This window comes from Leadbetterella sp. DM7 (assembly GCF_040829825.2).
Classification (GTDB): domain Bacteria; phylum Bacteroidota; class Bacteroidia; order Cytophagales; family Spirosomataceae; genus Leadbetterella.
Window position 1 is genome coordinate 1 of record NZ_JBFOLH020000003.1, and the last position, 115,343, is coordinate 115,343.

Sequence of the window (115,343 nt, forward strand, 5' to 3'; positions counted from 1 at the left end):
CGCATATCTTTTCCGTTTCGTTACCCCGATTTTTGGCTCCAACCGTATTATTCGGGGTGATATACAAAGATAATCAAAAGCCCAACAAGTTCTTAATGAACAAGTTGGGCTTTTTCTGAATGGCCCTTCATACACTACCTGCAGCGCTTTCTCACTGCCGGGATTGTGCAGTAAAGGATTGTCATCCAGGGGGATGTCTTCCAGCATGTGCTTCAGGATGGGCTCGCATTTCCCGGTGCATGCAGGGTAAAACTGCCGGTGCTTCCGGATCTCCGACCGGGGAGAGGCTCCCCACCAGAATTCGGCCATGGCCAGAGGCGTGTACCCTTTCCGGAAAGCATATTGCAACAGCTTGGGTGTGGCGCATTCACCGGCTGCGGCGGGTGGTTTCCCGTATACGGTTTCGCGGAATATGGCCCCCAGGCTTTTCGGAACTCCGTGACGGTTCAGGAAAGAATATTGGCTGAAAAGCTCCTCCTGCAGCTGAGCCGATTTTTCGCGGCGCTGCTTCCTGAGCGCTTCTATGCGTTCATCAAAGGCCTGTACCCGGGAGGTGAGCGCTTCAGCCTGCCTGTTGTATTCCTGCACGGTATGTTGAAGCAGCCGTTTGTCGGCCAGGCTTTGCCGTACCAGCTCTTCTTCCAGGACTGTGTAGCCGGCAGGGGAGAGGAGCGGCTTCCGGGCTTCCCGCTGCTGCCGGCGGTCTTCCTTATTTTCTTTCAGGCGTTTTTTCAGGGCCGTTGTTTCTTCTTCGGTCAGACGGAGGAGTGTGGCCAGCTCTTCTTTTAAGCGAAGAAAGTCAGGATGGGCTTCCAGCTCTTCTATTTCGTGGTTCAGGCTATTCAAAACAGCTTCTTCCCGGAGGAAAAAGCTGTTTTCTGTCAACATATCAAAAACGGGCGGAACAAAGCGCGGATGCCGGTTGGTTCCGGCCAGCTTCCCTGAAAAGCCGCACAGGTACCCTATGCGGTTTTCAGGGGTCTGCACCAGGAGCACACCGAACATTTTGCCGATGGCCGGTCCGGGCTGCTGAGGATCGAGCCCGAAATTGTGATCGGGCAGGGCACCGCTTTGGAGGTAGTCCATCAGCTCTTCAGCGGCAAGCCTGGCCAGCGGATGCGGCTCATAGCAGAACGGGAACGTAAAACGTTCCGGCAAATCCACAGAAGCCTTTTCTTCCCAATAAGTTAACCTGCTATCCGGCTCCACCCTGATCCTGCCGCTTATTTTAAGATCATCTTATCGGCATCCCAGCGGATTACCTTTTGCTGGAAATAACTGTCGTTACAAGCCAGCACCGGTGCCGCGGCACGGAAACCGAAAACCGGGTCTTCTATGGTATTCTGGCTGCCTTCCCTGACATTTGTAAAGAAGTTATTGAAATGGTTGGCGTGGCTGTCTTCTTCTTTCGGTGCATCAAATTTTATTTCTTTAACCGGTTCTGCCACGCGGTCAGCTTCGGGGTACATCTGGTCGTATTGTTTTTTGAATTCGGCCTGCTGGGCTTCCGAGAAAGTAAAGTAGCTGTCGTAATTGCCGTAACCAGGCGCTTTGGGGAGCTTCCGGCGGGTCAGCACCAGGCTGGTGTCGCCCACTTCAATCTGGCCTTCGGTGCCGATGATCCGGGTGACGTTCCGGATGGCGCCGGCGTTGGCAAAGTTCACACGAAGCACCATCTGGAACTTCTCGTGCTGGTTATTGGCGGGGTAGTCGAATACGGATACGAGCACATCGGGGATGTCGCGGCCGTCTTTCCAGTAGCTTTGCTCACCGGAAGAGAATATGCGCTCGGGGCCGTGGCTGCCGGTCATGTAGTGCACACCGGTGATGAGGTGCACGAAAAGATCGCCGGCCACGCCTGTACCGTAGTCGCGGTAATTGCGCCAGCGGAAAAACCGGGTGGCATCAAAAGGCCGTTTGGGGGCATCGCCCAGGAACCTGTCCCAGTCCAGGGTAGCAGGGGAGGCATCGGTAGGAATAGAGTAATTCCAGGCACCTATGGCATTGAAACGGTCATACGTACCTTCAATGAAGTTGATGTGACCGATGTCACCTGCATTGATCATACGGCGGGCTTCGGCAAATGCCGAACCGCTGATACGCTGGCTGCCCACCTGCATGGTTTTGCCTGATTTTTTCCAGGCTTCGATCACCCCTTTGCCTTTCTCAATACGGTTAACCATAGGTTTCTCACAGTAAACGGCTTTCCCGGCTTTGAGGGCATCTATGGTGATGTGATCGTGCCAGTGATCAGGGGTTACAACCAGCACGGCGTCAATGTCTTTGCGCGACAGGATCTCGCGGTAATCGCGTGTGGTGAAAATATCTTTCCCGAATAATTCTTTTACCCGGGTGAGGCGGCCGTCGTACAGATCGGCGGCGGCTACCAGCTCTGTTCCGCCGGCTTTGAGGGCTGCGCGGGTATCGTAATTGCCCTGGATACCCATTCCTATGGTGGCAAAACGGATCTTGTCGTTAGGACTTACCCGCATATCTTTGATGATATGGAAGGGCTTGGCAAAAGATTCGGAGGCTGCCAGCAGGGAGGCGGCGCCCAGGGTTTGAATAAATTTTCTGCGGTTTGGTTTCATATAGCTTTAAGGTCTTTTGGGGTGAAGATAGGAGATTTCCCTGAGCAGGGCAAGAGAAACGGGTTTATAATCTTGCGGGGCACAACGGGAAGAGAGCTGCATGACCGGCAGTTTTCACAGGCAGGAACCCTGTCTCTGCCTGTGAAAACGGTAAGCCGGAAGTCTTATTCCGACAGGTTGAACCTTGCCGTAACCCCAAACGTGGCGTTATTGGTATAGTATTGCTGGGTAACGTAAGGCTTGTTGATCTGCTTCTCCCAGTATACGGTCATGCTCACCCGCTTATTGAAGGTGTACTGCATGTTAGGCCTTACCTGCAGTGTCCGGAAACCGCTCTTTATGAGGGCATCACCGTCCAGTTTCCGCTGGATCAGCTTCAGATCGCGCAGGGTAAAGTCTATCCGGAAGATCAGGTCATTCGGAAGGATGATATTGTTGCCGTCACGGGTGCGGAGCGGAAGCACCACGTTGTTTTTCTTCATCCCGAAGCCGAAAACGAAATCATTGCCGTGGGTTTCGCTTACCTGCGCGTTCGATAGGTTCAGCATGGCCATGCGGTCTTTGTTCCAGGCAAAATTCCCCGAGAAATTGGCTTTGGTGGTAAAGTTAACGCCCAGGAAAGGAGCAAATTTTTCTTCCATCACAATCGAGCTCATGATATACACCGGGTCAAAGATACTGGTGAACTCATTTTTGGTGGTTCCCAGGGTGTAGCCTTTGCCGTATTGCCCGCGGTAATCCAGCAGGGCCATATCCGAGTACATCAGGTTAGATGTGAAATTGCCTACGCTGTACGAAGACACAAAAGAATGCGACAGGGTGATGGAAGAGAATACGGCCCGCAGCCCGGCCACTTTTTCCAGTCCCTGGTAGTTGATCTGCCAGTTAGGCATAGGAAATGCCAGGAAGGGGTTAAACGTATTGCTGCCGTTACGGGTGTATTTCTTTTTGGTCAGCAGGTCATTGACGTCTTTCCCGGTATAGGCGGCAAAGAAGGCCGGGATGAGCACATCCTGCGAGTTTTCGGAAAGCATCAGCTCAGCGTTCTCCGGCCGGGATTTCAGGATATCAAGCACTTTGGAACGGTTATCCTGGAGGTCTTTGAAAGGCTCGTAAAAATAACCGGAGGAAGGCTCGGAATTCACCTTCTTGAAAGAGGTTTTAAACGACCAGAACGACATTTTGAAGCTTCCGCCCCGCACCGGTGAGAATTTCTCGAATTCATTGTCGGCATTGGGCTGGTAAACGTAAGAAATGTCATTGTTCCGGGCAATATTTCCCTTGATAACAATCCTGAAGTCTCTGAAGGGCTCCAGGTTGGTCGAGTATTCAAAGGTATAGCCCCGCTGCTGCACAATAGGGTTGAACTGCTGCACATTCCTGGAAAGCCAGCCGTTGCTTACGGCTCTTTCAATGGTTTTGTCGGGGTTCTGGCTTCCCATCACAAAGGGAAGACCCGGTGCCAGCCCGTTAGAGGTGCCGGTCAGGCCAAAGAAGTCAGGAATTTCGAGGAAGCCAGGCAGCACAGTAGATTCGGTGAGGGCAAACCGGCCGTTAATGCCCCGCGCCGCCATAAGCAGGCGGGTGAGCGCTTTGGCAAATTTACCGCTTTCCATAGCCATGTCCTGCTCATCGCCGGGAGCCCGGGTATACCGCTGTCTCGGCTGAGAAGGCATATTGGCCCGCCGCAGGTAGCCGATCTTGTTGTACAACCTGACGAGGTCTACGCGGCCGTCGATCCCGAAGTCGCGCCCGTTTTCCAGCAGGTGGCCAAACTGGTAGTCTTTGTTGTCGGGATCGGGCTGCCCGAAGGCTACACTCTTAAAGCTGTAACGGTTATCGTAGGTAGCATTGGCGTTGATCCAGTCCAGGAGGTATATGTCCTGGAGCGGCAGCCGCCAGGCGACTTTGATGTTCTGGTTATAGTTCCTGGCCCGGCCGCGGTTGAAAAGGCGCGAACCGAATTTTACGTCCTGCTCTGCGGTAACGTTTCCGTCCACGTCGTCAAGAATGGCCTGCATATGGGCCGTGTAGGTAAGCGTAAGGCTGCGGGTGAGGTTCCAGGCCAGGTCATAATGCCGGTTGCCGTAATAGTATTTGATCAGGTTTTCATCCGGCAGATCCTGCAGGAGCTGGTCGCGGTAGCGGGTGCGGTAAAAGACCTGTTCGTTGTATAATTCAAACGAGATCAGCGTGGGCAGGGGCGAAAGCGTGAACGGCTTCAGGAACCGGAACATGGAGCTGTCCAGGCCGGCGGCTTTTTTGAACGGCTCCCAGTTATAGGCTTTCGGGGTGAAACGATACGTCATACCGGCGCTGGTAAAGCTCTGGTCGTTGTTGGCCATCAGGATGTTGCTCCGGTAGATACGGTTCTGGGCGTAAGAGAAGGTGAAATTCTCTATATCGTACAGGTGATCTTTGCTGCTGTTGCCGGTTTTTACCTTATGTACATTCATAAAGTTAAAGCCGGTGGTGGTAGACATGTCTGAAACCAGCTGCCGGGTCAGGTTTTCCTGGTACGGGTTCAGGTTGTCTTCTTGCAGGGCCACGTCGAGCCGGATGTCGCGGTCCAGCGGGTTAAAGCCGGGTATGGACACCTGGCGGTCGTAATTCACGAAGAAAGGAATGTTCAGCCCCCATTTCATAGGCAGGAACTTGTCGAGCGATAAGTTCATCACCCCGCCATACGAGTAGCTGTCTTCTTTCAGGCGGTTGGAGATTTTATCCTGGACGCTTCCGAAGCCGAAGTTCCGGAAATTCCCGCCCAGCATAAGCGTACCTATGTCTGCCAGCTTCAGGTCAACAGAGACCAGCCCGGCCGAGCCTTTGTCCTGGGCATCAAAGCCGAAGGCCCGCAGCTCATCGGCCCAGATGGTGTAATCTTTTTCTTCCCCGCTGTTATTGCGTACCCCGATCATCATGGTGAGCACTTTGCTGAGATCCGGGTTTCCTTTTACAGAAATGCGGTAACTGCGCAGCACGGGGGCTTCTGAGCCCGAAGCCGTACCGTCAATGGTCAGGTATTCCGAATATTCGTTCCGGAACGTGTTCTTATCGGTGTTCTTGTTCCGCCGCAGCTTGAGGTTCCGCAGGGCTTCCAGCGGAACATCGATCTCGTTCTGCCCGGGCCAGATCAGGGTAGGAGAGACCTCACCGCGCGCTGTTCTTTCCAGGCGGGGAATCTCTATTTCGTAGTAGTTGTTTTTCAGGTCGGTTCCTATGCGGAGAAACATGCCCAGGCTGTCTGTATTGCCTTCTTCGGTATGCATGTGTACAAACATTTTAATGCGTTTGTACATGTTCAGGTCGAGATCGGTGTTTTTGAAGACACCGCGGGAGTCTTTTGCGGCGAGCTTCTCCACCGACAGGCTGATGGCCTGCTCGTTGAACTCCATGCGGGCCTGGGTGGCGTAGTTGATGTCGCGCACAAAGCCCGGCGGCACAGCGTAAGGATATTGCTTGGAGTCGCCGCAATCTACCCCGGAAGGACACCCGTTTTCTTCAATGCTCACCGTGCTGCTTTTCAGGACCGTCCTGCTGAGCGAGTCGATGGGTGTTTCATGGTACGGGCTGCTCTCGTCGTTGATCTTATAGGCGTAGGCGCGGTATTGGTTAGACACCAGCTGCATGGTGGCAAACCGGAGTACCACGGGCTGCTCCCAGTCGGTGGTAACGAGGCGCATAAAACGGATCGATTTGAAGGAGTCGCCTGAATCTTCCGAGCTTTTACGGGTATATTTCCGGATGGGTATCCGGAAAAGGTACCAGGTGGTTTCTGGCCGGTCGCTGGTGGCACCCACCTGCACCTGGTCTACAATATACGGGTTGCTGCTGATGTCGCGTGCATTGTTCGGCCGGATGTCGATTTCGTATTCATAAAAGTCTTCCAGCTCGTTAATGGTGTTGTCCTGGTTGATGTCTTCTTTATCAACCGAATTGGAATTGGCATAAACAATATCGGCTTTGGCCTGGTCTTTATTGTAGGGCGAGTTGTTTTCTACGCCCAGGTAGTCTTTGTATCTTTCCAGGAAAGTAGCATTGCCGTCAAATGAAGGGTCAAGAAAATGCCGGAAATCGTCTTTGGAAGGGTCGTTGTAAATCTTTTCAAACGCCTGCGGGTCAGTTACCTTGGCTCTGACCTGGTCAAGGTAGCCTTTGATTCCCTTGCTGGCGGGATCGTTGGGGTTCACGTAGGTTCTTTCGGCTTCATTAGACAGGCCGTCAAAACCTACATCCTGCAGTTTCCTGATGGCCTCGTCGTTTTCAAAAGCATCTACCATAAACTGAATATCGGGCGCCTTTCCCCAGGGCGTATTTACATAAGGGCGGTTGGCAGGAGTTCCGTTCAGCATGTCGGGGCGGATCCCGTTCTCGAAATTGAAACGGCCGTCGGGGATAACATCTTCGGACACGTCGCCCAGCTGTACCAGCAGCTTACCGCCGGTGGTGTTGGTTACCCGGTTCGTGAGCGGGATTTCGCCGGAGAACGGGTTCATCATCCAGAATTCAAGATACTCCACGTTGGAGTTGTCAAAATCAGCATCAAAAGTAAGCCCGCGCATCACCGAACCGAAATTGGTTTTGGGATCGGTATTCAGCATCCCGTTCGGTTTGAGGTTGGGGTTGTAGTTGTACATACCCGGCTCTTCCGGGAAGTAGGCGATGTCAAGCAGGCTGGTAGGTACCTGTTCGGCAAAGGTAGGCATAGAACGCCCTACGAGAATATCCTGGATATTAAAGTTAGCCGTGAAAGGGTTGGTTTTGGCTTCGTTGGTCAGCTCGGGCGGAATAATACCCGTGCCCGACTGGCCCGTGAAGTACGTGGTCATGTCTACCGTATACACCGACATCTTGGCCCGCCGGTAATGGTAGCGGTAGGCCGGGTCCTGCAGCGGATCAGGCTGTATGTCTTTCAGGAATTCAGGCGGGGTAGAGCCCAGCCGCCAGCGGTTGGGCTGGCGCGAAAGGTCATTGATATTCCGGGCATACTCGAAGTCATCGATCATGGAGCTGTTGTTGACCCGCTTGGTGTTTACACCCGGTATGAGCTGGGCAAATTCGGCGTTCATCATGATCGACGACGGCTCTTTGGTCTGGATACCCGGCAGGGCATCCAGGAATTTGGTCAGGCCGGTGCCGTTCTTTTTGTAGTTAAGATCAAGCCCCCAGATGGTATTGTTTACCGGCTCATTTCCTACCGAGGTACGGGTAGTAAAGCCGGGCGTATTTTCACGCAGATCCTGCAGGGTGGCGCCCACGCGCAGGTGGCGGTTAAAGGTGTAGTCCAGCCGCAGGCCCATCATCCGGCGTATCTGTGTCTGGAACATATCGGCTTCTTCGTAGTCTATCCGGATGGTTTTGCCCGAGTTCAGCAGGCTCTGGTTGATAAGCCGCACGGTACCCATCTGGGTATCTACCATGTAATCTACCCCCTGCTTGAGCTCGGTTCCGCCCGAGTACACCCGCACCGAAGTGCCTGAGGCGCCCAGGGGCAGCGGGATGTCAGCCCCACCGCTGACAAATATCCCGGAGAGGAAGAATTTATTTTTTAAAGTATTTTGCTGGGCATCCGAAAGGGTTTTCCGGTACAGGTCGTTGAAGACGTATTTTTCTTTGAATTGGGCACCTTCGGTTTCGAGGGTTTCTTCCAGGTACTTACCAAAGGGCTCCAGCACAGGGAAGATCACCCGGCCGTAGCGGGAGTTGACGGTCACGCCTTCAATAAAGTCAAAGTTACCGTCGCCGCCTCTTTTGTTCCCGATAACCTCGTTGTTGTAGTTCAGGCGGTCAAGGCCCATCAGGCTTAGCAGGGGTGTTTCCCGGAGGTTGGCAATATCGGCCAGGAAGGGCACGTCCATGCCCGTGTCATCGTCTTTGTAGATGATACGCATCTGGAAACCTTCCTGCTTGATTTGTCCCTGGCCCAGGTTATAGATGTTTTTCATCATCAGGTTCCACATGGGGTTGTCCAGGTTGTTCCGGATATTGCTGGATTTCAGCAGCTTCAGAACAATGGCGTCTGACTCGCTCCGGTTCACATAGTCTTCGGTAAGCTCACCCACACGGTGCTTTTCCACCTTATTGGTTCTGGGGTCCCGGTAGGTATATTCGTAGGCCACGGCCAGCACCTCATCGTTGCGGAGAGGCGTACGAAGGGAGATATAACCCAGGTCAGGATTAAACTCAAATTCCGTCTCCTGCAGCTTTTTGGCTCCGCGCAGGATCTCGTAATCACGGCCCATGTTCAGCCCCAGCCCGTTAATCGAAGCTGCCACCCGGTCGATATCGCGCGAAAGCGCCTGGTTTTTGATGACCGTTTCATTGAGGCTGTTGGTGCCGTTATCGGCCGGGTTGGCTGACCCGGTTGAGGTTACCTGCTTGCTGTACGGGTCACTTTCACCGAGGTCGTTGATGGCCAGGATGTTCCGGTTGGTTTCTACGCTGTAGGTCCGGTTGGTTACATACGCTTCGATCCGGGTGATCATTACGCCTGACGTAATGATCGGGAGGTTTCTCAGCGACCTTTCGTAGTTGTTTCGGAAGAACTGCCCAAGGAAGAAATGGCGGTTCTCCTCGTAGTTATCGGCCCGGATCTCGAAAGACCGGTTCTGGCTTCCGCCGTTGAGCACAATAGATTTGGTCCGGGAGTTTTGCTGGGCGATCACCCCGATCAGGTCAAGCTTACCGAACTTCAGGCCCACTTTGGCCCCCAGCAGGTTTTGCACGCCAGGAATAAGCTGGGAACGGTTGGGAAAAGAGATGTTCCCCAGTTCTACCACCTGCAGGATGTCTTCAGGGTCATTCCTGAAGTTGATTTTCATGCGGTTATCGAACGTAAAGGCCGATTTGGTGTCAAAGTTACCCAGGATGTTTACTTTTTCCTTCACTTCGCCGGGCTTCCGGATGATGTTGTTGATGTCCTGCAGGCGGCCGTCGTTCAGAATATCGGTAGGCATTTGTGCCCCGGTAGGATTCTGGCCTGTCTGCCGGTTGAAAAAGTTATTGAAGTTGATGGCGATCTGCTGGTCAAAATCAAAATAGCTCCTGTCGCGGCTGGCTATGTTGGTCGGGTTGTCGTTCCTGAGCCGGTAATGATAGGCCATTACCTGGATGAAGCCGTTGGGCTTGAATTCGGGCAGCTTATCGCCGAAGATCCGGTCAAAAATTTTGTTGGTTTCCAGCAGCGGTCTTATTCTTTTGCCCGTATAATCGGTGTAGCCGTCCTGGGCCTTTTCAATATCCCGGATCACGGCTTTCCGGAGCATGGCATTCTGAATGCTGGAATATTCGTTAAAGCTCAGGGTCTGGGGTGTTTTTACATCGATATTCCGGGCGGCTTTTTCGGTAATGGAAAAATTGGAAAAAGACGGGTTATACACCACAGAGGTTTTCAGCTGACCGGGATTAAGCGTAAAAAGAGGTGAACGGGTATAATTAAAGCGGTTCAGGTAGACGTCTGTCCAATTGTAAAATGAAGGTATTTTACTTCGGGTAGAGTCAGTTGTTTGCGCGGCGGTAGAGAAGGAAACGCCTATCAGACAGTATATGAAATAACAGGGTAATCTTTTTCGCATATCCTAGCGTACTGCGAGATTATAATTTAATGGTTAAAACGCAAAAAAAGCGCCAATATTCTATTTTTATTCTTATTTAATAGCTATCAGCTTTGAGCTGTCAGCAATCAGCTTTCTGTTTTACCTGTTAAAGCCTCTAAGTTATCAGCAACTCAAAGCTGATAGCTGGCGGCTGATAGCTAACGCAGCGAAAGCTTGATCGCTTCTTCCAGGGTAATATCGGCCGGTGCCCTTTTGAGAATATTGTCTACACTTTTCTCGGCAGTAGCTCTCGGGATGCCCAGGGTTACCAGTGCCGCCAGCGCTTCACTCCGGATCCGGTTGGGCTGGCCCGCCCCGGTGGTTCCGGTGAGCTGGTCTTTCCTGAGCTTGTCTTTGAGCTCAATGATAGCCCGCTGAGCGGTTTTAAGGCCTATGCCTTTGATTCCCTGGATGGTCCTGACATCTTCCGATACAATGGCATGGATGATCTCCGGTCCTGACATTGAAGAAAGAAATACCAGCGCTATGGCCGGGCCAATGCCTGAAACGCTGATCAGGTGCTCAAATATACCCCTTTCGTCGCGGGTGGCAAAGCCGTAAAGGGTATGGGCATCTTCGCGGATGATCTGCAGGCAGTAAAGCTTGCAGGGCATGCCGGGATCAGGCAGGGCAGAACAGGTCTGGAGCGAGATCTTCAGGAGATAACCCACTCCATTGACGTCAATTACCGCATGGGTAGGCTCTTTTTCGGTCAGGATTCCGTTCAGATGTGCAATCATTTCAGGTGTTTAAAGTGTTGGCTGTCAACTGTCAGCCTCTTGCTGTCAGCTTCAGTTGCCGGGCTATAGGGTGCGCCGGAGGCCGATAGCTGACTACGGATAGCTGAAAGCTATACGATGCAAAGTTAAGCAAAATACGGGTTAATAGATATTTTCCCTGATTTTCTGCCGGGTGATTTCTTCCGTGCTGCGCCAGTACTGGATGCCGTCTTTGTACAGGATGACCGTAGGATTACGGCGGATGTTCAGCCATTCAGCTATTTCACCGTTGGTCTCGGAATTGATCCGGGCAATGTAGAGATCGGGGTTTTCGGCCTGAAGTTCGGCAAGTCCCAGGTTTTCACAGGGCGCGCAGTAGTCTTCATGAAAGACCACCAGCACCCATTTTTTCTCCCGTACCATGTGGCTGTAATTTTCTTTGGAAACGTATCCCAGCGGTTTAAATTCAGTAGAAACCGAGCGGTAGGGTCTTGACTTGCGGATCCAGTTTTCAAAGCCGCCCTTAAGCACGGTTATGTTTTCATACCCCAGCTCTGCAATATACAGGCCGGTATGTTCGCTGTTGTCGGCCGACTGGCCGTAAAGAAATAACGGTGTTGTTTTCAGGGGGTACCGGCCCAGGAAATATTCCCGGAAATCGTCGCGCAGGAAGTCAATTACCACTGCCTTACGGATGTGCCCTTTCATATAGCTTTCCACATTTCTGAGGTCAATCAGCACAGCCTCGCGGTTTTCGCGAAGGGCCTGTTCAAAATCCAGGGGATCCAGCTGCCGGAAGCTGTTTTGCGCCAGCAGGGGGCCCTGCAAAAGCAACAGGAAAAGAAGAATTCTTATCATGTATTAATCAAAGAAATTATGGTATGTTATTTCTATAAAATTAACTAACACTATTGACAGAAGGAATATTGTAACGAAAAAATGTTTTATTTGTGCTTTAATTAACAAAAGTCATGCCGGTTCCCTGACCGGAGCCCGGCTCAACCCGTAGCAATATTAACTATTAATCATAATTTTAAGTATGAGTCAGATCGTAAAAGTACACGCCCGGCAAATTTTAGATTCAAGAGGTAATCCTACTGTTGAGGTAGATGTGGTTACCGACAGCGGTTTCCTGGGACGTGCAGCCGTACCTTCAGGGGCGTCTACAGGGATTCATGAAGCAGTGGAACTGAGAGATGATGATAATTCAAAATACATGGGAAAAGGCGTTCTGAAAGCCGTTCAGAATGTTAACCAGGAAATAGCCCCCGAGATTCTCGGAGAAGATGTTTTTGAGCAGAATATTATTGATAAGGTGCTGATCGAGCTTGACGGGACACCCAATAAAGGTAACCTGGGCGCCAATGCCATCCTGGGGGTTTCCCTGGCCGTGGCCAAAGCGGCTGCACAGGAAGCCGGCCTGCCCCTGTACCGCTACCTGGGTGGTGTGAACGCCAATACGCTTCCGGTGCCCATGATGAATATCCTGAACGGAGGTTCGCACGCCGACAACTCCATCGATTTCCAGGAGTTCATGGTAATGCCGGCCAATGCGCCTACTTTCTCCGAATCGCTGCGGATGGGTACGGAGATCTTCCATAACCTGAAAAAAGTGCTGAAATCAAAAGGCTACTCGACCAACGTGGGCGATGAGGGCGGTTTTGCACCGAATATCGGGTCCAACGAAGAAGCCATTGAGATTATCCTGAGCTCTATCGAGAAAGCCGGCTATACTCCCGGCCAGGACGTGTTCATTGCCATGGATGCCGCCTCTTCTGAGTTCTACGATGCTGAAACCGGCCTGTATACCTTCAAGAAATCAAGCGGGAAACAGCTGAATTCACACGAAATGGCGGCTTACTGGGCTGAGTGGGTGAACAAATACCCGATCCGTTCTATTGAAGACGGTATGGCAGAAGACGACTGGGACGGATGGGCCGAGCTGACCCGTCTTACCGGAAGCAAGATCCAGCTGGTAGGCGACGATTTGTTTGTAACCAACGTGAAGCGCCTGAAAGAAGGTATCGATAAGCATATCGCCAATGCCATCCTGGTGAAAGTAAACCAGATCGGTTCACTGACCGAAACCATTGATGCTGTGAACCTGGCTCACCGCAATAAGTATAAGAGCGTAATGTCGCACCGTTCGGGTGAAACCGAAGATGCTACCATTGCCGATCTGGCGGTGGCCCTGAACTGCGGACAGATCAAAACCGGATCGGCCTCGCGGTCTGACCGGATGGCTAAGTATAACCAGCTGCTGAGAATTGAGGAAGAGCTGGGAGATGCAGCGTATTTCCCCGGGCTGAACTTTTAATTAGTACCCGGAACTAAAAAAAGCATGGGAAGAAATTTCTTCCCATGCTTTTTTATTTATAGTTTTGGTACAAATTGCTTTCCGATATGAAAAATCGTCTTCTTTCTTTTGTGACGCGTTACCGGTTTTACGTGATCTCTACGCTTATCCTGTTTTGCTGGCTGGCTTTTTTTGATCGTTCCAACCTGATCAAGCAGGCAGAGATGCAATGGCAGCTGAACGAGGTGGAAAACGAGATCGGGTATTATGAGACCGCCCTGAAGAAGGTCAGGGAAGAGGAGAAGGATGTGCTGGGTAGTGAGGCTTCAATGGAGAAATACGCCCGGGAGAAATATTTTCTTAAGCGGGAAGGAGAAACGGTATTTGTTTTGGTAGACGAAGAAGATAAAGTTATAACAGAATAATCATGGTGAAGGTTTTGTACGTTTGTCTGGGGAATATATGCCGGAGCCCGCTGGGCGAAGCTACTTTTAACCAGCTGGTCATGGAAAAGGGCTTAGAACAATCTTTCCGGGCCGATTCTGCCGGAACGGCAGGTTATCATACCGGTAAATTTGCCGATCCGCGCGCCGTAAAGGTAGCCGCTAAGCACGGGATACAGCTGGATCATGTGGTTCGGAAGATTACGCCGGAAGATCTCGATAATTTTGAGCACATCGCCGTGATGGATGAAGCGAACTTCGAGTTCATCCACAAGCTGTATTACGACACCAAAGGGGTACCGCCTTCTGCCGATAAGCTCTTCCTGATCCGTGACTTTGACCCGGAGGTCAGAGGTGTACAGAATGTGGAAGACCCGTATTTTGAGGGCGATAAGGCATTTGAGGAGGTGTTCCAGGTGCTGAAAAGAAGCAATGAAAAGCTGATAGAGCATTTAATGGACAAGTATGGCATTGAGCCGGAAGAGTCTTCTGAAAACGAGGCTTAAAAACCGCTTATCGAAACAGGAGGTCGATGAAGTGGTAGCTGAGATCCGGTCAGGCACGCTGACGGTTTCCGACCTCCGGCCGCTTTTGTTCGAGACAGCGCCTGTGCTGCTGTTTAATTTTTATTGGATTCTGGCCACCGTCAGTAACTGCTCAACCGGTTCTCTCCGGGGGCTTGAAACCGATATCTTCCGGGGTATGCTGCATCACGTAAGCCAGGAGAGCGTGGTCAGGAGTGTTTTGTCGGTGTTTAAGAAAGCCGATATCCCCGAAGAAATAGAAGATGAGCTGTATGCTTTTTGTTTCGGGATCATCGAATCGCCCGGGTCACCCATAGCGCATCGCAGCTTTGCCCTGGTGGTCTGTGCCCGCATCTGCAAAAAATACCCTGCCCTGGCCGGGGAACTCCTGGCTACCGCAAAACAGGTGGAAGAGACCTACGGAGCTGTTTCCCCGGGTGTACGCTCAGCCGCCCGGCAGGTTTCCAGGATGCTTAGCCCATGTTAGAATAAATGGTGTCCATGATTTTTACCAGCGTATTGTAATCGTCTTCATCCAGGCTATTCCAGGCCTGCCTTCTTGCCTGGGTAATGATTTCGTTGGCTTTTTTATGCACTTCCCTGCCTTTTTCCGTAAGGTCAATGGTAAACTTTCTCCGGTCAGCCGATGAGCTTAAACGGGTAACCAGGTTCTTCTTTACCAGCAGGTCAAGAATGCGGGTCATGGTAGGAGGATCTTTAAACGTAATGTTACCCAGCTCGATCTGGGAGATGCCGCAATTCTGTGAAAGGTGGTCGAGAACTACCCATTGATCTACTGTGAGGTCGATGCGGGCATCGGTAAGGCCCCTTTGCATGTAGTTTCTGATCTTTTTTATGGTTGTGTCTATCTTAAAAAAATATGCCTTATTGTAGTTTTGCAACATTCTGTAGTTGTTTTATAATAATTGACAGAACAAATTAAACATCATTTTGCGTTTTAAAAAAATAATTATATTTTTTTTAGTATCTTTATTCATTATTAACTTTTGGATGTGCTGAAAACACCGCTGGGGTATAATATTTCTGTTGAAAAGCTTATTCATCCGGAGGCCTCTCAGATCGTTATCATATCATCTGCCACCGGGGTAGTCAAGGAGTTTTACAAGCATTTTGCGGCTTATCTTTACGATAACGGGATCTCGGTCGTTACCTTCGATTACGGAGGGATCGGGAAGTCCAAGCCCATATCGCTCCGTACGTTTTTCACTACGGCCCATCGCTGGGCCACGAACGACCTGGAGACGGTCATTACCCACGTAAAAGACGAATTTCCCGATCTGCCGGTCACATTGCTCGGGCACAGCATAGGCGGGCAGCTCATCGGGCTGGCTCCTTCCTCTGTCCTGGCCTCGCGGATAGTGCTGGTGGCTTCACAGTCGGGCTATTACAAATTCTGGCCTTTCACCGAGCGCCTGAAGATGCTGCTGGCATGGAAAGTGCTGTTTCCCGTATTTTATTCCAGCCTGGGGTATATTCCTACCCGGCGGTTTACGCCCATGGAGGATCTGCCCGGCGGCATGGCCATGGAATGGCGGAAATGGTGCATGAGCCCGCAATACCTCTTTGATCATGTAGATCCTTCGGCGTTGTATTTTGAGCAGATCACTGCGCCGCTGTATTCATTTTCTACCGACAGGGATAAATTTGCTACCGTGGCCAGCACCGACTGGCTGACGGCCCGGTATACCCGTGCCCGTACAGAACGCATCCACTTAAAGCCGGAGGCGTACGGACTAAAGACTATCGGGCATTTCGGGTATTTCCAGAAGCGATGCAGCCGTGCGGTCTGGCCGGAGCTGTTGTCCCGGCTTATGTAGGACTTGTTTATGGGGTATCCCGGGTAATGATTAAGCCCTTTCCTGGTATACTTTGTGCCGTTTCTTAGTGCACTTTGTGCAATATATTTCACAAAATGTACGAAGTAAATTTCACAAAGCGCACGGAGGAAATTGCACCAAGAACACAGCGTCTCTGCCCGGGACCGTTACTGCGCGATGGGTGTCAGCACCTTGGGTTCGTTCTGAGTGAACTGTACCTCTACCAGCTTAGCGTAGATCCCTTTTTGAGCCATCAGCGACTCGTGATTTCCTTCTTCCTTAATCTCGCCTTTTTCCAGTACAATGATCTTGTCTACATTCTGTACGGTACTGAGCCGGTGCGCAATAATGATAGAAGTACGGTTTTTCATGATCTTGCCAATGGCGTTCTGGATCAGCTCTTCCGATTCGGAATCAATAGAAGAGGTGGCCTCGTCAAGGATCAGGATCCTCGGGTTATGCACCAGCACACGAACAAACGAGATCAGCTGACGCTGGCCCATAGAAAGGGTAGAACCGCGTTCCATCACCTCGTAATCGTATTGATGCGGTAATTTCTGAATGAAATCATGGATGCCCACCTCCCTGGCGGCTGCTATCACGGCCTCGCGCGAAATGGAGGTATCGCCCAGCCGCAGGTTGTCCAGGATACTGCCACGGAACAGGAAGACATCCTGCAGCACTACTCCCACCTGCTTCCTGAGGTTTTCCAGCGATATGTCGGTGATATCTACGCCGTCTACATAGATGTGCCCCTTCTGGTAGTCATAGAAATTGGTAAGCAGGTTGATGGTCGATGTTTTACCGGCACCTGTAGGCCCTACAAAAGCCAGTGACTGTCCCTTTTTAAGCTCAAAGGAAATGTCTTTCAGGATCCAGTCGGGTTCGTTATAGGCAAATCCCACGTGATCAAATTTCAGATCGCCCTGTATGGCGTGCTCCCTGCCACCCGTACGCTCCACGTTTTCTTCATTGTCAAGAATTTCAAGGATACGCTCTATGCTCACCATGCCCATCTGTATGGTATTGATGCGGTCGGCAATCATCCGGATAGGCCTGAAAAACTGGTTGCTGTACATGATGAAGGCCGTGATCATACCAAAGGAGATCTCCTCGGCAATCACGCCGCGTGCCCCGTACCATACAATCAGCCCTATGGATATGGCGGAGATCAGGTCGGCCACCGGGAAATACACTGAATAGTACAGTACGTTTTTGATCTGGGCTTTTTTGTGGTTGCGGTTCAGCTCTTCAAACTTCCTGAACTGTTGCTCTTTCACGTCAAAGATCTGGATCAGGTTCATGCCCGTGATCCTTTCCTGCAGAAAAGCATTCAGGTTGGCCACGTGGGTACGTACCTCACCAAACGATTTTTTAACGAGCTCCTTGAATATATAAGTGCTGATAATCAGCAGCGGAATAGCCGCTACGCTGGCAATGGTGAGCTTCCAGTTCAGGAAAAGCAGCATGCCCAGGATCACGATCAGCTGCAGGAGGTCACCGGCAAGCGCCGCCAGCCCCGAGCTGAATACCTCGGAGAGGGTCTCCACATCAGAGATGGTACGGGTAACCAGCCGGCCTATCGGGGTGTTGTCGTAATATTTCAGCTTCAGGTTCAGGGTTTTCCGGTACACCTTCAGGCGGATATCGTGGATGATCTTCTGGCTCACCCAGCCTGACTCGTACGTGCTGAAAAATACCAGCAGCGAATTCAGCACCAGGATGCCGGCCATGATACCGATATCTCTTAACAGGCCCGCGATATCTCCGTTTACCACGGGGCCGTCTATGGTGCGTTGCACCACCAAAGGCAATATAGGGGCGGTAACCGCGCCCAGGATCATCAGGAGAACCAGTCCGAAGAAACGGAGCTTATACGGTTTTACGAAACCGTACAATTCCCTGAAAAGATGAATATCAAATTTTTTTTCCGTGCTCAAACCGCGTGCTTTTATTCCGATAGACAGGATTTTTATACATCCTTTATTAGTGATAAACCGAATCCGGGGAATATTTGTTCTCGCAGCGCAGAATTTCGATCCCCTTTCAGAAAAAACGTGTATCTTGACGCTCTTATTTTATCAAATTCTTATGTACAGACTTATCCCCTTATTGTTACTTGTATGCTTTCAGGCCACGAGCCAGAAGCTCCAATCACCTGAGGAGTATTTCGGCTACGGTTTCGGTGAAAAATTTCATTTTCATGCCCAGGTTGCTGAATATGCCCGGTATGTGACCCGCACCAGTCCCACCAACACCCGGCTGCTGCCTTATGGTAAGACATCAGAAGGCCGCGACCTGCTGGTAGTGGCTTTCGGCTCGCCAGAGAACATCAGCCGGCTGGAAGATATCCGGAAAGCCAACCTGCAGAAGATCGGGCTCCTGGATGGAAATGCAGGCGGTGATATCCCGGCCATTGCCATGCTTTCCTATAACATCCACGGAAACGAGGCCGTAAATGCAGAAGTAGCCATGCAGATGCTGTATGAGCTGGCCCGCCCGGGCTCAGCGTTTACCGAAAAGATTTTCAAAAATACCCTGGTGCTTATTGACCCCTGCGCCAATCCTGACGGTTTAGACCGTTACAGCCAGTGGTACAACCGTCACACAGGTAAGCAGCCGGACGCCAACCCCGATGCCATAGAGCATAAGGAACCCTGGCCGGGCGGCAGGTACAACCATTATCATTTTGATATGAACCGTGACCTGGCCTGGCAAACCCAGCTGGAAACCCGGCAGCGGGTGCAGTTTTATAATTCCTGGATGCCGCATTACCATGGAGATTTTCACGAGATGGGCACCGGCTCCACGTATTTTTTTGCGCCTTCGGCTAAACCGTTCCACGAAGATTTTACTCCTTTCCAGCGTGAATTTCAGAACCTGATCGGGGAGTATCATAAAAAGGAGTTTGATGAGAAAGGCTGGCTGTATTACACAAAGCAGAATTACGATCTGCTATATCCCAGCTACGGCGATACCTACCCTTCGTATAACGGGGCTGTGGCCATGACCTATGAGCAGGGTGGCAGCGGTACGGCCGGCCTGGCCTACCTCAGGCCCACTGGAGATACCCTTACCCTGAAAGACCGTATGCTGCACAGCCGCAGTACCAGCAAAGCCGCGCTGGAAGCCGTTTCAGAGCATGCTGCCGCCATTAAAGAGGCATTTGCTCGGTATTTTAACGATGCAGCCCGGAACGGCTACGGACCCTACAAGTCTTTTGTTATGAAGGGAAGGGAAGGAAGCATAAAGGCGCTGGCGCAGCTGCTTGACCGCCTGGAAATCCGTTACAGCTTTGCCGGCGCCAAGAAGAGCCTGAACGGGTTCAGCTACCAGAGCCAGAAGAAAGATAATTTTGTGCTGGAACCCAATGACCTGATCGTGAACACTTACCAGCCGAAAGGCGTGATGACCAAGATCTTGTTTGAGCCCCATACCATGCTGGAAGATTCCAATACCTATGATATTACGGCCTGGGCGCTGCCTTATGCCTATGGACTGGAAGCCTACGGGCTGGAGCAGAAAATAGAAGGCGGTGCGTATACGGCTGTCCCTGAAACCGGGGCGCCGGCAGCGGCAGTGTATGCCTATGCCCTGAAGCTGGGCTCGTTTGACGACTACCGTTTCCTGGCTTCGGCATTGAAAAACGGTATACGCACCCGGGTTCAGCCCGAGGCTTTCCAGGTTAATAAAAAGGTGTTCCCGGCCGGAACCGTGATTTTTGTGCGGGAAGGGGACAATGCGTTTGAAGCAAAAATAAAACAGGCTCTGCAGGCCACCCCGGCTGCACTGGAGCCGCTATACAGCGGAATGGTGGAAAGCGGGCTTGACCTGGGGCTGGAAGATGTGCGTACGGTACCGGCACCCCGCATCGGTGTGTTGATGGGTACCGGCCTGTCACCTACCGGCTTCGGAGATGTATGGCACTTTTTTGACCAGCAGATCGATTACCCGGTAACCCTACTCGACAACAAAGCGCTGGGAGCCATCAACCTGGCGGCGTACGATGTGCTGGTATTTCCCGGAGGCCGTTACGATAAGTCGGTCACAGAATCGCATGCCTTAAAAGAATGGGTGAACAAAGGCGGCCGGATGATCCTGCTGGAAGACGCCTGCGGTGCATTTGCAGGAGTAGACGGGTATGAGCTGAAAGAAAAGCAAAGCACGGAGAAAAAGGCCGACCTCAGCCGGAAGTACGGTGAGGCGTCGAGAAAAGCCATTTCGGATATGATCCCCGGTGCCATATACGAGGTGAAGCTGGATAATACCCATCCGCTGGCGTACGGCTACGGAAGCAGCATGTATATGCTGATCAAGGAGGCCAATAACTACGAAAACCTGGTATACGGCTGGAACGTGGGTGTACTCGGAGCGCACAAGAGCGGCTTTGTAGGCAGCAATGCACAGAAAGGACTGAAAGATGCTACCGTTTTCGGTGTGCAGAATAAAGGACGGGGAAAAGTGATTTACCTGACCGAAAGCCCCATATTCAGAGGTTTCTGGTATACGGGCAAGGCGCTTTTTGCCAATGCGGTGTTCTTCGTGAAATGATTTGATGAACCATATAAGGCATATAAGTCATAGAAGAATAATTTTTAAGAGCTTGTGTGTGTTACAAAATAGTTTAAACCATATAAAGCATATAAGTCACAGAAATTTATATAAAACTATTTCTATGTGACTTATATGCCTTATATGGTTTTAAAAAAATGAGGCGAAGCCGAATAAAGGGCTAGCGGATAATATTGAACAGCCGCTTCCACCGTATCTTATTCAGGAAAGAGCCGTCACGGTCAATCGACATCCAGATAAACGCTGCCTTACCCACCACGTGATCTTCAGGCACAAAACCCCAGAAACGGGAGTCGTCTGATTCGTAGCGGTTATCTCCCATCATGAAGTAATAATCCTGGTTAAAGGTATATTCACTGATTTCATTGCCATCCAGGTATACTTTGCCATTTTTCAATTCGGCATTTTTGTTCAGGTCAAAAGTAGTAATAACCGTTCCGTAGAGGGCAATGTTCTTTTCATTCAGCGCAATTTTCATCCCTTTCTTAGGCACGGTGATCGGGCCGAAGTTATCGCGGTTAAACGGAAACAGCCGGGCGTTGTACGGGAAGGCTATCCCGTAAATGCTGGAGGTATCGCCTTTGGCCAGGATATCCGGGTATACATTGGTCACAAAGTCGTATCCTTTGATCTCTTCCAGGCCGGCAGCGGTAGCGTTGATACGGTAATAGTATTTGCCGTTATCGCCTCTGCGGCCATTTACTTCCACATCAGCTTTGTCAAAGATCTTCTCGTTAGGGTTGGTATTGAATTCAATGTCGTAATATTTCTGAACCCCTTTTACTTCCGGTAGCGGCTTGCCGTTAACGTAGACCACGGCGTCACGCACTTCCACCATATCGCCGGGGATACCCATACAGCGCTTGATGTAGTTGGTACGGAGGTCTACCGGGTATTTGTCAAAGCCGCCGAACTGGTCCGGGCGCAAAGGCGTACCGGGGTAGTTGAAAACCACCACGTCGTTATTCTTAATGCTGGTAAAGCCGGGAAGCCGGTAATTGGGCAGCTGAATCCAGTCGAGGTAAGAAGGAATATCGGTAAACCAGATCTTCTGATGGGTGAGGGGTACCTGCAGAATGGTTTTGGGTGTTCTGGCTCCGTAATGAACCTTGGAAACAAAGAGGAAGTCATCTACTAAAAGGCTTTTTTCCATAGAGCCTGTAGGTATGGTATAGGCCTCCAGGAACAGCCCCCTGATCAGGGTAGCGGCAATGACGGCAAACAGTACGGAGTCCCACCATTCCCGCATCGGAGATTTTTTTTTCTTTTTTTCTGACATAAGTCTTTTAAAATTTGTGCAAAAATATCACTTTAAGCCCTTCCTGCAACTGATATTTTTATGAACGGTCAATTATTTCTTTCTTTGAAACTGATTTTATAATGTATTGCGGCTTCCCGGAAGCAATCAGGAAAGTAGTGCCGATGTACTCTCCGATCAGTGCAAAACAGCACAGAATCACCCCGCACATGAAAATAATGATGGGTGATCCCCATTGGCTGATCAGCCGGAAGGCATAAAAGCCCATATATATAAGCGAGAATACGATAGAAAAGAAGCCGGCCAGGAACGTGAGCCGTAAGGGGATCATGGAGTAACCGAAAATGATGGCCAGGGTGAGGCTGATCAGCTTGGTCATGGAGTAATTGGAGTGCCCCTCCAGCCGGTTCCGGTGAATTACCTTTTCTTTTCCTACGTTACCGGTCACCTGGAAAATGAGCCCGTCAATGTACGGATGCGGCATACGGCTCTTAATAATTTCCGTGATCACCTCCTTTTTGATCAGCTTGAAGCTGCTGAGGTAGAGGTCGGCCGGTTTTTTCAGGAGCCAGGTGGTCAGCAGGTTGATGGTCTTGCTGCCGAAGTTCCGGAACCAGTGGTGCTTCTTTTCGTCGTAATAGCTGTATACCACATCAAAGTCTTCGGAAATGGCCTTATGGTAAAGCTTGAGGATTTCAGAAGGCGGGTTCTGGAAGTCGTCGTCAATAATCGCTGCATATTTACCGGTTACAAAGCTGAGCCCGCACATGACGGCGTTGAATTCCCCGAAGTTTTTCCGGAGATTAACGAAAGTGACCGCCGGGAAAGTGTCGGCTATTTCCTGGCATATCTGTGCCGATCGGTCTTTTGAGCCGTCATTGACCAGGATAATTTCAAAACGGTAGCCGGAGAGGTCTTTGTGAATGGTCTGTACTAAGCTTTCAATAGACGGGGCACCATTATAAACCGGGATTACTATTGAAAAATCAAACATATCAGAATTGGTTAAGGGTGGTAATAATATGGTCTGCGTCGCGATCGCTGAGCGTGCCGTTCAGGGGTATGCTCAGTACGGTGTCGTGAATTTCTTCGGTTACAGGGAAACGGAGGGGATGGAGAAATGACAGCGCTTTTTGCCTGTGGGGCGGAGTGGGGTAGTGAACATCAAAGCCAATTCCCGCATTTTGCAGATGCACTTTAAGGTCTTCTCTCCGGCGGGTTCTGATTACAAACAAATGCCAGGCATCTTCACCGGCGGTTTCCCCGGGAGGAAGAACCAGCTTTTCGTTTTTGATTTCCGAAAGATACCGCACTGCCAGGGCTCTTCGTCGTTCTGTCTCGCGGTTCAGATGGTTTAATTTAACAGAAAGAAAAGCAGCCTGGAGCTCGCTCAGGCGACTGTTTTTGCCCAGGTAGTCAAACTGGTAGCGTACCTCTGAGCCGTAGTTCCTGCGGGCACGTACGTTGCGGGCAAGGGCCTCGTGGCGGGTGATCACCGCGCCGGCATCCGACAGGGCGCCCAGGTTCTTTGTAGGGTAGAAGCTGTAAGCTATGGCATCGGTGCCGGGACAGTCGGTGGAGCCCTTATACAGCGCTCCGTGGCTTTGTGCCGCGTCAGTGATGAGCTTCAGGTTATATTTCCGGGCCAGTGCTGAAAGAGCATCGTAATCACACATTTTGCCGTACAGGTTTACGGCAAGCAGGGCAGCGGTTTTTTCGGTAACCGCTTTCTCCGCCGTTTCGGCATCCAGGAGGAAGGTGTGCGGGTCAGGCTCTACCAGCACGGGGGTCATTCCGGCATTCAGCACGGCAAGAATGGTGGCATAGTAGGTATTGGCCGGAACAATAACCTCAGCTCCTTTTTCCAGCTCCAGGCTTTGCAGAATGAGCTCAATGGCATCGAGTCCGTTAGCAACCCCTACACAAAACGGGGCCGAGCAGAAGGCGGCGAACTCGTCTTCAAATTGCTTCACCCGGTCAGAAAGCATATAAAAGCCCTTGTCGAGGAATTGATGAAATACCGCTTCGAGCTCAGCCGTATAGGGTTGGTTGAGCGCTTTGAGAGATAAAAAAGGAATTGCCATCAGGAGTTTACGGAATTGTACATCTTTTGAATGACATGGGTTTCATTGTAAGGTGTATCGATATAATCTTCAGGATCGTAGTTTCGGTTGGCCAGCACCAGCAGGATGCTGCCTTCGGTGAATTCGTACATCTGGTGCCAGTCAGAAGGCTTTAGCAGGAGACATTTCTGCGGGCTGTCCAGCGTAACAATGTAATCGGTATCTTCTGATTCCTGTACATAGATCTGGCAGGAACCGTTCAGGCAAATCAGGCCCTGCCAGGTATGGTGATGGCGATGACCACCCCGGACACTGCTCTCCGGGACATTATAAATAAAGTAAGCCCGCTCAATAGAGCCCGGCATGAGGTGCTCAAAAACAGACAGAAAACCATCGTGGTTCTCTACCGATTTTAATGTAATTACGGAGGCCATAGGTTAGTCTGAATAAAATTCTATTTTATTCCTGACTGCAAATTACTTAAAAAATCGGATTTTCAACTGCTTTTTCATCAATAGATGAGTAAGCAGGGCAAGTCTGCTTCCGGCACGAGGTAGCCAGCAGGCCCACCACGAGCAGCGAAAAGGCAATGTATTTTTTCATAGTCTGGAACCGGTTCTTATCTATATAACGCTCAATGCTTAATTATCTTTTGTTTCTTCGTGAAAATGCATTTTCGAAGAGGTTTCCTGGAGCGGCTCTGCGGTATTGCGCTTGCTGCGGTAGCCCAGGATTTTCAGCATTGACTCTTCGGTTTGCTCATCAGCAAAGAGCTCGGTAGTGATGTTGCCGTTTTCATCCCTGTCGATCAGCACGTGCTTCGGTGCCGGTATGAGGCAGTGCTGTATACCGCCATAGCCGCCCAGCGACTCCTGGTAAGCCCCGGTATGGAAAAAACCGATGTATTGCTCGTCATTCGGGTCGTTGTCGTCAATGATCGGCATATAGAGGTCTTCCGAGTGCGACTCCGTATTGTAATAATCGGCTGAATCGCAGGTAAGCCCGCCCAGGTTGACTTTGGTATACGGCGCGTCCCAGTTGTTGATAGGAAGCATGATATACTTCTGGCCGATGCCCCAGGCGTCAGGAAGCTGGGTAATAAACGAACCGTCGATCATGTACCACAGCTCGCGGTCGTTTTGCTGCTTCTGATCAATGATCTTGTACAGGATAGCGCCGCTTTCGCCTACGGTATAGCTGCCGAACTCGGTAAGAATATTGGGTACCGGTACATTGTTTTTATGGCAGATCCACTGGATGTTTTCAATGATTTCATCGACCATGGCCTGGTAATCAAAGTTATACACCACCGAGGTCTGGATAGGCATGCCCCCGCCAATATCAATGGAATCAAGCTCGGGGCAGATGCGTTTCATCTCGCAGTATTTGAACATAAAGCGGGTGAGCTCCGACCAGTAGTAGGCGGTATCTTTAATGCCTGAATTGATGAAAAAGTGGAGCATTTTCAGCTTAAAACGCTCGTCGGGTTTTATTTTTTTCAGGTAGAGATCGTCTACATCACGGTAGCGGATCCCCAGCCGGGAAGTATAAAACGAGAAAGTGGGCTCTTCGTCGGTAGCGATCCGTATCCCGATATTTACGTTATCTGCCGTTACATTTTCGAGGTAATAGTCGATCTCGTCAAGGTTATCGAGGATGGGCGTACAGTTGACAAAGCCCCGGTTCAGCAGGTTGGTAATGTTTTTGAGATACTGCGGCATTTTGTGGCCGTTGCAGATCACATAAGTATCTTTAGAGACCTTTCCTTCGTCGTAAAGCGTTTCAATCAGAGGTATATCAAAGGCCGATGAGGTTTCGAGATGAATGTTATGCTTCAGCGCCGTATCCAGGATAAACTTGAAATGCGACGATTTGGTGCAGTAGCAATAGGTGTAGCTCCCCTTGTAATTGTACCTCTTCATGGCATTCTTAAACAGGAGCCTGGAATGCTCAATGTGCTCGCCTATTTTAGGTAAGTAACTTATTCTGAGCGGCGTGCCGTATCTTTTGATAACGTCCATCAGCGGAACGTTATTAAACTGGAGATTATTCTGTGCATCCACCCCGAACTCCCGGGTAGGGAACTCGAATGTCTGTTGAATTAAGTCGATATACCTCTTCATTCGCTGTTGAAGGAAACCCGCGTTTAGATTTTAAAAATTCGTGCAAAATTGATATATTTTTCACAACTTTGCAAAGGAAATGCAGGGTTCTTAAATAACGTAAAATGTATCCTGTTTCGTTCTTAACTCTCGTTAATTTAATTCATGAGTAATTCCCATCCCAAAGTGCATTTTATCGCTGTCGGCGGTGCTGTAATGCACAATCTTGCCCTGGCATTGAAAAGTAAAGGTTTTGAGGTATCCGGTTCGGATGATGAAATCTACGAACCGGCGCGCTCGCGGCTTGCTGCCGCGGGCATCTTACCGGCTGAAACCGGCTGGGACGAGAGCCGGATCACCGCTGACCTGGATGCGGTGATCCTGGGTATGCATGCCCGAAAGGATAATCCTGAGCTTCTGATGGCTCAAAAATCGGGGGTACGGGTATATTCGTTCCCGGAGTATGTTTTTGAACAAAGCAGGAATAAAAAGCGTGTGGTAATTGCCGGCAGTCACGGCAAAACCTCTATTACCAGCATGATCCTGCACGTGCTGGCTTATCACAGGCATAATTTTGATTACCTGGTGGGGGCGCAGATCGAAGGGTTTGACCTGATGGTCAGGCTGACGCACGATGCGCCCGTCATTATTATCGAGGGCGATGAATACCTGGCCAGCCCGATCGAAATGCGCTCCAAGTTTTTATTTTATCATCCGCATATTGCATTGATCAGCGGTGTGGCCTGGGATCACTTCAATGTGTTTCCTACTTTTGAGTCGTATACCGATACATTCATGAAGCTGGCCGACGGCATGGAACGGCCCGGTGTGCTGCTCTACGATGCCACTGACGAAGAGGCTGTCAAAATCGGGGGAGTACCCCGGGAAGGAATAGAGGAGATCCCTTACAAGGCTTATCCGTATGAAGTAAGAAACGGGAAAGTTTATGCTGAAACGCCCGAAGGCGGGCTGCCACTCGGGATTTTCGGTGAGCATAACCTGAAAAACCTGAACGGGGCCCGGATCATCTGCGAGAAGCTGGGGATCAGTGAAAGCGCTTTTTTTGAAGCCATACAAACATTTAAAGGGGCTGCCAAGCGACTGGAAACGCTGGGTAAAAACGAAAGTACCCATATTTTCAGAGATTTCGCCCATGCCCCTTCCAAGGTAGGTGCTACTACCCGTGCCGTGAAAGAATTGTACGGCAGCCGGCAGCTGGTGGCGGCTTATGAACTGCACACCTACTCCAGCCTGAACAAAGATTTCCTGCCCCATTATGCCCATAAGCTGGATGATGCCGATACGGCCATTGTTTTCTATTCTCCGCATACGCTGGAAATGAAAAAGATGCCGCCCATCAGCCCGGAAGAGGTGAAAAAGTATTTCGGCCGGCCCGACCTGCTTGTTTTCTCTGATGCTGCTGACCTGCTGGCCTATCTTAGCTCGCTCGACTGGAAAGACCGCAATTTATTGCTGATGTCGTCAGGTACCTTCGGCGGACTCGATCTGAAAGAAACAGTGACAGAATTGCTTGAAACCCTTTAAACACACCCTGAAAATGAATATTTCCCGTAAGACTTTCCTGAAAAATGCGTCTACCAACCTGGCAGGAGCAGTGCTTGCTCCCGGTATTTTATGGGCGCAAGGGGAGGATACCCGGAACCCAACCAAAGAAATGAGGCCAATGGACAAAAGTTATACGCTTAAAAATGTAAGGCTGGAAACCGGCTTTGAATACGAAGGAGATGAAGTTATTGCCACCCAAACAGGTCTTTTCCAGGTAGAGATCGGAAACGGGAAGATCACGAAGGTCAGTGCTGACCGGCCTGATGCCCAAGCCATAGATGCAGGCGGAATGCTGATGCTCCCGGCCTTCCGGGACATGCACATTCACCTGGATAAAACGTTCTACAGTGATCAGTGGCGCGCCGTAAGAAGAAGCGGAGGGGTAAAAGGAATGATAGCCCTGGAGCAGAAAATGCTGCCCGGTATGCTGAAACACTCTACAGAGAAAGCAGAGCGGCTGATCGAGCTTCTGCAATCCAAGGGAACGGCTTTTGCCCGCAGCCATGTCAATATTGAGCCTACCTCGAAATTAGATTCCCTGAAAAACCTGGAAAAGGCCCTGGAAAATAAAAAGAAGGTTTTCGGGACTGAATTGGTGATTTTCCCCCAGCACGGTGTTTTTTACACCGACTCTGTTCCCTATATGAAAGAAGCTGCCGGTATGGATATCGATTTTATCGGCGGGCTGGATCCTTTCAGCATTGACGGGGCCATTGAAAAGACAATAGATTTTACGGTACAGCTTGCCCTTGACCATAAAAAGGGTATTGATATTCACCTGCACGAACAGGGCAGTTCAGGCATCCAGACCATAGAATATCTTATTGCTAAAGTTAATGAAAACCCGGTGCTCCGGGGAAAGACCTATGTAAGTCATGGTTTTGCTTTGGGGCGGCTGGATAAAAGCGGGCAGGAGGCCATGGCAGAAAAGCTCGCCGCCGCCGGGGTAGGCATTGTCTCTACCATTCCTTTTGGCGGGCTGGTTATGCCTATTCCGACCCTGATGAAATACGGGGTGGAAGTGCTGACGGGTAATGACAGCATCGTAGACCACTGGAACACCTTTGGCACCGGAAGTGTCTTGCAGAAAGCCAACCTGGCGGCTCAGCTGTACGGCTATACTTCTGAATCGGGCCTTAGCCGGATGCTGAAGCTGGCCACGGGCGGCCCGGTGCCGTTAGACGACAAAGGTGTTCAGCAATGGCCGCGTACCGGTGATGCTGCAGACCTGGTTTTCCTGGAAGCAAGCTGCTCTGCAGAAGCCGTGTCGCGGATGTCACCGGTAAAATCACTGATTTACCAGGGGAACGTGGTATTTTAAGACAGGCTGAGCTTCCTTTGAAGTTTGTTTCTATTCTGTTTTCAGCATAACCGTTTCAGGCTTAAGCCAGTCAAGGCAGGCATAGTCACCTCTCCTGCAGGGCTCTTTTCCATAGACCGAGCAGGGGCGGCAGGTGAGGACCTCCCGTGAGATTTCCACTTTGTTTTGTTCGGGCTGAAAGAGAGGGCCGAAGCCGGTGAGTGTATGGGTGGCGCCCCAGATGGAGATGACCTTTACTCCCATCATGGCGGCGAAATGCATATTAGATGTGTCTCCACTGATGAAGCAGGTGGCGCGGGAGATCAGCTCCAGCTCTTCTTCCAGGGAAAACCGGTTGACGAGATTCAGCGTACCGGGGTATTTCCGGGCCACTTTTTCCAGGATCTCTCCTTCTTTGGGCCCGCCGCCAAACAGCAGGATTTTATGTCCGGGATACTTTTCCGGAAGCAGTTCAATGAGTTTTTGGTACCGCTCAAGCGGCCATATTTTGCCTTTGTGCTGAGCAAAAGGGGCAATTCCGATAAACGGTATGGCGTTTTCCTGCTGTATCCACTGGTCAACGGTTCGTTTAACGCCCCCGGAAGTTTTAAACAGGGGAGTAAGGTTTTCAATGTGAATTGTGCTCTCAATGATACCGGCGGCTTTGAATACGTCGAGGTATTGCTCACAAACATGCTTTACCGGTATATGGTGCTCGCCCCGAATGATCTGCTTTTTCTCTGCCCGGTGCTTATCGAGGCTGAAGACCTTTTTGCCGGAGAGGGAAAAAAGTGCCTTCAGGAAACGGGTACGCAGGTTCTGGTGGAGATCCAGCACATAATCGGGCCGGAAATGCTGCAGTTGCCTGAAAAGATAAATGATGCCTGCGGGACCCTTGTGTTCTCCTTCAAAATCACAGGGGAAAACTTCAATGCCCGGGCTGTTATTAAAAAAAGGTACAAATTTGCCGCGCGTAACCATAATGATCTTCAGGTCGGGACGGTGCTTCAGCACCGTAGCCAGGGTTCCCATGGTCAGGGCCACGTCGCCCATGGCAGAAAACCGGAAGACAACAGCGGTTTTCATTTCTTTTCGTAAAAAATAGGATTGAGGTTCGGATCGTTATACATTTTCATCTGCTTGTACAGCTTCATGTATTTCTGACCCGAACGGAGGTCATCCATGAGCTCATCATAGGCCAGCGCCAGGTCAGCCTCCTGCACCTGCAATACGTAGAGCTTTTGCTTTACGGAGTCGAGGTGGCTTTGTGTGGCGTCTGTTCGCTGCAGCTGTTCGTTAAAATGGTAAATTTTCAGCTGGAGAATAGACATCCTGTCGAGCAGCCAGGCCGGGGTTTCCGAGTTCAGCCGTGCGTGCTCAGCCGGCTTTACACCCTGCAGGCTGTTGAATATCCACTCGTCTATCTGTTCCACGGTATCCGTGCGGTGCTGGTTGGAGGCATCGATACGCCTTTTGATGGCCACCAGCTCAGCGGGGTTAATAGACGGGTCACGAATGATGTCTTCCAGGTGCCACTGGACCGTATCGATCCAGTTTTTGAGGTAAAGAAGCCCTTCCAGTCCTTCGTATTTTTCCGGCCTGACGGCATCTACATGATCCTGTAAATGGTAGTCGGTGATAGATTCCCTGAAGATACGGTTAATTTCTTCTGCTTTCATTATTCAAGTATTTTTGGGCCGGCCTGGTTAATGGTAGAAACGTAAGTGGTGGCCTGGATATTGACTTGTTCAAACGCGGTTTTCATGGCTGCGGCTACTTTTTCGGCGGTTTCCCTGCCTTCTGAGAAAGCAAATACCGATGGCCCGGCTCCCGATATGCTGCAGCCCAGGGCTCCGGCTTCGGTAGCCGCCATCTTCACTTCAAAAAACGAGGGAATGAGTATGGAGCGTATAGGCTCAATGATAAAATCTACCATTGAGCGGCCGATCAGCGCGTAATCGGAGCTCATGAGCCCGGCAATCATGCCGCTGACATTGCCCATCTGGGAGATGGCCTTGTTCATAGACACCTCATTTTTGAGAATGTGGCGCGCATCTTTGGTGTTTACCTCTACATCGGGGTGGATGAGTGAAACATACAGGTTATCGGGTACCGGTACCTTAAATACATCGAGCGGGGCATACGAACGGATAACCACGAAACCGCCCAGCAGGGCCGGTGCTACGTTATCGGCGTGGGCCGAGCCACAGGCTACGCGCTCGCCTTCCATGGCGAAAGGCAGGAGCTTGTCGGTGCTTAGCGGTTCACCCAGCAATTTATTGGCTGCAAATACGCCCGCCACCGAGCTGGCGGAGCTGCTGCCCAGGCCACTGCCCAGTGCCATTTTTTTATGAAGCACAATGTCGAAGCCCGTTTGAAGGCCCAGGTGGGCCAGGTATTTTATGACCGGAACAGAAACGGCGTTTCTGGTTTCGTCTATGGTCAGCTTGCCGGCATCGCCGGTGATCTCCCGGATAACGATTTTGTTGTCGTTTCTGCGGGTAAGAATCACTTCGTCGCCCGGGTTATCCACGGCCAGTCCGAAAATATCGAATCCGCAGGCAACATTGGCTACGGTGGCCGGGGCAAAAACTCTGATGGAATCCAAAATATATTTTATGTTAAGCTAAAAAACTACTCAGGCTGATAATATCAGCAAAGACCCCCATGGCGGTCACCTCGGCCCCTGCACCGGGGCCTTTTACCACCAGCGGGTTGGTTTCGTAACGGTCTGTAGTGAACGAGACAATGTTTTCAGAGCCGGAAAGCGAATAGAACGGATGGGCCGGGTTTACTGCTGTCAGGCCTATCCGGGCTTTGCCTTCTTCAAAGCTGGCGATGAAACGGAGTCGTTTTCCTTCTGAATGGGCCGCAGAGATCAGCCCGGCGTAATGCTGGTCTTCTTCTTCCAGCACCTTGTAGAACTCGCCGACACTGGCGGCCGCCAGCGCTTTTGCACTGAGCAGGGGTGTGTTTTCCACGTCCTCAAACTCCAGCTTGAGCCCGCATTCCCTGGCCAGGATCAGGATTTTCCGGGCCACATCGGTACCGCTGAGGTCATCGCGCGGATCGGGCTCGGTATAGCCTTTCTCCCGGGCCTCTTTGACCACCTCCACAAACGGCCGGTCTACTGAAAACGTGTTGAAAATATAAGAGAGGGTACCGCTCAGCACGGCTTCTATTTTCCGGATCTGGTCGCCGCTGTTAATCAGGCCCTGCAGGGTATTGATAATGGGCAGGCCGGCACCTACGTTGGTTTCGTACAGGAATTTGACGTTTCTTTTGCGGGAGATCTCCCGCAAAGCCGCATATTCTTCATACGTGCCTGAATTGGCTACTTTGTTAGGCGTAACAATAGAAATGTTACTTTGCAGCACAGGGGCGTAGTACTGGATGATATTTTTATCGGCCGAGCAGTCTACAAAAACACTGTTGCTCAGGTTCAGCGCCTGCATATCTTCGAAAAACTCGCTCTGGTTCACCGGTTCGCCCTCGTTGTCGAGCTTCTCCAGCCAGTTGTCGAGCGAAATCCCTTCGGGGTTCAGCAGCATTTTGCGGGTATTGGTCATGCCCACAATGCGGATGGTCAGGTTTTTTTCTTTCCGGAGAGTGTCTTTCTGAGCCAGGATCTGCTTCAGCAGGGTTCTGCCGATCAGGCCGGTAGGACCCAGGATAAAGAGGTTCAGGGTAAAGCCGTCGATCTCAAAAAACGACTCGTGTATGGCGTTCAGGGCCTTGGCAATGTCTTTCTTCTTGATCACCACCGAGATGTTCAGCTCAGAAGAGCCCTGGGCAGTAGCTACCACGTTGATCCCGTTTTTACCAAGCACCGAGAACAATTTCCCGGAAATACCCGAGCTGGAACGCATGCCTTCGCCTACTACAGCCAGGATAGAAAGGTTATATTGTACGCTGACATTTTCAATCTCACCGTTGGTGATCTCGTTTTTGAAGCCTTTTTCGAGAATCTGGCGCACCTTTTCACCGGCCGCCGGCTCTACGGCAAAGCAGATAGAGTGCTCGGAAGAGGCCTGGGTAATGAGAACAATGGAGATGTGGTTGTCAGCCATCAGCCCGAACAGCTTGGCCGCCACACCGGCCACGCCGATCATGCCGTTTCCGTGCAGGTTGATCAGCGCAATATCATCAATTGAGCTGATGCCCGTGATGGAATAGGCTTTCTGGTTCACGTTTCGTGAAATGATCGTTCCGGGGTGACTGCTTTCAAAGGTATTCAGTATCCGGATAGGAATATCGCGCTGGAAAGCCGGGATCAGGCTGGGTGGATAAATCACCTTTGCGCCGAAGTGGGAGAGCTCCATAGCCTCGGAATACGAGATTTCAGCTATGGAAAAGGCATTTTTTACTTTGCGCGGGTCGGCGGTCATCATGCCGTTGACATCGGTCCAGATCTCGATGACCTCTGCATTCAGCGCGGCGCCGATGATGGAGGCGGTATAGTCTGAACCGCCCCGGCCCAGGGTAGTGGTGCTGTTGTTTTCATCAGAACCGATAAAGCCGGTCACACAGTAGATGACCGACGGGTCGGACAGCTTTTCTATAATGTGCTGATGGGTAAGAACCGCATCTACCTCGGCAAACCCGAAATTGCTGTTGGTCTTGATGATCTGCCGGGCGTCTGTATAGACCGTATTCAGTCCTTTTTCTTTTAGCAGGAAGGAAATCATACGGGTAGAAAGCCGCTCGCCGAAGCTTACCAGGAAATCAGACGTACGCGGACTGAGCTCGCGGATGTAGGTGATGCCCTTTAAAAAATCTTCCAGGTCATTCAGCTCACCCTTAATGGTGGCCAGGATAGAGCTCTGTGATTTTACGGGAACCAGCTTCTTGATCACCTCAAAATGGCGGTCTTCCAGCGTTTTGACAATTTCCATGTAATCTGCCGATCCTGCTGCTGCCATTTTCCCGGCCTCCAGTAACTTGTTGGTTACTCCTGACATGGCCGAAAAAGCCACAGCAATACCTGTAGATTTGGAAAATTTTTTCTGGATGATCTCCGCTACTTCCGTGATGCTTTCAACTGTACCTACCGACGTTCCTCCGAACTTTAGAACCCTCATGCGATTTAATGAATTTGGGATTGGGTTATACACCGCAAATATACCAATTATTATTCCGCTAAAACGTATAATTCAATTTTTGGCAAAGAAATTGGTGTTTTTATTTGACATAATAAAATATAGTTAGTTATTTGTATAATTATTAATTAATGCGACCCGGCCATGGATAAGTATTTTAAGGCTTTGAATGACGGTACCCGGCGTGAAATCCTGGAGATACTCCGGGTCAACCCGGCTGCCGCAGGAGAGATAGCCGACCGGTTCAATATTTCAAAGCCAAGCATCAGCCATCACCTGGATATTCTGAAGCAGGCTGACCTGGTGACTGCCAAAAAGAAAGGGCAGTTTGTGATGTATTCGATTAATTTGCCTGCCCTGGACGAGGTGCTGCAGTGGTTTGCCCTGTTTAAAAACGAGAGCAACGCTGAAAAGCCGAGAATACGGATCCCGCTCCGGGTGTAGCGGTACAAAAATTTTACGATAGAAATTTCATGTATAATTTCTACCCGGGCCCTTCCCGCATTTATCCTGCTGTAAAAAGATTTGCCCAGGAGGCGTTTGAATCCGGAATTCTGGAAAGAAATCACCGCTCCGATGATTTCATGACCCTGCTGAAGGAATGCATTGACCTGCTCAGAGACCGGCTGAACGTTCCGGCGGATTACAAAGTTTTCTTTACTTCTTCTGCTACCGAATGCTGGGAAATCTGTGCCCAGTCGTTTTCAAAAGAAGCACGGTTTTTCTACAACGGCGCTTTCGGTGAAAAATGGAAAATATACACGGAGCGGATCAATCCCGGTACAGAGGGAGAGGCCTTCGGTGCCGAAGAAGAGCCGGCTATACGCAGTACAGAGGGGCGCGATGTATGTCTTGTAGCGAATGAAACGTCTAACGGTACGGCGGTATCACCAGCGACCATCGGTAAAATACGGGCGGCGGCCGGTGACAACCTGGTGATGATCGATGCGGTATCGTCGCTGGGCGGGGTCAATTATGATATTTCCCGGGGCGATATCTGGATAAGCTCTTCCCAGAAATGCCTGGGGCTGCCTTCGGGTATGGGCATCATGCTGGTTTCCCCGGCAGCCCTGCGGCGGGCTTCAGAGATCAATGACCACCGGTATTACAACAGCGCGCTTTTCATGGAAAGCAATTTTGACCGGTTTCAGACACCGTATACCCCGAATATCCTGGCGGTTTACCTGCTGAAGCATTTGTTGGAAGATCTTGATAATGTGTCGGTTATTGCTGAAAGAACAGCCCGGCGTGCAGCGGGTATTTACCGTTTCCTGGAAGGGCTTGGAACCTGCGGGCCGCTGATCCGGAACGAGGCCGTACGCTCGTCAACGGTGGTTGCGGTCAGCTGTGCCGAACCCGGCCGCCTGAGCCGGTATCTTGCGCAGCACGGAGCCATTATCGGTAAGGGATACGGCGCCTGGCAGTCGTCTACTTTCCGGATCGCTAATTTTCCGGCCATACCCGATGCCGATTATGAGGTGTTGTTCGAATTACTTCGTAGCTTTGTGAAGCTGTAAGCCGTAAAACCATGGAATTCTTTTCTGATTTCGACCTGAAGGAGCTTTTCTCCGTTACCATTATTCTTTTCTCGGTGATTGATATCCTGGGGTCTATCCCTATCATTCTGAACCTGCGCAAGAAGATCGGGGATGTTCATCCCGAGCGGATTACCCTGGTTTCCGGCGGATTAATGCTCATCTACCTGTTTGTAGGGGTAAAGATCCTCCAGCTCTTCGGGGTAGATGTGCAGTCGTTTGCCGTAGCCGGTGCGCTGATCCTGCTGATCATCAGCTTTGAGATGATCCTGGGCCGGGAGATCTTCAAGCACAATGCCGCATCTGACGGGAAAGGCTCAAGCATTGTTCCGCTGGCTTTCCCGATCATTGCCGGGGCGGGAACCATGACCACCCTGATCTCGTTAAAAGCCGCTTATCATGACGTCAATATCATGGGCGGTATCTTCCTGAACCTCATTCTTATTTTTGTGGTGCTCAAATCATCGGGCTGGCTCGAAAGAAAGCTCGAGCCGGGTACGGTTGAGGTGCTTCAAAAGGTATTCGGACTGATCATCCTGGCCATTGCCATCAAGCTGATCAAAGAGAATCTTTTCTGAGCCAGCCTTCCAGGATAAAATACTGGGCGTCAGCATAGGTGGTCATGATGTACAGGGCATCTTTAGGGATATCTGCGTAGAATTTATTGACCGCAATCATGGAATCGGAAATAATGAACAGCACGGCTCCGGCCAGCACATACCGGTAGGATGCCCCGGAAGACGTATGACGGGAAGCCGCAAAAATGCCCATCAGGGTGATCACCACGCAGTAGACCACCACCGGCATCCGCAGGCCGGCTGGGACAGAAGGGTAGAGGAAGACCAGGAAGCCCGAGGTAAGCAGGGCAAAAAGGAAGATGGCGCTGAACGAAAAGCGGCATGTTTTCCGGAACAGGAGGATGTATGACACATGCGCCAGCAAAAAAGATGCGAGCCCGGGAATGAACCAGCCCTCAAACATCAGGAAGACATCGCCGAGGAAGCTGAAAAACAAAGCACTGAAATACAGGCGTGAAGTGATCCCTTCCCGCCAGGCAATGTACATCAGCACGGGCATGAGAAGCGGCTTGGTGATCAGCACCAGGGGCCGGTGCCAGGCCAGGCTGCCGTAAATTTCCAGGATGAGAACTACTAAAAAGAAGAGTCTTGCACGCATAACAGGCCGGGAATTATTTCAGTATTTCATAAATTTCTTTCCAGTCATTTACCCGCCGGTAACCTTCGGTAAGGGTATTGTGCATGGAGTGGAAAAGGAGCTTTTCTCCCTCGAAATGTTCAAAATTGCGGGCGTGGTCGTCGATCATGATGTCGCCGTGAACAATAGACTTGTCACCACAGAAAACCATGTTTTGCCACGATATGAAAGGAAAATGGAGGAACAGCCAGTTGACTTTCTCCGTGAGGGAGTTCGGGAATTCGGTGGCGGCCGACACAATGAATACTTCGTATTTTTCGCTGAGCGCTTTTACCACTTCCACAGAATCGGGGAAAACCTCAAGATCGGTAAAAAAGCCGGGTTTAAAGAGCTCGTCGCGGTAGGTGATGAAGTGGCTCTGGCGCACATAGGCATAGAAATCTTTGCCTTCAAAAAACTCTTTGGTCAGGTTAAGGTGGTTTCTTTCGTTAAATATACGGAGGATTTTGGCGCCGGTATCGGCCAGCACATCATCCATGTCAATGATTAGACGTTTTTTCATTGTCATAAGTTTATATAAGTTACTATAAAGTTTTTATAAGTTTTTGTGTGAACCATATGAGGCATATAAGTCACACAGTTTTTTTTAAAAAGATCAAACAGGTTGATAAGTTCAAAAAGGGTTATAAGGTTACACAGGTTTATAAGGTTGCACAAGCATTCGTTAAGATTCGTTACTTTTCACTTTTCACTTTCACGGATGGTACCCCTTCACAATCTTCTTTGACCTGATCCGGTCGTTCTGGTTAACCAGTACAAAATAAATGCCGTCAGGCAGGCCGGTAAGGTCAAAGTCGTGCAGGCCTTTGGCGTGTACGGCCTCGGAGATCAGTTTTCCGGCCAGGTTTTGCAGCTCAAAACGGGTGTCTTCTCCCGGCGGTACTTTTACATACACTTTTTCGTCTTCTTCGTTTAAAAATATAATGACCTGTTCTTTCATTCGCTGAAGCGGATATAGGGTTTTAAATGTTCATAGACTTTGTGGACGGGAAGCCCCATGACCGTATAAAACGACCCTTCGATCCGGTCAATGCCCACCATGCCGATAAAATCCTGTACGCCGTAGCCGCCTGCTTTATCAAAAGGGCTGAAGTGGTCTACATAATAGTTGATTTCTTCAGCCGACAGGGGTTTGAAGTGCACCAGTGTGGTATCGGAGAAGGTGACCAGGCCGCGGTTGACCCGGATGCACACCCCCGTGACCACCTGGTGGGTGTTATGGCTAAGGCGGCCCAGCATTTCTACGGCCTCCTGCCGGTTTTCGGGCTTGTTGAGTATGATTCCGTTTACAATGACCACGGTATCGGCCCCAATAATGATCTGGTCGGGTTCAGGGTTGCCAAAGGCTTCTGCTTTACGCCGGGCCAGCATTTCGGGTACTTTATCGGGCGGGATGTCCGGACCGAAGCTCTCATCTACCGCTGTGGTAATTACTTCAAACCGGAAACCGGCCTCCCGGAGAATCTGCTTTCTGCGGGGCGATGCCGACACCAGAATAATTTTCTCGTTAATTTTCATGTATGGCGTATAAATTATTGTTACTTTTGTAAATTATGTAAATACATGTAACTTTAATAAATTCGGTAAATAAGATAATGAGTTTAGAAACTGAAATTAAGCAAACCCGTCCCTTCCAGTCGGAGAGCGAGAAATGCATCGTAAATATCATATATACGAACAACTTGATAACTATCTTTCACAATAAAATAGTGAAGGATTTTGATATCAGCATTGAGCAGTATAATGTTTTGCGCATTTTGAAGGGACAGAACCGGACGCCCATTACCATTAACGGGATCATTGACCGTATGCTGGATAAGATGTCGAACGCCTCACGGCTGGTAGACAAATTGTATTTTAAGGGCCTTGTAGACCGCAGGCAGAAGGAAACCAACCGGCGCGCCTGCGATGTGACCATTACTCCCAAAGGAGAAGAAGTGTTAAATGCAATCAGCCAGGCGCTGGCCGACCGGGTCGAGAACCACCTGGATATGGACAACGCCGACCTGGAACAACTGAACGCCCTGTTGGACAAATTCAGGGGAAAAATAATGAAATAATGAACAGATTTCTTCTTCTTTTTATACCCCGGCGGGTAGCGGGCGGCAGCCTGCAGATGACCCGCACAATGGGCCTCCTGCTCCTGTTTACACTGGCATTCTACAGTTGCCGGAAGTCGGAAGATACCGAACCAGAGCCGCGCCTGGTAAGCGTTACTTTTGCCGGCGAGTACAAGAAGGCCGACATTGTTGCACAGGCGGCCGGGCTTATGGGCTCTTCGGCAGCAACCATCGGTAACCTTCTGCGGTACGACGTGAAATGCTATAAAGTAGTATACAAAACCACTACCACCGATGGCCGGGAGATCACGGCTTCGGGCGCCCTGGCTCTTCCTTCGGGCGGGCAGAAAGCCCCGCTGGTAAGCATTCAGCACGGCACCCTCTTTACGGTATCTGACGCCCCTTCTAATTTTAAGCCGGGCACAGAGAGCATGCTGAGCCTCTTCATGGCGTCATCGGGCTTTTTAGCAGGTATGCCGGATTATGTGGGGTACGGGGACTCGCACAATGAGCTGCACCCGTATGAGCATGCGGCCGGCCTGGCCGTTCCGATCGCCGATTTTCTGCTGGCGGTAAAAGAATATTTTAAAAAGGAAGGCACGGCGTGGAACAACGACCTGCTGATAGCGGGCTATTCGGCCGGCGGTTATGCTACCATGGCGGCCCAGAAGCTGATCGAAGAAACATACAGCCGTGAGTTTAACCTGAAAGCCAGCTCCTGCGGTGCCGGGGCCTACAACAAGTCGCTTTTGCTGGATAAGTTTGTTAATGAGCCCACTGCCGGTGAGGCGAACCATAACAGCTCGTATATCTGGGTCATGCTTACCTACAACCGGATCTACAAGCTTAACCGGCCCGTAAGCTATTATTTCCGTGAGCCTTATGCTTCGCAGATTGAAGAAGAGGGATATAGAGTTTCGTTATCGGGTAGCTTTAACTCGCTTCTTAACCCTGATTTTATTGCTTCTTATAAGGCGGGAAAGGAAAGCGCGCTGGTAGAAGCCTTCCGTGAAAACGACCTGGTGAACTGGAAAACCGGTGTCACTACTTTGCTGGTACACGGCAATGCCGACACGTACGTGCCGTATGTGAACTCTACCACGGCGCTGGAAGGAATGAAGAAGGCCGGTTCTGCCCGTGTGAGCCTTGAAACGGTGGAAGGCGGGACCCATGAATCGTCTGTGCAGGATTTTATTTTTAAGACCTACCTGCTCTTTGCCGCTAATCTGACGAATTAGTCGTATATTTCGGGGCATTTTATTATCGTATGAATTGGCGAAGGTTTATTGTTCTCTTCCTATTTTCAGGTAAATTATCTGCCCAGGCTCCTGATTTTGACGCTAAGGGGATATTTTATTTCCAGGACAGTGATTTTAATGCCGACAGTTATTCTACCAGAAAGATCACCAAATCGGGTATGGACCTGGTGGGAGTCTTCACTTTCCCGCTGAAATACCCCGAATCACGCCAGCCTTCAGAGCAGAATATTTCCAATTCGGTGATCGATAACCACCGGATGGCCGCCATCCGGGCCGACAGGAAGATTGCCTATATCCTGGAAACCCGGGGCCCGCTGGCCAAAGGGGCAAAAGACGCCGGCCTGGGCGACCTGCCGGCAGGAAGCTACGTGAGCGTCATAAAGATAGCCGATCTTCACGCTCTGAAGCCCGATTACCGCTTTCCTGTAGCAGAGAACCCTACTTCTGTTTCGCTTGATCCTTCCCATAAATACCTGGCCGTAAGCTCGCAGTATACCGGCAATGAGGTCCAGATATTTGAGCTGGATGACTTTGGCAAGCCGATCCGGCTGCTTCCCCAGGTGCTGCATATGGATGGCGGGGCCGTTTATGACCTGATCTGGCATCCTTCAAAAGATTATATCGTATTTATCCGGAAAGAAGATAAGGAGATCGGGCTGATCCGGGTGGTCAGAGACAGGAACAACATCATACGCCTGGAGCAGGCCGGTGAGCTGGTAAGGTTTGAAGGCAACCCGGTAGCAGGCATGTTCTCTAAAGACGGGAAAAGCCTTTTTGTGCTTGACCAGGGCGATGCCGCCAACCGTATCCCGGGAAAGGTATTCCAGGTGAAGCTCAGCCTCGAAGAGGATGGCAGGCATGTTTTACTGACCCGGGCCGATGTGGGCTTTAATCCCCTGCATATTTCCATGAATCCCGCCGGTGATTACCTGTTTGTCAGTAACGGGGGGCGTACTGACCAGGACAATGCTTCTGTATCGGTGCTTTCGTACAAAAACGAAAACCTGGAGGCCCAGTCGGAGGTGGCCCTTGACGGGCTCCTGCCTACGCCGGTACGTTTTGATAAAGGGGGCAAAAATTTTACAGTAGGGTGTTTCCAGTCAAAAACCTTTGGAAAACCCATGGGAAATATCTCGTTTTACCGGTTTTCAGGCGGGAAAGCGGAAAAGCAGGCGGGCAGCATACTGATGCCGGCCGGGGTTCATTACCTGGAAGTGCTGTATTGACCCGTTTTTTGAGGCTGTGTTTTGGTGACGCTCTTATTTTTTTGCTAAATTTGTCAAATTATTCTTCTCAATGCAGCAGTCCATTAGTACAAGACATTTGCTGGGCATTAAAAACATTACCCAGAATGATATTCACCTGATTCTTGAAACGGCCAAAACATTTAAGGAAGTCATCAACCGGCCGATCAAAAAGGTGCCTTCATTGAGAGATATTACCATTGCCAACCTGTTTTTCGAGAATTCTACCCGTACCCGTTTATCGTTTGAGCTGGCAGAAAAGCGTTTGTCGGCAGATACGATCAACTTTACGTCTTCGGGCAGCTCGGTAAAGAAGGGAGAAACCCTGCTGGATACGGTCAATAATATCCTGGCCATGAAAGTAGATATGGTGGTGATGCGCCACAGCAGTCCCGGTGCGCCGCATTTCCTCTCGGATAAGATCAAAGCCAATATTGTCAATGCGGGTGACGGCACCCATGAGCATCCTACCCAGGCCCTGCTCGATGCTTTTTCCATGACAGAGCGGCTGGGTTCGCTGGAAGGGAAAAAGGTGGCCATTATCGGGGATATCCTGCACTCGCGGGTGGCGCTCTCCAATATTTTCTGCCTGCAGAAGCTGGGTGCCGATATTGCCGTGTGCGGCCCGCCCACACTCATTCCGAAATATCTTCACAGCCTGGGGGTAAAGCAATTCGGAACCGTACAGGAAGCCCTGCAATGGTGCGATGTGGCCAATGTGCTCCGGATTCAGCTCGAGCGCCAGCAGCTGAAGTTTTTTCCTTCGCTGCGCGAATACTCCCTGTATTACGGCATTACCCGTAAAATGCTCGATGCGCTGGATAAGGAGATCATTGTGATGCACCCGGGGCCCATTAACCGTGGGGTGGAGCTGAGCTCTGATGCAGCCGATTCTCCGCATTCTATTATCCTGGACCAGGTGGAAAACGGTGTTGCGGTAAGGATGGCGGTGATGTACCTGCTTGCACAGAAAAATTAGGGCATTCCGTATAGAGAGGTCATAGAGCAGAGGTTAGATACGTAAAAGTTTTTGAACCATATAAGGCATAGGAAGCATATAAGGATGGATTTTTCGAAGACGGAATATATCACGGGGGTATTGGAAGAGGAGCTGGGCCTCGGGGTTAGCTGTGTTACAGATGTTCTGCAGCCGTATATTACGATCCGGATGGAGGACCTCCCCGGTATCTGCCTTTACCTGTCGCGTACGCCGGGCTTCTATTTTGACTTTTTGAATTGCATTACCTGCGTGGATAACGGCCCGGACAAGGGCACCATGAATTTGCTGTATCATATTTCTTCCCTGGCCCTCGAACATTCGGTGATCCTGAAAATAACGGTTGCCCGGGATGAGCAGCAGGTGCCCAGCCTGGCCCGGCTCTGGCGTACGGCCGACTGGCACGAGCGGGAAATTTTTGACCTTTTCGGCATCGGGTTCAGAGGCCATCCTGACCTGAGGCGGATCCTGCTGCCGGCCGACTGGGAAGGGCACCCCCTGCGGAAAGACTACACCGAGCAGGAAACATACCACGGCATCAAAGTCAAATACGATGGTTAGGGTAGGGCTGATCTCCGATACGCACTCGTACCTCGATCCTGCCGTATTTACGCATTTTGAGCGTTGCGACGAGATCTGGCATATCGGTGACGTGGGAGATGAGGCTATCCTGCACGACCTCAGGGCTTTCAGACCCACTTACGGCGTATATGGAAATATTGACGGTGGAAACCTGCGGTATGACCTGCCCGAAGACCTGGTGCTGGAACGCGAAGGTTTGAAGATACTGATGACCCATATCGGGGGTTTACCCGGTAAATTTCCTGCCCGTGTTAAAAATCTGGTCAGAATCCACCGGCCGGACTTGTTTATTTGCGGACATTCTCATATTTTACGTGTGTTAAAGGGAGAAGGACTGGTATATATTAACCCGGGCGCTGCAGGACACCACGGTTTTCATGCCGTAAGAACTCTTATGCGCATGGAGCTTTCGGAAGGCAGAATCTCCCATTTGGAAGCAATAGAACTCGGCAGGCGATGAAATGCTTTATTCTTTTCTTCTTTCTTTCTTTTGGTGCTGCTGCCCAGCTCAGGGAAGTAGCCGAAGCCAGTATAATGCTCCCCGACGGCGTCCGTGAAGACCTTGAGGTGATAGCGGTGCATGACGATATTGTGCTGGTCAATTTCCAGGACGATTACGTAAAACGCGAACAGCGCCTGATGGTGATGAAATATAACGGTAGCCTGGAGCTGACCTGGACCGGCACGGTTACCGTCCCCCGGTTTTATGTACCCGTCTCTTATGTGGTTAACGGAACGGTTCTTTATTACCTCCTCAAAGAACCGCAGGGCAGGAAGTTGCACATGGTGCAGTTTGACCTGGAAAACGAAACCACCGGCGGAACCGATTTTGAGTCGATCACTTTACTGGAAAACACCGGTTTTCATATTTTTAACGGGCAACCCCTGATTTCGGGAACCTACAACCAGCGCCCGGTGGTGGAGATGCACGACCTGACCGATAAAACAGCCCGCGTTCTTCCGGATATTTACACAAAAAACAACGAGCTCAAAGGAATTTTCGTCAATCCCTACCGCAATGAGCTGTATGTATTTTCAGCTCCCGGTGGCAGCTGCCAGATACAGGCAGCTACGTACGATGAAAACGGCAAGCTGCTGTTTCGTCATGCTATAGGCGACAAAAAGCACCGGGTTCAGCAGGTAGACGTCAGAACGGGCCCTTCCGGTGAACCTTTTGTAGCCGGAACCTACAATTCGGTTTGCCTGGACATGATGGAAGGTTTTTTTGCCGGTTCGCTTGACCTTCCGCAGGAGATCCGTTACCACAGCATAGCGACTTTACCCGGGTACAATGCCTCCCTGTCAGAAAAGAAAAAGCGCCGGCTTCAGCTGAGAAAAGACCGGGGGAAATCAGGAGAGATCAGGCAAAAGGCTATTTTTCACGTGCCGGTTTCGGGTGCAAGCGGTTTCCTGCTGGCGGCAGATCTGTATAGCGCACAGTCGGTAACGGGTACGCGGTCGGTAGAATTTACAGATGTTTCCGGCAAAAAGAACGATTATTCCGAATTCAAGGTCTGGCGGGTGCTGCTGGCAGAGTCAGATGCGGAAGGAAATATGATCAGCGACGGGCTTTTCAAGCTGGAAGGAAGCAACTTCCGCGGACTGTTTCCGCAGTCGGCCTTCCTGGTAAAGAATGAAAAATTTTATGCGTTCCTCCCCGCCGGGAATAAGCTGGTTTATACCGGTGCCGGGCAGCAGGAATCTCATGTATTGTTTTCTTCCGACGACGGCCTGCGGGTAACAGATGCCGACATACAGCTTTTGAACCTGAACAGCAGCTCGCTTATTGCCCACGGCGTGGCCGAGATTAAACCTGCGGCGGCAGACGGAAATTCCCGGCAGATTTACTTCATTAAAAAGCTCGAGCTTCCATAAAACAGGAAAATTCGCAAAAACCGGGTCCATAGTATAGGTTTGCAGGTAATAATTTATATTTTTGTGTTGAAAAACATAAAACTTAGATTATTCTAACAATAATGACACTTGAAGACCTGCTCTCTGTAAACCCTGTTGTGCTGGCGCTGGCGGCTACCCTGTTTACGTGGGCCGTAACAGCGCTGGGTGCCGCACTGGTTTTCTTCTTTAAGACGATAGACAAACGTATGCTGAACCTTATGCTGGGGTTTGCCGCAGGCGTAATGATTGCGGCCAGCTTCTGGTCGTTGTTAGCACCCGGCATAGCCATAGCCGAAGAGCAGGGCAAGCCCGGCTGGTTACCGGCCGTAGTTGGTTTCCTGGCAGGAGGGCTGTTCCTGTTTCTTATGGATAAGCTGCTGCCCCATGTTCATTTCAGCAAAAAAACGGAAGAAGCGGAGGGCATCCGGACCTCATGGCGCAGGAGTGTGCTGCTGGTGCTGGCCATTACGTTGCATAACATCCCGGAAGGCCTGGCCATAGGAGTGGCCTTTGGGGCTTTGACCCAGAACCCCTCGGTAGAAGTATTGACTACGGCACTGGTGCTGGCTCTGGGCATCGGTATTCAGAATTTCCCCGAAGGGGCCGCCGTGTCTATCCCTTTGCGGCGTGAGGGCCTGTCGAGGTGGCAGGCATTTAAGTACGGGCAGGCCAGCGGTATGGTAGAGCCCCTGGCCGGTGTTTTGGGCGCCCTCATGGTGATCTACATTGACCCTTTGCTGCCTTATGCCCTTTCTTTTGCAGCCGGAGCCATGATCTTTGTGGTGGTGGAAGAGCTGATCCCGGAATCGCAGAACGGCGATAAAACCGACCTTTCCACGGTGGGGGCCATGCTGGGCTTTGCCGTAATGATGTTCCTGGATGTGGCTTTGGGCTGAGGGCCGGCCGGAACGTAAATGACGCAGGCATTATGATGCTTCTAAATCATAAAACCTGCGTCATGGGTATAGCGTATCTTACTTCAGTTCCCTGATCTTGATATTTTTAAACTGTACCAGGTCGCCGTGATCCTGTAAGAGGATCGGCCCTTCGGCTGCAGTGCCGAAGCCTTCAAAATCTTTGTATTTGCTGCGCGCCACCAGCACTTTGAAGATGTTATCGTTCCGTTTGTATTCGAGCACCTTGAAGCCGTTCAGCCAATGCTGCACACGGTTATCGGGGAATACGATGATCCTGCCCGTCTTCCAGTCGGTTTTTTTACCGAAGAAACGTGAAGTAAGCTTGTCTGAAGGGATCAGGTCATACAGGCTGGCCAGCGTACGGTTCCCCGCAGCACCCAGCCTGGCATCGGGGTGCTTTTCGTCGTCAAGGATCTGGTATTCCAGCCCTATGCCTGATTTCCCGCCTGAATCGTATTTTTCATCCACGAAATACTTCACGCCCGAGTTGGCTCCTTCGCTTAGTTTAAAGTCAAATACCAGTTCAAAAGCCTTGTATTTTCCTGTAGTAACGATATCGTTACCCGTCTCGGAGCCGTCAGAAGGACTGACACTCAGCAGGCCGTCTTTTACGCTCCACCGTTTACCGGGCAGGTCATTGCTGTACACGCTGCGCCAGCCGCTGAGATCTTTCCCGTTGAAAAGCAGGCGGTATCCCTGGTACTTTTCCTGGTCTGACAAATGGTTGGTCAGCAGGTTAACTACCGGGGTATTGTCTGGTGGCGTAAGGCGGGGATTCTTCGTGTTGATCCGGATATTCTTCCATTTGATTTTCATTCCCTCTTTCATTTCTGCATAAATGCTGTGCACCTGGAGAGCAATGAAACCTTTTGGGGTCATGTCATCAATCAGGTAAGAAACGGGAACACCGTTAATGAATGTACGGATCTGGCTGCCCACGGCCTCTATACGGTATTTGTTCCATTGTCCCATTTTGAAGGCCGTTTTTACCTGCGGATTGATCTCCGGGAAAGTCAGCCAGTCGCGCCGGCCTTCGTCATAAATACCGCCAGACCAACCCCGGTCTGAAGGGTCAATTTCCATCTGGTAGCCGTGTACACGCCCGTTCTCATAGTCGGGAGCAGACAGGCTGCGGAACTGTATGCCCGAATTCATGGGATCAGAAAGGAAGACATCGACTTCAAATACAAAATCGCCGTATTCTTCCTGTGTCACCAGGAACGAGTTGGGCGTATTGTTTACGGTATAGCCTACAATGGCGCCGTCTTCCACTTTATAAACTGCTTTGCCACCCAGTTGTTTCCAGCCTGTCAGGTCTTTTCCGTTAAAAAGAGATTTCCACTCCTGGGCCATGCCCTGAGTGCTGACCAGCAGAGCCAGCACTACTAATTTTTTAATCATAAGGTCAGAAATTTTAATGATGTTAAAGATAACAGCAAAAAGGGAGACTATAAAAAAAACTCCTCAAAGGTACCGGATTTTCAGTGCAGTTGAATTTTTCGAAGACGTATTATAACTATTCGAAGCAACCGTGTAAAAGTTTGCCGTTAACTCATTTTTTAAGCCTTTTTTAAGGTCTAGCGCTTTTAGTGTACCCGGATACGTCTATAATTTTACAGAAAAACAATTAGATCTATGAAAACTGCGCTGCTTATTTCTACCTATAACTGGCCGGAAGCCCTGAAGCTGTGTCTTGACAGCCTGTCCCGCCAGACCGTTTATCCGGATGAAGTGCTGATTGCCGATGATGGCTCAGGGCAGGAGACCCGTAAGCTGATCTGTGAGTTTCAAGGCAGGTTTGACGTTCCCGTAAAACATATCTGGCAGGAAGATAAGGGTTTCCGGCTGTCTGAAATAAGAAATAAGGCTATTGCCGGATGCACCTCCGACTATATCATCCAGATTGACGGTGATATCCTGATGGAGCGGCATTTTATAGAAGATCACATCCGTTTTGCCGTAAAGAATTCGGTGGTGGTGGGCAGCCGCTCATCGCTGAGTGAGGCGTATACCCGTGTTTTGCTGGCAGGAAGCGTGCTCCCGGGCAAGAAAGCGCTGGACAGGAATTCGAACAATTTCCTGAATTCAAAACGAGTTCCCTATCTGAGCCCGCTGCTGGCCGGTTACAATACATCGGGCAGGAACAGGTTTTATGCAAAAGGATGCAACATGGCTTTCTGGCTCGAAGATATGCTGGCTGTAAACGGCTACGATGAAAGCTTTGTAGGATGGGGACGTGAAGATTCCGACCTGGTGGTCCGGCTGCTGTTTAAAGGCTGCTCTCTCCGGCGCTTAAAGATGGCCGCAGTACAGTATCACCTCTTTCATAAAGAGAACGACCGGTACAACGAAGCATCGAACGACCTTCTGATGAGAAAACGTATGGAAGAGGGTTCTTATTTTACGGATAACGGTATATTGAAGTCATCCGATATCCTGGATGAGCTGCAGATGGTGATGATCCCTACATGAGAAGACCCCGATAGAGCTGCTTCCACTCTTCCGCGAGCACTTCGTCGCTGAATTTCTGCACAAAGCGGGTTCCGGCTTCGGCCAGCCGCTTTCTCAGATCCGGGTCGTTCCAGAGGCGCAGAATTTCCGCCTGCATGCCTGCGGTGTCGCGGATATCCACGTAAACGGCTGAGCTTCCGCCCGCCTCGGGAAAAACACCGTCTTTGTTGGTGATGACAGGAGTGCCTGAAAAGAGGGCTTCAATAATCGGGATACCGAAACCTTCGTATACCGAGGGGTAGATAAAAACCGTGGCTAACCGGTAAATGACGGCCAGCTCTTCATTGCTCACATTTTTAAGAAACCTGACCTGCCGGTGGTCTGCTGTTTTCCGGATGGCATCGGCATACGCCGTTTCACGGCCTATAAAAACCAGCGGAATGCCCGTGCCTCTGACCGCTTCTGCAACAGACAAACCGTTTTTCCGCTCTTCGATGGTTCCTACATTGAGCAGGAATTTTTCAGGAAGCCCGTATTTGTCTTTTACCTGTTTCTTTTCTTCTTCCGTATACTGCTTTTTGAAAAGAGGACTGCAGCCCTGGTAGATCACATGAATTTTATCTTCGGGTATTTCCAGGTAGCGGACGATGTCAGTCCTGGTCTGTTCGGAAATGGCTACTACGGCATCGGCCTGCAAAGCGGCATTCCTGAATTTCCGGAAGTGAATTTCCCGGTCAAAGAAAGAGTAGTATTGGGGATATATCCGGAAAATAAGGTCGTGGATGGTCACCACCTTCCTGATTTTTGGATTTTCCCAGCGCAGCGGAAGCTCTCCTGACAGGCCGTGAAATATATCGCAGCCAGCTGCACAGGCCTCGCGACCCGCTTGCAGCTGACGGGCAAAAAGACCGGAAGGCACGGGAGAAAAATGAACGTTGGGCAGAGCCAGGGTTTCCCGGCCCCGTTCTGAGGGCTCCCTGTCAAAAAGGTAATATTCGTTTTCCGGGAGCTGGCCGGCCAATATTCTCAGGAGGTCGCGGCTGTAGTTGCCCAGGCCGGAAGTGTTGTGAAAAAACCTTTTGCCGTCAAATCCGATTTTCATGCCTGCAATTTACGGTCAAAACCCGGAAAAAAGAAGGGCTGTGCAAAAAGGCTTTTTGCCCCGAAACAGGGGAAGTGCCTGAAGAAGACACAGGATGCAAAGCGCTGAGCGGAGAACCAGCTCCCGGAACAACGCCGCATCCTGTGCCCTTTCAGGTACATTTTTAAGAGATTACTGTAATTTCCGGGATACGAGGCCTCCCTTGGCACTGTCTATTTCAACAGAAGCGTTATCTGTCTTTCCTTTGACGATCCAGCGGACCTTCACAAAACCCATACCTGGGATGTTCTCCACTGCAATCTTTTCAGGATTCATTTTCTGTTCGGTTGTAATGCCGAAATCTTCGTTTTCAACCACCATGCCGGCCAGCACCTGCGCATTTTTCAGGCTGATGTAGTCGGGCCTTTCAATTTTATATTTGATGTCATGGGCCGAGTGCGTAGGCATGATCCTGCGGTTCATCACCAGCGCTGTAATTTCCGTAAGTCCGCCGCCAAGGTCTTTTTTACGGATTTCCGTTACTTCCGGTTTGGGCATCTGGTACGCATGCAGGAACGTGAACGCCATGTTCCGGTGGGCGTCTTCCATCAGCAGGAAGCCGGGGTGGTTACGGATATAGTTTTTCTTGGGCCCGCCGATCTCGATATCGCCGAACTGGGGGTGCTTAAACGGCTTCCATTTTACGTAACCGTCTCCGAACAGGAGCAGCTTGTCGAAATCTTCAAATTCGGTGCTTTGCATACGCCCTTCCTGGCTGGTTTTGTTAAACAGCTTATAAGGGGTCATCAGCTCGTTGCTGAAGGTGAAAATACCCTTGCCCAGGGCCAGCCAGTCGATCTCGCCGCCGAAAACGGTGTAGAGATCCTTGTGGATAACAAAGTAATTATACCCCGGAACCATCTTTTCGCCCAGCTTACCGATGTAGTCGTATACCTGCACATCGGCACGGGTGTAGTATTTTTCGTCATCAGCGGCTCCTGGTCCGCGGAGAAACATGCCACCGTAATTGTGATAGCTCTGGGCACCGGCAATATTGGGGTGATCAAGAACGAATTTTTTCACCGCTTTGGTCTCCGGAAGCATACCCGGATAGTACAGCGCTCCCCGCTGGATATAGTCGGGTTGCCAGTTCCATCCCCAGTCGCGGTTAGGGTCATAGGTTCCTACCGCGTCTTCGTTCACGCGTCCGTCACCGTCGTTGTCTATCCCTTCATACCCCAGCATTTCGTACTCTCCGGGCTCATCGGGCTTGGCCAGAACCATTCGTTGCGGGTTATCGCAGTCTACCTTGTACCGGCCGGCAGGCGATTTCCGGCGCATCATGACAATGTTCCCGTCGCCGTCCAGGTCGTCCAGCTGGTCTTCATCAATGAGCCCGTCGCCGTCGTCGTCCAGGGGCAGCCTCCCGGTCCGTGAAGAGTTGGGATTGTTGGGGTGCTTGATAAAATACTCCCGTGAGTCGGGGTTAATGGTAGGTGCAATGTAAAAGATTTTGTCTTTCAGCAGGTCGCGGATAAAATCTACGGTCTGGAAGCTCTCAGCCAGGTACCAGGCGGTATAGAGGGCTACTTCAGTGCCCTGCAGCTCGTTGGCGTGGATGTTCCCGTCAATGTAGAATCCCGGCTTCCTGTCGGGCTGGCCCGTTTTAAAGTCGGTGATGCTCATGAGCCAGATGTCTCGGCCTTCTACTGATTTCCCGATCGATTCCAGCTTTACGAGGTCAGGATAGGCCTTGGCCAGGTCGCTGGAGATGCGGTAGATCTCGGCATGATCGCTGTACTTGTTCCAGTACACTTTTACTTTGGGATTAGCCGGTGAGCCGATGGCCCGTATACCGTTCAGGTCTTCTGCGGCGATATCGCTTTTCTGTGCCTTCACCTGGAAAGCGGCCAGACAGGTCAGAAATAATATTATTTTTTTCATACGTCTATATTTTTAGCTTTCTGCTCCGGTCTATTTTAATGTCAGTTCAAGGTTTGCAATTCCGGAGGTCGGGCTGCCGCCTTCTATGGTCACCTGGCCCTTTCCGCTGATTAACCAGCTGTATTCTTCCGATTCGCCGGCGTCCATTGCCCGCCGGTAGTTGCTCTGCTTCCCGGAAAGGAGCGTTTGCCCGCTGGAGAGCCTGATTTTACAGCTTACCTTGTACACGTAGCGTACGCGGTCTCCGATTTCAGGGTAGGTGGGGAGCAGCCCCCGGTTGACTACGGTAACCGTTACCCGGTTCACCCCGTTGCCCAGCGATTCCACCCGGCTGTTGACCAGCTCGGTACGGGGCATGGCATTCAGGTAGTCGGTCAGGAAGGCCTGGTGGCGAATAACGGCCGAGTCAAGAAACTGCACAGGCGGGTTATTCAGGGCATAGGGCATAAGGCCACCCACTTCCACGTTTTTACCGGGGAAATCCGGGTGTTCGATCTTCGTCCAGGATACAAAACTGTTCACTCCCCGGGCATCGGCCCATTTCAGGTATTCGGCCTCTGTGTTTTCTGGTTTCCTGGCCGGGCCACCCGGTTTCTGGTCTTTTCCTTTGGGAATCCACCAGCCCGGGGTAGAATAGCTGAATCTGCCCGCATGATAGTAGGCGGTCTGGGTGAGGTTACCCGGTGTTTGCGCCATAGCCGGGGCATCGGTATTGCCCGCTTTTCCATACATTTTGGACACCATGTCGGTAGCGGCAGCATCTTTTTCCAGCAGCCCGCTGATGACGCGTTTTGAGGCATTCATCCGGTCGAATTTCGTAGCTTCAGAAAGGTTATTGCTGAGTCCGAAGTGAAAAACCGTATGAATATTGGTGTTTTTATAGAGGAAATCGAGGAAGGCCCGGGTTTCCGGTTCGGACGCCTGGTATTCGCCGGCTTCTCTTTCAAACATGGGATAGTTGAAGGTGAAATTTTTATCAATATTCACGCCTCCGGGGCCGTCTTCATTGAACTGGCCGTCTTTGTCGTTATCCGTGCCTTCGGTGAGCAGGAGGTATTTCCCGTTTTCCCCCTTGGCAACATCGGCTTTTACCAGTACCCGCTGGTCATCTTTGCTGATTACGTACGTGCCGGTCGGGTCTTCTACGCGCAGGCTGGTGATAAGCCCGTCGCCGTTGAGATCTTCAAATGCATCTTCGTCGGTTTTGCCGTCGCGGTCGTCATCCCGGGTAGTGGCATTCCCGCTTCTTTCGTATTTCAGCCTGGCGGTAACCTGCTCCAGGGCATCGGGGTTCAGGCCGGGAATAATGTAGAGGGTTTTGTTTTGAAGGAGGCGGGCAAGCGAGTCACCGGGCAGGGCCACGAGTTTCTCGGCCAGCTGAACGGCCATTTCTGTTCCGGCCGGGTGCTTACCGTCGGCACCGGCCACAATCAGTACGGCTTTGCTTTTGCTGTGATCTCCGCCGGCCAGGGTCACGGCCCAGATGTCTTTTCCACCGCTGCTTTTACCGATGGAGGCAACCGAGGCCAGCTTGCTTTTGGCAGGAAGGGCTTTCAGGCGGGCAGATAACTGGCTGTGCGAGCTATAGCCGCTCTGGGCCAGTGTTTGCGTTATAACGGCAAACATACCCAATAAGAGGAGTTTTATTCTCATAGACTCTAAGGTTAAATGTTTTTGCCAAAATACTAAATTATCTGCTGTAAAAAAGGATGTGTTGACGTAAGCAGAGATTTTATAGAGCTACGGCTGCCCGCAGGCCGAAAAACCCAGGTAAGCAGGTATTGGAAGTAGAAGCCATTACATGCGAGAAATAGCGGAATGGCTGGTTTGGTAAAGCCTGTTTTTAAGTAATTTTTTGAATTTTATCGTAATTTTTATTAGATTATGGAGAATACGGGTTTTAATTTTGAAAAAACGGAATGAGGCCATGAGAAACGGGAAACTATTTATATTTCTTTTAGCGGTTATGGCTACCGGTTGCGACAGGATATTTATCGGGAACTTTGATAGCTTTGCCTCTACATTCGGGGGAGAATATAAAGGAGAATATTATACGACGAAATCGGGAGAAACGATCTATTTTAATTCATTGAATACTCCGACCCTTATTATAGGAGGAGGCGTAAATGAGATAAAGGTAATGGTGGGTGATAGCCTGGCAGAAAAATTAGTGAATGTACTTTCGGACAGGAATAAAAAGCTGCAACGGAAAGATATTCTTATACAATATGGAACAGATATTTCAGGAAATAAAAAATCTATTCGTTTGACAGCTGTTGATCCTGATCCGGATTCTGATATCCTGATGTTTACATCCAATTTTATTCTGGGAGATTACAATAGCTCGAAAGATACAGTGGATATTTATTATAGCCGGTTATAGCAAAGTCAACTAAGCTACCTGGGTAGTTTTGAAGGCAGACGATTCTAATCAAAAAGGCCCCCGTTGTGGGAGCCTTTTTGATTTTCCGTTAACAGGAATCAGAATTTAATGTGCGTTACCACGTCACCGTTGGGATCTACATATGAAGGCTCGTCGCGTTTGCCCTGGCCTTTGTTGGTAACGTAGATGCTGCCGTCGGTTTTATTGACAGCTATGGTGTTGGGGAAAGTTCCGCCGGTTTTGATATGCTGAAGAACGGTCAGTGATTTGGTATCGATTACGGTAACGGTACCGTCGCCCCGGTTGGCGGTATAGAGCCGGTTTCTCTTTTCATCGAGGGCAATTCCCAATGCGCCTTTTCCTGCTGCAAGTTTCTTTACCACCGATTTTGTTTTGAGGTCTATCACGTTAACGTCCTCACTTTTCTGGCTCACCACAAACAACCGGTTAGCGGCCTTGTCAAGAACCAGGTTAACCGATCCTTCTCCGCCCGTGGCGAATGAATCGATCACGGCGGCTGACTTCAGGTCTACCACCACAATTTTGTTGGTACCCATGTTGGTAGCGTACAGTTTCTGCGCACTTTCGTCAATGGCCAGGCCGGTAGTGGTAGCTCCTGTATTTTCTATCATTTTCTCCAGCTTTTGTGTTTTGCCGTCAATGACCCATATCCGGCTCGGGCGGCCTACATCAGAAACATAGATCTTGTTGTTCTTTTCGTCGGCTATGGCTTCACGGGTGTGCGATTTTTCTCCCTCCGGTGCGATATTGGCCAGTACTTTCCCGTTTTTGATGTCTACGGCACTTACCGAGTTGGAACGGGTATTGGTGCTGTATACGGTCTGGGTCTTTTTGTTCAGCGTCAGTCCGAAAGGTGGGGTATCAGTCAGCGCAATGCTGTCTTTTACGGCCAATGTGCTGCCGTCTAAACGGTAGAGGAAGCCCCCCGGCCGTGTTCTCGAGCCTACACTGGCCACGTAAACCGAGTTATCGGCGTCGTTATACACCAGCTCGTAAATACCGCTACCAACTTTTTGATTGGTGATTTTTTGGGCGTTGGCTGCTCCTGCTATCAGCAGGGCACCCGCCAGGATGAGTTTTGCATTCATGTTAATTAAAGTTTATCCAGTGATAAAATTCCGCAAAAGCGGTTCTCCAGTACCATGCGCCGTGTCGTCCTTCCGGATTAACAGAAACCCGGATCTCCGCTCCGTATTTCTGAAATTCAGCAGAAGACCGCAGCACATCTTCATTCATTGTTACAAAACTGCCGTCGGGTTTTAACCTGTTTTCGTTTCCGCCGCCGTAAAAGAAATACCGCTGATTTTTGATTTCTCCGGGCGACTTTATAGTGGCTATTTCTTTGTAAATATTTTGCTCGTCGAGCCATATAGAGGGCGATAATACCCCCAGCACCCCGAATGTTTCGGGATAGAGCAGCCCGGCATAAAAGGTCAGCAGGCCGCCCATTGAGCTGCCGGCCATGGCGGTGTGAGCCTTGTCGGGTTGAGTTCTGAATTCTTTGTCTACGGCCGGCTTCAGGGTATGAACAATAAAGTCGAGGTAAGCCTGACCATACACTTCCGGGTTGGCCGAATTGGGCCGTACATAGTACTCCATGATCCGGCGTTCTTTGCTGTGATCGTGTTCAACCGCCACCACAATTGCAGCTTTTTTTGATGAGTCTATGGTCTCGTCCACGCCCCACTCCAGCGGCCCGATCCGCCCCTGTGAGGTGGCTTCGTCAAAGAGATCCTGGCCATCGTGCATGTAAATCACGGGGTACCGTTTATCTGACCGGCCGTAATCTTCCGGCAGGTATACCCAAACCCGTTTGTAATTTCCCAGCTGCGGAATATACATGGAGTCTTTCCAGAGCTTTACGCGGGGCGAGGCCGTAGATTCGGGGAAATCATCCCGCCAGTTCTCAATTTTACAATACAACGTGGTGTCTGAGTGAATGATGGCACGGCGTGGGGCTACCAGCCGGCCATCCAGGGTACTTTCCAATGTTTTCCAGTCTCCGCGGGTAAATTTGTATTCCAGCAGGCCTTCTTTCACCTCCGTGAGGGTGTATTCCGGACCCACATCCGTTTTCTGAAGAATGCTCCCCGGGTCTGCGGGACTCCAGCGGTTAAAGGCACCCGTGATATACAGTACATCACCGTTATGCGATGCCGGTACGGCAGTGACCACAATGCGCACGGTATATTGTGCACGGACAGCTGTCACCGCCAGAAATAAGAAAGCGATCAGAAAGTACCTCCTCATAGATTACAGCTCAACTTTATAAAGACCGGAAACTGATCCGCCTTCGGTTACCTGGAACAGGGGTGAAGCGCTTTTCAGGTCACTGCTCAGCTGGTAATACCCGTTAGGACCGGTTGCAGAAGAAGAGTTCACCCGGATCAGCAGCTTATCGTCTATTTTCACCGTACCGTAAGCAGCGCCTGTGTTGGTACAGGCAGGCACACCCGAAATCTTTGTAATGGCTTTTGTAGCTACATCGATCACCTGGAACTCCCAGATATCCGAAAAGTTGATGTTCCCGGTCGGACCACCGGTTAAAGCGGTATTGGGAATGGTAGTGATCAGCTTGCCGTTAGTAGCATATACGGTCACAAATTTCCCTTTAGGATTGATGTCGTCCATTTTGATCTCCCAGGTCTTGTCCACTTCTGTATCTGCGGCTTTGATCCGGGCAATTTTAGACTTGCCGCCAATACCCTGCGGGCTGGTTCCCTGCGTTACAATATACAGGTCGCCGTTGGTGTCAAAGCTGTACATTTCGTTGTCGTTGATGTAAGCAATACTTCCTGTATCTTCAATTTTGGTGGTTTTCTCGTATGTACCGGTAGCAATATCGATTACTGCTATATAAACATCGGGGAAGAAGTCATCAAAAAATCCTTTCTGCGAAGCATTGGTTTTGGCATAGGTAACGTTGGCAAACAGCTTGCCGTTTTTCACAGCCAGGAACTTCTGGCCCACTGAACGGTAGAGAATGCCGGCTTCATTGGTGCCTCTTTCATTTACGGCTGCGGTCAGGTCGATCTCCCCGGTCCTGGATAAGGTAGTAGGGTTAAATGTCTGGATTTTAAGCGGACTGGCTCCGTCCCAGTAGAAACCCTGTGTTTCATTGGCGATCACGAAGTTTCCTGTACCGTTGGTGGTGTTATCACCGGCCAGGAAATTATCGAACACCACGCGTCCGTTTTCTATCTTCAGGCGTTCAATTCCTTTTGCGTTATCTTCTGTTTTAAAGATTTTCAGCAACCAGTTTTTGTACGGCCGCCATCCGCCCATTCCCATTCCCTGAACCGATGTAGTCGTGATGTTAGACACATTGCCTTCCGGTAATTTGTCAAATACCGTCATATATCCCGGTTTGGTGAGTGTATTTTCACTCATGGTCATCAGAACATATTTTCCCTCTTTTTTTGCTTCCGGCTCGTCGCTATTATCACACGATACCAGCGGTACCGCCAGGAGTGAAGCAAGTGCTAAAGATTTAAGATTTACTTTGTACATGCGTATAAACTATTTGATTGAGTAATTGATTTTTAAATGAATGCTTCTGCCGGCCCGCTGAACACGGTAGTTATCGTAAATGTCTTTGTCCAGGATGTTTTTGACATCCAGGCCAAGGGCTATTCTCCGGGAAGGGATATCGGCCAGCACCCCGGCGTTTACCAGGTGCTGGTCCGGAATAACCAGTAAGGTATTGACCTGGGCTTTACCAAACAGCCCCGATCCTTCCATTCGTTTGGGAATGGTCTCCAGGTAATATTCGTGCAGGTAGCTGTAATAGGCAAAAGCCTTCAGGATGACTTTCTGCCTGAAAACCGGTACCGACTGGTAGTTAAGGCCCAGGTTCCCGAAAAGGAAAGGCGTATTTCTCAGGCGGGCATCGTTTTTCCAGGATTCCTGCTGCAGCGTAATGCCGAACAAACGCATGCTCTGCCAGGTGGCGTTTGCCGAAAGACCGAAGCCGGCGCCCAGCTCTACGGAACCGTCGGCTTCCAGCCCGAGGCCTTTTACATGCTGCTGGTTTTCGTACCGGGCAAAAGGCGACTGGATGGGTATAAGGAGGATCAGGTCTTTGGTTCTCCTGTAAAAAGAGTTAAGCTCAAAGGTATATTTGCCCGGAACGGAAGTCCGCCACCCCAAATTAAAGTTCAGGCTCCGCTCGGGCCGGATCTCAAAGTTCTGAACAATCCAGACGGCATCGCCGAAAAGCTCGTTATGGTCGGGAAGCCGGTTGGAATACTCGGCCGAGAAACGCAGTAGATGATGGGGTGTGAAATGATATTTCAGGCCCTCTGCCACACCCCAGGTAGTGCCTTTTGAGGTTTTGGCATCTGTGGTGCTTACCTCGCGCGACTGGAACGTTTCTACCCCCGAAGCTTTATAGCTGAAGAATTTCACCATCAGCAGGTTGTCGAGCCTGCCGTTGAGAAACAGTGAGTTAATGCCGGCAGAGCTTACCGATTTGAGGTATTCTGAGGGGAGGGATAAGACATCGATCTGTGTATCCAGGAATTTAGGACCCAGCGGATCTTCGCCTTTTCTCCGGGCCTGTGTGATCACCTGGTTCAGCTCCAGGAAATGAGCCGGGCTAAGCCGGTATTTCAGGTTGGTTCTTGAGGTGAAATAATGATTCCGGATATCGGATAATGACGGGCGGCTGCTTTCCCCGTTCCTGGTAGGGTTGGGCGTGAAGACACCCAGCCAGTCGTAGGTCCCTTTCAGGGTGTCGGTCCGGCTGATATGGAGCGTATTGTAAACCAGGAACTGGTCAATTTCCCATGCGCCTGCCTGCTTTTTGTACCGCAGGGCAGGTATAACCGACGATTGCCGGGAAACAATTCCGCCGTAGGGTTCGGTCATCAGCGCAGGGTGCTGCTGTTCGCGGTCAAAAGCAAACGCCGACAGTTCGAACCGGAGCTCATCGGCCCAGGCTACGTCTTTCAGGCCGGCAAAGGCTTGCCCGAAATAGCCGGTATACCCGTTGTGAAAGAGAGACACTTTCGCATCTTTCTGGTTCCGGGTCTCGGGATCCGTAATTTTTACATTGACTTTGTAGTTGTTGTCGGAACGATTGAAAAAGCCGTCAAAGCCGTAAAACAGCTTGTTTTTGGTAAAGTAGGTATTCAGGTTGGCACGGTGGGTATTGAATGAACCGATTTCGTACGATGCACCGGCATAGTTCCCGGTGAGCTTCCTGCTGATCAGGTTAACGGCTCCGCCCAGCGCATCGGCCCCCAGGCTCACCGGCAGAACACCTTTGTAGATTTCCACCCGTTCCAGCATATTCACGGGTACCGATGAAAGCGAAAAGCCTTCTCCGAGGTAGTCCATAGGAATACCGTCTTTGAAATAACGGATGGATTTCCCGCTGAAACCGTTCAGGTTGACGTCTGTGGCTGAGCCCAGTCCGCCGGTCTGGCGTATCCGTATCCCGGCCGAGCGGTTCATTAATTCGGAGATATTGACGGGCAGCGCATGCACCCGTTTCATGTCGAGCACCTCTGCTTTCACCGATAGCTCACGGGCGGCGGCGGTTTCGGTTTTGCCGTATACCACGGTTTCATCGAGTTCTTTTACCTGTTCTTCGAGCGAAACCGCCAGCGGGGCAGAAGAGGTGACAGTGAGCTCTGCCGTCTTAAAGCCCACCAGTGAAAAGCGCAGGATGACTTCTCCCTGTGCAGGTACCTGAAGTGAGAAATCGCCGTGCTCGTTGCTGATAGCAGACAGCCGGGTATTTTTTACCTGGATTAAAACGCCGGCAAGAGGCTCTTTCCGGGCATCAGTGATCCTGCCTTTCAGCCCGGTTAGCTGGGAAAATGCCTGAAGGGAAACGAAACAAAGCAAAAAAACAAGAACCCTCCCTAACGATATGCTCATTGATTAGCGCTGATGAGTAAGCTGCAAATTTATCCTTATTTAGATTTAGTTAAAATAATAATAAGACTTAATTTAAGATTATGGAGTAAAAGTTCAATGCAGCATCCGAAAAGTCCTATATTTAATTCAATTGCTTATTTAGTTCGCGGATCGTATTTTTGTAGCTTAAACATTTAAATCTAATCGTATGAAACTCATTAAAGTTCTGGCCTTCTCTTTATTAACCTGGAGTGCTACGGCGCAAACCCTTAAAGTTCCCACTAAAAGCCCGTTGCAAACCATTAAGCAGGAATTTGCCCTGTCGTCGGTAGAAATTGAATATTCACGCCCCTCTGCCAGAGGAAGAAGGATCTTCGGAGACCTGGAAGCTTACGGTAAATTGTGGAGAACAGGTGCCAACACCCAAACCCTCATTAGTTTCGGTGAAGACGTTAAAGTAAACGGCACTCCCCTTAAAGCGGGCAAGTACACGATCCTGACCGTGATTGGCAAGGAAGACTGGAAGATCCGTTTCTGTACCCCCGAAACCAGCGTATTCAACTTTAAGGAAGAAAACGTGATAGCTACCATCAGTGCGAAGTCGGTTACGCTGCCTTTCCCGATAGAGACCTTTACCATCATGTTTGGTACCCAGACCGATAGTTCGCTGGAAGTAAACATTATGTGGGAAAATACCCTGGTGCCTTTCACCATCACCACCGATATTGATGAGAAAGTGATGGCCACCATTGATAAGGTGATGGCAGCCGATAACCGGCCCTATTTTGCCGCTGCCAGCTACTACCTGGATAACGGCAAAGACATGAAAAAGGCGCTGGAATGGGTAAATAAGGCAGTAGAGCAGCAGCCTGATGCATTCTGGATAACGCACACCAAAGCCAGGATACAGGCTAAGCTGGGCGATAAGAAAGGGGCTATAGCCACGGCTACCCAATCCATAAGCCAGGCCAAAGCCGCCAGGAACCAGGATTACGTGGCGCTGAACGAGAAGCTGATCGCCAGCCTGAAGTAAGCGTATTTACAGATGATATAAAAACGGCGGGGATTTCCCCGCCGTTTTGCTTATTCTATCCTTATCCCGGCACACTTTTTTATGCAAACAGGCGCCATTTTGTCTGTAAGGTGTGCAATAATCGCACAAAATTATGCCATTTTGACTTGTTTTCTGCTTCTGCACGACATTTGCTGATTTCTCTGTAAATGAATTACAAAAATGAATTTCAACCAATACACGCATAAGGCCCAGGAGCTGATCCAGCAGGCGGTACAGATTGCCCAGGGATATTCCCAGCAGGCGGTAGAAACCGGGCACCTGCTGAAGGCCATCCTGGAAGAGGAACCCGATACCAGCTCTTTTCTGTTAAAAGAGGTGAACCGGGAAACCCTGCTGAACCGCCTGATCGCTATAGTAGAGGCGTACCCGCGGGTTTCCGGCGGTACCCAGCCCTATATCGGGAACGAGCTGTCGAAGGCATTTACCAGCGCCCAGAACTCGTTAAAAGAATTTGGAGATGAATTTATAAGTGTGGAGCTTTTACTGCTGGGCATACTGAAAGGCAACGATGCCGTGGCCGATCTGCTGAAGTCGTCAGGAGTAAAAGAAGCGCGGTTAAAAGAAAAAATTAAAGAACTCAGAGGAAAAAACAATCCGGTGAAAGATCAAAACGCAGAAAACAAATACCAGGCCCTGGCCCGTTACAGCAAGGACCTGAACGAGCTGGCTGAACAGGGGAAGATAGACCCCGTGATCGGCCGCGATGAAGAAATACGGCGCGTGCTGCAGATTCTGTCGAGGCGCTCCAAAAACAACCCTATCCTGCTCGGAGAGCCGGGGGTGGGTAAAACGGCTATTGTGGAAGGCCTGGCCCAGCGGATCGTGCAGGGTGACGTGCCTGAGAACCTGAAATCCAAGAAGGTCATTTCCCTGGATATGGGCTTGCTGGTAGCCGGTGCCAAGTACAAAGGTGAATTTGAAGAAAGGCTGAAGGCGGTGATCAAAGAGGTAACCGACTCGGAGGGAGAGATTATTCTCTTTATCGACGAGATCCATACGCTGATTGGTGCCGGAGGTGGCGGCGAAGGAGCCATGGATGCGGCTAACCTGCTGAAACCGGCCCTGGCCAGGGGAGAGCTGCACGCTATTGGTGCTACTACCCTGAAAGAATACCAGAAGTATATTGAAAAAGATAAAGCGCTGGAGCGGAGATTCCAGGCCGTGATGGTCGATGAGCCTACCGTGGCCGATGCCATTTCTATTCTCCGGGGTATCAAAGAGAAATACGAAGTGCACCACGGGGTGAGGATCCAGGATGATGCCGTTATTGCCGCTGTAGAGTTGTCTAACCGCTATATCTCCGACCGTTTCCTGCCCGATAAGGCCATTGACCTGATGGACGAGGCCGCCGCCAAGCTGCGGCTGGAAATGGATTCCATGCCCGAAGAAATGGACGAGCTGAGACGGAAGATCATGCAGCTGGAAATTGAACGGGAGGCCATCCGCCGGGAGAAAGACAAAGAGAAAGAAAGTGCGCTCAGTAAGGAGATAGCCGAGCTCAATGAACATTACAATACGCTGAAAGCCCGGTGGGAAACCGAAAAAGGCAAGGTGGATGAGATACGTACCCTGAAAGAAAGCCTGGATAATCTGCGTTTCGAAGCCGAGCAGGCCGAAAGAACCGGTGATTACGGAAAGGTGGCCGAGATCCGGTACGGGAAGATCCCGCAGGCAGAAGAACGGCTGAACAGCCTGGCCGGCAAAAATACCCATGAAGAAGGTACCCTGATCAACGAGGAAGTAAAAGCCGAAGATATTGCCGCGGTAGTGGCTAAATGGACGGGTATTCCGGTGACCAAGATGCTGCAAAGCGACCGGGAAAAGCTGCTGTTCCTGGAGCAGGAGCTGGAAAAACGGGTAGCCGGGCAAAAAGAAGCCATTGAGGTGGTGTCTGATGCCGTACGGCGCTCGCGGGCCGGTATGCAGGATCCGAAGAAGCCCATCGGCAGCTTCCTGTTCCTGGGAAGTACAGGCGTAGGAAAGACCGAGCTGGCCAAAACCTTAGCCAACTACCTGTTTAACGATGAAAATGCCATGGTTCGTATCGATATGAGCGAATACCAGGAAAAACATACCGTTAGCCGGCTGGTAGGAGCGCCTCCGGGGTATGTAGGTTATGACGAAGGCGGACAGCTGACCGAAGCCGTGCGCAGGAAACCCTATTCGGTGATCCTGCTCGATGAGATTGAAAAAGCGCACCCCGATGTATGGAATGTGCTGCTGCAGGTGCTGGATGACGGCCGGCTGACCGATAACAAGGGGAGGGTGGCCAACTTCAAAAATACCCTCATCATCATGACCTCGAATATAGGCAGTCACCTGATCCAGGAGAAATACCTGGAGGCCACCAAAAGTTCGGAAGAGGCCTGGGCCCAATACTATAAAGCCGAGGCCCTGGAACAGGTAATGGAGCTGCTGAAAAACAGCGTGCGGCCGGAATTCCTCAACCGGATCGACGAGACCGTGATGTTCGATCCCCTCGGAAGAACCGAGATCCGGAAGATTGTATCTATCCAGTTCGACGGTATCCGGTCACGGCTGCAGGAGCAGGGAATTTACATTGAAGCTACCGACGCAGCCCTCGACAAGCTGGGAGAGCAGGGATATGATCCCGTATTTGGTGCCCGTCCGCTCAAGCGGGTCATTCAGCGGAGCATTCTGAATGAATTGTCGAAAATGATCTTAAGCGGCACCATTGACAAAGACAAGGTGATCCTCCTGGACATCAATGAAGAGGGTGGATATGTCTTTGAAAACATGCCCGAATTGAATTTAGAGTAAGTAATAGTTTTTCATAGCACAACAGAATAGCCGGGAGAATTTCTTCCGGCTATTTTTTTGACGGAATTCCGGGAGAAGTATCATTCGTCATCTATTCCTTTTCCGTCTAAAATATGCTGGTAGTATTTTTCAATCCTGGCTTCCCGTGTTTTGGCCTGCTTGGCCTGGTTAAAGAAGAACAAATAGCCCTTTTGCCTCCCGGGGGTCAGCGAATAAAATGCCGTGCTTAAGGCCTGGTCTTCGTTTAACGCCTTTTGAAATTCTTCGGGAACCGGGTAGTCGGTCACCTGCTTCATTTCTACTTTTTTACCCGCTTTCTCCATGTCGATCGCCTCCCGGATATAAGCGGCGATCACGGGCCGGAGACTTTCGATCTCCCCGGTATGGGTAAACCGGATCTGCCGGGCCGACTGCACATTTTCGGTTTGCTGAATCAGGATATTTTCCGGGTCTTTCAGCAAAGCCCCTTTGGGAAACAGTATAGCGCAATATTCCTTAAAGCCATGAATGAGCACTATATTTTTCCCTTCAAAAGTATAGCAGGGGTGCATCCATTTGTAGTCTTCTTCCAGTGACGGATTGCCGCAAACGATTTCCCGCAGCAGGAGGTACTCGTTTTTCCATCTTCCTGCTGTTTCGAAAAAGTGTTCTGCCTGTTTGTTCATACCCATTGCTTTATATGTTCCGGTAACGGTACTGTTATTTCTGTTTGTCCATGATTTCCTGCAGGCGGTTGTGGGCCATTTGGATGCCTTGTGCAAAAGGCATTTGCATCAGCTGGTTCCTGAATTCGGCAGACCTGAACACCATGTGCATGGTAAGCCGGCTGGTTTCGTCGGTTAGCTTTTCAAACTCCAGGTATTCGAGCTGAACAGGAAACGGCGTGTTTTCCATTTCAAATGTACGGGTAATTTTCTGGTTCGGAATAAATTCATGGATCGTTCCGTTGGCCCGGAAAACCACGTTCCCGTTATGCGACGTTTCAAATGCATACGAACCGTGCTTTCTATTTTCCATTTTCAGCACTCTGGTGCCCATCCATTGCTCAAAGAGCGCGGGTTCTTCGAAGGCCCTGAACAGCAATTCCAGGGGCAGGTTAAACTCGCGGGTGACCACAATTTCCTGTGTGCCGTCTTCGGCACTGACTTTTGTTTTTTGTTCCATGATTATTTCTTTTTATAGTTTTGCATGACAGCCTCCAGGCGGTTAAAGCGGTCGTCCCACATAGCGCGGAACGGCTCAATAAAATCAGCTACTTCTTTCATTTTTTTTGCATTTATACGGTAGTACACTTCACGCCCGCTTTGCTCCTGGTGAAGCAGCCGGCATTCGGTAAGAATCTGCAGATGCCTGGAAACCGTGGGCCTGGCCGTATCAAAGTTAGAGGCAATTGCCCCGGCTGTCATGGCCTGCGAGGCAACCAGCAGCAATATGGCCCTTCTTGTAGGGTCTGCAATGGCCTGGAAAACGTCCCGTCTTAAATTCATTATGAAGCTATTTGACTACAAATATAAATGAAGTTATTTGACTACGCAAAATTTTATTGATTTTTCTGACGGTTTGCTTTATGGTGAAGAAATGCCGGAGAAATAAATTTATCACTGCAACAATGTTGCAATAACAAAAACCTTGCTTTACCTTTGTTGAAAATTATAACAAAGGCGGTGTTTGCTGACCGGTATATCATGGAAAACGAAACTCATTTTGACGTAATCATTATAGGCGGGAGCTATGCCGGGCTATCTGCAGCAATGGCCCTGGGACGCTCATTAAGAAATGTTTTGATCATCGACAGCGGGGAGCCCTGCAACGAACCCACTCCGCATTCGCATAATTTCATTACACAGGACGGCGAAAAACCGGCTGTCATTGCCGAAAAAGCACGGGAACAGGTATTGCGCTACAGTACCGTGAAGTTGCGTCATGGATTGGCCGTCGGCGGAAAGAAAACAGGCAACGGTTTTGCCGTTACCACGGAGGCCGGCGAGACCTTTACAGCAGAAAAGCTGATCCTGGCAACAGGGATCAAAGATATCATGCCTGAAATCAAGGGCTTCTCCGAATGTTGGGGCATTTCCGTGATCCATTGTCCGTATTGCCACGGTTACGAATTCCGTGACCGGAAAACGGGAATCCTGGCAAACGGAGAAAGGGCTTTTCACGTGGCCTCGCTGGTGAATAACCTGACCGGCGGACTGACCATCCTGACCTCCGGAAAAGCTGAATTCAGTGAAGAGCAAATGGCTCAGCTGCACAGGCACAACATACCGGTTGTTGAAACTGAAGTTTCGGAAATTGAACATGAAAACGGGCAAATAAGAAATGTCATTTTCAAAGACGGCAGCCGTATGGATTTTGATGCGGTGTATGGCTCGGTTCCGTTCAGGCAACATTCGGATATTCCCGTAGCCCTGGGTTGTGAGCTGACAAATATGGGATATATCCAGGTAGACAGTTTTCAGAGAACAACGGTAAGCGGGGTTTTTGCGTGTGGCGACAACGCCCATCCGATGCGTTCGGTAGCCAATGCCGTGGCTGCGGGCAATTTAACCGGAGCAATGGTCAATAAGGAACTGACCGACGACCGGTTCTGAATTTTTTAATCCTTTTTCGAATTATACAATATACCTGTGAACCTGTACCAGGTTCAAATCCGTATTCTATTTCCTTAAATAGGCACGAAGCACAAATGCCTGCTCCGATAACACTACATGGCCGCATTGCAGGGCACCTGTCGCAGGGCCGTACTTCCGGTACTTGGGGAACGGGGTATTTTTTCTTTATTTTGTGAATGATTATGTATTTTTATTATCACAAACACATTTGCGCCCCATCGGAGCGCCCTTTCGGCAGATGATCACTATAAGCCCCCAATTTACATTCCCTGTTGAAAAGGTATTGTTCACCTTTGCGTTGGCCTCAGAGGCCGCTGATGTATTTACAGAATGCCGGCACCTGATTTGCGGTATCGGTAAGGTAAATGCTGCCTATCACCTGGTGAAGGCCATACAGCAGGAAAAACCCGCCTTAATTGTTAACCTGGGTTCTGCCGGAAGCAATTATTACAAAAAAGGAGAGGTGGTTTGCTGCACCCGCTTTGTACAGCGCGACATGGACGTCAGAGGCCTGGGGTACGAGCAATACGAAACGCCGCTATCGGGCCTGCCCTCTGTGCTTGAATACGGTTTGCCCATGGAAGGGATACCCGAAGCCACCTGCGGAACCGGCGATAATTTTGAGATGGCCCATGCTGCATCTGTGTACAACGTGGTAGATATGGAAGCCTATTCCCTGGCTTTTGTGGCCATGCAGGAAAACATCCCTTTTCTTAGTCTCAAATACATATCAGACGGGGCAGATGATAACGCTGCCGAAGACTGGACCGTGCAGGTGCACAAAGCAGCAGTGGCATTTGGAGAGCTGCTGGGTATTGATATTCGTTGTAGTCAGGGAGGCCGGGAAATATAACCTGGAAACGCCGAAGTACCGGGAGATGCAGGATGGCCTGAAACCTTCAGGGGAAATCAGCGATAAAAAGGGGAGTTATCCCTTATAAAACGGGCCGGGCATTGGTTTCTCAATAGAAATCCGGGTCGCTGCTCTCAAAATAGCTGCTTTCCACGTCATCGTAACGGGAGACTTTGGCAGCCGCCAGCTTCTTGATAATGGCAATCTGGCCCGAGTGGTATACATCGTGCTGTATAATGCCGTTTAGCAGCGTATCAAAAGTGTATTCGGCGCCCGGAACCACCTCCTGCAGGAAAGAGTCGTCTTTTTCTTCCAGGGCACGGGTCAGCTCGTCGTGGCTCAGGGTGAGCTCCATCATCAGGGCCTCCAGCTCAAACTCATCCACCTTCCGGATCTCGCCGAAATTCATCCTTTCGTTGTTAATGTTATAGATGGCGTCGCCCTGTATTTTTTTCAGGACAAACAGCCGCCAGCTGGTGATATGGTAGATCAGCTCGGCTATGGTATGAATATTTCCCGCTTTATAGCCCGCTGTTTTCACTTTGAGGCCCTTGGTGAGCTCCAGCAGGGATGGACCGTGCCAGGCGCCCCCGTGGAACCCGGCATTCAGCAACCGTATAATATTCTTAATATTGTTATTCATCTGATGATTTATTGCCACAATACCCAGATCATCCCCAGATGGTAGGTATCGTGCTGTATAAGTCCGTTTAGTAATTTATAAAAATCGTAATATTCGCCCGGCACGTTTTTAGACAAGAGCTCATCATCAAACTCTTCGAGCTTCGTGAGTAAGCGATTGTGCGTTTCCACCAGGTTTTTTTTGAGCTGAACCGGATCTTTCAGCGCTTCTTCCGTTCCCCAGTTCTCTTCATCGGTCTCCAGCCGGAAATGGATGTTATCCTTTAGCTTTTCGATCACAAAGTTCCGGTAGGCAGTAAGATGATAGATATTCTGGGCAATAGATTGCCTAGAAAACGGCTGGTTTTCCCGCAGTTTGCTCTCAGGCAGGCTATTGATCATCTCCATCACCGAGGGGCCATGCCAGGCATCGCCTCTGAAAACCGTGTCTATATTATCAATGATCCTCGAAAGGGTGGTTTCTACCATAAAGTCCATCTGTATAGTGCAAAATTGCTAAAAATCCTGTATATTATATGCTTTAACTGAAAAATATTCAGTATTTTCTTCCTTTCCAGACGGTTTCTCGGCTGAGCAGGTAATAAATAAACTGCAGGAACCAGGCGCCTGAAATGTAGAGGGCAAACAGCGGCAGGTAACGCAGGTATCCGCTGATCTGCAGCTTTTTCCCGAAGTAGAGAATAAAGCCGGCGTAGATCAATACCAGCAAGGCACTTATCAACGCGGGAATTACCGGGTGGATGAGCCCCAGCAGCAACAATACCGGGATACACAGCGCCTGGAGGACCCCGCCCGCCATAGCTGCCGGCGCATTCTCCATGGCTCCCATGATCCACCGTCTTCTCTGCTCAAAATAGCGTTTCGGCGGAACCGTGAAGGCCAGCACTTCGGGCGTAAGCAAATGCCGGAAGCCGAAGCCCGCCTCAATAATTTTTTTATAGAGGAAATAGTCCTCCACAATGCTGAAGCCGATGGTCCGGTAGCCGCCCACGGCATCGTAAGCTTCGCGGCTGACGGCCATGTTGTTGCCCAGCCCGGTAGAAGGCAGACCCTTGTCGGCCGCTATTTTAAAGATGCTGAGGGCCATCAGCCACTCGATTCCCTGGAGCGTTGCCCCCCATGAGTCGCGCCGGAAACCCGTGGCGCCTACCACTACGCCCGTGCCCGGGCTGAAGCCGGCCAGCATACCGGCGATCCACCGGGCCGGCAGGGCAATGTCGGCATCGGTAAAAAACAGGTATTCGCCCGTGGCCTGCCGGGCCAGCTCGTCGAGAACCCGGGTTTTGCCGGTAAGCGGCTGATCATTCTCTTCCCGCAGGTGGATCACCTTTACCCCGGTACGTTGGCGGGCAAAGGCGTCCATAAGCGCACCGGTGCGGTCGTCTGAAGCGTCATTGCCCAGGAGGATCTCCGTTTTCTCTTCCGGCCAGTCCAGCTTTTCCAGCGACTGCAGCAGCACAGGCAGGTTATCTTCCTCATTGCGGGCAGGTACCAGGATGGATATTTTCGGATAATTCATGGAATCGTTATCGGAGTACAAATATAGTATTCGTGCGCATAGCGGCCGCCGGCTTGCGCAAGAAGATATTTTTCCCGACTTTTGATTTCCAATTATAACTCTGATGCGAACCAAAAAACTTTTCCTGCTCGATGCCTATGCGCTGATCTACCGGGCCCACTTTGCATTTGCCAAAAACCCGAGGATAAGCTCGAAAGGGCTCAATACGGGGCCGATATTCGGCTTTACCAATACCCTGCTGGAGGTGATCAGAAAGGAAAAGCCAACGCACCTGGTGGTTTGCTTTGATACCAAGGCCCCCACGTTCCGGCATAAGGAATACGTGGAATACAAAGCCCATCGTGAAGAGCAGCCCGAAGATATCACTACGGCTGTGCCCTACATCAAGCGGCTGGTGCACAGCATGCACCTGCCCTGCATTGAGATGGACGGCTACGAAGCCGATGACGTCATAGGCACGCTGGCTCACAAAGCGCCGAAAGACGAGTTCGAGGTGTACATGTATACGCCCGATAAAGACTACGGGCAGCTGGTGAATGAAAATGTTTTTCTCTATAAGCCGGCGTTCCTGGGGAACGGGGTAGAGGTGATGGGTGTGCCGCAGGTGCTGGAACGCTGGGGCATTCAGCGGGTAGACCAGGTGGTAGATGTGCTGGGCCTGATGGGAGATAAGGTAGACAATATCCCGGGTATCCCGGGTGTAGGGGAGAAGACCGCCGTAAAGCTGCTCGAAAAATACGATACGTTGGAAGGAGTGGTGGAGAATGCCGACAAGGTGCCCGGCAAGCTGGGTGAAAAAATAAAAGCCGGCCGCGAGAGCGCCTTGATGTCCAAATGGCTGGCGAAAATCGACACCGATGTGCCGGTTGCTTTTGAGGAAGAACGATACATTCTGCACGAGGAATACGGGCAGGAGCTGGCCGACCTGCTCGACGAGCTGGAATTCAGAACCCTCAAAGCCCGGATTTTTAAGTCGGCAGGAGAAGTAACCGATACCGAGAAGCCCAGGGCCCGCCAGCCGGAAAGCAGCCAGATGTCGCTTTTTGGTGAGGAAGAAAAGACGGAAGAAGTAAAGCTGAGCTCGAAAAAGAACATCAACGATGTGGTGCACGAGTATTACCTGATCCAGAGTCCTGAAGAGCGGGCCGAGCTGATGGAATACCTCATGGTGCAGGAAGAAGTCTGCTTTGATACGGAAACAACCGACATTGAAGCGCTGGATGCGAGCATCGTGGGCTTATCGTTTGCTTACCGGCCCCGGGAGGCGTATTACATCCCGCTGCCGCCCCGTTTTGAAGAAGCCCAGGCGGTTCTGAACGAATTCAGGCCTTTGTTCGAGAATAAAAATATCCGGAAAGTAGCGCAGAACATTAAATACGACCTGACCATACTGGCCAATTACGGGATAAGCGTGAAAGGAGAGATGTACGATACCATGCTGGCGCATTATATCCTGGAGCCCGATCAGCGGCACGGCATGGATTACCTGTCGGAAACCTACCTGCATTATGAGCCTATTCCTATTGAAGAGCTGATCGGTAAAGGGAAAAAGCAGATCAGCATGCGCGACGTGCCCCTGGAGCTGATCAGGGAATATGCCGCCGAAGATGCCGACGTTACCCTTCAGCTGAAGCATGTGCTCGACAAAGAGATCAAAAAGACCGAGCAGGAAAAGCTGCTGATGGAAGTAGAAATGCCCCTGGTGACCGTACTGAGCGATATGGAGCGCACCGGCGTGAAGCTCGACGTGACCGCGCTGCACGATCTCTCGGGCCAGTTGCAGAAAGACCTGGTGAAAACCCAGGAAGAGATCTTCCTGCTGGCCGGTATGGAGTTTAACGTGGGGTCACCGAAGCAGCTGGGCGAGATTCTTTTTGAGAAAATGAAGATCGATGAAAAGCCCAAGAAGACCCCCACGGGCCAGTATGCTACCGGTGAGGACATCCTGCTGAATTATGAAGCCCAGCACGAAATTGTAAGAAAGATCCTGGACTTCAGGGAGCTGAGCAAATTGAAAAGCACCTATGTGGATGCTTTGCCTGCCCTGATCTCAAAACGTACGGGCCGGGTGCATACCACGTATAACCAGGCCGTAGCTGCTACGGGACGGCTCAGCAGCACCAATCCCAACCTGCAGAATATTCCTATCCGTACCGAGCGCGGACGGGAGATCAGGAAGGCGTTTATTGCCGGTGGAGATGAATTTGTGATCCTGTCGGCCGACTACTCGCAGATCGAGCTCCGGATCATGGCCTCCTTCAGCCGCGATGAAGGAATGATTGACGCCTTTGAGAAAGGAATGGATATTCACGCCGCTACAGCCTCCAGGGTTTTCGGGGTGGCTCCGGATGCGGTAACGCCCGAGATGCGGCGGAAGGCCAAGATGGTCAACTTCGGTATTATTTACGGTATTTCGGCTTTCGGACTGGCCCAGCGCCTGGGTATTGCCCGAACCGAGGCCAAAGCCATCATTGATTCGTATTTTGAGCAGTTTCCGCGTGTAAAATCGTATATGGACGATACCGTGCAGTTGGCCCGTGAGCAGGAGTATGTGGAAACCATACTGGGAAGAAGGCGCTACCTGCGCGATATCAACTCCCGGAACCAGACCAACCGCGGCTTTGCCGAACGAAACGCCATTAATGCGCCGATACAGGGCTCTGCAGCCGATATGATCAAGGTGGCTATGATCGATATCCACCGGTTTATGAAGGCCGAAAACCTGAAATCAAAGATGATCCTGCAGGTGCATGACGAATTGGTGTTTGATGCGCATCTTTCCGAAATAGATCTTCTGAAAGAGAAAATTGACTACTATATGGTCAATGCCATTCCGCTGAATGTAAAGGTAGAAACAGGCATAGGCATCGGGAAAAACTGGCTGGAAGCCCATTAACGGTCATACAGGATAGCCGCCAGCGCACTGATAAGCAGGAGGTTAAACTCGATGCCATTAAAACCGCCGCCCACCACAAACCAGCCGTTAGGCAGGTGGACCATAAAAATGCCGGCCACCAGGATGATTATGGTCAGCAGAACGGGCCACATTACCCATTTCCTGGTAAGAATACTGGCGGCGGCCACCACGTGTGAGAGCTTTATGATCCATGCCAGGGGCAGGCCCAGGAGACCAAAACCCTGGCTTTCGAGGTAGGAACCGAAACCGCTCAGGCCGTCCTCCAGCATTCCTGTCACACCGTGTACGGTCAGGATCAGGGCGGTGCAGATCCTCAGGAGCAGCATGCCGTAATTTCTTGTATCCGGAAGAATAGTCATCTGTAATTGTTGTTTAAAAATTTTAAAAACCCGGTTAAAAGCCTCGTTAAAAGCTCACCGCTGTAAATTCAAACGTATCCCCGTCAAACAGTCCTTTATCGCTCAGCTTCAGGGACGGAATCACCAGTAGCGCCATAAAAGAAAGGCTCATAAAGGGTGAACGCAGCCGGCATTCCAGCACTTCACGGGCAAAGCGGTCTATCCGGGTATATTCTTCCGCCACCTGGTAACCGTCTTTGGCGCTCATCAGCCCGGCGATAGGAAGCGGCAGCACCATTTTTTTATCTTTTGAAACAGCCGATAACCCGCCTTTCTCTTTTACCACCAGGTTAATGGCCTCGGCAATGGCCTTGTCATCTGTACCCGTGGCAACAATATTATGCGAATCATGGGCTACCGATGAGGCCAGCGCACCCTGCTTCAGGCCGAAGCCCCGGATATAAGCCACGGCCGGCGGAGCCGGGTGATACCGGTTATACACCACCATTTTCAGGATGTCTTCTTTTCCTATGTCGCTCAGGGGGGCAATGTGCTTCTCCGTGATCAGCTGGCCGTCAAGCACCCGGATCACGCGCATCTGCGTATCGCCGGGCTTTACCTGCACAGCCAGGTCTTTTTCAGAGACCGGGCTGGCCGAAAAACGGTTGATGAGCTCCGGCTCCTTTGACCCGATCAGGGTTTTCCCGTTTTCCGCTACTTTTTCCCCGTTAATATAGGTAGCCAGGATATGGAGATCGTCCAGGTTGTCTACTTCGATAAAATCGGCCAGCTCACCCTCGCGCAGGAGGCCTACGGGCAGGTTATAATGTCTTACCGGGTTAACAGAGGCCATCCGGAAGGCGGCAAAGCGGTTTACTCCTGCGGCAACGGCCCTTTTGACCAGCAGGTTAATATGGCCCAGGAGCAGCTCGTCGGGGTGCTTGTCATCTGAGCAGAACATCATTTGCTCCGAATGCCGGACCGCCAGGGGAATGAGCGCATCAAAGTTCCGGGCCGCGCTGCCTTCGCGGATCAGGATCTTCACGCCCAGCTTTAATTTTTCTTCGGCCTCTTCCAGGGTAAAGCATTCGTGATCGGTGCTGATTCCCGCAGAAAAATAAGCCGAAGCCTGTTCCCGCCGTAAGCCCGGCGCATGGCCGTCAACGGGCTTCTTATGCCTGCGGGCTATGGCCAGCTTTTCCATTACCCCGGCATCCTGGTGAATGACACCCGGGAAGTTCATCATTTCAGCTAGGTAGAGCACGCGCTCATCGGCCAGCAGCCGGTCAATATCCTGTGCCGTAACTTCGGCGCCGGCAGTTTCAAAACCGGTGGCCGGCACGCAGGAAGGTGCCCCGAAGAAGAATTTGAAGGGAACAGATTCGCCGTTCTCTATCATGTAGCTGACGCCCCTGGTACCTACCACGTTGGCAATTTCATGCGGATCAGATACGGTGGCTACCGTACCGTGCACCACGGCCATACGCCCGAACTGGGACGGCGGCAGCAGCGAGCTTTCAATGTGCACATGCGCATCAACAAAGCCCGGCAGGAAGTAGGAGTGACCCGGATCTTCCTCTCCTGTTTTTTTTATGTCGAAGATCCGGCCTTCATGAACGGTAAGGGTGCCGAAAAAGACCGAGTCGTCAAAGATGTTTACAATGTTTCCGGTATAGGTATTCATAGCATACAGGTGACCTGCTTCTTATTCATTAGACTGTAAATATATCTAAAAGCTTAGATAAGGTTCTATTTTTCGGATGGTTTCTTCGTCCAGCAGCCGGATCTGGCGGAGATCTTCCACAGACCGGAACGGGCCGTGCTGCCGGCGATACAGCAGAATGGCTTTGGCCTGGTGGGCTTTCAGGTAGGGATGCCGGAGGTTTTCAGCTTCATTAACCGGGATACGGCTGACCGGTGAACCGATCACCACGGCTTTTTTGAGGGTGGCCAGAACATCCGGCGGAATTCCGTAGGTTTCGTCCAGCTGTTCCGGAGAATGAAAGCCGCCCAGCGCATCGCGGAAGCGGATAATGCGCGAAGCCAGCACGCTGCCAATGCCCCGCAGGTTTTTCAGAGCGGTGGTGTCTGCCGTGTTGATGTCAAACGGCGGGGCTTTTTCTGCCCCAGCTTTACCTGTGTCGTATTTCTCCTGTTTTTTTCGTGCCCCGGTATCGGCTTTTACCGGCAGGCTTATCCAGCTTTCCAGCTCAGCGTATACTTCCGGCTTCAGGGAATAGATTTTCTGGAGGTCTTCTTTGTGCCTGAATTTTCCGCCTTTGCTGCGGTAGTTGAGAATGATGGCGGCCGTGCGGGCGGGAATGCCGAGGCGGGTCAGCTGCTCAAGGCTGGCCGTGTTAGGGTCAAACCTGAATTTTTCTTTTTTCTGTGCCGGAGGAGGGGCTTCTTCCCTGTCGGGCGGAGCTTCAGCCGCATATTGCTCTATGGTGTAGCGGATATGCTGCGAGCGGGTCAGGAAACTAACGGTGATATAAATGCCGGTACAGAACAGGGCGGCTGCCAGGAAAGCCAGGGTGCTCCGGGCTTCGCGGGTGGTGATCTCCAGGTTTTCCCGGAGATAAGCGAGGATCTTTTTCAAAATGTGCAGATGTTTTGTTGAGGGAATTTCTGGCCGGGCCGGGGTGTGTGCCGGGTTCCGGGCTGCAGCTTGTTTTAGCTATACCCGAACCGGCGCTTATGGCATGCCGGTTCGGGTGTAGCCGGTAACGGGGTCTGACCCCGGTGCTATATCTTCAGTCCTTTCATATACGCCGCGTTTTCTTTCATGGCATCCATAGAGTCGCCGGCATATTGCTCCTGCTCTACCATAAAGTATTTCACACCGCTTTTTTTGGCGGCTTTCAGGATGGCCGAGTAGTCCAGTAAGCCGGTGGTAAGAACGCCCTGGGCCGGTTTAGGATCACGCGTAACCAGCTGCTTAACGTGGCAAAGCTCATAACGGCCGGCATGCTTTTCAAAGTGCTGTATGCTGTTTTCGCCGGCTACTTCCGCCCAGTAGATGTCGAGCTCAAAAACCACCAGCTTCGGATCGGTGTTGGCCAGGAGAATGTCTTGTCCTTTTACCCCGTCTTTGGTTTCAAAAGAATAGCCGTGGTTGTGGTAGCCGAATTTCAGGCCGTATTTTTTACAAAGCTCGCCGGCTTTATTGAAATCGTCAGCCCTTTTTTTCCACTCGTCTTCCGACTTCTGAGGCCCGATATACGGTGTTATCAGGTATTTCAGGCCTACTTCTTTCGCCTTTTCGGCAGAGGCTTCGGTGATGTCGGGCAGGCCCATGTGCGTGCTCACCAGGTCTACACCGATCTCTTTGAAGAATTTTTTTGCTTCCGCCGCGCTCATGCCCCAGTAGGGGTCTTTGGAGAACGACTCAAACTGGGTATACCCCATGGAAGCCAGGGCGCGCATGGTACCGATAGGGTCTTTGGGCATCTTGTCGCGTACGCTGTAAAGCTGGCATCCGAAATCGTTTTTCTTAGCGGCAAAGCCTTGTAAACCGGCGGTTGCCATTGCTGAAAATGCGGCTCCGGTTTGTATAAATTGACGTCTGTTCATAGAATATTTGTTATTTAAGGTTAATCTTCAGAAATATTTTGCCGCTCCTTTATTCGCGCGGCTTCTCGTCTTTCAGGTGCTTCAGCTTTTTGTCGTCGATCTTCTCGTTCAGGAAATCGTTGAGCTTTTCAATATCGTAAGACATCTGGATTTCCCCGAAAGAATTGATCCGTACATCAAAGCCTTTTAATTCCTTGTGTACTTTGGGCAGCTCTGCCGGTTCTTTCTTTTTTTTTGCCATGTCTGTGCTGTACATTTTCCCAAAAATACGTGATCACCCGGAAATCTATTCTCCACCGGGGTTTAAATTTTAACTTTTTTCTTCCCGCAATACGATCCCTGTCTATTCTACCACCATTTTGAGAAGGTCTGTGTGCTGTCTTTCAGCCTGACCGGTTCTCCTATCCTGGGCGTGATCAGCGGAAACTGATGCTGAGCCGAGGCTTCGTATATTTTATCCAGCGGTTCGTACCAGGGATGCCTCGCCAGGGCATATTTGGAATTATGTACCGTCATCAGCTTCGCCGGCTTCAGCTCTTCAACGGCTTTTACCAGGTCTTCCGGGATAAGGTGAATGTATTTCCAGTCTTCATTGTACTGGCCGTTTTCCATAATGGCCAGGTCAATGGTGCCAAACTGCTCTTTGATTTTCCGGAAGTGGCTGTCGTAGCCGGTGTCGCCTGATAAATAGATGTTGCCCAGGGCGCTTTGCAGCATATACCCCGCCCAGAGCGAATGGTTGGAGCTTATTCCTCTTCCTGAAAAATGCCGGGCCGGCAAGGCGGTAAGGTGAATACCGCCTTCCAGCTGAACGTCTTCGTTCCAGTCGAGCTCGGTAATAATGGCCGGGTCAAATCCCCAGTATTCCAGGTGGGCGCCTACTCCCAGCGGACAGATCACCTTTCCCGTGCGGCCTTTCAGGTTGAGCATGGTTTTGTAGTCAAGGTGATCCCAGTGGTCGTGCGTGATCAGGAGGTAGTCTATATCAGGCATGTCATCCGGCCGGTAAATGCCGGTTCCCGGATAGGCTTTGTTCACAAACGCCACCGGCGATGCGGAAACCAGCACAGGGTCTGTCAGGATGCGTTTCCCGTTAATTTGCAGGTAAAGAGAAGAATGGCCCATCCAGACCACCAGGTCTTCGTTGCGGTCCAGGTTTTTCAGATCGGTTTTAACGGCGGGCAGCTTTTGTGAGGGGCGCAGGTCTTTTACCCGGATAAACATGAAATCCCACAAGGCGCGTACTTTTGATTTATCGCTTACCAGCATTTGGGTGGGAGACTGGTTTTGAAATTGCCCGTTTTTGTAATGGGGCGATTGCCTGATTCTTTCCAGGCGGCTGCCTTCGGGCAGCTTACCGAACATGGGCTGCTGCATAAAAATCCATACGGCTGCTGCCAGCAGTACGATCAGGCCTGTGATAGTAAAGATCATTTTTTTCAATATTTTCCGGATTAGTTTACGATAGATGTTGCCCGATTCTCAGGCGTTCTTCCTCCAGGTCCAGCTTCAGCAGGTGCAGCCTTACCAGCTCTTCGTCTATTTTCGGGTTATTTTTATTTTCCTCCCGCAGCCATCTCCGTTGCTCTTCCAGCACTTCGAAGCAGATGGCCCGGGCCGGGTCAGAAACCCCGTGCATTGAAGCGGCCGGGCCTTCCTGTTCCCAGCGGTCCATCAGCTGCCGGAAATATTCGTTTTCCGCTTTTTTGTCACGGTGGTTTTCGTGCAGGTAGCTGAAAGCCGCTTCGCGCATCCCCTTTTTCAGCAGGTTTTGTGCTTCTTCTTCCGAAAGGTAGGCATCCTGCAGGTCTGAATATTTTAACTTCCTGATCAAAGCGGGCAGGGTTAAGCCCTGCACGATCAGGGTAACCAGGATCACCACAAAGGTGATAAACAGGATGAGGTGACGGTGGGGAAAGGACTGCCCGTTATCCATCTGCAGAGGAATAGACAGGGCGGCAGCCAGGGAAACCACCCCGCGCATGCCCGTCCAGCCCAGGATCAGCGGCGCTTTCATACCGGGATCACGGGAAGCCACCCGGATGAAGTTTCGCATGATGAGGGTTACTATAACGGCACCGAAGGCTGCTAAAAACCGTACCGCGACCAGTACGGCGGTGATCAGCAGGCCGTAGCTCACCGCTTCATACAAGCTGACACCTTCATCGGCCAGCCCCTGCATGATCTCGGTGAGATCAAGGCCGATCAGCAGGAAGACGATACCGTTAATCAGGAAAGCAAAGCTTTCCCAGACATTGGCCCCTTTTAAACGCGCTTCAGAGGTACGGAGAAACTGGTGTCTCCTGACCGAAAGAAACAGGCCGCCGCTTACCACGGCGAGCACGCCCGAGGCATGCACTTCTTCGGCCACAATATACATCAGGTAAGGAGCTACCAGGCTGAGAATGGTGTCCATATTCACGTCAGTAGGAAAAAACCGGTGAACTTCCAGGAAGATAAAAGCCAGTAAAATGCCTATACCTACGCCCCCCGTTACCATCCAGCCGAAGCTCAGGGCGGCATCCTGCCATACAAACTGGCCGGTAGCCACGGCCACCATGGCGAAGCGGAAGATGATCAGCGAAGAGGCATCATTGAAGAGGCTTTCGCCTTCTAAAACCGTAGACAGGTTTTTCGGAATTTTTACAAACTTCAGAATGGCCCCGGCACTAACGGCGTCAGGAGGAGAAATGATGCCGCCCAGCACAAAGCCCAGGGCCAGTGAAAAGCCCGGGATAATGGCATTGGCGGCGAAGGCCACCGACAGGGCCGTCAGGAAAACCACTACGAAAGCAAAACTGGTGATGATGCGTCGCAGCTTCCACATCTCTTTCCAGGAAACGGCGAAAGCGGCTTCGTATAAGAGAGGCGGCAGGAAGATGATGAAGATCAGCTCAGGATCAATTGTGATCACCGGGATGCCCGGTATAAAGCTGACCAGCAGGCCGGCAATAACTAGCAGAATAGGATACGCTATTCTCAGCTTGTTGGCCAGCATGATGGCAATAATGATGACGAGCACCAGGGCCAGGTAAAATACAAAGTGCTCAACCATCTTCGTGTTTTTAACAGGGGGACCGCTCTTGCGGGCCGATTTGCAAATCTATGAAATTCCGGAAAGTTTTGAGATATCTTTTACCTCTAAAACATTTTGGGGGTAGCCGTTCAGGGTTACGTTGATCATGGCCCGGGCCACTTCTTCCAGCCTCAGGAAAAAAGTTTTGCTGAACAGCCGGAAGAAAGGAAACAGGAAGTCAATGGCCTTGTAATATCCTTTGATATGCCGGGCTCCCTGAACGGGTTTCATAAATGCCGGACGGAAGTTATAAACCGCTTTGAAAGGCAGCCGGGCCAGGTCACTTTCGGTTTTACCTTTTACCCGTGCCCACATCTGCCGGCCGTTGCTGCTGGTGCCGGCCCCCGATACGTAGCAAAAGGTCATGCCGGGGTTATTGCGGGCAAGCGAAGCGGCAAAGTTCAGCGTCAGGTCGTAGGTAACCCGGGTGTATTGCTCTTCGTTCATTCCCACAGACGAAACCCCGGCACAGAAGTAACAGGCATCGTAACCGGCCAGCTGGCCGGAGATAGCGGAGATATCATTGAAATTGTCGTGGAGCAGCTCCCTTATTTTCGGTCCCGAATATCCGCTTGGCCTCCGGTTGATAAGCAATATGTTTTCTATCAGCGGGTTAGCGATACATTCCTGCAAAACCCCTTCGCCTACCATGCCGGTAGCGCCTGTGATAATGACTTTGAGTTTCATTTTGTTGGTTTACCGTTACAAAGGTAAATTACGCAAATTTACCGGAAAGATACTATTTAAGTTTAAACCGATACTTTTACGGATCCGGGGCAGATAAACGGTCTGCGGTTTTTTGTGCGGCTGGAAATTTTCATGCGGGCTAAATATTATTGCCTGCAGAACGCGGCTTATTCTGAAAAAAATAATAATTTTAAAGCCGATTGAAAACCGGACAGAAGTACTTTCCGGTAACTGATATTAACCTTATATAAAAAATCATGGAGCAAAATTCTGATAATTCCAGAAGAAGTTTTATTAAAACCGGCCTGGTGGCTGCCGGGTCATTTCTCATTGTTCCCCGCCATGTATTGGGAAAAGGGTATATTCCGCCGAGCGACAAGCTTAACCTGGCTGCGATAGGAGCCGGAGGAAAAGGTACCGGCGATATTTTCAACGCCTACAATAACGGCGCCAACAATGTGGTGGCCCTGTGTGATGTGGATTTCGGCCAGGCTGCGAAGTCGGTGGAACGATTCCCCAATGCCAAAAGGTACAGCGACTTCCGGAAGATGTTTGAAGAGATGGGTAAGGAAATTGACGGGGTAACCATTTCCGCACCCGACCATATACATGGAATTGCCGCTATGACCGCCATGCAGAACGGGTGCCACGTATATGTTCAGAAGCCGCTTACGCATAATATTTACGAGACCCGGAGGCTGACCGAGGCTGCCCGTCAATACAAGATGGTTTCGCAGATGGGTAACCAGGGGGCCTCTAACCCCGGCCAGCAGCAGATGATCGAATGGTTCAACAAAGGCCTGATCGGAACGGTAGATACCGTATATGTATGGACCAACCGCCCGGTATGGCCGCAGGGAATCCCGGTGCCGTCAGGTAACCCGCCTCTGCCCGATACCATGAGCAAAGAAAACTGGGATCTGTTCATCGGACCGGCCGATTATGTGGATTACCACCCGCTTTACCATCCGTTCAAATGGCGCGGCTGGTGGAATTTCGGTACCGGTGCCCTGGGCGATATGGGTTGCCATCTGATCGATCCGCCGTTTCGTGTACTCGGACTGGGCTATCCTACCGAAGTGGAGTGCAGCGTAGGCCAGGTATTCATCAAAGACTGGAACCCGGAATATATTCCTGAGGGTTGTCCGCCATCATCGCATGTTCAGGTGGCTTTCCCGGCCACGAAGAAAAACAACAAGGCGTTGAAGATGATCTGGACCGACGGCGGTATCCGGCCTTTCCATCCTGACCTGATCCCGGCTAACGATTCGATCGGGGAGAAGGGCAGCGCCAACGGGGTAATGATGATCGGTAGCAAGGGTATCATGACCTGTGGTACGTACGGACTGGAGCCTAAAGTGTACAAAAATAACGGCGAGGTGCTGACCATGCCGAAAGATTATAAAACTTCAAACAAGAACGAAACGCTGTCGGAGTACGGACACCAGGTATCCTGGACAGAGGCCATTAAGGCGGGCTTTGGCAGCAAGGAGCATCTTGCCCTTACGTCGTCGTTCGACTATTCCGGCCCGCTGACCGAAACCGTGCTGATGGGTAACCTGGCTATCCGCAGCTACCAGGCCGCCAAGAAAAACGATAAAGGCTGGCTGGAGTTTGACGGACGCAAGAAGCTGCTCTGGAACGGTAAAGATATGAAGATCACCAATTACGATGACGCTAACCAGTATGTGACACGGAATTACCGTGACGGCTGGAAGCTTATTTAAGTGAAAAGTGAAAAGTGAAAAGTTGCGGTACAATTCTTTTATATAAGGAATTATGTACCGCAACTTTTCACTTTTCACTTTTAGTTTTTCACTTACCCCCTTATTCTTTTGTTTGCATAAACTCTTCCGCTTTTTTCATCATGTCTTTGCTGCCGCAGAAAAAGGGTACCCGCTGATGCAGGCTGGTAGGGGTGATGTCGAGAATGCGGGTAAAGCCGTCAGAGGCCTTTCCGCCGGCCTGTTCTGCCAGGAACGCCATAGGGTTGCATTCGTACAAAAGCCGGAGCTTACCGTTGGGCTTGTTGGTGCCTGAAGGATAGATGTAAATGCCTCCCTTTAGCAGGTTACGATGGAAATCAGAACAGAGCGAACCGATATAACGGGAGATATAGGGCCGGTCGCCTTCTTCTTCCTGGCAATATTTGAGAAACTTCTTCACACCGGCCGGGAACTTCACGTAATTTCCTTCATTGATTGAATAGATCTTTCCTTTTTCCGGGAATTTCATGTCGGGGTGAGAGAGGAAGAAAACGCCTACTCCCGGGTTAAGTGTAAAGCCGTTTACCCCGTGCCCTGTGGTGTAAACCAGGATGGTCGATGTACCGTATACCACATAACCCGCCGCTACCTGCATGTGGCCGGGCTGCAGAAAGTCGTCAATGGTTACCGGCGTGCCTATGGGTGTTACCCGGCGGTAAATGGAGAAAATGGTACCTACCGAAACGTTTACGTCAATGTTGGAGGAGCCGTCAAGCGGATCAATGAGCACTACATACTTGCAGTAGTCCTGGTTTTTGGTGCTCTGGATGGCAATGAAGTCTTCGTTTTCTTCTGAGGCAATACCGCATACCACCTCCCGCTGGGAGAGGGTATTGATGAAGGTGGTGTTGGCAAAAACATCCAGCTTCTGCTGTATTTCTCCCTGTACGTTTTCTTCCCCGTGGTCACCCAGGATATCAATCAGGCCGGCCCGGTTGACGTGATTGTTGACAATCTTGGTAGCCAGCCGTATGGCGCTCAGAATACGGGAAAGTTCACCGGTGGCGTATTTAAAATGATCCTGGCGGTCAATAATAAATTCACCCAGTGTCTGGATGGGTTTGGTAATCATGGTGTTGATGAAGTTATTTTCCGCGAAAATAGCCTATTCCTTCAAGCCATGAAAGAAGAAAGATTAATAAAAAATATTAATAATGATTTCTGGGAAAAATCATACGTTTTTAAGCGATAAAAAGGTTTTTTCCGGCTTAAATCCTATTTGATCTCGTATTCGAGGCGGGTAGTGATGGTAGCCGTTTTGTTTTTGGCATAGGTATTATACGACCCGCCCCAGGAGAAATCTTCCGATGAATTCTGGGCAATGATCTGGAAAACCCCCATGCTGGCTTTTTTGAGGCTGCCCAGGCGGGCATCAGCATTTTGGGCTATTTTTTCGGCCCGGTTATTGGCGTCTTTGGTGGCGTCAGCGATCATTTCCACTTTCAGCTCGGCCAGTTTGGTATAGTAATATTCGGGAGTGTTGGAGTAAAATTCTACGCCCTGGTTGATGATCTCGCTGACTTTCCGTGAAATATCTTCTATTTTGTCTACTTCTTTTGACTCGATCTGCACGCTCTGGGTGAGGTTAAAGCCGTTGAAGGTATTGCGTGAGCGGCCGCTTTGAGGGTCGTACTCGTTAGAGATGTCGCGGTTGATATTAACGGCAGAGAAAACAATAGAAGCAGCCGGTATGCCTTTTGAAACCAGGTAATTTTTCAGGATCTCCCGGTCTTTGTCAAGCTCGGCATAGGCTTCTTTGAGGTTGAAGTTCTTTTTACTGAAGCTGCCTGACCATACGATCAGGTCAGACGTGAAATCTTTTTTGCCCAGGCCGGTAACGGTGATGGTTTTTTCTGTCTTGTTCCGGTGGATGACGGCATCTCTCAGGATCAACGCTATAAGAATAGCGGCAACGGCGGCGATGAGGTAATTTTTCATATGTATAAGTTAGTTCCGGATAAAGGGTGCCCGGGGTACTTTAGTAAACCAGGCCCGTTTGTTGTATGTGCTCACGGAAGATGCTGCAGCTTTCCACGTGCGCACCGGGCAGGTAACCTGTACTCATCAGGAACTCGTTTACGATTTCTCCTCCTGTAAATTTAAACGTTTTCTTAAATATTTTTACCCACTCTTCCTTTTTTTTCGGATGATGGTGCTCAATCCAGCTTTTAAAGGTGCCGTGTTCTTTCTTTAACTCCAGGATCACGCCGGCATTGTGTATGGCTGCATTTATTTTCAGCCGGTTACGGATGATCCCCGGGTTGGCCAGCAGGCGCTCGCGGTCGGTTTCGGTATACAGGGCCACTTCTTCTATGGAAAACCCCGAATAGGCTTCCCTGAATGCCTGCTGCTTTTTCAGGATGATATCCCACGATAATCCCGCCTGGTTGATTTCCAGGATCAGCCGGCCGAACAGCTCGTTATCGTCTTCAATAGGAAACCCGTAATGAAAATCATGGTAAATGCGGTGATGATTATCAACGGGCAGGGCTTTACAATAGTCGCAATAGCTCATAACGGTAGTTTTTTCAGCAGTTCCCAGTCTTCTACTGCCTGGAGATAAGCCAGGTTAAGCAGGATACAGTTGGTATTGTTCATACGCCGGTGGGCTTCTTCAAAGGGCAGTACCAGGGTGGTAATGTGCTCATCGTCGACCCCGGTTTCCCGGTTGCTGATGGCCATGATCTCCTCCCGGTCAAGCTCCAGTTCGGTGAAGAAGAGGTACATGCATTCGTCAGAAGTACCTGTACTGGGAAAAAGCCGGCGGTCATGGAATACCGGGGTGAGCCGGTCCCCGGCAACAGAAAGCCCGGTTTCTTCGAAAATCTCTCTTACGGCTACTTCCTGCGGCGTTTGGGTGTTGTCTATCATGCCCGCGGGGTGCTCGTAGGTCAGTCCGCCTTCTGCTATACGCCTTTGCCTGACCAACAGGAGGTGCTTTTCACGGGTGTGGCGGTCAATAAGACAGACCAGGACGGTGACCACTTCGCCTTTCAGGAAACAGATGGGAGGTATTTTGTTGCCTTCGGGCGTTCGGGCATCCAGCAGGACCAGTGAAAACAGCACTTCTCCCTGGTGATTACGCCGGGTATAAACTTCTTCGATGTGATTTACGGCCAGCCCGCTTGCCTGCAGGTGGCTTTTCCACAATTGAAATTTAGGGGCGTTTTCCAGTTTTTCCATATTCCTTCAGTTGATGTAAAATATCGTGCAGGCCGTTTTGTTTGATTTCGTAAACGGTGGCCAGCTGCATCCCCAGCTTGCCCGCCGGGAACCCGCCTTTGCGCATAAACCATTCCAGGTAGCTTATGGGCAGATCGGCCAGCAGGGTACCTTTGTATTTCCCGAAGGGCATTTCTGTCTGCACAAGGGTGAGGAGGATTTCTTTGTCGGGAAACATATGATGTTACGTTAAAAACGAAAAGTGAATAGCGGTCCGCCGCTGCGGTTAAAAGTTATGGAATATATGTACTGATATTCCATAACTTTTCGTTTCTAACTATTAACTTATTCCTGGTTCAGTGTTTCGAGCACTGAAATGGCCGTAAGGTTGACAATTTCACGCACGGTAGCACCCAGCTGAAGCACCTGGATGGGTTTTTTGAGTCCCAGGAGCAACGGGCCTACTTTCTCAATTCCTGCTACTTCTTTCAACAGGTTATACGCAATGTTGGCCGAAGAAAGGTTAGGGAAGATCAGCACGTTGGCCGGACCGTCTGCCAGGCTGGAGAACGGATGATGCTCTTTGAGCAGCTCGGTATCAAAAGCCAGGTGCGCCTGCATTTCACCGTCTACCACCATGTCAGGGTGTTTCTTTCTGAGTATATCTACCGCCTTACGTAAGCGAACCGGCGCCGGGCCGTTTGCTACCGATCCGAAGTTGGAGTAGGTCACAAAGGCAATTCTCGGCTTGATGTTCAGCTGTTGTACCATTTCGGAAGTGATCTCGGCGATCTGCACCAGGTCTTCTACTTCCGGATCAAAGTTAACGGTGGTATCGGCCAGGAACAGCGGGCCGAAACGGCTCATAAGGATATACATCCCGAAGATCTTGTTGACGCCGTCGGCCGGCCCGATCACCTGCAGTGCCGGGCGTATGGTGTCAGGATAATTACGGGTCATACCGCCGATCATGGTATCTGCCAGGCCCAGCTTGACCATCAGGCAGCCATAGTAGGTTCTTCGGGTTACCATATCTTTGGCGTCCTGCACGGTAATGCCCTTGCGCTGGCGTTTTTCAAACAGAAAATCGGCAAACTTCACCAGTTGGTCCTCTTCTGTGGCATTGGCCGGGTTACGGGGATCAATGATCTCTATTTCTTCTGAAAGACGAATGTTGTTTTCGTCGATCAGGGCACGGATCTTCTCTTTGTTTCCGAGCAGGATCGGGATGGCAATCCGGTCTTCCACGATCTGCTGGATGGCTTTGAGCACGGTGATGTTCTCGGCATCGGCATACACCACCCGGCGGGGATTTTTCTGCGCTTTGGTCATGATCACCCGGCTGAGGGTATTGTCTTGTCCGAGACGTTTGGTTAGCTGGTGCTCGTAGGTTTCCCAGTCGGTAATGGGGTGCTTGGCCACACCGGTTTCTATGGCCGCTTTGGCCACGGCCGGAGAAACGGTGGTGATCAGGCGGGGATCAACCGGTTTCGGGATGATGTAGTTTTTACCGAAAGAAAGATTAACTTCGCTGTAGGCCAGGTTCACCAGGTCGGGTACCGGCTTTTTAGCCAGTTCGGCCAGTGACCGTACGGCAGCCAGCTTCATTTCTTCGTTGATCTCGCTGGCCCGCACGTCTAAAGCGCCCCGGAAGATGAAGGGGAAGCCCAGCACGTTATTCACCTGGTTGGGGTAGTCAGAGCGGCCTGTTGCCATGATGATGTCAGGGCGGGCGGCCATGGCCTCTTCATACGATATTTCGGGGGTAGGGTTGGCCAGGGCAAAGATGATACAGTCTTTGGCCATGCTTCTGACCATATCCTGGGTAACTACGTTTCCTTTCGAGAGCCCCACAAATACATCGGCTCCCTGCATGGCCTGCTCCAGGGTGGTATCGGCCGGGAGGTTATCGTTGGCAAATTCAATCTTCTTGCCGTCAAGATTGGTGCGTGAAGGGTGAATCAGCCCTTTGGAGTCAAACATGAAGAGGTTCTTTTTGTCAGCTCCCAGCGCAATATATAGGCGTGAACAGGAAATGGCCGAAGCCCCGGCCCCGTTCACAATGATCTTCATTCCGGAAAGGTCTTTGCCCACCAGCTCTGTGGCATTCAGGAGGGCGGCCGAAGAAATGATGGCTGTTCCGTGCTGGTCATCGTGCATGATCGGAATATTCAGCTCTTTTTTGAGCCTTTCTTCAATTTCGAAGCAGGCCGGTGCTGAGATGTCTTCCAGGTTTACGCCACCAAAGGTGGGTTCCATAATTTTTACGGTCCTGACAAACTCATCGACGTTTGTGGTGTCTAATTCAATATCAAAAACATCAATATCGGCAAATATTTTAAAAAGCAGCCCTTTTCCTTCCATTACCGGCTTACCGGCCACGGCGCCTATGTCGCCCAGGCCCAGCACCGCGGTGCCGTTGCTGATCACGGCTACCAGGTTGCCTTTTGCGGTGTATTTGTAGGCGTCATCCGGGTTAGCCTGGATAGCCAGGCAGGGCTCGGCCACTCCCGGCGAATACGCCAGTGAAAGGTCTCTCTGGTTGGCATATTCCTTGGTCGGAATTACTTCGATTTTGCCGGGTCTGCCTTTGGCATGATACTCTAAAGCTTCTTCTTTGAGGTTTTTTTTCGAACTCATTTGGTCAATCTGAAAATTACAAAATCAATGAGGTTGCAAGTAAGTACAATTCAGGGAAATTAGGAACCAATTTCTTACTTTATTCCAGCTTCAGGATGCGTGACTCAAAGACGCTTCCTATATAGAGCCGGATATTCCCCGAAGAATCCGCCACAGGCAGGGCCGTGCTGGAGCCCGAGAGCTGCCGGCCGGTATCCATAAACACCAGGTGGGGCTGATCATTTTCGAGGTAGTATACAGAAGACGGGGAAATTTTACCGGCATCGCGTGCATGCGCCGCAAAGGCCAGCAGCTTGGGGTGGGCCGCAAAGTAAATCCGGTTGCCGTATACCATCAGGTTGTCAGGGGCATCCGGAACTTTCAGGGTCTTTTCTTTTTCAAGGCGGTAATAAGAGGTTACCGGCTTGTATACACCGATCCGGCTGCCCAGGGTAGAGGCAATGTATAAGCGGTCGTTAAAGAGGGCAATGCCGTTCGGATATGTAATTTTATCGAGGGCAATGTCTGAGCGGGTACCGTCATAATACACCACGTTGCCTACGGGCAATTGCAGGTAATCGGCCGCTGTTTTCTTCCACCCGTCTACCGCACCGTGGTCATTGGTTACAAAAAAAGCATTTTCTCCTACGGCCAGCAGGTCATTGGGAGAGCTGAAGTCGGTGCTGGAGAAAGAATTTTCGAGCCGGAGAGAGTCGTTCAGGAACCGGAATTTCAACACCACATTTTTGGTATTTCGGTGGCTGATCACAAAGAGGTATTTGTTCCCGTTCAGGTTCAGGAAGGAAATGCCGTGCGGCCTGAATTCGGAAAGCGCCAGGTGCTCCGTAAGGTTCCTGAGGTGATTGCCGTCTGCATCAAGCGCATAAATAGCACCGGTAGAGTTCCTGTCGCGCCGGTCGTGAGAGCTCAGGAAGAGCGTTCCCGTTTCCGGGTCGTAATCGAGGTCTTCAATGCCCGGCGGGGTAGGAACCGGTATAACCTTTACCTTATCGCGGTAGTTTTTAACCGTTTTAAATGCACCTGACCGGATGAGGGTGCGCAGCACAACGGCCAGGAGGCCGGCCAGCAACACCAGGCCCAGCAGCCTGAACGGGTACCTTTTCATGACGTGGCCAGCAGCTTTTTCATGTAATCTGCATCCTTTTTGCTGTCGTCAAGGGCCGTAGAGCCGTCAAAACGCTCCTGTTCCACGATAAAATATTTCAGCCCGTTTTCTTTGCCGGTCTTCAGGATAGAGGCGAAGTCAATGCGCCCGTTACCCAGGAAAGTGCTGGCGCCCACGGGCCATTCTTCGGTGCGCGGCTCATCAGAGGCGTCAAGCTCCCGTACTTTTTCTTCTTTGTAAAGGTCTTTGAAGTGGGCAAAAGAGAAGCGGCCCGAATGCTCACGGAACCATTTTTCAGGGTCCTGGCCGGCTTTCACCGCCCAGTAGAGGTCGAGCTCGAAGTCTACCAGCGCAGGATCGGTATTGCCGGTCAGGATAGCGTAGGGCAGATCACCCTGCGGTGTCACGGTAAATTCCTGGTGGTGATTGTGGTACCCGCTTTTCAGGCCGGCAGCCTTAGCGATTTTCCCCTGCCGGTTAAGTCCTTCGGCCAGCCTTTTCCAGTCGTCTGAAGAGCTTTGCGGACCCGGGTAGGGGTTAAACACATGCTTAACGCCGATAGAGGCACATTCGTCGCAGAGCTTTTTGAAGTCGTCTTCCGAAGCCGGGTCAATGGTGAAACGCGGGTCTATGTGCGAGCTGACCATCTCCATGCCCAGATCTGAGAGCACTTTCTGAAATTCGGCAGGAGTCATGCCCCAGAAGATGCCTTTTTCACCGGTGAAGCTTTCAATTTGCCTGTATCCGTCATCCGACAGGAAATTAAGCGTGGCTAAAGGATCTTTGGCCATGTCTTCTTTGACGGTCCAGAGCTGGATGCCGAACGGTTTTGACTGATCCTGCTTGCAGGAAGTGAGGTTACTGAGGAGCATTGGCCCAGCCAGTGCCGAAACACCGGAGGCTTTCAGGAATTTTCTTCGCGACAGGTACATAAGGTTAAAGTTTTATTCCCTGCAATAATAAGAAAAAAAGCAATTGATGTGCAGATAAAACAGATAATATGAGGGAGTAACGGAAGGGCTGAAATGCAGATGACGCGGATCATCTATACAAAACTGTATAGAAATCCGCGTCATCCGGCAATGTTCTGCTTACTTCGCTACTTCGATATTGGCTTCGCGCTGGTTGATGGTTTTTCCTCTCATACCGTCAATGACTTTCCTGACATCGCGGTGAGGCACTTCCACAAAGCTGAATTTATCGTACATATCGATCTGGCCGATCACCCGTCCGGGGATCCGTGCCTCAGAGGCAATGGCACCTACAATATGGTTTGGCGAAACGTTATCTTTCCGGCCCAGGTTAATGAACAGGCGGGTCATTCCTTCTTCGCTTACGCGGCCGCTGTCGGCCGGTCTTCTTTTATCGCGGCTGCCGGCGCTGAAACGATCGCTTTTTTCACGGCCACCGAATTTGCTCTTTTCACCCCTGCTGCTTCTTGCGTCGTCAGAAATGTCCTCATCCCGGAAATCGGAACGGCGTGCGGCTCCCATCTGCATTCTCATCAGGGCAGAAACGATCTGGTGGGTATAGTAACCTTCTTCTTTGAGCTGGTCTACTATGGCCTCGTAGCGCTGGTTGTCTTCGTCCAGGATATTTTCCCTGATCTTATCAATAAATTTATCGGCACGGGCTTTGTCGAGGTCGGCGCCGGTCGGGATCTTTCCTTGTGGAATAGCTGCTTTGGTGTATTGTTCCAGGTCACGCATCCGGCTTCTGTCGCGTTTGGTGATAAACAGGAACGCCTTACCCAGCTTACCGGCACGGCCGGTACGGCCTATACGGTGCACGTAGTATTCCAGGTCCATGGGCAGGTCATAGTTGATCACGGCATCTACACCGCTTACGTCAATACCCCTCGCCGCCACATCGGTAGCCACCAGGATCTTGGTATTTCCGTTCCTGAACTTGTTCATCACCTGGTTACGGGCTGCCTGGCGCATATCACCGTGAAGCCCTTCAGCTGCATAGCCGTTGGCCTGAAGCTCTTCCACCACTTCGTCTACTTTTGATTTGGTGTTACAGAAAACCAGCATCAGCTGCAGGTCATGCACATCAATCAGGCGAACCATCAGCTCAAATTTGGCTTCTCTTTTCACCGCGTAGAACGACTGCTCAATGTTGGTATTGGTTACCTCTTTTTTGGTAACTTTGATGATCTCCGGGTTGTTCTGGAATTTTTTGGTGATGTTCATGATCTCTTTTGACATCGTGGCCGAGAACAGCACGGTCTGGCGTTCTTCTTTCACGTGCGAAAGGATCTGCTCAATATCGTCCCGGAAGCCCATGTTCAGCATTTCGTCGGCCTCGTCCAGGATAACCATTGAAATGTTATCCAGCTTTAGGGTTTTTCTTTCAATGTGGTCCATGATACGGCCGGGCGTACCTACCACGATCTGCGTTCCTCTTTTAAGGTTGGCAAATTGTCTTTCATACGATTCCCCACCGTAAATGGCGGTTACCAGCAGGCCTTTTTTGTACTTGGCCAGCAGGGTGATCTGCTCTTTAACCTGGAGGGCAAGCTCACGGGTAGGGCAGAGAATAAGCACCTGGGTGCTTCTGTCGTCGGCATCCACGTGCTCTATGGCCGGGATACCGAAAGCGGCGGTTTTTCCGGTTCCGGTTTGCGCCTGGCCGATCACGTCACGGCCTGATAAAACTACAGGGATAGCGGCTGTCTGGATTGGAGTAGATTCGGTAAAACCCATTTCTTCCACGGCTTTCAGGATATAATCTGAAATAGGAAGTTCTGAAAACTGTAATGTTTGCATACAAATGACTGCAGGTTGCTTACGCTGAGCAACCCATATTTTTTAGATAATAAATTAGAGGCGATAGCGACACGCCCTTCATCACGGACCAGATCCGTTTACTGCTCTGAAGGGGTAAAAAAATAAAAGGTATAAATCCTTTTGCCGAATGCAGAGACCCTAACGGATAAATCGGATGCAAAGGTACGAAATATTCCCGGTTGGTGCTTACGGGGTTTAAATTTTCTTCAGATCGGGCAGGAAAATATTGTAAAAGTTATATTTTTGAGGTTTCCGGGTAAAATTTATATCAAAAAACAGGAAAACAGGAGAGTCCGGTTAGTCTTTAATGGTCTTTCCGGAGTTATATCTCTGATATAAATGTATACCGGTTATATGAATAAAACAGAATGGATTATGAAGAAGAGAGCAGGTATGCTGGCGGCGGTGCTGGTGCTGCTAGTGACAGAATTTACATGGGCGCAGCGTATCAGCCGGCAACCCGATTCTACCCGGATATGGGTGGCGGCGCACCGCGGCGGACACCTCACCGTGCCTGAAAATTCACTGGGGGCTATCGATGAGGCCGTACAGGCGGGTGCTGATGTGGTGGAGATTGATGTACGCGAGACCCGCGACGGCGTGATGGTGCTCATGCACGACAGGCAGCTCGACCGGACTACCACCGGCAAGGGGGAGGTTGGTACCTTTACCTATGCAGAAACACAGCAGCTGTACCTCACCCATAACGGGCAGGCTACCCATTACCGGGTCCCCACTTTCCGGGAGGCCCTTGCCTATGCCAAAGACAGGGTGATGGTAGATATCGACTTTAAGGTAGACGGCATGGAGGCCCGTAAAAGAGCCTATGCCATGATCAGGGAGCTGGGAATGGAAAGCCAGGTATTGTTCTTTTTGTACGATTATACCGAAATGGACACCCTCTATACGATAAATCCCCGTATAAAGATGATGCCCCGGGCATATAATGATGACCAAATGCGAAAAATAATCGACAAAGACCTGACCGATATTATTCACGTGGATCCTTCTTTTGAAAACTCCCCCCTGCTGCCTGAAGCCTATAACAGGGGCATCCGTCTGTGGATGAACAGCCTGGGAGATACAGACCGCAAAGCGTCTGATAGCCAGTCGGTTTACGAAGACTTCCTGCGGCGGTATAAATACATCCGTGCGGTACAGACCGACTACCCCGCCCGGCTGAAAGCGGTGCTGGCCCGGCCATAAAATGCCGGCCGCGGCCGCAGGGAGGAGAAAGAAGGTTTATAAGATTTTGGTAATTTTGCAGTTGTATATATAGTATAGAACCAATACCATTCAGTTAAAAAAGTTACAACTCAAAATTTCATGTTCAGAAGTATTCTGTTTTTTTGCGTGCTTTGCTCCCTACGTGCATTGGGGCAGGCAGATGTCAGCGGATTGTTACAAGGGGAAGGCGACCGGGAACCGTTGATATTTGCCAATGTATCCCTGTTCAATTCCCAAACCCATGATTATGTAAAAGGGGTTCAGACCGACCTCGACGGAAAATTTGTGCTTTCGGCCATTGCTTCCGGAAGCTATTACCTGAAAGCCAGCTATGTGGGCTTTGTAGATATGCAGAAGAATATTGTGGTGGAAAACGGCAGGAACCTGGACCTGGGCACGCTGCTGTTGCAATCTACCGGCACCCTGCTGGAAGAAGTGGTGGTGGCCGGTGCCAAGCCGGCTATGGAGCTGCAGATGGACAGGAAGGTGTTCAATGTGGGCCAGAGCGCCATCAGCGTGGGCGGTACGGCTACCGACCTCCTGGCAAATGTGCCTTCGCTGCAGGTGGATATGGACGGATCGGTCAGCCTGCGGGGAGCTTCCAATGTAAAAATACTTATTGACGGCAAAGAGTCGGCTATGGCCGGAAACGACATCACCCGCCTGCTGCAGGCGCTGCCGGCCAACGCCATTGAACGGGTGGAAGTGATCACCAACCCCTCGGCCCGGTACGACGCGGAAGGGCAGTCGGGCATCATCAATATTGTACTGAAAAAAGAAGCCCGTTACGGGTTTAACGGAGCGGCAACGGCCTCCGCCGGCTGGTACGGCAATGCCGGTGCCGGCTTTAACCTGAATTACCGGCAGGGTAAATGGAATTATTTCGGCAGCTATAATTTTAACCGGCGGAATATGGTAGGCGACAGCTGGAACAATACCCGTTTTTTTGCGACCGATGCCCGTACGGAAACCCGCAGTGAAAGCACCCGTAAGGGACTGAATCACGGATTCGGCGCCGGTGTAGACTACTATGTCACCGAAAAGACCCTCCTGGGCGTTTCCGGGAATATGAGCCTGCGCGATAATGACCGCCGCGAAGATCTTTTCTACCGGTACACCAATAATCCTGAAATGACGGGAAACAGTGAGCGGTATTCGCGCCAGAACGAAGACGACCTCGGATACGATATCAATGTGAATTTCAAACAGGAATTTACCCGGAAAGGAGAGGAGCTGACAGCCGTTTTTGCCCGGGGGAAAAATACGGAAGAAGGGGTGAATACTTTCCTGCAATACTTTACGGAGTCGCGTAACCTGATAGAAGACCGCCGGAACGAAACCACCGAAAGCGGGACCAACATGAATATCCAGGTAGATTATACGCTTCCGCTTTCCGAGACCGGCAAGTTCGGAACCGGTTACCGGACCATCGTGCGTTCATCGGATGAAACGCAATACTCCCGGTATATGGATTCAACCAATGCCCTGGTGCCTGATTATGCCATCAGCAACGATTTCCTGATGAAAAGCACCGTGCATGCCCTGTATGTCAATTACGAAAACCAGCTGACCAGGGAGCTTGGGTTCCAGGCCGGTTTACGGGCCGAGCAGGCTTACCTGAACACGGAATATGTTTCGTATGATCCGGTGCTTGCACCGAACGACCGGTCGGCTAAGGGGCACCTGGACTATTTCCGGATTTATCCCAGCCTTTTCCTGACCCGCAAATTCGGTAAGGAAAACCAGCTGCAGGCCAGCTATACCCGCCGGGTAAACCGCCCGAGAGGCTGGCAGGTGAACCCCTTCATCGATGTATCAGACCCGATGAATATACGCCAGGGAAATCCGAACCTGATGCCCGAAGATATCCATGCTTTTGAGCTGAGCTATGCCCGTTTCTGGGAAAAGGTGACCCTGACCTCTTCTGCCTATTACCGCCGCGTAAATGATGTGGTGCAGTCGGTGATTACTTCGGTAGAGGGAAGCAGCGGTGCTACTTTCTCGCAGTTCCAGAATATCAGCCGTAACGAAGCCAGCGGGCTGGAGCTGATCTCCCAGCTGAATTTCAGTAAAAAGGTAGACATGACGGCCAATGCCAACTTCTTCTTCCGGCGGTTTTATGGCAGTGAAGAATTTAAGATCGATCCTGCAAAAGGCTTTAACTGGAACGTGAACGCCATCACCAATTACCGTATCCGCCCCAATCTTTCGGCTCAGCTGCGTACGGAGTACCGGGCGCCCATGGTGCAGGCCCAGGGCAAAAGCGTGGAAGCGTTTATTGTGGATGCCGGGCTCAAGCTGGATGTGCTGAAGAAGAAAGGTACTGTAAACCTGAATGTAAGAGACCTTTTCAACCAGCGCCGCTGGGGCGGTTATACAGAGACAGCGCAGTTTTACCGCGAGCAGGAAAACCGCTGGATGCGCCGGATGGCCATGGTGTCGTTCACTTACCGGATCGGGGGTATGCAGAACGATGCAAAGAAAAAAGGAAATAATAACGACGGCGGCGGAAACGGGGAATTTGAAGAAGGGGGATTCCGTTAAAATTGTGTAGGGGTACCGGGAAGAATCTTCTCAGTACCCCTGAAGCTCTTTCTGAGGAACACCCCCATCAGAGATTATTTTACCCTTATTTAACCTTACAATTTTTATCTGCGGGAAATTACCCCTTGCGTTTGGTTTCGCCGTAAAAGGGTTTCCCGTTGGCCATTACATAGGCCCTGTAGTATACCGTACCCGATGGCAGGCCGCCCCGGATGGTAACCGCATATTCATGCGGATAGTCGCTCACCTCTGTCATATCTATTGCTTCTTTTACGTCTTCAATGGTAGGAGCGGAAGAAGTACCGTAAACCACCCCGATTTCAGAAAGCTTGTACCCGCCTTCGGAAGTAACGGTGCCTGTGATGACCGTTCCCCGGCCCGATATGGAGAACATATCACCGGTGACCACTGCCGGAGCTTCGGGATCTACCGTTTTATCTTTACAGGAAAACGGGATCAGAAGCAGGATAAATACGAGTTGTTTGAATGCGTATTTCATATTGATTTTTATTAGTTTCTCTGTCTGTTAAGCAAAAGTAGCCCGGCTCTTCCCATGAAACAATACCCAAAAAAGGGTATATTGTTACCGGGCATATAGCCGGAGGCCGTACAAAAGCACGGCCTCCGGAGCTTAGTTGACACAGCCTAAGGTAGTGAACTGGATCACGTTTCCATACACCCAGTTCCCGCCTTCATCCAGGGCGTAAGCCCGGTATTTCACGGTTGTACCGCACGGATAAAACGGAATGATCATATGGTAATTGATGGTGCCCACCGAGGGTGTACCCGGTTTGATCGATATCTCTTTTGACTGGAGAAAATCAAAGCTGCTGCCAGGAATGCTGTTGTGATAGAACCCGTACCGTACAATGCGGTAGGTACCTGCGGTTACGGTGCCGTTTACCTGGTAGCCCTGGTTCTGCACCGTTGTACGTACCGTAGAAGTGGTAACGGTTGTGGCTTTGAACGTAAGCGTTTTGAAGGAAAGCGTATTGCCGTAATACACCTGCCCGTTAACCAGGGCATAGGCCCTGAAGTAGTAGGTGGTGTTCTCCGACAGCCCGCTCAGGTTGAACGAGTAATTGTGGGGGTAGCTGATACCCGAGGCACTTTTCGACTGCTTGTGGTTAGCGGTGGTCGGATTATTGGCGGTGCCCCATACAATACCCACTTCAGAAACAGGGAAAGAGCCCGGGCTGTTGATGGTAGCATTTACCGTGGCCGATGCAATACCCAGGATGGTAGCAGCCCGGGTCACCAGCTGGGGCTGGTCTACACCGGTGGTGAAGGTCTTGTCTTCACCGTAGGCGGTAGTGCCGTTCATAACCACATAGGCCCGGTAGTGGTAGGTGGTACCGGCATTGAGATTGCGCGCTGTAGCCGAAAATTGTTTCGGGAAAGTGGTGACATCGCCCGTAATGGCCTCTTTGCTGCCGCCCGTGGTGGGATTGGCCGAGGTAGACCAGCACAGGCCGTATTCGGATATCGGGTGCGACCCTTTCGACGTCAGCGTACCCGCCATATAGGCTTCGTTGGCTGACGGCTTGGACTCGTCGGTACGGACACCCGGTAGCACCATGTCAGAGGTCTTAAACGTTTTGTCTTCTCCGTAGGTGGTCACCCCGTTGGCAATCACGTAGGCCCGGTAATGGTAGGTGGTATTCAGGTTTAGTCCTGATGCATTGACCGTATAGTTATTCGGGAAGCTGGTTACGTTCCCGGAAATAGCGGCTTTGGCGTTAGCTGTAGTCGGGTTGGCACCGGTGGCCCATACCACGCCCCGTTCGGTGATCGGGTAAGAGCCTGCGCTGTTGATGGCTCCGCCCAGCGTGGCGGCAGATACCGTTATATTGGTGGCATTGCCGGTTACGACTGCGGGTTGGCTGACCACCGAAGTGCGGAAGGTCATGTTGGCGCCATAGGTAGTTACCCCGTTGGCGATCACATAGGCCCTGAAATTGTAAGTGGTATTCGGAGCGAGATTGGCTGCGCTGGTATTGAATGAGGCAGGGAAGGAGGTCACATTGTTCTTTACGCTGTATTTTGTAGCGACGGCCGTGGTAGGATTGGCCGACTCCGACCATACCAGCCCGTATTCTGCCACAGGATAGGTGCCGCCCGAGGTCAGGGTTCCTGACAGGCGTGCCGCATTATGGGTGATATTGTCGGCATTACCGGTAGTCACGCCCGGCTGAATAATATTGGATGTTTTGAACCGGGCCGCCTTACCGAATACGGTATTGGTGTTGATCACCACGTACGGGCTCACAAAATAGGTGGTGCTGACCTTCAGCCCGCCCAGGTCGTTGGAGAAAGTAATGGGTACAGGGGTAGTGATGTTGATGCTTCCCCGTTTTATGCTGTTTTCTTCCAGCCTGGGCAGACTGTCTTCTGAAAATACAAACCCGTGTTCGGTGATCTGGCCGCTGCCCGAGTCGGTAATTGTAGCCGTTACACGTGCCGTAGACGTGCCGATGTTAGAAACCGTGGTTTCTGAGAAAACCGGTAGTTTCGGAACAACGGTTTCTTTGCAGGCTGCCATAAGCAGCAGCGATATAAAGGTGAGCTTTACGGTTGTATTTTTCATGAGCCTTGTGTTTTTAATTGCAGATATAGAGCTGAGATTCGGACCGGTCTTTGTATTTTACCTTCAGGGCATACAGGCCTTTGGGTGCACGGTCACCGCTTTCGGTGAACGTATTTTCAGTGGCATTCAGCGACTTGTAGAGGCTTAGCCCTTCGCCTTTGTCTTTGTACAGGATATAGAATTGAACGTTTTCCGGGCTGCCCGTCCATTTGAGCTGAACGTTCTTTTGCGCGGCATCATAGGTGCCGGTAAGCTGGATCTTATCGCCCGGCCGGCCGGAAGCGGTTTTCAGGTAAAGCGGGAACGAGTACTCGGAATACAGCCCCGAACGGTCAACCGCCCGTACGGCGTATTCGTAAGCCGTAGCCGGGCTGAGGTCTTTATCGGTATACGATATGCCCCGCGGCGTGGTGTAAATTTCTTTCCATAAGGTATCGGCACCGGGCATCCGCCGGTATACCAGAAATTTCTCCAAGTCATCATCAGCCGGGTCAGACCAGGTGATTTTTATCCCGGAAGCATTGTTTTCGTAGTTCAGTATGACCGGTTTAACGGGCGGTACGGCATCCGGCCGCAGCAACAGCAACGGCTCGCTGGGTTGAGAGTGGCCAAAGCTGCCGTCTACGGCGGTTACGCGCACGTAGAGCTCGCGGGTGAGGGTTTTGAGGCCTACCTGCCAGCTGTAGGTGGTGTCGGGCACGAGGTCTGATGCGGCCGAGTATTCGTGATCAGGGCGATTGGAAAACAAAACCCGGTACCCCCTGAGGGCTTCGGTGGTGTCTGAATTCCAGCGAACCACGGCCATGCCGGTGGTGTCAATGTAGCCTCTCAGGCCGGTGGGCGGGGCCGGCGGGGTGGTTTTGGGCTCAAATACATATACAGGGTTGCTGAAGCTTACATTGCCTGACGTATCGGAGATCATCAGCCGGTAATAGGCGGCCCGGAAATTATCGGGCAGGGTGAGCGTATAGGTGACCGTTTGGGGCAGCAGCATTTTGTTTTCGGCCAGCGCTGTATTGGCTTCCACGGTTTTCCCGCTTAGTAAAAAGTAACCTTTCAGGTCACGGTCTGCGGGCTTATTCCAGCTGAAGGTAACTTTTTTCTTGTCTTTAACCATTTTCAGCAGCGGTACTTCAGGGGGCGTGCGGTCGGTGGCCATGCCGCTGACCGTATCGGGGAACATCACTTTCTCACCAAAAGCATTTACCCCCGTAAGCCGGTAGTAATACCGGATGTAATTGTCTACGGGGTCAGAATAGTAATATTGCTCCCCGGCAAGGGTGGAATCGGGATCGGTATTCGGCAAATATATGTTGCTGTTAAGAACCTTAAACGTTTTATTGTCGGTAGAACGCTCAATGTAATACCCCGTATAGGGGCTTTCTTCCACCGGCCAGTTCAGGATAATCTCATTTTCACCGCTGCGGGTTTTCAGGCCGAAATGCAGGGGTACGTAATTGAGGTCAGCGCCGGAAACGTACACAAAGCCGGTGTCGATTTTCCCGGTTATCCCCTCAGGCACGGCCGGGCACAGCCTGTACACATAGCCCTTGGAAATTTCGGGCCGGAGGGGGTCTTCGTAGCCCAGGCCGGCGGCAAAGGCCGCTTCTTTGCTCATGGATGCGTACAGGGAGACCATGAGGTGGCGGTTCTGGCGGTCAATGTCCTGCAGCCTGATCTGCTGCACCAGGCCCGTTGCTTCCGAGAAATTACTTTTGCCATAGAGGCCCTCTGCTACAACGGCCACGGCCGTGTCGCTGCTGAAAGGCGGTTTTTTGAGGTCGTTCAGCGCCATGGCTTTTATCGGTTGCGGTGTTATCCGGGTCCATCCGGTACCTTCGGGCTTGTTGTCTTTGCCTATAACCATGCGGTCAATCAGCACGCCGTCCTGGGTGAGCTGCTTAAACACCTGGTAATTGCTGATGTTCCACCGTAGGGCAATTTTATCAGGGTAGGGCTTCCCTTTGCCCAGTATGGCCCCCTGTATACCCTGTCCCGAAGCGGCCGTGCCGGCCAGGCATAAAATAAAAAGTATCTTCTTCATGGTTCTCATCGCATTAATACATTGCCTGCCTGTTGGTTCATTTGATTCCGGTTTACCTGGTTGAAGCTGTTCACCGCCTGGTTTACCTGCTGCCAGGTAGATGCCTGGTTCAATACGTTTGCCTGGTTGCCCATCACCCTTGATTCGTTCGGGTTGGGGTTGATACGTGAATTGATGACCTTGTTGACCATTGACTGAATAGGATCGCTAACGGGCAGGTTGACAAAGTCGCGGCACTTTTTGCCCAGGCCGCCGTGGGTGTAGGCTGCAATAACATAACCGGTTCCGAATGCCAGCGACATGGCCGGCGGAATATTCAGGCTGCTTAAGGTAGAGCCTACAATCATGTTACCCATCATCAACGAGCCGGAGGCCTGCGGCAGGTCAGCCGGGTGTGTGCCGCCAATAGCCGTAAGGTTCCGCAGCTCGCTGGAAGCATTGCTGGTGGTTTTGCATTCAGGGCCGTAATCGGGTAGCACAAACCCGTCTGCCTGCCTGAAGCGGCTTTCTGCAACGCCCGTTTTGGTCGATAAGAAGCTGACCACCTTCTTCATCCATTCGGCTGATGTAACGGTTCCGTCTATATCCTGCATCAGGCTCGAAGCCCCGTCTGCCGTCATTGCGGCGGCTTTACTGAAGCGTTCGCCTGTATACTCGGCGGTCACCGGGAAGTTGACCTGTGTTCCTGTTACAATAACATAATTGCCCTGGGCATCTTTAGGTAACCAGCTGTCTACTATTTTAAGGCTTAAATCCCGGTTGGTAGACAGTTCCAGCGTCAAATGCGCGTACTGCTGCGTATTTTTAGGAGGTGACAGGGGAACAGTGTTTCCGTTGCCGGCCATGTAGGTGCCGGGTTGTACGGAAGAGACGGTTTTGTCAAGACGGGCATTCATAACCTGCATGTTATCCAGCTTTTTCTGCAGGGTACCGTACTGGCTGGTTTTGAACCGGTAGCCGCCGATGATAAATTCACCTCCTCCCAGCTGGTTCATTCCTTTTGACAGGGTTTTGGTTACCATTATCTCGCTCATGGAGTTCCGCAGCTCGGCGCTCAGTGAACCTACGTTGGTATTGACCAGACGCCCCTGGGTCTCTATTTTACTTACAGTCCCCCCGGCGCTTTGTACCGGGTTTTTCGCTACAATAAGGCATACGTATTCGGCATTGGCTTCCAGGGGTACACCCAGCTTACCGGCATTCAGGTTCGACTTATCGTGGCTCTGCCAGTAGGAGGTTTTTCCCCAGGTAACGGGCAGGTCTTTTACTTTAACCCCGTTTTTAAACACCCTTAATACATAGGTTGTCTTTTCGGTGGTTCCTTTTATGTTTTCAAGAGGCTTGACTTCGCGGTTAAACGCAATGGCCAGGTTGGGATTTAAACGATTGAAGCTTTCGTAGGGCAGCGACTTGTGGCCGTGCACAGGCACACTTTCATCGTACCATTCTTCCTGGATTTTAGGGTAACCCTCATCGGTTCTGAACGTTACCTTTCTTTCCTGGAAATGGGCATTGGCCTTGTTGTTTGTTCGTCCGCCTGAAGCGGTCACAAATTTATACCCGGTAGTGATCACCGGCTGCCCCAGCACGTACATCCTGTCTTCTTCTTTCAGGTACGCTTTTACTTCCAGCCGGTAGTCTGTATTTTTAACCAGGTTGTTGTTTTGTAATCCGCCGTAATACCACAGGTAGTTTCTCTCGTTAGGTGTGGAGGGGGTATTTAAGCGGTGATTTACTTTTTCGCCGTTCAGCATAACGTCATAACAATCTTTGTCAAACCTGAAGAAGCGCTTTTTAGGATTTCCCCGGTCATCGGCATTGGTGTAGTCGTCCAGCTCCAGATCTCTGCCCACAGGCAGGGTAAACGTAACCGAAGGCACGGTATCTACGGGTTTGAGCTCTCCGTCTTCCGCAGGGGACACGTCAGCAATGAGCTCCAGCCCGCCAAACGCATCGCCCGGTATTTTACACTGGTCGCCCACACTTACCTGGAAGCTGAAGTTTCCTTTTACCAGCCCGTCGAGAATTCTGAAACGGGCTCCGGCCATCCCTTTTACCCAGGTGGGGTCAGGTAACCCGGCCTGAACCATGGCAGCGGCGCCTGCGTTGAAGATTTCGTATTTTCCTTTGATCAGCAGCAGGTCAAGCTTTATGCCGGCATACAGCTGGGCACCAATGTAAGCCTGCCCGTAAGCATACCAGCCGTTGGGTCCGCCGGCGGTTTGCCGGCCCTCACATTCTACCCCGTTGACAATAGACATGTCAAAGCCGTTCATGCACCACAATCTCCCGTAAAATACCAGGAAAGAAGATTCGCCCGTGTCAAAAATGGTGTTACCGCCTACAATCATACCTGATTTCTTCGAGCTCATACCTTCCCGGTACTGGCCGCGGCCGGGGTTATCCGGTTTCCGGATCTTCGATTTCTGACTGGCTGCCTGTTCGGCTCCCATTTCATGGGGATCACTACCGTCTATGATAGACCAGATCTTGTCAGGAATACCGGGTAGGGGGTCAACCTTTGTACCGATCTCAAAATAGGTGGTACCTTTAAATACATAGGGATCAAAACGGCTGTTGTAAGTTGATTTTGTCTTCTCTCTCAACTCCCGGTTCTCTTTGGCCGTAGGCGTCTTCAACGGGTTTTTCAGGAGGCCCAGGCCGTTCGGACCACGCCCGTAACCTTCGGGTTGCCCGGCATAAAACCACCATTGCCCGTTGCCTACGTACAGCTCCATAGAGCCGTAGGCATACAGCAGGCCGGCGCTGTTCCAGCGGGGTATGCCAAACTGGGCCTCGGCATTGGCGGTAAATTCTTTCTTCTCAAAGTCCATCAGGAAATTAACTTTACCAATGCCTGTAGAGCTGTTGTCTCTTGCGGGCCCGAGATCTTTGCTGATGTCGGTAAGCACCCGTACATTGGCGTTGAGGTGGAAGAGCGAAACCTTACCGCTTTCGGTATTGAACTGCATGGTAAAGGTGGCGTCGCCGTCGAGTACGTTCCTGGCGGTCAGCCCGATCAGCACGGTGGCCCTTAACCCGAAAATGCCTTTCGATGGAACGGTTTTGAGCCCTCCCGGTGTATAATTTAACAGGGCCAGCACACTGTTGTTGTCATCGTAGTCGGTGCCGCTGTCAGAGGTTTTGCTCCCTTTGATTTTTCCGGCATCCACAGGTTTTCCGGCGTCGTTGATATCGGTGGCATTCATGCCCTGTGCTTTCATGTTGTAAAAGACACCACCTCCGAAACCGTAAAATGAGATGGGAGCCGGCGGGGCTATAGGGAAGCCCGTTTGCCCGAAGTCGACCATGCCGTTAAAATCGAAATACCGGAAAGGAGAGCTACCCTGCCTGGCCGTTCCGAAGTTTACCCGGAACTGGGTTTTGAAGACTTCGGCAACGGTCACATTGAGCACACCAACAAACCCTTCGTCGTTGGTTTTGTTGTAATAACCCACTGCACCGGCCAGCTTGAAGGCACCGAAGTCTTTTTCGGCTCCAAATTCCACCTTATCCATTTTTACGCCCAGCCCGTCCCATTTTATTCTTCCGGCCTCGGTTTTGAGCTCGGAATACAGTACAAATGAGGCCGCGGCTTCCATTTTCCAGACTTCCTCTATGAAGTTCATGTTGCCGTTAAACCGGAGTCCTACCTGCCATTTGCCGTTTTTCATTTCTACCGACAGCGGGTTGTCACGGTCTACTCCCAGGCTGAAGGTAAAGCCGGCTACTTTGGGCTGGGAAGAGGAGTCGAAAAAGGGTTCGGCAGGAAGATAAGCATTGGGCCCGCCGGCGAAATAAACCGGCTCTTCTTCCTCATCCCGGTAGCCCAGTCCGCCGCCGCCCGGAGGGGCCGTAGACATGGTAAAGTCGTCTACATCCACGTATTTCTCTTCGGTTTTAAAGACCAGCCCACGGAAATCAAGGTTGGGCAGGAATACCGAGGTGAGCATATTGGCGGCTTTGCTTTTCTCTTTGGTAAACTGTACCGAGCATTTGCCGTCTAATTTAGCGATGGCTACCGGTGTTAGCGACCCTGCAGCTTTCGGCCGGACCGTAATGGCCGATGTGTTATACAGTGTAACGCTCATAAACAGGGCATCAAAGCTCATGTTATTATTGGGCGTTATGCTGAATTCATAGCTCATGGGAGCATTGGAAGGAGAGTTGAGCTTGGCCGTGTACACGAGCCGGTTGGCCGTTTTGGCGCGGTCAGATGCCGGGAGAACCACTTTTCCTTCCATACTACTCTCGCGGAAACCCGACCTGAGGAACAGCAGGCTTACTTTATCGAGCGAGGCGTACCAGCCCCCCAGTGACCCTTCGTCAATAGAGTTGATGATGTTGCTGGCCGTGACGGCGCCCGTAAAACCCTGGCTGTCAATGATGATGTTGCTGGCCTCCATCTGCACCGGGCTATTGCCCCGTTTAATAATTTCAGGCAGCTTCACCGTTAATGAAGGGAGGTAGAAGCCGTGCCAGGTTTTTGTGCCGATGGCCGTATAGCTTTCATCACCCACCCTGATTTCTGCAGGCAGGCCCGCAGGGTTTTCAAAATCAGAGTGATCATACTCTATTTCCTTGTTGCCCAGGCTGAAGGTAACGCTTTCTACCCCTTCCACATAAAAATCAGGGAGGGTTACCTTAGCCATCCAGTTGCTCCAGCCCTTGGTGGTTTTACCGTGCATCCTGGCGGTCAGGTTGCTGCCGTCAGAAACCTGTTTTATGCCGCCGGGGAAATTGTAATCAATGGCCAGCGACAGGGTCTTAAAGCCTTCCCGGTCGTATTCTATGTAGGTGCCTTTGTCCTGGAGATCGCCCTCTACCAGCTTCATCCCGAGAGAAGGCAGGTTAAGATCCTGCTTCAGGCGAAGCTTGAACTGGCCGCAGAATTTTTCAGGTGTCATACAGGCGCCGATCATCTCAAAGGCTGCTTTGGCGTTGCCGTCAGGGATATCTATCGCACTTACGGCATTAAACCAGGCCTGGGCTGGTGTAAAGAAAACCTGGGTAATGCCTATGGTCACCGGGTCTTTGTCCAGGCCTATGGGCAGCTCAAAACCGGCGCTGGCAGCGCTGTTTTTAAGATTGGAAACCAGCTGGTCTTTTTGCTGGCTGAGGTAGGTGTCTATGCTGCTGATGTCATTGGTAGAGAGTGCGGCAGGATTCACCCCCGGCGTATCGGCAGTGGGCAACAGGCTCATGTTGCTGCGGGTAATGCCCTTTGCTTCACCGGCCACCATTTGTTTGATACCGCCTGCCGACACCACCTCCATATCCAGGAATTTTACGCGCAGGCGGGCGAGGCTGCTGTTGACAATGGGGATGGCAATGGTTCCGGTGCCCGTATATTTACCTCCCTTTGAACTTTCTATGCCGGTAACCTTCATGGTAAAGGCGTTTACTTTGATCTCATCGCCGTTTTGAACGGTAGCGGCAGGGCCTGCGGGCACCGTTTCCCTGCAGTCGCAATTCACCGGCGACCAGGGCGCTGACCGGGCGGAGACATTCTCAGGCACCACAATATTGGGACCGGGCTCTTTGCTCCCGGGGGCAATGGCTACCACGGGTGCCCGCATAAGGGTCATTTCTTCGGGCCGTTTTTTCAGGCTGAAAGCCCGCACTTCGCTGCGGCCGTCGTTCTGAAACTGCTGGTTCCTGAGGTTTCGTTTAACCGGGCGATTGGGGTCAAGCGCCGTTACTGCCCAGGCATATTTCCGGCCTTCTACAAGGGGCGGATCAGCCGGGCCGTACACATATACATTGTTCAGTACTTCTTTTTCAAAAAAAGCAGGCTGGGTAGAGGAGAGGTAGGCATCGTTGGGATTCCGGTTCGGATCAAAGATCTCTACTATTTTCAGGAGGTAGGAAATTCCGGCCGGGGCTCCCGCAGGCCGCGTCCACGAAAAAATATGATTTTGTATACCCGTGTTGGGCAGCTCTGCATCCCCGAGGGGCTGGATAAGTATGGGTGCTTCCATATTCCGGGTAAAAATGGTGGTACAGCCGCTGTTTTCAGCCGAAAGTGGCCGGGTGTGCTGTTTGAAGTCATAGGCCCGTACGCATACCATGTAGGTTCCTTCGCCGATGCGGTCGGCATTGGCGATCTGTTCCGAATTGGTGCCGTAATACACCAGGCTGGAGGGGCTGTACAGCTCCTGTATTTCTTCAGAAGTAACGGTTACCGCCTGGCCAATGCCTGCCGGAATTACAATGGGGCGTTTGGGCACATAATCGGGTTTGGTAAAGATATGGCGGTCATTATCCACTCCTTTGATTTCACCCCGCAGGTATATTTCCTGGGCGGTATTGGTGAGGTTCTGGATGCTCAGCACAATTCTGCCCGGCTCGCGGTAATGCGACAGGTAGTCGGGGTGCGGTGCCGGGATAATGGTGCTCACACGCACGGTATTCTGTGCTGCGGCCTGAAACGATAGAAATAGCAATGCAAAAAATAATTTTCTCATGGCTTTAAAGTTTAAAAGCTGAACGTGTAGCCCAGTTCGCCGGTTAGTTCGTTGTATTTGTTCGTATCCTGGTCTTCGCGGCTGACCGCATTACTCATGTAGGAAACCCTTAAAGCCACCCGGTGCCCCTTCAGGGGCATGTACGAAGTGCTCAGGCTGAAGTTCAGGATGGTTCCTTTGGCGTTTTCCGCCATATCGCTCCGGGTCCAGGAGTTATGCGTGTTGACCGATAGCTTATTTTTAAGGAAACCCATACCGGCACCCAGTGAAGCACCGTAGCTGCCCGTATTTCCTATTGAAAGCTTGTTGTTGGCATAATTCAGGCCGGTGTTGAGGTTCAGGCCTGCCTGGTTCAGCGTAAGCGAGTAGTTCAGAAAAGCTACCGACGAAAAAATGTCATTTTCGTTAACCGTATCTTCGTTCAGGTCTTTGAGGCTGCTGGCGTTGTATGACAGGATCACTACGTGGGTCATGTCTGTGCCGGGCAAGATCAGCCGCGGGGTAACAGAGAGGTTCCGGTTGGTTTGTGCCAGCAGGTAGCGGTTTTCTACCATGGCCACGGTAGGCTCGGAGTTGGCCGTAAAGTTGGTAAAATTGGCGTCAATGCCCAGTTGATCTGACAGATCCCACGAAACATTAGCCATGCTGATGACCCTTTTCGTAGACGCCAGCTTAAGGCCCTTGCGGTTGTCTTCCTGTATGCCTATGCTTCCTGAAAACCGGAGCCTGCCTTTCAGGGCATTAAAAGAAGGGCTGATGGTGATATTCTGCAGGTCATTCTGGAAGAAATACGCCCCCATCGACCTGAAATTGGGTTCTACCAGCTTGTATCCGGCTTTAAGCGCAAAGTATTTATGGGTATACCCCAGCCCCCCGCTATAGGCCAGGGAATATTCGGAGGTACCGTTGATTTTTAAGTAACGGGAAAGCTTCAGCAATGCCTTTTGCGTGGAATCAATGTTTATTTCAAGATCTGAGCGGATATTTTTGGTATAGATGCTCACCGCACCGTCACCATAGATATACAGGCCTTTGACCACGGTATACTTAAAGTCAGCCCCCAGCACCAGGTTAGACTCAGGACTGACATTGGCCGAATCGAGGTTGCCTTTAAAGCCTTTTTCGGTGTCTTTTGCTGCAATGAAGCTCAGGTTAACGAAGCTCCCTTTGCTTTCATACCCCAGCCGGCCTGCTGTACCGTAGCGGTTGAAGCTTTCGGGTCTTACATACCCGCTCAGGGTATCAATGGCCGTTGAACGGTTTAAGCGGCCGGTCATAAATCCCGCCCTGAATTTTCCCGGCTTAAGTTCAAAACCGCCGCCCAGCAGGGTGTGTCCCGCCAGGGTATAGGGCGAAAAGCTGACGTTCCGGTAACCTCCGTGCAGCGTTATCCATTTCCAGGTGGGGCTGAGGCCGTATTGGTTGAAAGGCTGCGAAAACGACCTGTCCTGTTCACTGAAGCTGAAGCTTACCGGTACCGTGAGGCCGTAAAATGAAAAAACAGGCGACCCGGAAATGATATAGGAGAAGGGGCTTCTCCTGGGGTCGATACCGTGGGCACTGTATCCTATGGTGCGAATATCCAGTGACCCGCTGACGGCAAAAGGTTTCTGATCTCCTATAGCAGACAGGTCCTGCGAACGGGCCTGCAAAGAGAGAAAAACCGGTAAAAGAAGGTATATACGTATTTTCATAGGCTTAAGTTGAGATCCTGTGCCGTCAACGGAGGGCATGAGAGTCGGAAATTGATGCATACAAAATTACCGGAGGGCCGGATGTACGGCAATACCAAAAAAGGTGTATATTCAGCACAGGTGTAGGATCGTATAACCGAATCCCTTTATATTTATTCCCTGAAAGCAGGAATACGCTGCGTATGGATGAATCCTGTTGCTGAACCCATGAAAATGAGAAACCCGATCTGCCTGTTGCTGCTGCTGATTTCTGCCGGAACTTCCGGACAGCAGGCGCCTGTTCTTCTTTTCCGGCATCTGGATCACAGCAACGGGCTGTCAGATCCTGCCATTCAAAGCCTGCACAGCGATAAATTTGGTTTTCTGTGGATCGGTACCCACAACGGACTTAACCGTTTTGACGGGGTAAACTGTATGGATTTTAACCAGCGTTATGACCTGCAGGGAAATATTGTTACCCGCATGTACGAGAGTCCGCAGGGAGACATTTACCTGGGCACCCAGAAAGGCCTGTCGCGTTACAATTACAACAAAGACTCTTTTACCTATTTTGAGTTTTCACCGTATAAGTATTATTATGCCTTCCCGTTTTATGCCGGTGAAAAGGTATGGTGCAATGCCCTGGGCGGTGTTTACGTGGTAGATTCCACTTTTCATTTCCTGACCGATAAAACCAACGGCCGCTCTTATGTAGGCGGTACCCGCAACGGCCGGGTCGACTGGTTCATTACCAACGCTTCGCATTCAGGGCTGTTTGTACATTACATGAACGACGATTACACCATCCGCGAAAGCCGGCCGTTTTTCCGCGACGGGTTCAGGGCCGTAGTGGCTGATGTGTACGTAGCCGCAGATTCGGTGGCCTGGATAGCATCTGACAAAGGACTGATCCGGCTGAACCCGTATACCGGTGAGTACAAGGTGTACGATTTCGGAGTAAGTATCAACTGCCTGTTTCCCTATAGGAATAACCTGTTTGTAGGGACGAACGGAGCCGGGTTGCAGTTTTTTGATACCCGGGCCGACCGGGTCACGGGGGGGTATACGCACCAATACCATAATACAGGCAGCCTGTCGGGGAACCACGTGATGCAGATCCATATGGACAAGCAGGATAACCTGTATGTGTCAGTGATGGGGAAAGGCCTTGATTATACGAATGTGCGCCAGGTACGGTTTACCCACCTGCTCGATAAGGAAAGTTCGGTGGGCCAGGGGCTCGACAACCAGATTACCAACCTGCTGGATGCCGGAAATAACCGGGTCTGGTGCGGCACCTATTCGGGTGGGCTCCTGGTATACGATATCGCCCTGCAAAAAATAACCGCCCGGTATTTCCCGGAAAACTCGGTACGGGGCCTGTTCCCTGCAGGGCGTGATAAGCTGTTCCTGGAGCTTGACAAACACAAATATTACCTCTATTCTTCCGGGCGTTTTGCACCCCTGAACCTGCCGGAGCTGCCTGACGGGGTTAATTATATGGTGGAAGACCCGGTTAACCGGCTGCCGCTGGTCTGCTCTCCCCAGGGCGCGGCCTATCTCCGGGACGACGGTACATTGCGTTTTCTCGATAAGCTGAACAGCAGCATAGAGTGGCATAACATCAGCCATATTACGTTTCTTTCCGATAACGAAGTACTGGTTCAGACCTATTATACCAACCTGGCGCTGGCCCGCCGCGAAAAAGACGATTTTACGGTGGTACGTGAAGTGGCCCGCACCCCTTTTAACATCAACGGCTCGGTTAGGGTAGGAGACAAGGTGTACCTGGCCACTACCTCCGGCCTGTATCTTTACGATCACCGGGGGCTGGGAGATCGCCCTGTTCTGTCGGCATTCTGCACGGATGTGATAGCCGTGGGCGAAGAGCTCTGGATCAACTCAAATAACGGCCTGTACCGGTACCGGCCGGCCACGGGTGAGATCCGGCAGTATACAGAATCTGACGGCCTGCAAGGGGTTATTTTCAGCCCGAATACACTGCAGGAAACAGCCGGTGGCCGGGTGATCACAGGGGGTAGCAACGGCATCAATGTTTTTGACCCGGCAAAGGTCAAAACCATAGATATCCCCGTAAAGGCCTACATCACCCGGATAAGCATTAACGATGCGCCGTATACCGGGGCTAACCCGGTTATGCTGAAGGAGCTTCACCTCGACCACCGGTCCAACACGGTGTCGTTCCAGGTTACTCCGCTCGATTTCCTGAACGGGCGTTTCCGGAAAATGAAATACCAGCTGAAGGGCTATGATGAAGCACCTATTGAGACTACCGGCGTGTCAGAAATACGGTATGCGCGCCTCCCGCCCGGCAAGTATGTTTTTACCATTCAGACAGAGGGCAACCCGGTGCCTGCTACGCTGGAGCTTACGATCACACCCCCGTTCTGGCAAACCACCTGGTTTTTTGCGGTGGCCGTACTGGGCATCCTGGCACTCACGATCCTGCTGACGTACTGGTTTGGCAGGCGGGTAAAGAATAACCAGCTGGAAAAGATGCGTATCATGCTTACATCGCAGGAAGAAGAGCGGAAGCGCATAGCCGTAGACCTGCACGATGACCTGGGCGGGCGCCTTTCGTCGCTTAAGCTGTATATGCAGGCCGCCGCAAGGGAAATTCCGGAAGAACGGAAAGAAACTTTCCGCGATACCACCCGGCTGCTCGACGAGGCCATCTCCGAGCTGAGGAATATTCTCTTTAACCTGAGCCCGAAAACATTGGACGAAAACGGGCTGGAAGCCGCTATCCATGAGCTGGCGGGCAATATCCGGAAAATCACCGGGCTTCATATTGAAACCAATATGGATACGGGGGGCATCCGTATCGGCCGGCCGGTTCAATATGTGGTATACCGCATCTGCCAGGAGCTCATCAACAATACCCTGAAGCATTCTGAAGCCAGCCGGGCGTACATCTCGCTGGTTAACCGCGAAGACGGCCTGGTATTTCTTTATGAAGATAACGGGAAGGGCTTTTCAATAGAAGAGGTAAAGGCCGGGTATGGCCTGACCAATATAAAGACCCATGCGCAGGCTATTTACAGCAACCTGACCATTGACAGCAGTGCCGGCAAAGGTACGGCCGTCACCCTGATCATTCCGAAAGACACGTTAAGCTATGAACCCAACCTACCATGAAAAAGATACTGATTGCCGATGATCACACCATGTTTATTAACGGACTGCGCCTGTTGCTGTCGGCTATGCCGGGCTTTGAAGTAAACGGTGTGGCGTCTGACGGCCAGCAGGCCCTGGAGCACCTGGCGCGGCATAAAACCGATATTATCCTGATGGATGTCAATATGCCGGTATTGAACGGGTACCAGACCACCTTCCAGGTGCGCGAGCAGCACCCCGGAGTAAAGATCATTGTGCTGTCGATGCTGGCCGATGAGCACAGCGTAACCAAGATGCTGGAGGCCGGCGCACACGGTTATCTTTTCAAAAATGCCGATGAGGAAGAGCTGCTGGAAGCGCTGGAAACCGTTCTGGAGGGTAAAATATACATTACCCGGGAAATCCGGGATAAGATCTGCCTGTCGAAAAGAAACGCCCCGGCCAACGAAGAGATCACCCGGCTTTCCAGCCGGGAAATGGACATTGCCCGCCTGATCATGGAAGGATATACCAACACCGAAATTTCAGATAAGCTTTTTATCAGCGTAAGAACGGCAGAAACCCACCGGAAAAACATTTTAGCCAAATTTAACCTGAAGAATACAGCCTCCCTGGTGAAATACCTGATGGACAATAAGCCGTTTCTGGGACTATAGACCCCGGAGGCTCATCCCCTCAGTTTCACCAAGCTCAGGAACTCCTCTTTCCGGGAATTTTCCTTATCAAAGACCCCTCCGAAAAACGAAGTGACCGTAGAGCTGGTCTGGTCGGCAATGCCCCGCGACGAAACGCAGAAGTGATCGGCATCTACTACTACCGCCACATCTTCGGTTTCCAATACCTGTGTCAGGGTTTCACCGATCTGGATGGTCAGGCGCTCCTGCACCTGCGGCCTGCGGGCAAAATGGTTCACAATACGGTGAAGCTTGGAGAGCCCGATCACCTTTCCCGTAGAAATATAGCCAATGTGCACTTTGCCCACAATAGGTACAAAATGATGCTCACAATTGGAATAAAACGAGATATCCCGCTCTACCAGGATCTCGCTGAACCGGTAATTGTTCTCAAAGAGGGTCACCGAAGGCATATTTTCCGGGTTCAACCCTGAAAAAAGCTCCTGCACATACATCCTGGCTACCCGTTTCGGGGTGCCTGAGAGGCTTTCATCGTTGAGGTCCAGCCCCAGGGTGTGCATGATCTCCCTGAAGTGTGCGGCAATTGTTTCTATTTTTTCTTCGTCCGACAGCACAAAAGCGTCCGGCCGCAACGGCGTTTTCGCATTGGTCATCTGGTGATCGTTCCCGATCTCATCTTCCCGGACGGTGTTATTCAGGATATTCAACATAATTTCTTTCCGTTTCAAATAGTCTGATTTTTAAATCAAATCGGTGGTCAATCTCAGCCCGTAAAATGTCATAGATGACTACGCAAATATTTTCGGCTGTAGGATTCAGCGTTTTAAAATAAGGCAGGTCGAGGTTAAGATTTTTATGGTCAAAAACCTCCAGGATGTGCTCGTGAATAAGGTCGCTAAGTACTTTGAGATCAAACACAAAGCCCGTTTTCGGGTCTATTTCACCGCTCACTTTGACATGGAGCTCATAGTTATGCCCGTGGTAGTTAGGATTGTTGCATTTGCCAAACACACGGATATTGGTCTCAGAATCCCACTCCGGATTATGAAGCCTGTGCGCAGCGTTAAAATGCTCTTTTCTAAATACGGAAACTCTTGTCATGTACAAAGTTTGTGTACTACACATCTAAAAATACGCCCGAATGGCGAAAGGACAATATAGTAAATGTAATATTTAAGTTAAAAGTTCAGAACAGGCGTGGTTTTATTTGAATAAATGTAAAAGCAGGAGGTTTTTTAAGTGAAAAGATAAAAGATAAAAGTGAAAAGTTAAGGTACATTCACTCCATTAAATATGAAAAAATGTACCTTAACTTTTCACTTTTATCTTTTAGTTTTTAGTTTATCTCTATCTTTGTCCTATGGATAACTTCGTTGTTTCAGCCCGTAAATACCGGCCGGTCACTTTTGATTCGGTTGTAGGTCAGTCGCACATCACCACCACGCTCCGGAATGCCATATCATCGGGTCAGCTGGCCCAGGCCTTCCTGTTTACAGGTCCGCGCGGGGTGGGGAAGACCACCTGTGCCCGTATCCTGGCCAAAACCATCAACTGCCAGCATGTTACCGCTGATACCGAACCTTGTAACGAGTGTACTTCGTGCCGGAATTTTGCACAGAATGCCTCCTTTAACATTCATGAGCTGGATGCCGCGTCGAACAACTCGGTAGAAGATATCCGGAATCTTATTGACCAGGTGCGGTTCCCGCCCCAGGACGGTAAATACAAGGTGTATATCATTGACGAGGTGCACATGCTCTCGCAGGCGGCCTTTAACGCCTTCCTTAAAACCCTCGAAGAGCCGCCCGCCTATGCCATATTTATCCTGGCTACCACTGAAAAGCACAAGATCCTGCCCACCATCCTGAGCCGTTGCCAGATCTTTGACTTCAACCGGATCCAGATCAAAGACATGGCCCGTCACCTGGCCAAAATAGCCAACAGCGAGCAGGTGGCCTTTGAAGAAGAGGCACTGGAGCTGATTGCGCTGAAAGCCGACGGCGGACTGCGCGACGCCCTGTCGATGTTTGACCTGAACGTGACTTTTTCCAAAGACCGGACCCTGCGCTACAAAGATGTGCTGGAGAACCTCCATGTGCTGGATTACGATTATTACCTGAAAATGACCGACAGCCTGTACCGGGGCGACATTACGCAGGTCATTCTCCTGCTGAACGAGATCATCACCAAAGGCTTTGACCTGCACCAGTTCGTGGCCGGCCTGAACGAGCATTTTCGGAATATCCTGGTCTGTAAAAACCCGGAAACCGTACATATTCTTGAGTTGTCAGACAGCATCAAGGCGCATTTCCTGGAACAGTCGAAGGGCATATCCACTTCGTTTCTGTTGTCGGCGCTCAGCGTGGGCTCCCAGCTCGACGTTAACTTTAAGTCAGCCAAGAATCAACGGCTGCATGTAGAGATAGGCCTGCTGAAATTGTCGCAGATCACCTCGGTGCTGAACCTGGCCGATTTACCTGAGGCTGAAAAAAAAACGCCTGACCTGACCGTCAGGGCCCCGGAAATGACGCCGACGGTTACGCAGGCCGGGCCGGTGCTGCCAACCGAAACGCCCAAGCCTGTACCGGCAATAGCCGGCCTCAAATCGCTGAAAAGCCTGCGGAAGGAAGAAGAGGCTGCTCCTGTGATTGCCGCACATCAGGTTGAGCATGTGCAGGAGCCTCTTAAAGCCGATTTTACCGAGGGCCATGCCATAGGCGTGCTCAGTGAATTTTTCAAGACACGTACATCGCCCAATGAAAAGCTGCTTTTTGAGAGCGGTTATGATATTACGGGTACGCATATCCGGTTCAAATTGCCGAATACTTTCCTTTTGGGGCTGTTTGAAGCCATCAAATCGGATCTGCTGGAATACATGAAAAGAAAGCTCCGGAACACCGATATCACGGCCGACGCCATTGTTACGGCGGCAGAGTCTGTGGCCAAGCCCCGCACCGAGCAGCAGAAATTTGAAGCCATGGCTGAGAAGAACCCTGTGCTCTGGGATCTGAAAAAAGGGCTGGACCTGGATCTTATTTTCTAAGGATGCTTCCTGTATAAAGCAAGCCGGCCACCTTTTGCAATAGCCGGGTTGTGCTGTTAGAGTCCCTGCATGCGTGTAGGAAAGGCTGCAACGCTGTATTTTTTCCTGTCAACGGCACTTTTGAGCCGAAAAATGTTTCATCTTTATTTATTTCCCGGTAAATTTGCTAAAAAAACGGTTATGGCATTAAGAGTAGCTATCGGCAGTGATCACGCCGGTTTTCAATACAAGAAGAAAATACTGAGCTGGTTACAGGAACAGAACTTTGTGACGGCAGATTTCGGAACGTACAGCGAAGAATCTATGGATTACCCCGATACGGTACATCCGCTGGCCACGGCGCTTGAAAACGGGGAGTACGACTTCGGTATCCTGCTGTGCGGCAGCGCCAACGGGGTATGCATTACTGCCAACAAGCACCAGGGTGTGCGGGCCGGCCTGGCCTGGAACCTGGAAGTGGTAAAGCTGATCCGCCAGCATAACGATGCCAACATTCTTTGCCTGCCTGCCCGGTTTATTTCAGAATACCAGGCGGTAGATTATACCCGTGAGTTTCTGAACACGGCATTTGAAGGCGGGCGCCATGCTACCCGTGTGGGCAAGATTGCCTGTTCTGTATGCTAAAAACCGGATTTCTAACGAAAAATTAAGTTATTTTTAATACTTCCATGCAACCTTTTGATAAAAAATTACGTCTAATATAATAAAGACAAAAAAATTGTCTTTATTTTGTAAAAAAAGAAGAAGTTATACGATAAAATTTACAATTCACTTGAAACGGCCCGCTAAAATATCAGTGATATTCCTGATGACGATCTTAACGTCAGGTATGCTGTTTGCCCAAAACGCAGCGGAGTCAAGGCTGAATGTAGGTAAAGACGCTAAAAAGACTATTCTTCCCGCCACCAGTAATACGTCTATATTCGGGAAATTGCCCGAGAAGCTGAATTTTGTGGATTCAAAGGCCGAATTTACCCGGTATTACCGTAACCTCCTGCTGAAAAGCTCTTCCGATAACAAAACAGAGA

92 protein-coding genes and 1 pseudogene (1 of these 93 running past the window's edge) are annotated in these 115,343 nt (G+C 50.9%); 34 read left to right on the forward strand and 59 right to left on the reverse strand.

Annotated features, from left to right (window positions below):
• The 5 genes and pseudogenes from AB2U10_RS03715 to AB2U10_RS03735 form a co-directional block, all read right to left on the reverse strand.
• Window positions 1-1,164 (reverse strand): annotated as a pseudogene (locus AB2U10_RS03715) (hypothetical protein); the annotation flags it as partial.
• Between the two features lie 59 nt (window positions 1,165-1,223).
• Window positions 1,224-2,591, reverse strand: a complete 1,368-nt coding sequence (locus AB2U10_RS03720) for a Gfo/Idh/MocA family protein (RefSeq protein ID WP_367913350.1) — start codon at window positions 2,589-2,591, stop codon at window positions 1,224-1,226.
• Between the two features lie 164 nt (window positions 2,592-2,755).
• Window positions 2,756-10,165 carry a T9SS outer membrane translocon Sov/SprA gene (gene sov / locus AB2U10_RS03725; protein WP_367913349.1) on the reverse strand — a complete coding sequence of 2,470 codons (7,410 nt, stop codon included), beginning with the start codon at window positions 10,163-10,165 and terminating at the stop codon, window positions 2,756-2,758.
• 179 nt (window positions 10,166-10,344) lie between these two features.
• Window positions 10,345-10,926, reverse strand: a complete 582-nt coding sequence (gene ruvA, locus AB2U10_RS03730; protein ID WP_367913348.1) for a Holliday junction branch migration protein RuvA — start codon at window positions 10,924-10,926, stop codon at window positions 10,345-10,347.
• A 141-nt stretch (window positions 10,927-11,067) separates the two neighbouring features.
• Window positions 11,068-11,763 carry a rhodanese-like domain-containing protein gene (locus AB2U10_RS03735; protein WP_367913347.1) on the reverse strand — a complete coding sequence of 232 codons (696 nt, stop codon included), beginning with the start codon at window positions 11,761-11,763 and terminating at the stop codon, window positions 11,068-11,070.
• A gap of 181 nt (window positions 11,764-11,944) precedes the next feature.
• Between AB2U10_RS03735 and eno the strand changes: the two genes are divergently transcribed.
• From eno to AB2U10_RS03755, 4 genes are all read left to right on the forward strand, one after another.
• Complete coding sequence (gene eno, locus AB2U10_RS03740; protein ID WP_367913346.1) at window positions 11,945-13,222, forward strand: phosphopyruvate hydratase; 1,278 nt, start codon at window positions 11,945-11,947, stop codon at window positions 13,220-13,222.
• Between the two features lie 86 nt (window positions 13,223-13,308).
• Window positions 13,309-13,626 (forward strand): FtsB family cell division protein, encoded by a 318-nt coding sequence (locus tag AB2U10_RS03745; protein WP_367913345.1) that lies wholly within the window; start codon window positions 13,309-13,311, stop codon window positions 13,624-13,626.
• Window positions 13,627-13,628: 2 nt separating this feature from the next.
• Entirely contained in the window at window positions 13,629-14,150 is a 522-nt protein-coding gene (locus AB2U10_RS03750; RefSeq protein ID WP_367913344.1) for a low molecular weight protein-tyrosine-phosphatase, read from the forward strand.
• Window positions 14,110-14,655, forward strand: a complete 546-nt coding sequence (locus AB2U10_RS03755; protein WP_367913343.1) for a HEAT-like fold family protein — start codon at window positions 14,110-14,112, stop codon at window positions 14,653-14,655. The genes AB2U10_RS03750 and AB2U10_RS03755 overlap by 41 nt, the downstream gene beginning before the upstream one ends.
• On the opposite strand, the gene AB2U10_RS03760 is transcribed toward AB2U10_RS03755, so the two are convergent.
• Window positions 14,642-15,004 (reverse strand): MarR family winged helix-turn-helix transcriptional regulator, encoded by a 363-nt coding sequence (locus tag AB2U10_RS03760; protein WP_367913342.1) that lies wholly within the window; start codon window positions 15,002-15,004, stop codon window positions 14,642-14,644. The genes AB2U10_RS03755 and AB2U10_RS03760 overlap by 14 nt on opposite strands.
• Before the next feature lie 177 nt (window positions 15,005-15,181).
• On the opposite strand from AB2U10_RS03760, the gene AB2U10_RS03765 reads away from it, so the two are divergent.
• Window positions 15,182-16,006 carry an alpha/beta hydrolase family protein gene (locus AB2U10_RS03765; protein ID WP_367913357.1) on the forward strand — a complete coding sequence of 275 codons (825 nt, stop codon included), beginning with the start codon at window positions 15,182-15,184 and terminating at the stop codon, window positions 16,004-16,006.
• 167 nt (window positions 16,007-16,173) lie between these two features.
• Here AB2U10_RS03765 and AB2U10_RS03770 read toward each other — a convergent pair whose 3' ends face one another.
• Window positions 16,174-17,946, reverse strand: coding sequence for an ABC transporter ATP-binding protein (locus AB2U10_RS03770; RefSeq protein ID WP_367913341.1), 1,773 nt, complete (start codon window positions 17,944-17,946; stop codon window positions 16,174-16,176).
• A gap of 151 nt (window positions 17,947-18,097) precedes the next feature.
• Between AB2U10_RS03770 and AB2U10_RS03775 the strand changes: the two genes are divergently transcribed.
• The gene (locus AB2U10_RS03775; protein WP_367913340.1) at window positions 18,098-20,557 is read left to right on the forward strand and encodes a M14 family zinc carboxypeptidase; all 2,460 of its coding nucleotides are present in this window, start codon (window positions 18,098-18,100) and stop codon (window positions 20,555-20,557) included.
• A 181-nt stretch (window positions 20,558-20,738) separates the two neighbouring features.
• On the opposite strand, the gene lepB is transcribed toward AB2U10_RS03775, so the two are convergent.
• Genes lepB through AB2U10_RS03805 form a run of 6 tightly spaced genes read right to left on the reverse strand, consistent with a single transcriptional unit; the run spans window position 20,739 to window position 26,022 of the window.
• Window positions 20,739-21,857: a signal peptidase I gene (gene lepB, locus AB2U10_RS03780; protein ID WP_493820194.1), complete on the reverse strand. Its 1,119-nt coding sequence runs from the start codon at window positions 21,855-21,857 to the stop codon at window positions 20,739-20,741.
• 58 nt (window positions 21,858-21,915) lie between these two features.
• Window positions 21,916-22,830, reverse strand: a complete 915-nt coding sequence (locus AB2U10_RS03785; RefSeq protein ID WP_367913338.1) for a glycosyltransferase family 2 protein — start codon at window positions 22,828-22,830, stop codon at window positions 21,916-21,918.
• A gap of 1 nt (window position 22,831) precedes the next feature.
• Window positions 22,832-23,920 carry a DegT/DnrJ/EryC1/StrS family aminotransferase gene (locus AB2U10_RS03790; RefSeq protein ID WP_367913337.1) on the reverse strand — a complete coding sequence of 363 codons (1,089 nt, stop codon included), beginning with the start codon at window positions 23,918-23,920 and terminating at the stop codon, window positions 22,832-22,834.
• Complete coding sequence (locus AB2U10_RS03795) at window positions 23,920-24,333, reverse strand: sugar 3,4-ketoisomerase (protein ID WP_367913336.1); 414 nt, start codon at window positions 24,331-24,333, stop codon at window positions 23,920-23,922. The genes AB2U10_RS03790 and AB2U10_RS03795 overlap by 1 nt, the downstream gene beginning before the upstream one ends.
• A 46-nt stretch (window positions 24,334-24,379) precedes the next feature.
• Complete coding sequence (locus AB2U10_RS03800; RefSeq protein ID WP_367913335.1) at window positions 24,380-24,502, reverse strand: hypothetical protein; 123 nt, start codon at window positions 24,500-24,502, stop codon at window positions 24,380-24,382.
• Between the two features lie 38 nt (window positions 24,503-24,540).
• Window positions 24,541-26,022 (reverse strand): type III PLP-dependent enzyme domain-containing protein, encoded by a 1,482-nt coding sequence (locus tag AB2U10_RS03805; RefSeq protein WP_367913334.1) that lies wholly within the window; start codon window positions 26,020-26,022, stop codon window positions 24,541-24,543.
• A 144-nt stretch (window positions 26,023-26,166) separates the two neighbouring features.
• On the opposite strand from AB2U10_RS03805, the gene AB2U10_RS03810 reads away from it, so the two are divergent.
• Both AB2U10_RS03810 and AB2U10_RS03815 read left to right on the forward strand, forming a co-directional pair.
• Window positions 26,167-27,546, forward strand: a complete 1,380-nt coding sequence (locus AB2U10_RS03810) for a UDP-N-acetylmuramate--L-alanine ligase (protein WP_367913333.1) — start codon at window positions 26,167-26,169, stop codon at window positions 27,544-27,546.
• 13 nt (window positions 27,547-27,559) lie between these two features.
• A complete protein-coding gene (locus tag AB2U10_RS03815; RefSeq protein WP_367913332.1) occupies window positions 27,560-28,888 on the forward strand; it encodes an amidohydrolase in 1,329 nt (442 codons plus the stop codon).
• 30 nt (window positions 28,889-28,918) lie between these two features.
• On the opposite strand, the gene AB2U10_RS03820 is transcribed toward AB2U10_RS03815, so the two are convergent.
• The 4 genes from AB2U10_RS03820 to thrA are packed head-to-tail and all read right to left on the reverse strand — an operon-like array spanning window position 28,919 to window position 33,948.
• A complete protein-coding gene (locus AB2U10_RS03820) occupies window positions 28,919-29,953 on the reverse strand; it encodes a glycosyltransferase family 9 protein (protein WP_367913331.1) in 1,035 nt (344 codons plus the stop codon).
• A complete protein-coding gene (locus AB2U10_RS03825) occupies window positions 29,950-30,546 on the reverse strand; it encodes a DUF4254 domain-containing protein (RefSeq protein WP_367913330.1) in 597 nt (198 codons plus the stop codon). The genes AB2U10_RS03820 and AB2U10_RS03825 overlap by 4 nt, the downstream gene beginning before the upstream one ends.
• On the reverse strand, window positions 30,546-31,475 hold the full coding sequence (locus AB2U10_RS03830; RefSeq protein WP_367913329.1) for a homoserine kinase: 930 nt from the start codon (window positions 31,473-31,475) through the stop codon (window positions 30,546-30,548). Before AB2U10_RS03830 ends, AB2U10_RS03825 begins: the two co-directional genes overlap by 1 nt.
• 13 nt (window positions 31,476-31,488) lie before the next feature.
• A complete protein-coding gene (thrA, locus tag AB2U10_RS03835) occupies window positions 31,489-33,948 on the reverse strand; it encodes a bifunctional aspartate kinase/homoserine dehydrogenase I (RefSeq protein ID WP_367913328.1) in 2,460 nt (819 codons plus the stop codon).
• A 162-nt stretch (window positions 33,949-34,110) separates the two neighbouring features.
• On the opposite strand from thrA, the gene AB2U10_RS03840 reads away from it, so the two are divergent.
• The 3 genes from AB2U10_RS03840 to AB2U10_RS03850 are packed head-to-tail and all read left to right on the forward strand — an operon-like array spanning window position 34,111 to window position 36,079.
• A complete protein-coding gene (locus tag AB2U10_RS03840) occupies window positions 34,111-34,410 on the forward strand; it encodes an autorepressor SdpR family transcription factor (RefSeq protein WP_367913327.1) in 300 nt (99 codons plus the stop codon).
• Window positions 34,411-34,439: 29 nt separating this feature from the next.
• Window positions 34,440-35,483, forward strand: coding sequence for an aminotransferase class V-fold PLP-dependent enzyme (locus tag AB2U10_RS03845; RefSeq protein ID WP_367913326.1), 1,044 nt, complete (start codon window positions 34,440-34,442; stop codon window positions 35,481-35,483).
• Window positions 35,484-35,494: 11 nt separating this feature from the next.
• Window positions 35,495-36,079, forward strand: coding sequence for a MarC family protein (locus AB2U10_RS03850; RefSeq protein WP_367913325.1), 585 nt, complete (start codon window positions 35,495-35,497; stop codon window positions 36,077-36,079).
• On the opposite strand, the gene AB2U10_RS03855 is transcribed toward AB2U10_RS03850, so the two are convergent.
• The 4 genes from AB2U10_RS03855 to AB2U10_RS03870 form a co-directional block, all read right to left on the reverse strand.
• Complete coding sequence (locus tag AB2U10_RS03855; RefSeq protein WP_367913324.1) at window positions 36,060-36,677, reverse strand: lysoplasmalogenase; 618 nt, start codon at window positions 36,675-36,677, stop codon at window positions 36,060-36,062. The genes AB2U10_RS03850 and AB2U10_RS03855 overlap by 20 nt on opposite strands.
• Window positions 36,678-36,690: 13 nt before the next feature.
• Window positions 36,691-37,218, reverse strand: a complete 528-nt coding sequence (locus AB2U10_RS03860; RefSeq protein WP_367913323.1) for a 5' nucleotidase, NT5C type — start codon at window positions 37,216-37,218, stop codon at window positions 36,691-36,693.
• Window positions 37,219-37,410: 192 nt separating this feature from the next.
• Window positions 37,411-37,656 carry a T9SS type A sorting domain-containing protein gene (locus AB2U10_RS03865; RefSeq protein ID WP_367913322.1) on the reverse strand — a complete coding sequence of 82 codons (246 nt, stop codon included), beginning with the start codon at window positions 37,654-37,656 and terminating at the stop codon, window positions 37,411-37,413.
• Window positions 37,653-38,234, reverse strand: coding sequence for a Maf family protein (locus AB2U10_RS03870; RefSeq protein ID WP_367913321.1), 582 nt, complete (start codon window positions 38,232-38,234; stop codon window positions 37,653-37,655). The genes AB2U10_RS03865 and AB2U10_RS03870 overlap by 4 nt, the downstream gene beginning before the upstream one ends.
• A gap of 191 nt (window positions 38,235-38,425) precedes the next feature.
• On the opposite strand from AB2U10_RS03870, the gene AB2U10_RS03875 reads away from it, so the two are divergent.
• From AB2U10_RS03875 to AB2U10_RS03910, 8 genes are all read left to right on the forward strand, one after another.
• A complete protein-coding gene (locus tag AB2U10_RS03875; protein WP_367913320.1) occupies window positions 38,426-38,776 on the forward strand; it encodes a MarR family winged helix-turn-helix transcriptional regulator in 351 nt (116 codons plus the stop codon).
• The gene (locus AB2U10_RS03880; protein ID WP_367913319.1) at window positions 38,776-40,014 is read left to right on the forward strand and encodes an alpha/beta hydrolase family protein; all 1,239 of its coding nucleotides are present in this window, start codon (window positions 38,776-38,778) and stop codon (window positions 40,012-40,014) included. Before AB2U10_RS03875 ends, AB2U10_RS03880 begins: the two co-directional genes overlap by 1 nt.
• A 29-nt stretch (window positions 40,015-40,043) precedes the next feature.
• Window positions 40,044-41,261, forward strand: coding sequence for a YncE family protein (locus tag AB2U10_RS03885; RefSeq protein WP_367913318.1), 1,218 nt, complete (start codon window positions 40,044-40,046; stop codon window positions 41,259-41,261).
• Window positions 41,262-41,331: 70 nt separating this feature from the next.
• Window positions 41,332-42,258 (forward strand): aspartate carbamoyltransferase catalytic subunit, encoded by a 927-nt coding sequence (locus AB2U10_RS03890; protein WP_367913317.1) that lies wholly within the window; start codon window positions 41,332-41,334, stop codon window positions 42,256-42,258.
• 84 nt (window positions 42,259-42,342) lie between these two features.
• Entirely contained in the window at window positions 42,343-42,837 is a 495-nt protein-coding gene (locus AB2U10_RS03895; protein ID WP_367913316.1) for an NADH-quinone oxidoreductase subunit C, read from the forward strand.
• Window positions 42,830-43,318 (forward strand): metallophosphoesterase family protein, encoded by a 489-nt coding sequence (locus AB2U10_RS03900; RefSeq protein ID WP_367913315.1) that lies wholly within the window; start codon window positions 42,830-42,832, stop codon window positions 43,316-43,318. The genes AB2U10_RS03895 and AB2U10_RS03900 overlap by 8 nt, the downstream gene beginning before the upstream one ends.
• Complete coding sequence (locus AB2U10_RS03905) at window positions 43,315-44,733, forward strand: hypothetical protein (protein ID WP_367913314.1); 1,419 nt, start codon at window positions 43,315-43,317, stop codon at window positions 44,731-44,733. Before AB2U10_RS03900 ends, AB2U10_RS03905 begins: the two co-directional genes overlap by 4 nt.
• 101 nt (window positions 44,734-44,834) lie before the next feature.
• Entirely contained in the window at window positions 44,835-45,650 is an 816-nt protein-coding gene (locus AB2U10_RS03910; protein ID WP_367913313.1) for a ZIP family metal transporter, read from the forward strand.
• 78 nt (window positions 45,651-45,728) lie between these two features.
• Here the strand turns inward: AB2U10_RS03910 and AB2U10_RS03915 are convergent, their stop codons facing one another.
• Window positions 45,729-47,072 carry a 3-keto-disaccharide hydrolase gene (locus AB2U10_RS03915; protein WP_367913312.1) on the reverse strand — a complete coding sequence of 448 codons (1,344 nt, stop codon included), beginning with the start codon at window positions 47,070-47,072 and terminating at the stop codon, window positions 45,729-45,731.
• 234 nt (window positions 47,073-47,306) lie between these two features.
• On the opposite strand from AB2U10_RS03915, the gene AB2U10_RS03920 reads away from it, so the two are divergent.
• A complete protein-coding gene (locus AB2U10_RS03920; protein WP_367913311.1) occupies window positions 47,307-48,143 on the forward strand; it encodes a glycosyltransferase family 2 protein in 837 nt (278 codons plus the stop codon).
• Here the strand turns inward: AB2U10_RS03920 and AB2U10_RS03925 are convergent.
• From AB2U10_RS03925 to AB2U10_RS03935, 3 genes are all read right to left on the reverse strand, one after another.
• Window positions 48,136-49,224, reverse strand: a complete 1,089-nt coding sequence (locus AB2U10_RS03925; protein WP_367913310.1) for a glycosyltransferase family 4 protein — start codon at window positions 49,222-49,224, stop codon at window positions 48,136-48,138. The two genes, AB2U10_RS03920 and AB2U10_RS03925, sit on opposite strands and share 8 nt — an antisense overlap.
• A 171-nt stretch (window positions 49,225-49,395) precedes the next feature.
• Window positions 49,396-51,147, reverse strand: coding sequence for a M14 family metallopeptidase (locus AB2U10_RS03930; RefSeq protein WP_367913309.1), 1,752 nt, complete (start codon window positions 51,145-51,147; stop codon window positions 49,396-49,398).
• 30 nt (window positions 51,148-51,177) lie between these two features.
• Entirely contained in the window at window positions 51,178-52,800 is a 1,623-nt protein-coding gene (locus AB2U10_RS03935) for a M14 family metallopeptidase (RefSeq protein WP_367913308.1), read from the reverse strand.
• A 274-nt stretch (window positions 52,801-53,074) separates the two neighbouring features.
• Between AB2U10_RS03935 and AB2U10_RS03940 the strand changes: the two genes are divergently transcribed.
• The gene (locus tag AB2U10_RS03940; protein WP_367913307.1) at window positions 53,075-53,530 is read left to right on the forward strand and encodes a hypothetical protein; all 456 of its coding nucleotides are present in this window, start codon (window positions 53,075-53,077) and stop codon (window positions 53,528-53,530) included.
• A 98-nt stretch (window positions 53,531-53,628) separates the two neighbouring features.
• On the opposite strand, the gene AB2U10_RS03945 is transcribed toward AB2U10_RS03940, so the two are convergent.
• Genes AB2U10_RS03945 through AB2U10_RS03960 form a run of 4 tightly spaced genes read right to left on the reverse strand, consistent with a single transcriptional unit; the run spans window position 53,629 to window position 59,437 of the window.
• A complete protein-coding gene (locus AB2U10_RS03945) occupies window positions 53,629-54,639 on the reverse strand; it encodes a YVTN family beta-propeller repeat protein (RefSeq protein WP_367913306.1) in 1,011 nt (336 codons plus the stop codon).
• Between the two features lies 1 nt (window position 54,640).
• Entirely contained in the window at window positions 54,641-55,801 is a 1,161-nt protein-coding gene (locus AB2U10_RS03950; protein WP_367913305.1) for an alpha/beta hydrolase, read from the reverse strand.
• Between the two features lie 3 nt (window positions 55,802-55,804).
• Window positions 55,805-57,061 carry a DUF4374 domain-containing protein gene (locus AB2U10_RS03955; RefSeq protein ID WP_367913304.1) on the reverse strand — a complete coding sequence of 419 codons (1,257 nt, stop codon included), beginning with the start codon at window positions 57,059-57,061 and terminating at the stop codon, window positions 55,805-55,807.
• Between the two features lie 9 nt (window positions 57,062-57,070).
• Window positions 57,071-59,437 carry a TonB-dependent receptor gene (locus tag AB2U10_RS03960; RefSeq protein WP_367913303.1) on the reverse strand — a complete coding sequence of 789 codons (2,367 nt, stop codon included), beginning with the start codon at window positions 59,435-59,437 and terminating at the stop codon, window positions 57,071-57,073.
• A 187-nt stretch (window positions 59,438-59,624) separates the two neighbouring features.
• Between AB2U10_RS03960 and AB2U10_RS03965 the strand changes: the two genes are divergently transcribed.
• Both AB2U10_RS03965 and clpB read left to right on the forward strand, forming a co-directional pair.
• On the forward strand, window positions 59,625-60,449 hold the full coding sequence (locus tag AB2U10_RS03965; RefSeq protein WP_367913302.1) for a DUF2911 domain-containing protein: 825 nt from the start codon (window positions 59,625-59,627) through the stop codon (window positions 60,447-60,449).
• Window positions 60,450-60,650: 201 nt separating this feature from the next.
• Complete coding sequence (gene clpB / locus AB2U10_RS03970) at window positions 60,651-63,272, forward strand: ATP-dependent chaperone ClpB (RefSeq protein ID WP_367913301.1); 2,622 nt, start codon at window positions 60,651-60,653, stop codon at window positions 63,270-63,272.
• 80 nt (window positions 63,273-63,352) lie between these two features.
• On the opposite strand, the gene AB2U10_RS03975 is transcribed toward clpB, so the two are convergent.
• Genes AB2U10_RS03975 through AB2U10_RS03985 form a run of 3 tightly spaced genes read right to left on the reverse strand, consistent with a single transcriptional unit; the run spans window position 63,353 to window position 64,759 of the window.
• A complete protein-coding gene (locus tag AB2U10_RS03975; RefSeq protein WP_367913300.1) occupies window positions 63,353-63,937 on the reverse strand; it encodes a YdeI/OmpD-associated family protein in 585 nt (194 codons plus the stop codon).
• Window positions 63,938-63,971: 34 nt separating this feature from the next.
• Window positions 63,972-64,436 carry an SRPBCC family protein gene (locus AB2U10_RS03980; protein WP_367913299.1) on the reverse strand — a complete coding sequence of 155 codons (465 nt, stop codon included), beginning with the start codon at window positions 64,434-64,436 and terminating at the stop codon, window positions 63,972-63,974.
• A 2-nt stretch (window positions 64,437-64,438) separates the two neighbouring features.
• Window positions 64,439-64,759, reverse strand: coding sequence for an ArsR/SmtB family transcription factor (locus AB2U10_RS03985; protein WP_367913298.1), 321 nt, complete (start codon window positions 64,757-64,759; stop codon window positions 64,439-64,441).
• A 198-nt stretch (window positions 64,760-64,957) separates the two neighbouring features.
• Between AB2U10_RS03985 and AB2U10_RS03990 the strand changes: the two genes are divergently transcribed.
• Together AB2U10_RS03990 and AB2U10_RS03995 are read left to right on the forward strand one after the other, a co-directional pair.
• Window positions 64,958-65,866: an NAD(P)/FAD-dependent oxidoreductase gene (locus tag AB2U10_RS03990; RefSeq protein ID WP_367913297.1), complete on the forward strand. Its 909-nt coding sequence runs from the start codon at window positions 64,958-64,960 to the stop codon at window positions 65,864-65,866.
• Between the two features lie 259 nt (window positions 65,867-66,125).
• A complete protein-coding gene (locus AB2U10_RS03995) occupies window positions 66,126-66,740 on the forward strand; it encodes a 5'-methylthioadenosine/S-adenosylhomocysteine nucleosidase family protein (RefSeq protein WP_367913296.1) in 615 nt (204 codons plus the stop codon).
• 109 nt (window positions 66,741-66,849) lie between these two features.
• Here the strand turns inward: AB2U10_RS03995 and AB2U10_RS04000 are convergent, their stop codons facing one another.
• The 3 genes from AB2U10_RS04000 to AB2U10_RS04010 all read right to left on the reverse strand — a co-directional run bounded on the left by AB2U10_RS04000 (window position 66,850) and on the right by AB2U10_RS04010 (window position 68,901).
• Window positions 66,850-67,383, reverse strand: coding sequence for a DinB family protein (locus tag AB2U10_RS04000; protein ID WP_367913295.1), 534 nt, complete (start codon window positions 67,381-67,383; stop codon window positions 66,850-66,852).
• 8 nt (window positions 67,384-67,391) lie between these two features.
• Entirely contained in the window at window positions 67,392-67,850 is a 459-nt protein-coding gene (locus AB2U10_RS04005; protein WP_367913294.1) for a DinB family protein, read from the reverse strand.
• Window positions 67,851-67,917: 67 nt separating this feature from the next.
• Entirely contained in the window at window positions 67,918-68,901 is a 984-nt protein-coding gene (locus AB2U10_RS04010; protein ID WP_367913293.1) for a glycosyltransferase, read from the reverse strand.
• Between the two features lie 103 nt (window positions 68,902-69,004).
• Here AB2U10_RS04010 and polA point away from each other — a divergent pair, with 103 nt between their 5' ends.
• Entirely contained in the window at window positions 69,005-71,797 is a 2,793-nt protein-coding gene (polA, locus tag AB2U10_RS04015) for a DNA polymerase I (RefSeq protein ID WP_367913292.1), read from the forward strand.
• Here the strand turns inward: polA and AB2U10_RS04020 are convergent.
• The 8 genes from AB2U10_RS04020 to AB2U10_RS04055 form a co-directional block, all read right to left on the reverse strand.
• Window positions 71,794-72,177 (reverse strand): DoxX family protein, encoded by a 384-nt coding sequence (locus tag AB2U10_RS04020; RefSeq protein ID WP_367913291.1) that lies wholly within the window; start codon window positions 72,175-72,177, stop codon window positions 71,794-71,796. The genes polA and AB2U10_RS04020 overlap by 4 nt on opposite strands.
• Window positions 72,178-72,223: 46 nt before the next feature.
• The gene (ade, locus tag AB2U10_RS04025; RefSeq protein WP_367913290.1) at window positions 72,224-73,840 is read right to left on the reverse strand and encodes an adenine deaminase; all 1,617 of its coding nucleotides are present in this window, start codon (window positions 73,838-73,840) and stop codon (window positions 72,224-72,226) included.
• 45 nt (window positions 73,841-73,885) lie between these two features.
• Window positions 73,886-74,755 carry a ComEA family DNA-binding protein gene (locus AB2U10_RS04030; RefSeq protein WP_367913289.1) on the reverse strand — a complete coding sequence of 290 codons (870 nt, stop codon included), beginning with the start codon at window positions 74,753-74,755 and terminating at the stop codon, window positions 73,886-73,888.
• 146 nt (window positions 74,756-74,901) lie between these two features.
• Window positions 74,902-75,729 (reverse strand): sugar phosphate isomerase/epimerase family protein, encoded by an 828-nt coding sequence (locus tag AB2U10_RS04035; RefSeq protein ID WP_367913288.1) that lies wholly within the window; start codon window positions 75,727-75,729, stop codon window positions 74,902-74,904.
• A gap of 49 nt (window positions 75,730-75,778) precedes the next feature.
• Window positions 75,779-75,970 (reverse strand): hypothetical protein, encoded by a 192-nt coding sequence (locus tag AB2U10_RS04040; RefSeq protein ID WP_367913287.1) that lies wholly within the window; start codon window positions 75,968-75,970, stop codon window positions 75,779-75,781.
• Between the two features lie 107 nt (window positions 75,971-76,077).
• Window positions 76,078-77,163, reverse strand: coding sequence for an MBL fold metallo-hydrolase (locus AB2U10_RS04045; RefSeq protein ID WP_367913286.1), 1,086 nt, complete (start codon window positions 77,161-77,163; stop codon window positions 76,078-76,080).
• Between the two features lie 25 nt (window positions 77,164-77,188).
• A complete protein-coding gene (locus AB2U10_RS04050; RefSeq protein WP_367913285.1) occupies window positions 77,189-78,784 on the reverse strand; it encodes a Na+/H+ antiporter in 1,596 nt (531 codons plus the stop codon).
• Between the two features lie 48 nt (window positions 78,785-78,832).
• Window positions 78,833-79,492, reverse strand: a complete 660-nt coding sequence (locus tag AB2U10_RS04055; RefSeq protein WP_367913284.1) for an NAD-dependent epimerase/dehydratase family protein — start codon at window positions 79,490-79,492, stop codon at window positions 78,833-78,835.
• Between the two features lie 257 nt (window positions 79,493-79,749).
• Between AB2U10_RS04055 and AB2U10_RS04060 the strand changes: the two genes are divergently transcribed.
• On the forward strand, window positions 79,750-81,219 hold the full coding sequence (locus AB2U10_RS04060) for a Gfo/Idh/MocA family protein (RefSeq protein WP_367913283.1): 1,470 nt from the start codon (window positions 79,750-79,752) through the stop codon (window positions 81,217-81,219).
• A gap of 100 nt (window positions 81,220-81,319) precedes the next feature.
• Here AB2U10_RS04060 and fbp read toward each other — a convergent pair whose 3' ends face one another.
• From fbp to AB2U10_RS04105, 9 genes are all read right to left on the reverse strand, one after another.
• Entirely contained in the window at window positions 81,320-82,330 is a 1,011-nt protein-coding gene (fbp, locus tag AB2U10_RS04065) for a class 1 fructose-bisphosphatase (RefSeq protein WP_367913282.1), read from the reverse strand.
• 143 nt (window positions 82,331-82,473) lie between these two features.
• A complete protein-coding gene (locus tag AB2U10_RS04070) occupies window positions 82,474-83,196 on the reverse strand; it encodes an SIMPL domain-containing protein (RefSeq protein ID WP_367913281.1) in 723 nt (240 codons plus the stop codon).
• Between the two features lie 40 nt (window positions 83,197-83,236).
• On the reverse strand, window positions 83,237-83,773 hold the full coding sequence (locus AB2U10_RS04075) for a DNA-3-methyladenine glycosylase I (protein ID WP_367913280.1): 537 nt from the start codon (window positions 83,771-83,773) through the stop codon (window positions 83,237-83,239).
• Window positions 83,770-84,441 (reverse strand): NUDIX hydrolase, encoded by a 672-nt coding sequence (locus tag AB2U10_RS04080; protein ID WP_367913279.1) that lies wholly within the window; start codon window positions 84,439-84,441, stop codon window positions 83,770-83,772. The genes AB2U10_RS04075 and AB2U10_RS04080 overlap by 4 nt, the downstream gene beginning before the upstream one ends.
• On the reverse strand, window positions 84,416-84,658 hold the full coding sequence (locus AB2U10_RS04085; RefSeq protein ID WP_367913278.1) for a DUF3820 family protein: 243 nt from the start codon (window positions 84,656-84,658) through the stop codon (window positions 84,416-84,418). Before AB2U10_RS04085 ends, AB2U10_RS04080 begins: the two co-directional genes overlap by 26 nt.
• Before the next feature lie 107 nt (window positions 84,659-84,765).
• Complete coding sequence (locus AB2U10_RS04090; RefSeq protein ID WP_367913277.1) at window positions 84,766-87,060, reverse strand: NADP-dependent malic enzyme; 2,295 nt, start codon at window positions 87,058-87,060, stop codon at window positions 84,766-84,768.
• A gap of 79 nt (window positions 87,061-87,139) precedes the next feature.
• Window positions 87,140-88,165, reverse strand: a complete 1,026-nt coding sequence (locus AB2U10_RS04095) for a hypothetical protein (RefSeq protein WP_367913276.1) — start codon at window positions 88,163-88,165, stop codon at window positions 87,140-87,142.
• Window positions 88,162-89,097 (reverse strand): sugar phosphate isomerase/epimerase family protein, encoded by a 936-nt coding sequence (locus AB2U10_RS04100; RefSeq protein WP_367913275.1) that lies wholly within the window; start codon window positions 89,095-89,097, stop codon window positions 88,162-88,164. The genes AB2U10_RS04095 and AB2U10_RS04100 overlap by 4 nt, the downstream gene beginning before the upstream one ends.
• 159 nt (window positions 89,098-89,256) lie before the next feature.
• Window positions 89,257-90,936 (reverse strand): DEAD/DEAH box helicase, encoded by a 1,680-nt coding sequence (locus tag AB2U10_RS04105; RefSeq protein ID WP_367913274.1) that lies wholly within the window; start codon window positions 90,934-90,936, stop codon window positions 89,257-89,259.
• 396 nt (window positions 90,937-91,332) lie between these two features.
• On the opposite strand from AB2U10_RS04105, the gene AB2U10_RS04110 reads away from it, so the two are divergent.
• Both AB2U10_RS04110 and AB2U10_RS04115 read left to right on the forward strand, forming a co-directional pair.
• Entirely contained in the window at window positions 91,333-92,163 is an 831-nt protein-coding gene (locus tag AB2U10_RS04110; protein ID WP_367913273.1) for a glycerophosphodiester phosphodiesterase family protein, read from the forward strand.
• A gap of 120 nt (window positions 92,164-92,283) precedes the next feature.
• Window positions 92,284-94,728, forward strand: coding sequence for a TonB-dependent receptor (locus AB2U10_RS04115; RefSeq protein ID WP_367913272.1), 2,445 nt, complete (start codon window positions 92,284-92,286; stop codon window positions 94,726-94,728).
• Between the two features lie 118 nt (window positions 94,729-94,846).
• Here the strand turns inward: AB2U10_RS04115 and AB2U10_RS04120 are convergent, their stop codons facing one another.
• The 5 genes from AB2U10_RS04120 to AB2U10_RS04140 all read right to left on the reverse strand — a co-directional run bounded on the left by AB2U10_RS04120 (window position 94,847) and on the right by AB2U10_RS04140 (window position 107,520).
• Entirely contained in the window at window positions 94,847-95,227 is a 381-nt protein-coding gene (locus tag AB2U10_RS04120) for a hypothetical protein (RefSeq protein ID WP_367913271.1), read from the reverse strand.
• A gap of 132 nt (window positions 95,228-95,359) precedes the next feature.
• Window positions 95,360-97,315, reverse strand: a complete 1,956-nt coding sequence (locus AB2U10_RS04125) for a hypothetical protein (protein ID WP_367913270.1) — start codon at window positions 97,313-97,315, stop codon at window positions 95,360-95,362.
• Between the two features lie 13 nt (window positions 97,316-97,328).
• The gene (locus tag AB2U10_RS04130; protein ID WP_367913269.1) at window positions 97,329-99,359 is read right to left on the reverse strand and encodes a fibronectin type III domain-containing protein; all 2,031 of its coding nucleotides are present in this window, start codon (window positions 99,357-99,359) and stop codon (window positions 97,329-97,331) included.
• A gap of 5 nt (window positions 99,360-99,364) precedes the next feature.
• Window positions 99,365-105,826 carry a hypothetical protein gene (locus AB2U10_RS04135; protein WP_367913268.1) on the reverse strand — a complete coding sequence of 2,154 codons (6,462 nt, stop codon included), beginning with the start codon at window positions 105,824-105,826 and terminating at the stop codon, window positions 99,365-99,367.
• Between the two features lie 11 nt (window positions 105,827-105,837).
• A complete protein-coding gene (locus AB2U10_RS04140) occupies window positions 105,838-107,520 on the reverse strand; it encodes a hypothetical protein (RefSeq protein ID WP_367913267.1) in 1,683 nt (560 codons plus the stop codon).
• A 213-nt stretch (window positions 107,521-107,733) separates the two neighbouring features.
• On the opposite strand from AB2U10_RS04140, the gene AB2U10_RS04145 reads away from it, so the two are divergent.
• Both AB2U10_RS04145 and AB2U10_RS04150 read left to right on the forward strand, forming a co-directional pair.
• Window positions 107,734-110,658 (forward strand): sensor histidine kinase, encoded by a 2,925-nt coding sequence (locus tag AB2U10_RS04145; RefSeq protein WP_493820217.1) that lies wholly within the window; start codon window positions 107,734-107,736, stop codon window positions 110,656-110,658.
• Complete coding sequence (locus tag AB2U10_RS04150; RefSeq protein WP_367913265.1) at window positions 110,655-111,293, forward strand: response regulator; 639 nt, start codon at window positions 110,655-110,657, stop codon at window positions 111,291-111,293. The genes AB2U10_RS04145 and AB2U10_RS04150 overlap by 4 nt, the downstream gene beginning before the upstream one ends.
• An 11-nt stretch (window positions 111,294-111,304) precedes the next feature.
• Here AB2U10_RS04150 and folE read toward each other — a convergent pair whose 3' ends face one another.
• Entirely contained in the window at window positions 111,305-112,000 is a 696-nt protein-coding gene (gene folE / locus AB2U10_RS04155; protein ID WP_367913264.1) for a GTP cyclohydrolase I FolE, read from the reverse strand.
• Window positions 111,963-112,373 carry a 6-pyruvoyl trahydropterin synthase family protein gene (locus AB2U10_RS04160; protein ID WP_367913263.1) on the reverse strand — a complete coding sequence of 137 codons (411 nt, stop codon included), beginning with the start codon at window positions 112,371-112,373 and terminating at the stop codon, window positions 111,963-111,965. The genes folE and AB2U10_RS04160 overlap by 38 nt, the downstream gene beginning before the upstream one ends.
• 259 nt (window positions 112,374-112,632) lie before the next feature.
• On the opposite strand from AB2U10_RS04160, the gene AB2U10_RS04165 reads away from it, so the two are divergent.
• From AB2U10_RS04165 to AB2U10_RS04175, 3 genes are all read left to right on the forward strand, one after another.
• Window positions 112,633-114,315: a DNA polymerase III subunit gamma/tau gene (locus tag AB2U10_RS04165; protein ID WP_367913262.1), complete on the forward strand. Its 1,683-nt coding sequence runs from the start codon at window positions 112,633-112,635 to the stop codon at window positions 114,313-114,315.
• Window positions 114,316-114,495: 180 nt separating this feature from the next.
• Window positions 114,496-114,939 (forward strand): RpiB/LacA/LacB family sugar-phosphate isomerase, encoded by a 444-nt coding sequence (locus AB2U10_RS04170; protein ID WP_367913261.1) that lies wholly within the window; start codon window positions 114,496-114,498, stop codon window positions 114,937-114,939.
• Between the two features lie 184 nt (window positions 114,940-115,123).
• On the forward strand, window positions 115,124-115,343 hold the start of the coding sequence (locus AB2U10_RS04175; protein ID WP_367913260.1) for a T9SS type A sorting domain-containing protein. The gene runs 296 nt beyond the window's last position; the window shows 220 of its 516 coding nt (coding positions 1-220); its start codon is at window positions 115,124-115,126; the stop codon falls past the right edge of the window.

Bases quoted from the DNA above. Each gene is read 5' to 3' on its own strand.
- AB2U10_RS03720 (WP_367913350.1), bottom strand. From the start codon at position 2,591: ATGAAACCAAACCGCAGAAAATTTATTCAAACCCTGGGCGCCGCCTCC.
- sov (WP_367913349.1), bottom strand. From the start codon at position 10,165: ATGCGAAAAAGATTACCCTGTTATTTCATATACTGTCTGATAGGCGTT.
- ruvA (WP_367913348.1), bottom strand. From the start codon at position 10,926: ATGATTGCACATCTGAACGGAATCCTGACCGAAAAAGAGCCTACCCAT.
- AB2U10_RS03735 (WP_367913347.1), bottom strand. From the start codon at position 11,763: ATGATAAGAATTCTTCTTTTCCTGTTGCTTTTGCAGGGCCCCCTGCTG.
- eno (WP_367913346.1), top strand. From the start codon at position 11,945: ATGAGTCAGATCGTAAAAGTACACGCCCGGCAAATTTTAGATTCAAGA.
- AB2U10_RS03745 (WP_367913345.1), top strand. From the start codon at position 13,309: ATGAAAAATCGTCTTCTTTCTTTTGTGACGCGTTACCGGTTTTACGTG.
- AB2U10_RS03750 (WP_367913344.1), top strand. From the start codon at position 13,629: ATGGTGAAGGTTTTGTACGTTTGTCTGGGGAATATATGCCGGAGCCCG.
- AB2U10_RS03755 (WP_367913343.1), top strand. From the start codon at position 14,110: ATGGCATTGAGCCGGAAGAGTCTTCTGAAAACGAGGCTTAAAAACCGC.
- AB2U10_RS03760 (WP_367913342.1), bottom strand. From the start codon at position 15,004: ATGCAAAGGGGCCTTACCGATGCCCGCATCGACCTCACAGTAGATCAA.
- AB2U10_RS03775 (WP_367913340.1), top strand. From the start codon at position 18,098: ATGTACAGACTTATCCCCTTATTGTTACTTGTATGCTTTCAGGCCACG.
- lepB (WP_493820194.1), bottom strand. From the start codon at position 21,857: ATGTCAGAAAAAAAGAAAAAAAAATCTCCGATGCGGGAATGGTGGGAC.
- AB2U10_RS03785 (WP_367913338.1), bottom strand. From the start codon at position 22,830: ATGTTTGATTTTTCAATAGTAATCCCGGTTTATAATGGTGCCCCGTCT.
- AB2U10_RS03790 (WP_367913337.1), bottom strand. From the start codon at position 23,920: ATGGCAATTCCTTTTTTATCTCTCAAAGCGCTCAACCAACCCTATACG.
- AB2U10_RS03795 (WP_367913336.1), bottom strand. From the start codon at position 24,333: ATGGCCTCCGTAATTACATTAAAATCGGTAGAGAACCACGATGGTTTT.
- AB2U10_RS03800 (WP_367913335.1), bottom strand. From the start codon at position 24,502: ATGAAAAAATACATTGCCTTTTCGCTGCTCGTGGTGGGCCTGCTGGCT.
- AB2U10_RS03805 (WP_367913334.1), bottom strand. From the start codon at position 26,022: ATGAAGAGGTATATCGACTTAATTCAACAGACATTCGAGTTCCCTACC.
- AB2U10_RS03810 (WP_367913333.1), top strand. From the start codon at position 26,167: ATGAGTAATTCCCATCCCAAAGTGCATTTTATCGCTGTCGGCGGTGCT.
- AB2U10_RS03815 (WP_367913332.1), top strand. From the start codon at position 27,560: ATGAATATTTCCCGTAAGACTTTCCTGAAAAATGCGTCTACCAACCTG.
- AB2U10_RS03820 (WP_367913331.1), bottom strand. From the start codon at position 29,953: ATGAAAACCGCTGTTGTCTTCCGGTTTTCTGCCATGGGCGACGTGGCC.
- AB2U10_RS03825 (WP_367913330.1), bottom strand. From the start codon at position 30,546: ATGAAAGCAGAAGAAATTAACCGTATCTTCAGGGAATCTATCACCGAC.
- thrA (WP_367913328.1), bottom strand. From the start codon at position 33,948: ATGAGGGTTCTAAAGTTCGGAGGAACGTCGGTAGGTACAGTTGAAAGC.
- AB2U10_RS03840 (WP_367913327.1), top strand. From the start codon at position 34,111: ATGGATAAGTATTTTAAGGCTTTGAATGACGGTACCCGGCGTGAAATC.
- AB2U10_RS03845 (WP_367913326.1), top strand. From the start codon at position 34,440: ATGTATAATTTCTACCCGGGCCCTTCCCGCATTTATCCTGCTGTAAAA.
- AB2U10_RS03850 (WP_367913325.1), top strand. From the start codon at position 35,495: ATGGAATTCTTTTCTGATTTCGACCTGAAGGAGCTTTTCTCCGTTACC.
- AB2U10_RS03855 (WP_367913324.1), bottom strand. From the start codon at position 36,677: ATGCGTGCAAGACTCTTCTTTTTAGTAGTTCTCATCCTGGAAATTTAC.
- AB2U10_RS03860 (WP_367913323.1), bottom strand. From the start codon at position 37,218: ATGAAAAAACGTCTAATCATTGACATGGATGATGTGCTGGCCGATACC.
- AB2U10_RS03865 (WP_367913322.1), bottom strand. From the start codon at position 37,656: ATGAAAGAACAGGTCATTATATTTTTAAACGAAGAAGACGAAAAAGTG.
- AB2U10_RS03870 (WP_367913321.1), bottom strand. From the start codon at position 38,234: ATGAAAATTAACGAGAAAATTATTCTGGTGTCGGCATCGCCCCGCAGA.
- AB2U10_RS03880 (WP_367913319.1), top strand. From the start codon at position 38,776: ATGAACAGATTTCTTCTTCTTTTTATACCCCGGCGGGTAGCGGGCGGC.
- AB2U10_RS03885 (WP_367913318.1), top strand. From the start codon at position 40,044: ATGAATTGGCGAAGGTTTATTGTTCTCTTCCTATTTTCAGGTAAATTA.
- AB2U10_RS03890 (WP_367913317.1), top strand. From the start codon at position 41,332: ATGCAGCAGTCCATTAGTACAAGACATTTGCTGGGCATTAAAAACATT.
- AB2U10_RS03895 (WP_367913316.1), top strand. From the start codon at position 42,343: ATGGATTTTTCGAAGACGGAATATATCACGGGGGTATTGGAAGAGGAG.
- AB2U10_RS03900 (WP_367913315.1), top strand. From the start codon at position 42,830: ATGGTTAGGGTAGGGCTGATCTCCGATACGCACTCGTACCTCGATCCT.
- AB2U10_RS03905 (WP_367913314.1), top strand. From the start codon at position 43,315: ATGAAATGCTTTATTCTTTTCTTCTTTCTTTCTTTTGGTGCTGCTGCC.
- AB2U10_RS03910 (WP_367913313.1), top strand. From the start codon at position 44,835: ATGACACTTGAAGACCTGCTCTCTGTAAACCCTGTTGTGCTGGCGCTG.
- AB2U10_RS03915 (WP_367913312.1), bottom strand. From the start codon at position 47,072: ATGATTAAAAAATTAGTAGTGCTGGCTCTGCTGGTCAGCACTCAGGGC.
- AB2U10_RS03920 (WP_367913311.1), top strand. From the start codon at position 47,307: ATGAAAACTGCGCTGCTTATTTCTACCTATAACTGGCCGGAAGCCCTG.
- AB2U10_RS03925 (WP_367913310.1), bottom strand. From the start codon at position 49,224: ATGAAAATCGGATTTGACGGCAAAAGGTTTTTTCACAACACTTCCGGC.
- AB2U10_RS03930 (WP_367913309.1), bottom strand. From the start codon at position 51,147: ATGAAAAAAATAATATTATTTCTGACCTGTCTGGCCGCTTTCCAGGTG.
- AB2U10_RS03935 (WP_367913308.1), bottom strand. From the start codon at position 52,800: ATGAGAATAAAACTCCTCTTATTGGGTATGTTTGCCGTTATAACGCAA.
- AB2U10_RS03940 (WP_367913307.1), top strand. From the start codon at position 53,075: ATGAGAAACGGGAAACTATTTATATTTCTTTTAGCGGTTATGGCTACC.
- AB2U10_RS03945 (WP_367913306.1), bottom strand. From the start codon at position 54,639: ATGAATGCAAAACTCATCCTGGCGGGTGCCCTGCTGATAGCAGGAGCA.
- AB2U10_RS03950 (WP_367913305.1), bottom strand. From the start codon at position 55,801: ATGAGGAGGTACTTTCTGATCGCTTTCTTATTTCTGGCGGTGACAGCT.
- AB2U10_RS03955 (WP_367913304.1), bottom strand. From the start codon at position 57,061: ATGTACAAAGTAAATCTTAAATCTTTAGCACTTGCTTCACTCCTGGCG.
- AB2U10_RS03960 (WP_367913303.1), bottom strand. From the start codon at position 59,437: ATGAGCATATCGTTAGGGAGGGTTCTTGTTTTTTTGCTTTGTTTCGTT.
- AB2U10_RS03965 (WP_367913302.1), top strand. From the start codon at position 59,625: ATGAAACTCATTAAAGTTCTGGCCTTCTCTTTATTAACCTGGAGTGCT.
- clpB (WP_367913301.1), top strand. From the start codon at position 60,651: ATGAATTTCAACCAATACACGCATAAGGCCCAGGAGCTGATCCAGCAG.
- AB2U10_RS03975 (WP_367913300.1), bottom strand. From the start codon at position 63,937: ATGAACAAACAGGCAGAACACTTTTTCGAAACAGCAGGAAGATGGAAA.
- AB2U10_RS03980 (WP_367913299.1), bottom strand. From the start codon at position 64,436: ATGGAACAAAAAACAAAAGTCAGTGCCGAAGACGGCACACAGGAAATT.
- AB2U10_RS03985 (WP_367913298.1), bottom strand. From the start codon at position 64,759: ATGAATTTAAGACGGGACGTTTTCCAGGCCATTGCAGACCCTACAAGA.
- AB2U10_RS03990 (WP_367913297.1), top strand. From the start codon at position 64,958: ATGGAAAACGAAACTCATTTTGACGTAATCATTATAGGCGGGAGCTAT.
- AB2U10_RS03995 (WP_367913296.1), top strand. From the start codon at position 66,126: ATGATCACTATAAGCCCCCAATTTACATTCCCTGTTGAAAAGGTATTG.
- AB2U10_RS04000 (WP_367913295.1), bottom strand. From the start codon at position 67,383: ATGAATAACAATATTAAGAATATTATACGGTTGCTGAATGCCGGGTTC.
- AB2U10_RS04005 (WP_367913294.1), bottom strand. From the start codon at position 67,850: ATGGTAGAAACCACCCTTTCGAGGATCATTGATAATATAGACACGGTT.
- AB2U10_RS04010 (WP_367913293.1), bottom strand. From the start codon at position 68,901: ATGAATTATCCGAAAATATCCATCCTGGTACCTGCCCGCAATGAGGAA.
- polA (WP_367913292.1), top strand. From the start codon at position 69,005: ATGCGAACCAAAAAACTTTTCCTGCTCGATGCCTATGCGCTGATCTAC.
- AB2U10_RS04020 (WP_367913291.1), bottom strand. From the start codon at position 72,177: ATGACTATTCTTCCGGATACAAGAAATTACGGCATGCTGCTCCTGAGG.
- ade (WP_367913290.1), bottom strand. From the start codon at position 73,840: ATGAATACCTATACCGGAAACATTGTAAACATCTTTGACGACTCGGTC.
- AB2U10_RS04035 (WP_367913288.1), bottom strand. From the start codon at position 75,729: ATGAACAGACGTCAATTTATACAAACCGGAGCCGCATTTTCAGCAATG.
- AB2U10_RS04040 (WP_367913287.1), bottom strand. From the start codon at position 75,970: ATGGCAAAAAAAAAGAAAGAACCGGCAGAGCTGCCCAAAGTACACAAG.
- AB2U10_RS04045 (WP_367913286.1), bottom strand. From the start codon at position 77,163: ATGATCTTTACTATCACAGGCCTGATCGTACTGCTGGCAGCAGCCGTA.
- AB2U10_RS04050 (WP_367913285.1), bottom strand. From the start codon at position 78,784: ATGGTTGAGCACTTTGTATTTTACCTGGCCCTGGTGCTCGTCATCATT.
- AB2U10_RS04055 (WP_367913284.1), bottom strand. From the start codon at position 79,492: ATGAAACTCAAAGTCATTATCACAGGCGCTACCGGCATGGTAGGCGAA.
- AB2U10_RS04060 (WP_367913283.1), top strand. From the start codon at position 79,750: ATGGAGCAAAATTCTGATAATTCCAGAAGAAGTTTTATTAAAACCGGC.
- fbp (WP_367913282.1), bottom strand. From the start codon at position 82,330: ATGATTACCAAACCCATCCAGACACTGGGTGAATTTATTATTGACCGC.
- AB2U10_RS04070 (WP_367913281.1), bottom strand. From the start codon at position 83,196: ATGAAAAATTACCTCATCGCCGCCGTTGCCGCTATTCTTATAGCGTTG.
- AB2U10_RS04075 (WP_367913280.1), bottom strand. From the start codon at position 83,773: ATGAGCTATTGCGACTATTGTAAAGCCCTGCCCGTTGATAATCATCAC.
- AB2U10_RS04080 (WP_367913279.1), bottom strand. From the start codon at position 84,441: ATGGAAAAACTGGAAAACGCCCCTAAATTTCAATTGTGGAAAAGCCAC.
- AB2U10_RS04085 (WP_367913278.1), bottom strand. From the start codon at position 84,658: ATGTTTCCCGACAAAGAAATCCTCCTCACCCTTGTGCAGACAGAAATG.
- AB2U10_RS04090 (WP_367913277.1), bottom strand. From the start codon at position 87,060: ATGAGTTCGAAAAAAAACCTCAAAGAAGAAGCTTTAGAGTATCATGCC.
- AB2U10_RS04095 (WP_367913276.1), bottom strand. From the start codon at position 88,165: ATGAAAAGGTACCCGTTCAGGCTGCTGGGCCTGGTGTTGCTGGCCGGC.
- AB2U10_RS04100 (WP_367913275.1), bottom strand. From the start codon at position 89,097: ATGTACCTGTCGCGAAGAAAATTCCTGAAAGCCTCCGGTGTTTCGGCA.
- AB2U10_RS04105 (WP_367913274.1), bottom strand. From the start codon at position 90,936: ATGCAAACATTACAGTTTTCAGAACTTCCTATTTCAGATTATATCCTG.
- AB2U10_RS04110 (WP_367913273.1), top strand. From the start codon at position 91,333: ATGAAGAAGAGAGCAGGTATGCTGGCGGCGGTGCTGGTGCTGCTAGTG.
- AB2U10_RS04115 (WP_367913272.1), top strand. From the start codon at position 92,284: ATGTTCAGAAGTATTCTGTTTTTTTGCGTGCTTTGCTCCCTACGTGCA.
- AB2U10_RS04120 (WP_367913271.1), bottom strand. From the start codon at position 95,227: ATGAAATACGCATTCAAACAACTCGTATTTATCCTGCTTCTGATCCCG.
- AB2U10_RS04125 (WP_367913270.1), bottom strand. From the start codon at position 97,315: ATGAAAAATACAACCGTAAAGCTCACCTTTATATCGCTGCTGCTTATG.
- AB2U10_RS04130 (WP_367913269.1), bottom strand. From the start codon at position 99,359: ATGAAGAAGATACTTTTTATTTTATGCCTGGCCGGCACGGCCGCTTCG.
- AB2U10_RS04135 (WP_367913268.1), bottom strand. From the start codon at position 105,826: ATGAGAAAATTATTTTTTGCATTGCTATTTCTATCGTTTCAGGCCGCA.
- AB2U10_RS04140 (WP_367913267.1), bottom strand. From the start codon at position 107,520: ATGAAAATACGTATATACCTTCTTTTACCGGTTTTTCTCTCTTTGCAG.
- AB2U10_RS04145 (WP_493820217.1), top strand. From the start codon at position 107,734: ATGAGAAACCCGATCTGCCTGTTGCTGCTGCTGATTTCTGCCGGAACT.
- AB2U10_RS04150 (WP_367913265.1), top strand. From the start codon at position 110,655: ATGAAAAAGATACTGATTGCCGATGATCACACCATGTTTATTAACGGA.
- AB2U10_RS04160 (WP_367913263.1), bottom strand. From the start codon at position 112,373: ATGACAAGAGTTTCCGTATTTAGAAAAGAGCATTTTAACGCTGCGCAC.
- AB2U10_RS04165 (WP_367913262.1), top strand. From the start codon at position 112,633: ATGGATAACTTCGTTGTTTCAGCCCGTAAATACCGGCCGGTCACTTTT.
- AB2U10_RS04170 (WP_367913261.1), top strand. From the start codon at position 114,496: ATGGCATTAAGAGTAGCTATCGGCAGTGATCACGCCGGTTTTCAATAC.